Source organism: Quyinboa sediminis, assembly GCF_042219855.1.
Taxonomy (GTDB): domain Bacteria; phylum Bacteroidota; class Bacteroidia; order Bacteroidales; family UBA5342; genus JBHJHP01.
The window spans coordinates 115,343-229,509 of record NZ_JBHJHP010000009.1; the positions used below are offsets into that span (position 1 = coordinate 115,343).

Here is a 114,167-nt window from a genome sequence, read left to right on the forward strand (position 1 = left end):
CAAGATCCTGAAGTTTTACAAATTTTGTCCGGGAAGCTGTAACAAAACTTACTTCTGCAATAAAGGCCTTTGCATTTGTTGTGGTGGCAGGATATCCTGAGCCACCCTGAAATGCCATTAAAAACTTTTTATCTCCGGTTTTAAAATAAGCCATGCTCCCGTTATTCAATCCTGAAGCCGACAATACATTTCTCTCAAAACCATTGCCTGTGTTCCTAAGAATTGTGATAAAACTGGTATTGAAATCATTATAGTTTGGTCCCATAACCAGAATATCAGGCCTGTTGTCGGAATTAAAATCACCTGTAACAGCACATCCGTTTGTTGGATTAGCATACAAGCCTTCAAACGAAATACCGGAATTTGAGAATTGGTAGAAAATTGTATCCGTACTTGCACTTGATATCGCCGATATCATTATCCCTAATACAGTAAAAAACAGTAATCGTTTCTTCATTTCAATAATTTACAGATTTTAAAACTATTATTCTAAACCGGTTAAACAAAAAACAACAATCTTTTTTATATCATCAGTTTCATCGAAATCTATATGGTTTTTTCGACTGAATTCTAAAATTACCGCTTTATGTGGCTTAAATATTTTTATCAATTTTTTCAAATTTGTTATTGCAATATAATCTTTGTTCGGTTTCAGATATATAATTTCTGACGTGTTTGTTCTGATGGCTTCATTTATTTGTAATGAATTATACCTCCCGTTTGATCCGGTTCCTGATTCAAAATTTGTTATGGATGTAGTTTCTGAATAGCTACCATATGCACTTCCTTTACCTTTTGAAATCATTACCGATTTATACCTGATGTAATAATGTTGATCTGCAACCTTTACTTTTTCAAAAAAAGCCTCTCCAAAGCCATGAACAAAAACGGTTTTATTCACCACTATTGAATCTATGTTTTTGTAATTCGCAATCGCAAGTATTTCGTTATCTTTTAAAAACACGACCTGTTCATCCAGACTATTGTAATTCAGAGGAATATCTACTGTAGAGCCATCACTGAAAAAGATATTTCCTGTAACAAAATCATTAAAGTACATACCTTCAAAACCCTTTTCCTGAGCATGACAATATGCTACTGATGCGATAAGCATAAGTGCTGTAATGATATGTATCGTAATTTTCATTTTTTTCCACGGCAAGAAGGAAAAGAGAGGAGACAGGCTCCTCTCTTACCTAACTAAAAAATGGTCACCTTAACAATCCCGGTTTTATTTTCTTTTATCGTTTTTACAAGATAAATTCCCTTTTCATTTAAAGTGATACGTTCAAATTCTGATGTTATAAGAGACTTCCGGATTGTTTTACCTGAGAGTGAAATGATTTCAACAGAAGCACCGCGTTCGTTTTCAACGATAACTGTATTTCCACTGGTGAAAACAGTTGGTGTATAAACCTCAGTTTTTTGAACCGGACTGATGACCATACCGTTTCCGTAAAATACTTTTGCTGAAGAATTATTACCATAATAATCCGCACCAGCCGCAACAACATCCGTTTTTTTGTCGCCATTAAAGTCACCTGTAAGATACCGGCCAAAATTACCTCTTCGGCTCATTGGCACAACAACATCAGTAACATCATACTGATCATATCCCCCTTCACCATTTCCTAAATACATATAGGTTTTACATTTCCATCCATCGAGTGAATTTTCACCACCAAACAAAATATCTTCATTTCCGTCTCCGTCGAAATCAGCAACAGCATAATCGGAACGCTGCCCACCATACAGGGTTGTAGCTTCACCGGCTTTATTTTTATGCTCCAATTCTGTAAAGGTACCGTCACCGTTGTTTTTAAAAATCTTAAAAAAGAAATTCCAGGGTTCACCAAACATACCTGTCACTGTAACGATAATATCCTTTTGTTTATCGTTATTAAAATCAACCATCATCACCTGTGATGCATCATCACTACCTTCAACAGCTCCACCCAATGTAGCCTCATCAAAAGCCATGATAAGTTTTTCCTGGAAAACACCGGATCCGTCATTAATATAGACATAAGCACCTCCTGAAGCACCCTGTATTGCCATGGCAAGATCCAGATCGCCATCGTTGTCAACATCACCTTTTACAGTAAACAAATTGGCGGCCGGAGTTATTCCGGATTCATCCTGTAGGATAAAATAGTTTTCGGTATCGTTCAGATATACATTGGCCTGTGCCACCCATGTATCAACACCATCCCAACCATTCTGAAAGATATCCACATATCCGTCTCCATCAATATCCAAAAACAGTATTGATCCTCTGCCTGCCCCAAAATCAAGTTCCTGTAAAACTTCCATTGAGTAACCTAACGCATTTTTAGAAAGTTTAAACACCATTGCCTTAAATGGATTTGTCCAGTTTCCCAATGCACCGCCCTGAACTGCAACAAGGTATGAACCATCACTCTGTAAATAACAATCAACAGCACCGTTACCGGCAATAGGGAATTCATCATTACTGTAAGCCAGAGTGGGTGCTCCTGTACTGCTACCTTCATAAACTCTGAAATAACCGAGTTTTCCGGTTTCAGTATTTTGTCCATGTAATCCGGTAAGAATAAAGTCATCGATTCCGTCTGCGTTGAAATCGCTAACTGTACCTTTTATTCCGTTTTCTCCTGCCTCTGCAGTTCCGTCACCATTCAGATAGGATATATCCCAGGTGAAACCTGCATCAGTCAGTATGCCTGATAAGTCGTGTGTTGGAGGAAGCGTAACCTGCGCTTTGATGAATCCTGCAACAAAAATAAATGCAAAAAGTAAAACATTCTTTTTCATAATAAATCTATTTAAGATTAAACATTAATGATATAAATTGTAAACTTCATCCGGGATATCAACTTTAATCACATTTGAAAAAAGTAATACATCATTACTTTTATTGGTTTTTATTGATAACCTGGCAAATAAATATTTTCGATAATTTGAAGCGGTATAGGTTGAACTGTAGTATTTAGCCATATCTATTTTTAATTCAAGGGGTGAACTTATATCTACCGGCCTGTTTACACTTCCCCTTTTACTTGCAATGGGAGAACTTGGATCGTAGGTAACATTTAAGCCTATGTTCAAAGCTACCCCTAGTACCTTTGTTGCATTTTCTCCGTCAGGGATATCGGTATCGTTCACCAGTTTTTCTATTTCAACTGCAGCTATCAGGTAATTATCCTCAAAACTGAAGCTGATGGTTTTAAATTCATAATATGGAATAACCTGAACCTCAAGTGCTTTTTCTCCACTCAGGTTAAACGCAATGGTATCAGGAATACCTTCAGCAGTAGTATTTTCCCAGCCGGACCAGATCCATGGTGCATTCAAACTCTCACCACCTGGTATGATTTCATAGTAACCATCAAAAAGCAAGGCATTAAACTCGCCATCCTGATTGATATGAACATTAATCTTATTCGGATTGGTATATTGTGGTTGCCACAATTCAAACATATACCCTTCCTGGGTTTGCAAAGGTTTATCCCCAACCATAAGTTTACCCTGTAATATTGCTTTGGGAGGCGCATAATTATCGACTTCACAGTTGTAAAACAGAATACTTACGATAAAAACCAATATGTAATTTAATTTTATTTTCATGGCTGCAGTTTTAGTTCTGAAATGGATTTTTAATCAGTAATGGATTCGCATTAAGTGCACTTACCGGGAAAGCATTGTAATAATTACCCACTCTGAAATATCTTGCCCGTAAAAATTCAGGCGCAATATCTTTTCTGACAAATATGTATGTTTCATGCGTTTCATGGCCAGGTCTGATCACCTTGTAAGGCCATAATCCGCTTATAACGGCATCCGGATTATCCATTTGTCCGTTGAACAGTTCATGTGCTTTTCGCCATCTGATCAGGTCAAACAGCCGGTGCCCTTCAAAAGCAAGTTCCACTCTTCTCTCGTGCCGGATCCTGTCCAGTGATATTTCATCAAGCAAAGCTATTCCGGCTCTTTCCCTCAGCCTGTTGATGTAAATTAACGCATCATCTGTTTCACCCAGTTCAAAGGCAGCTTCTGCTGCATTTAACAGCACTTCGCCAAAGCGGTACCTTACAAATGCAACACTGCTACGGCCTAAGCCGGCTTCTTCTCCTGCTTCGATAAATTTTCTGATATAAAAACCTGTCCGGCTGACCTCGGTTTCGTTGTGAGGACCGTCTTCGCCAGTTCTGATATATGTTTCATTTGTTGATGGATCAGTATAGGTTGAATTGCTTTCACTGGCAAATGACGGACGTTCAACAAAATCATAATCAGCACCGTTCCATACCGCCAATCCGGCCTGTATATCCAGATTGTTCCCGTTGAATGATGAACCTGGTAACATGAGTGTTCCGGACAAACGCGGATCTCTGTCATTAAAAATGTCACCTACGTTTGCATAATACACATAACTGCTGCTTTCATCACCCGGAATCTCCCTGTCCTTCAGTTTTTCCGTGTTACCATCAAGGGTCTCAAAAGCCTCCACCAAATTCAATGAGGGATTAATGTATGAACCCCCACCTGAAAGATACCTTAGAGATCGTGCTATATTGTTGTATGTAAATCCATGTGTTTTTCCTGAAATATCGAAGTCCTCAACGAATATTGCTTCAGGATTCTGGTCATCTTTAGCAATAAAAAGTTCAGCGAAGTTTCCCCCCGGATCAGAACCATTCTTATACAAATCGTAACCTTCCGGTAAATCCATAATTTGTTGGCATGCATCCAGACTTAACTGAAAATAATGGTCTGCACGTGCTGCCGGTATCCCAACTTCCCCACCATCGAGACGAACGGGAGTTGACATCGTACTGTTGTATTTGGCCAGTGTTGCAGCATACAGAGCAGCTCTTGCTTTTACTGCCAGGCAGGCACCTTCTGAGGCCCTGTTCTTAAACCTGTTGTTTCCCAGTTTAAAAACCGGCTCTATTTCCGTCAGTTCATCAATGATAAAGGTGTAAATCTCATCCTCAGTATTTCTGGGCCTTCTGAATTCAGTCATATCTGCCCCGTTTTCATACCTGATATATTCAGTGATTAAGGGAACACCACCCATGCGTTTTACCAGTTCAAAGTAAACATAGGCTCTTAAGAAACGTCCTTCTGCCAGGTAATAGTCCACCTTGTCACCAGATAGATTTGTTGCATCGTCCGGCAGATTCTGAATAAAATAGTTGACATCTTTCAATAGACCGTAATCATAATACGTCAGATAAGAGTAACTGTAGTTTTCCCAGTCATTGGTTCCGGCAGATTTACCGCCATTCATGGATTCATCTGTAATTGTGGAAATGGTGTTTATATCCCCATCCAAACTACCAATATCCGGTAGTCTTGAGTAAATATTCGCCAGAAAACTGTTGATCAGTGCTTCTGAAGTGAACACCATATCTTCTTTAAGCTTTGTTTTTGATTCCCTCTCAAGCCAATCTGTACATGAACCGAATAACAAAGAGAAGGTAAGTATTGAGCTTATTAATAGTATTTGCCTGGTTTTCATAGTATTAAAAAGTTATGTTTGTTCCGAACGATAATACTTTATGAATTGGATATCCCATTCCATTGCGTTCATCCATTTCCGGATCCAGTCCAAGATGATGCATATTATCAAAAGTGAGTATGTTGGTTGCGTTCACATAAATCCTGCATTTCTTAATATTGATTTTGTTGGTAATGCTCTGTGGTAAGCTATAACCTAATTCAACATTTTTTAGCCGGACATAAGAGATCCGGTGTAACCAGAAATCGGATTGCACATAGGTATTCGAATGGATGCTATGGTAACCGAAACCTCTCACCGCAGGATATCTTCCGGGTATCCAGTCAGATGTCGGATCCAGAGGATCTTCTCTGTGCCATGCATCTGTAATTAAGTATGAAGGTGTGTTTCCGTCCTTTGCCTGGAATGGCCATTTTACTTCATAATCCTGAAAATATGAAAACAGTGACCCTCCGGCAAAATCACCGGCAAAATCAAATCCTTTCCAGTTCAGTCCGAAATTAAAACCACCTGCCAGGATGGGTAACAGCTGTTGTCCGTTATTTCCTACAGCATATCCAACCGGCCGTGCATCATATCCGTTGATGATACCGTCATTATTGATATCCTCATACATAAAATCACCAGGTAAGAGGTATTTATTGGCTGTCAGTCCGGGTCCTTCAACATAAACCGGATAATTATCTATTTCTTCCTGTGACTGAAAGCGTCCGATGACATGATAAGCCCAGTTTTGTCCGGCCCACCTTTTATTTGTTGAAGTTCTGTATTCATCCCAGGAGTTTTCAAAAGCAGCTCCGTAGAGCTCGTAATCCATCTTTCTGGAGAAGGTAAAATTAATGCCAACCCAGTAATGCAGTTTCTTAATCCTGTCCTCCCATTTTGTAAATCCGTCTATCCCGAAATGCCTGTCCGAGGTTAGGTTCTCCACCGGAAGATCATACCCCACTTCTTCAGGAAATAAGAGGGCAAGGTCATCTCTGAATCCCAAAAGGCCTCTTCTTTCCCTGACAAATCCATCCAGTTCAACCGATAATCTGTTTTTGAAGAACCCAAGATCAAGGCCAATATTACTCATGGATGTTCTGATCCATGTTACATTGGTTTTGGGTATGTTGTCATACACAACGCCCGGAACAGAAGTTCCGGTGATTGAATTTTCGAAGGGAGTGGAAGCCATATATGCCCCGCTGTTTACGGATGTTGAATAGGTGAAACCTGCCAGGTAATCGAAGTAATTGTAACCGTTGCTTCCCGTTGGCATATTTTCATCGCCCATTTCACCATAAGATGCTCTTAACTTCAGGTTGCTTATTACCCGGCCAAACCCTGTGCCGGCAATAAAATTCTCTTCCGATATTCTCCATCCGCCGGATATGGAAGGGAAGAACCCCCAGCGTTTTTCAGGCGCCCATTTGCTTGATCCGTCATACCTGCCGGCTACTTCCAGCAGATATTTCTCAGCGTAGGAATAGTTTATTTTACCAATAAAACCTGCCGTGGCACCTTCCCAGTAGTCATCTCTTATGTATGACAGACCCTCTTTATCGTTATCGCTGAAAAAATCGTCGTAATTATGTCTGATATTCGTCTTGTCATTTTGCCAGGTTCTGTCCTTCCGTTCCGAGGCCTCTCCGGCAAAGACCAGCCCCAGCTCATGTTTTCCGAAAATATTATGATAATTTATGTTTGCCCTGTACATATTTTCTTCGATGTAGCGGTTTCTTTTTCTGAAGTAAACATTGGAATTATAACTTTCCACAGGAACATAACTGTCTGTAACCGTCGGATCATATAAGGTGATGTATTTTCTGAAATTGTCCATTTTATTATCCGCCAGATAATAAGAGTAGGTTAATTTGGCTGTCAGCCCTTTTAAAGGTGTTTTATATTCAATATCCCAGTTTGACTGCATCACACGCCAAAGATCATTCGAATACCCCGCAATATCTCTTCGAGCGATGGCAGTGTTATAATCCGGTGCGTGTTTTATAAAAGCAGGATAGTCAGGATTATCATTTACATAGGGACGTTCTGTCGGACTCATAAACAACAATCCCCATCTCAGGTTTTTATAATCATTATCAGCGACAATTGCCGGTGCATTTCTTCGCTCAACTCTACCGTTTACGGATACAGATACTTTAAGTGATTCCGTGATTTTAGCGTCGGAGTTGATCTGCATATTCTTCCGGCTGAAATTAAAGTCCTCAAAAACGGCATCCTGATCCAGTGTGCTGAATGAGAAATAATAATTAATCTTTTCACTTCCACCGGATGTACTGACATTAAGGTATTTCTGTGGTACATTCTTTTTGACCGAAAAATCATACCAGTCAAAACTGCGGTAATCTTCACCGGTTTCCGGGTTATAATACCCTGTTTTATATTTTTCCAGATCATCTGCAGTAATGGAAGTATAGCCCAGGTCATTTAACTGTTGTTCGGCCTTTCCTCTCATTAAGGTATAAGCATCTGTTCCCCGTGGGAAGTATGTCAGGTTTTGCATCCCATAGTAGGAATTAATATTTACCGTATTCTTCTGATTCAGTTTTCCCCGCTTTGTGGTCACCAGAACAACACCGTTAGATGCTTTAACACCATAAATAGCTGCAGATCCGTCTTTCAGAATAGATATGCTTTCAATATCGTTTATATCAATATTATTAAAGGTTCCTTCATCCTTCATTACCCCGTCGATAACATACAAGGGTGTTCCCAGATTCCTGATCTGCAAAGATGTAGAAGCACCCGGTACTCCACTGGTCTGACGATTGGTAATGCCAGCTACTTTTCCTACAAGCGCAGTTGCCGTGGTTGACGAATTGGTTCTGACCAGATCCAGGTTATCCACGGTTCCAACGGCTCCAACAACAGATACCTTTTTCTGTATACCGTATCCAACAACAACAAACTCATTTAACGAAACATCACTCTCTTTTAAAACCACAGACAGATTTACATTATCTGTAACTTTAATTTCCTTTCGTTCAAATCCTACAAATGAAAATATTAGCGTTCCGCCGCTTTGAGGAATTCTGACACTAAACTGACCGTTTATATCAGTTATGGTCCCTACGCTGCTTTCCTTAACCATAACGGTTACTCCGGTCAGAGGTTCCTTATTCTGATCCGTTACAATTCCACTCACCGTTTTAAGTTGTGAAAATGCTGAACCGGAAAGAAATACGCATAAAAACAGAAGAAGTGATTTCAAAAAATTTGGGCCATTCATAGCAGATTGATTAGTTAATGTGATAAAACTACCACATATGCTTTTCCTCCACCTGAATTAAAATCCATTTAAAAGTGAATTTTGTCCATAAATAGCATATCAGGACAATATTTACACCTAAACAGGACAAAATTGTAAGCTTTGATCCTTATATTCTGTTCAGCAGATAGTATTATTATATTATCTTGTGGCATTATATTGATCAACAGGAAGGATTGGTTTTAAGGATAGTTTATTATTCAGGGTTATTGTATAATTCGATGCATAGGGGCATAGTCAAAATATTAGTTTATCTCACTGTATTATTTTCATTTGGTCTTCACATTGAAGCCAATCATTTTTATTTTAAAAACTATAAAGTAGAAGATGGCCTTTCTCAAAACACCGTATTCTGTATTTTGCAGGATAAAGACGGTTTTATGTGGTTCGGAACCAACGACGGACTGAACAGGTTTGATGGTTATAATTTTAAGATATACAGAAGCAAAAGTGGAGATAACACTCTTGGCAGCAGCAAAATCATAGATCTTGTTCAAACGTCTGACAGCACCTTATTTATTGGGACAGCAAATGGGATATACACTTATAATCCGGATAAAGAAAGATTTGCACGATTTGAAACCAAAACAGAAAACAACATAACTGTTGATTCCAGAATTAATGATTTTTTTAAAACCAAAGATGATATTATATGGATATCTACATTAGAGCAGGGGCTGTTTAAATATAACCACCAAACCGGTGAATTAATACAATTCGCTCCTAAAACAGCAAGCTTGCTGAATCATTCAGTGAGTTGCACGTTTAAGGATTCAAAAGGTAATTTATGGATATCAAGTAACGGATTGCTAAAATACAATTCAAAATCACAAAGTATTGAATCGGTTAAGGTTATATCTGAACAGGACCGGTTGCAGGGAAATTATATTACCAAAATCATTGAAGACTCAGATGGATATTTATGGTTTGGCACCGATAATTTTGGATTAATCCGTTATGATGAATCAACACATAGTATAAAACGCTATTTTAGTTCCGGATCAGACTATTTTCTTTCACACATCCATGATATTTTTGAATTAGGTTCCGGTAAACTTTTAATCGGATCAGATTCGGAACTGCTCCTTTTTGATACTGAAGCAGAGACGCATACACTTATACAGGCTTCCCAGGTAATAAATGGCGCACTTAGTGATAATTCTATTTACTGCTTTTATAAAGATACTGAGAACGGCCTGTGGTTGGGAAGTTATTTCGGAGGCGTGAACTATCTGGCAGATATTTCAAATACCATTGAGCTTTATCAGCCTACTACATATGGCTTACATGGAAAAGCAGTAAGCCGGTTTTGTGAAGATGCAGACGGGAATATATGGGTTGCTACTGAAGACGGTGGCTTAAACCTATTGGATGTTTCCTCTCAAACCTTTGACCATTATATGAGTGATTATAATATTCAGGCATTGTGCATGGATAATCTCATGTTATGGATTGGAACATACGGAGACGGACTTTTCTTATTTGATACAAAAACAAAAAGATACAAAACATATCACATAGAATTCTCAGGTGTTTCAACGTTACATATTAAATCCATCATTAAAGATTCACACGATAACATCTGGCTGGGGACCAATGCAGGGCTTTACAGGCAGAACCGGATAACGAAAGAATTCATACACTATAATTCGACAGCAAAACTATTTATCTGGGATATTGCAGAAGACCCGAACGGCAACCTCTGGTATTGTACGAGTGGTAACGGGTTATTTAAACTGAACCATGAGTCAGGAGATGTCGTAAATTATCTGTACGATAAAAAAAATGAGTTCTCCCTTCCGGATAATAACATCTTAACCATTTGCCTGGATGCACAGGGACAACTATGGGCCGGTAGTGAAGAAAACGGGTTTTGTAAATACGACCATCAAAATGACCGGTTCATACGATATTCTAATATTGATGGCTTTAGTAACAGACTTATCTATTCGATTATTGCTGACCATAAAAACCAGATCTGGCTTTCCACAAGTAACGGATTATTCAGGTTTTTACCGGATGAAAAGAAAGTATCAATGTTTACAACAGCGGACGGACTGCAAAGCAATCAGTTTAATTTCAACTCCGGATATGTTACACGGGATGGTAAATTATATTTTGGTGGTGTAAATGGTTTTAATGCATTTTATCCCACCGATATTACAACAAATGACTTTGAACCTCCTATGCGCATTGTAAATTTTCAATTGTTTAATAAAGATCTGGAGTTGAAGGGTAACGATGGTATACTTAAAAGCTCCATCATTAACTGCAATGCTATTGAATTAAAATACAATCAGAACGTCATCAGCCTTGATTATGTAGCTCTGAGTTATAAAAATCCGGAAAATAACCTTTATCAGTATATCATGGAAGGATTTGATGATGAATGGATTAATGCAGGCAGAAGAAGAAGAGCTTCCTACACGAATTTACCACCTGGTGAATATACGTTTAAAGTTATAGGATCCAATAATGACTGGGTTTGGAATAATGACGGTGCCCGGATCAAAATAACAATCCAGCCACCATTCTGGCTGACACCCTGGGCTTATATAATCTACTTCATCGTTTTCATTCTTTTTATTTATGCCATAATGTTATTCGAAAGAAGAAAGCACCGAATGCAAATGGCCAAAGACAACCTGGAGAAAGAAAAACAGATGTACAATAATCAGATTAATTTCTTCACTAACATTGCACATGAAATCAGGACCCCGCTTACCCTTATTAAAGCGCCGGTTGACGAAATTCTGAAAAACAGGAATCTTAATTCTGAAATACAACAGAATTTGAAGATAATCGATAAAAATGCAGGTAATCTGTATAAACTGGTAACTGAATTACTGGATTTCAGAAGAGTTGAAAGGGGTTTTGAGGAATTTGAATTTAGTTCACATGATATCATTGATCTTATTCATCAGGTCATACTAAGCTTTCAGGGTAGTGCAAAATCAAAACATATTTCAATACATGTTCGCACTGATTTCAATGAACTTTACGCCGAGATTAACCGAAGTGCTATTGAAAAGGTCCTGATGAACCTGCTTTCTAATGCACTAAAATATGCGGATTCTAAAATTACTGTAGTTGTAAGTCTGGTCACTAATGGTGATACAATACAAATCAAAATTCAGGATAATGGTGATGGAGTTCCTGAAAATATAAGACAGTCCATTTTTGAACCATTTGTACACGACCGTAATTCCTCCTTAAAAAACAAAGATGGAGTAGGGTTAGGATTACCGTATGCACAATCGCTTATAAAACACCATGGAGGATTAATCGAATTGGTTGAGAACGGCTGTAAAGGCGCATGTTTTATGATTTCCCTTCCTGTTAAAAAAACCGCTGATATAAAACAGATGGCCGATTCTTCATACGAAAAAGAGGTCAAGTCAATAGCAGAACATCCTGAGATTCACAGTTACAACGCTCAAAGTTCAGGTTTCTCAAATTACAACCTGCTGATTGTTGAAGATCAGGAAGAACTACGTGAGTTTCTGGGCAGCACCTTATCAGGAGATTATAAAATTCACCTGGCTGCAGATGGTCTGGAGGCGCTTGAAGTTATGAATAAAACGGCCATAGATCTTGTAATTACGGATATAATGATGCCGAATATGAATGGTTTTGAACTTACCGATAAAATCAAAACAACGCTTAGCTACAGCCATATTCCGGTTATTATGCTTACGGCTAAAACAACAGAAGAAGCAAAGATCGAAGGCTATGGCACTGGAGCGGATGCCTATATTGACAAACCGTTTTCCGTAGATCTTCTGCGCGTACGAATTATCAATATTTTTGAAAACAGGCGGAAGTTACGCGACAGCTATCTGAAAATACCGCTTGTTAAATCAGAATCTATTGCAGGTTCTGATAAAGACACAGAGTTTATTGAAAAGGTTAAAAAAACAATCGAAGCACATCTCCTTGACTTTAACTTTGGGGTGGATCAACTTGCAGAATATCTGAATATGAGCCGATCCGCATTTTTCGCTAAAATCAAAGGAATCTCCGACTTATCCCCACTCGATTATATAAAAGTGGAACGATTAAAGAAGGCTGCAGAATATCTTCAGGAGGATCAGTATAAATGGGTGGATATAGCCCAAATGGTCGGCTATTCAACACCTTCATATTTCTCCAGGGAATTTAAAAAGCAGTTTGGTGTTCTGCCAAGAGATTTTAAAAAGAAGTTTTAAAATACGACTTCACAAATTCCGTTTTTATAAATCCGTATCCGTTCGTTTGTGGTTAATAATGGAATACAGATCAGATCTACGGTCCCTGAGGTTACGCACGCTTCCAAACTGATTCAGCTCACGCAACATACTTAAATCCACATCTGCAATCAGAATCATTTCAGTATTCGGGGTTGCTTCAGCTTTTATTCCGTTTGTCGGGAAGGCAAAATCGCAGGGTGTAAATACGATAGACTGCGCATACTGTATATCCATATTATGGACTTTAGGCAGGTTTCCCACACTTCCTGCTATAGCCACATAACACTCATTTTCAATAGCCCTGGACTGTGCGCAGTTTCTTACTCGGGAATAACCGTTTTGTGTATCGGTTAAAAAGGGAACAAAAAGGATATCCATACCTTCATTGGCAAGAAGCCGGCTCAACTCAGGGAATTCAATGTCATAACAAATCAACACCCCAATTTTACCACAATCCGTATCAAAGGTTCTTAGTTTCTGTCCGCCCTGAAGGCCCCATACTTTTGCTTCGTCCGGAGTAACATGCAGTTTTTCAAACCGTTCAATACCACCGTCACGCTTACACACATAACCTACATTGAAAAGTTGACCGCTAACCACTTCGGGCATACTACCGGTAATGATGTTGATATTGTAGGATATGGCAAGATCAGAAAACCGCTTGACCACATCCGAAGTATAATCGGCAAGTTTTCGTATGGCTTCGGCTTCTGAGAGATGATTATACTCCGACATCAACGGGGCATTAAAAAACTCCGGAAACAATGCAAAATCTGACCGGTACCCTGAAACAGCATCCACAAAATATTCTGCCTGTTGCATTACTTCGTCAAGATCCTTGTACAGACGCATCTGCCACTGCACCAAGCCAAGCCGGACTACAGATTTAATATTGACCGCCTTGTCAGTTGTTTCCTCATAATATATATTATTCCATTCCAGCAGAACTGCATACTCATTGGATTCATCATCGCCTTCGAGATACCCTTTTAATATCTTTTTGGGGTGAAAATCATTGGATAACTGAAAGTCCAGCACCGGATCATGAATTTCCTTCATATGAACCTTTTCAATATACGCTTTGGGTGTAATCTCTTCTGCATACTTATAATAATTGGGGATCCGCCCTCCAAACACAATGCTTTTCAGATTCAGACGTTCACACAACTCCTTGCGGTAATCATACAGGCGTCTTCCCAGACGTAAGCCCCTGAATTTTGGCCGGATGAATATTTCTATTCCATACAACACATCCCCTTTATTTCTGTGGGTATTAAAGGAATAATTTCCTATTATCTGGTTATAGGTATGTTTATTCTCCAGTCTTTGGGAATCTACAATAATGGAAAGAGCACAACCCGCCAGTTCATCATTCACCTTAATTGCAACCTGTCCCTCCGGGAATTTTTTTATTAAAGTCTTTATATGCTCTTCTTCCCAGTTTCCTCCCGGCATACTGGAATAAGCCTCCACCATTGCTTTTTTAAGGTCATCATAGTCATCAATAGTCAAAAAAACAATCTCAATATTTTCTATAGGCTCCATGAATTTCAATTTTAAATACCCTGATAATTTAACAGGACAACATCTAAGTAGTTTGCTGAATTTACAATTATTTATACAATCTGCAACCCGAATTACAAAACTATCAACAGCACAAAATTGTAGACTGCTTCTGTTTTCCTACATAATTGTAAGATTTTAAAGTCACTGATAACCCACAATACATTGTAATGCAAAACTTTAACACCTATGGCACATTTTTTATGGACGGATTACACAAACGGGTCGGTTTATCTGACCTCCAAATGAAACATTATATGAAGTTAAGTGCAAGAAATAATCTGGCAGGCATCATAAAATCCATCGACGAGGGTTTGATCACTTCCAAGGTCGTAATTGACCTCGGGAATGGAAACGAGATTGTCTCCATTATCTCGAAGGATGCCATTGATGATTTGCAGCTAAAAGTTGGTGAGCCGGCGTTTGCCATTGTAAAATCAACAGAAGTAATCATTGGTGTTCCTGATTAATAAAAGCGATTTAGCATCCAGGGTCAAAACAAAAGCAAATGACTGAGATAGAATTATTGGTGAATGTTAAGAGAGATGACAACCTGCTATTGACGTCTGACCGGGCACAACTGCTGAAAATTTTATCACAGACAGGAAGTTTGCTTACGGCTTCGAAGGCTTTAAACATATCCTACAACAAAACATGGCTTATGCTTGAAGAACTGAATAAAGGTCTAAGTAAACCTCTGGTGTATAAAAGCAGGGGTGGCAAAGGCGGAGGTGGTGCTACCATCACTGATTATGGACAGTTTATTTTGAAAGAATACGAACTGATAGAAAACCATGTTCGGATTTTTGTCAATAAGCTGAATACAGAAATTAATCTTTAAAAATTTTTTAACAGCGTTATCTTTTTTGGGATAACGGTAAAACAAAACATATGGAACAGATTATGATTAAACCCATCGGAATTATTCATACACCGTATACCGATATTTCGGATATGCCAATCCAGCCCATCGCAGCGGAAGGAATTACGGGTTACATTGAACTTGAACCGGAATACGTAGAGGGCCTGCGTGATCTGGATGGATTTTCACATATCACACTTCTCTATCATTTTCATAAGATTAAAGATTATCAGCTAAAAGTGATCCCTTTTATGGATACACAGGAACGCGGCATATTTTCGACCAAGGCTCCCAAACGGCCAAATGCCATCGGCATGTCAACCGTAAAATTAACAGGAATACAAGGCAATCTGATTTACATCGAACAGGTGGATATGCTGGACGGCACACCTCTCATCGACATAAAACCGTTTTATCCCAGGTATGACAACCGTGAAAACGTAACCATTGGCTGGCTGGAGAAAAACAAAGATATGCCGCTGGAAAAATTAAGAGCTGATGAGCGGTTCAGATAATAAATCCAGTAAAGAAATCAGAACTATAACGTCTATTAAAGGATGCAATAATTTAGAAGTAATACATCAAAAATCATGTAAACGAACAAATAAAACCCTACAAAATGGTAGTAGCAAAAAACAATGTCTGCTTAACCTGTACTATGATTATTCTGATGTTATGCCACTACAGAACTGTAGCTCAGAATACCGAATCCCAAAAAAATAATCCGTTTACACTAAACAGTAAAGAAAAGTTGTTCAAACCTATCGTTGTCTTTGAAAACTGGATAACCTACAGTATGAACGAAAACTCAAATGCCAACAGGTTAGATAACCAGGTTCGCAGACTGAGGTTCGGTGCCACCGGCAATCCTTACCCGTGGCTGAACTACCATTTTCAACTGCACTTTGACAGGCTTGGCGAAGACAGCTACTCATCCACCAAAGGTTCTTATGCCGGAGTTGATATCTGGGATGCCTGTATTTCCGCCAAATTGCTTCAACAGTCCGACCTAATTTATGTACATGCCGGATATTACTGGGCTGCCATTAGCCGCGAATACAACACGGCGGCCTGGGCTCAGGGATCATTTGACAGAACCCGTGCCAACTGGTTCATGCGTAATTTTATGACCGGCAAAGGCAACGGTATTGAGAGTGGAATAGGGCTTGGAGGACTAAAGAACTTTGAAAAAATTGGGATTAGTTACCGCATCGGAAGTTTTGAACCGGCGGCTTATGCCAGCAGCAGATATGCCAGTCGCTTAAACACTGCCCACATAATATTTTTGCTGGGTGAACCGGAACAAACATCTTATAAATACAGGCTTCCCGGAAACCACTGGCAAAAACGAAAAGGCATAAGTCTGGGTTTCGGTGCTTCGAGCCAAACCAACGGACGCCTCAACGACACCACTTATTTTGATCAGTCTCTGGCCTACGGTGCAGACCTGCTTATCAATTTTGCCGGATTACGTATAGACGGTGAATATTTTAAACTGAAGCGGACATCTGAAGGTCTTGATGATTACTCCGGCACAGAATGGCACATCCGCGCAGGCTATACCTTTGAATACAAACAAACATTTATTGAGCCTACGGTTACCTACGATAAATATGAGGGTGAAGGCAACAAACGCCTGTTTAAATACATCGGGAACGATGAAACCCTTGATATTGGTGTTAACTGGTACCTTAACAGAGATAAACTGAAACTGGCGCTGCATTACCTTATACAGAGCGGATCAGTGGCATCCAACACAGGCGATTATATCGGATTCGCATTCCAGGTAAAACTTTAATAACCTTCAAGACTCAAATATCATGAATACACATATAAAAATCATATTGTTTACATTACTGGTTCTTGGTACAGGAATCACAGCCTGTAAACCAAAGAAAAGTGCTGAAGAAACGGAAAAACGTATATTGGTGTTTGCCGCAGCAAGTCTCACTGATGTACTCTCGGAACTTATTGATTCGTTCGGGGTCAGTACAGGATATACGGTACAAACCAACATGGCTTCCAGCGGTACGCTGGCCAGACAGATTGAACAGGGTGGCACGCCGGATATCTACATCTCAGCCAGTAAACGCTGGGTTGATTATGTCGATAGCCTCGGCTTTATTGTAGCACCCTATAAAACAAATATTGCATTCAATGAGCTGGTTTTTATCGCTCCCAAAGAAAGCATTCTGACTGATGTGACTATCGACAAAACACTCGATCTGAATAAATTAATCGGTTCAGGCCGTTTGGCCATGGGCGATCCGGGACACGTACCCGCCGGAAAATACGGCAGGCAGGCCCTCGGATATTATGGTTGGGACACACAAATCAACGAGAAAGTACTGCCAGCAAAAGATGTTCGTTCTGCGCTGATGGTAGTTGAACTTGGCGAAGCACCATTGGGCATTGTGTACAAAACAGATGCTTTAAAATCGGACAAGGTGAAAATTATCGGGTCATTCCCTGAAGAGTCGCACAAACCCATTGTTTATGTGGCAGGAATCTGCAATGAAAGTGATGCATCCAAAGCCTTTTACAGCTACCTCACATCAAAAGAAACAGCTGCAATATGGGCAAAATACGGTTTTAAAAAATAAACAGTTCAATTCTGATTTACGATGAGTGGTTTTTTACAATTTAATAGTATGGAGATTCAGGCAATATGGCTCTCGGTAAAGGTTGCCGTATATTGCTCTCTTATTTCCATTCCGCTGGCACTGGCAATGGGTTTCGTGATGGCCAGGCGCAATTTCTATGGCAAACCAGCTATTGAAAGCCTTATCCATTTACCGCTGGTCATGCCGCCTGTCACTACAGGATATCTTCTGCTGCTTCTGTTTGGGATAAAAGGATTTTTAGGAAAATGGCTTTTTACTGCATTTGGCATCAGGATATCTTTCACTTTCACGGCTGCCGTCATTGCCTCGGTTTTTGTATCATTTCCACTCATCGTTCGTTCAGTCAGGACTGCCATTGAAATGGTTGATCCGGGGCTGGAAGACGCATCAAGAATTCTGGGAGCCGGAAAACTGAAAACATTTTTTAAGGTAACCGTCCCCCTGGCTATGCCGGGTATTGTATCGGGAACCATACTGGCCTTTGCCCGTTCACTCGGTGAATTCGGTGCCACCATCACCTTCGCAGGAAATATTGCAGGTGAAACCCAAACGTTACCACTGGCCATTTATGCCTACATGCAGGTTCCGGGTCAGGAAAGCGCCACGTTAAGACTGGTTATGGTAAGTGTTATCATCTCATTTATTGCCATGGGATTATCAGAATGGTACGTTAAAAGAATGAAACGCATATGGTAGACGTCAACATAAAACTCAAACGGAACAAATTCGATGTGGTCATCAATGCCGTATTTGGTGAAGGCATTTCAGGTATTTACGGTCCAAGCGGATCAGGAAAAACTTCCTTGCTGCAATGCATTTCCGGCCTCGCCGTTCCCGAAGAAGGAGAAATCTCCATTCGGGGAAATACGGTGTTCAGCAGTTCGAAAAAAATTAATGTTCCGGTAGAAAAACGTAACATCGGATATGTGTTCCAGGAAGGCCGCCTTTTCCCCCACATGACGGTAGAAAGGAATCTTCTGTACGGATTGAAACGCCACACCAAAACATCACCCGGATTTGACGATGTCGTTGATATGCTGAATCTGAAACATTTATTAAAAAGCAAACCTTCCGACATATCCGGAGGAGAACGTCAGCGTACCGCACTTGGCCGATCACTCCTCTCCTCACCTGACATCTTATTACTTGACGAACCATTTTCAGCAGTAGATGCCAGATTGCGTAACCAGATCCTTCCCTTTCTGTTGCGGATTCAACAAAAGATCAGAATTCCGGTTCTGATTGTAAGCCACGATCTGCCCGACCTGCTGAAACTGACCAACGATCTGTGCCTGATCCGCGATGGCAGATGCATTGGGCATGATGATTACCATAAACTACTGGCACAAAAGGAAACACACCATATTTTTAATTCAGGTTCGGTCATGAATGCCATCACCATGAATGTGGATCAGGTGAAACGCGATGAAGGTCTGACAATACTTTCCACGCCAAACCGTAAGGCAAATATCCGCATCTTATGCGAACGCAGTAACGGACATTATGCACCAAAGCAGGAATTGAAAATCTTTATCAATTCCGAAGATATTGCACTATCAAAGAATTTTCTGAAAGATGTGACCATTCAGAACCAGATCAGGGGCACCATTACAAATATCATCGAAAGAAACAGCTCCACACTCTGCATAGTTGATGCAGGTTTCCCGCTGGTAGTTGAAATAACGGCAGAATCTTTAAAACGAATGCAAATTGAAGTCGGCAGCCAGGTGTGGTGTCTGTTTAAATCGGTGGCGATAGATGTAGCGATGTAATTAAATTTACAAATTAGGAATTAGGAATTATTTGTCCATTGCATTAACTATTTTGTCCCTACTGAACAATGTATCAAACTCAAATCAACTTGCTCCCAATATTCTGTCTCTCCGGGACAATTCCGTAGGAACACAATACCGGCAAAACTCTTGTAAGGCTCCTCATCATTAAGTCCCTTCTATGTTCTCATCCAAATTTTTGCTGAATTATTTTCTTTTTTCTATTCACGGGTTCATTACGTTTTCATTTTAGTTATTTTTATGCTTTCATTCAAAAAATTTGCTATGTTTCAAAAATTAAGCCTGTTAATCACATTATCATTGCTTTTACTCAGTTGTGCGCCGAAAGAGATTATTGAGCTCCCTGTTACAGAGCACAACGGAGCCGGACCATTCCATATAGGTCTTGGCGGTATTTCACCCGATCCTGTGAATGACAACGGAAACTGGAAAAACTGCCGGCTTCAGGTTAAAGGAATACCTGAGACCTGGACTGATGCACGTAAAGGTTCTATCCAGACCAACATTTACCAGATGGTTTATCAAAACTATATTGCCGGTAATATTACGCCGGATTTTTACCAGCATCTTCAGGATTCATGGAACTGGGATCCTGATACTTTAAATCTTTCCAAAGCACCACTGAAATGTCAGATAGCCTTTGCAACAGGAAAAGATTCAACAGGTGAAACCATGATTATAATTGACGCCAACAATAACCTGGACTTCAGTGATGATATGGCGTTCAGACCAACAAGGCTGGACCCGCAAATCAGAACTATTGAGGATAGTCTAATTATGAAACAAGTGGTAATGGTCAGTTTTGAGCAGCTGCAGAATAATAAAATCGTCACATCAAAAGCTCCGCTTTCTGTCGTCGATTTTCAGAATATGAATATGCTGATGTCTTGTTTTCCATTGTATGCAACAGCGCAGTTTCAGGACAAGGAAATTGCAGTCAGCACAGAGAATCTCAATGATCCTTCTTTTAAGGAATCTGTAATGGTTCTATTGGATGATAGCCTGAAAGCAGGCAAAAAAGCGGACTTTGATAAACTGGTTTACCAAAATGAATATGTAAATATTAACGATAAGATATACGAGTTTCATGGGATAGACCGAAACAGGAATGTCTTAAAGCTAAAAAAGATTGCTACACCACCTGATGAATTGTATTCCACACAAATCGGTTTTAACGCCTTCCCATTTCGTGGCAGAAATCTTTTGTCCAAAGATTCATTGTCGCTTGAAAGCCTGAAAGGTAAATATGTATACCTCGATTTCTGGTCGGTATACTGTGGACCATGCATCCGTGATCTGCCACATTTAAAAGCACTGCATGACAGCATCGACACAAACAAAATTGAATATGTTGGCATTGTGTGCAGCAGTCCGGAAGATGATATTATGAAAGTACGCGAAAAATATCATATCAACTGGCCTCTTATCATATCACATCCGGAAAACAACATTGAAAAGCTCTACGGAATCAGTGGTTATCCAAGTACTTTTTTAATTGATCCGGAGGGAAAGATTATTGCCAGGGATTTAAGAAGTCAGCAGTTGAGAGACAAAGTTAAGCAGCTTTCACTTCATTTGTGATACTCATACTAAAACATTGATAAACTACATGAAATATTCAGACCTGCACATGTTTTCCGGATCAAAACACAAAAGAACAGCGATTAAAACTGTAAGGTATTTCTTCAGCATGCTGACCTTATTTCTGATTCTCTCATCAAATGCTGTACTTGCAGAACAACGACCGGTTTTTAACTATAAGATATCGATCGATAATCCCGGATCACACCTATATCATGTAACACTTGAAACTTCGGGATGGCAAAATGACACCCTGGAGCTGAAACTACCGGTCTGGATGCCCGGATACTACCAGGTGATGGATTATGCAAAGTTTGTTACAGATATGACCGCAAAAACAGCGAATGGGCAGGAACTAAAAATAATTGGTAGCGGAGAGAGTTCATGGACTTTAACCGGTGTTAAAAACAAACGTTTCAGGGTGGATTACAACATTGAAACCAATCGCAGATTCGTGGCTAACAGTTATGTTGATGAAGAACACGCTTACATTGTTCCTTCAAATACCTTTCTTTATGCTGAAAGCTATCTGAGCTCACCGGTTACTGTAACATTTATATCAGCTTACAGGGACATTGCAACAGGATTAAAAAAGATTGCAGAAGATCCAATCACATTTACAGCTCCTGATTTTGATATATTGTATGATTGTCCGATACTGGCCGGGAATCTTGATTCGTTTCCATCATTCAAAGTTAATGGTATTGAACACCGGTTCACAGCCTATAAACCAGGAACATTTAATGCACAACTTTTAATGCAAAAGTTACAACAAGCGATCACATATGCCACTACACTTATGGGAGATATACCCTATGAAAGCTACACCTTTATTGGAATTGGACCTGGAAGAGGAGGAATAGAACATCTCAACAATACTATTGTAAGTTTTAACGGGGATGAGCTGGTTACTGAAAAAGCCTTTAATAAAACATTGAATTTTTTAGTACACGAATATTTTCATAACTACAATGTAAAACGCATCAGACCTTATGAACTGGGCCCCTTCGATTATGGTAGGGAAAACAGGACAAATCAACTGTGGATATCCGAAGGTCTGACTGTTTACTATGAATACCTGATTCTTAAACGGGCAGGTCTGATTGATACCGGCACACTGTTTTCCAATCTTGAGAATGACATTAATGCCACCGAAAATGATCCGGGAAGACATTTCCAGTCGTTGACACAGGCCAGTTATTACACATGGGAAGACGGACCATTTGGTACACCTGAAGGGACAGAAGACAAGTCAATAAGTTATTATCAGAAAGGTCCGGTAATGGGACTTCTGCTCGACTTTACCATTCGCCAGGCCACACAGAATAAAAAATCACTTGATGATGTGATGCGTTATCTGTACCGTGAATTTTACCAGGACAAGCAGCGCGGTTTTACTGAGGCAGAATTTCAGCAGGTATGCGAAGAAATTGCCGGACAATCCTTACGTACCTTTTTTGAATATATCTGCACGACTAAAGAACCGGATTATGCCACTTACCTGAGCTATGCCGGTCTGGAGCTTAAAAAGGAGAAGGATCAAAACAATGTGCATTACAGAATTAAACGGATGGATCAACCCGACAAACTACAAAATGAGATTTTCAATTCCTGGATCACAGGTTTTTAATATACGAACGAATATTCCTTGCATCCGGTTATTATTTCTTTATAGTATTTTGCTTCTATCCTGCCTTTTATCTTCGAATTATACTCTAAACGATACTTACAGAAAACAAAGAACCAGTTAAGTCTCAGCAGACTTACCTGGTTCAATACTTAATTAATGATTCTGATGTGTTTTTCTGCTTATCGCTTTTTAAAAGAAAGTAAATCGATACCTACCGTAAACCTGACATTCGAAACCGACAGATCGTTTATATAATCACCATTGAATTCCATTTTCCCGGGGTTAATATCCAAACCCAGAACGAATGAAGACAATCTTACCTTAGCTCCAAGACCATAGACAAATCCAAAAGCCTCGCCAAGGTCAACACTGGAGGAATAATCGTAATGTGATAAATAAGGTGCCATTACCCATGCAAAACCACCTTTAAGATAGGCATCAATATTGATTTTATCAGTTATGGGAAAAGTCATGGAGGGTCCTATCTCATATTCAATTCTCATATTATCCAACAATCCTCCAAGTTCGTATCCATAATCTACATAATCCTTTTTCATGCCATAAGCCTGGAAACCAAACTGACCATATAAACCAACGCTGGCTGATGATAACGAAAAAAGTGTGGTATTATGAGACATCCCGTAATAAAACCCTCCGGCTGCACCCAACGCATTTTCCCAAGAATCATCCATATCAAAATTTGCTGCAGCACCGGTGGGTGATGAAAAGCCTATATCCATGGTGACAAATGAACCACCGGATGATCTGACAGATGAACCACTACTTGTATACTGTCCGTATGAAAGTTCAAAAGACGCAAAAACAATGCTTATCAGTGTAATTATTTTAAGTTTCATCGCTGTTTCTCATTTATTTGTTAAAATTCATTTTCCATACATTAAACTGACCGTTTTTTCCTCCCCTTTGAGAAATAAAAAAGATACTTTTCCCGTCAGGAGACCATTGAGGAGAAACATCATGCCCCGGGTGAAAAGTCAGTTGTCTGAGATTGGTACCATCGATACTGGCAACATAAATATCAAGATTCATCGGTTTATTTGATTGCTTTGAAGTGGATCCAACACACACAATTGTGCTACCGTCTGCCGAAAGCTGGGGAGTAGAAAATCCCATTTCAGGGTCACTCAATATTAAGGTTTCCGTTCCGTTTTCTATGTTAACCATCCATATTTCCCCCCGGTATTTACCATCTTTACTGTTTCTGGTGATCACGAGATTCTTTCCATCACTGGTTACCTGTGGAGTGAATCCTTCACAATATTGCGTCATCAAAGATGATTTAAGATCAATCGACCATATATAGTATTGTGATCCCTGTTCACGTGAAAAAAACACTTTCTTACCATCCGGTGAGTATACGCCTCCTAATTCCTGTTGCGAAGTAGAAACCAGCTGCTGAACTGCGGAACCTCCAACCGTATTAATCCTGTGAATATTCATGATTGTCGACACAACTGTTGAATTGGTACTGGGCAGATAAAGGTTTTTTTCATTTGTTCCGGTAAATACAATATTACTGTCATTGGGTGAAAAGGACATATCATAGATATTCTTGTTAAATGTTCGCTGTACAACAGACCTTCCACCTTCCACACTCCGGATATACAAGTTCATGAAATCATTGTTTTTAGCTATATACGCCAGTTTTGAACCATCATTAGAGACTGCGATGCATGACGGTGCATACCAGAATAAATAACCATACTTCATAATATGAGGACCAACAACATGATCATCATCTTCGGTATATTTAACAAACTGCGTGCTTCCTTCCTCAGGAACAGACTGAACAGAATATTGTATGGTTCTACAGCTCCCAAACAACATGACCATTAAAATAAAATAGAGCAATTGTTTCATTTATTTTTAGTTTAATAATTAAGTCTTAACTTCATAAATCATAGCAATACCCTTAGGTACTACCTTTTAAAATTCCATTAATCACTCAAACAAATCCATACTATTGTTTGCGTTAATTCCGGAAGCAAAGATTCTGATTATCCAAACTATTTACAATCGCACATATAAGAGGGAAGTATTATCCTGCAAAATACAGGGATAAAATGTAGTATTTAAGTAATAAACGGCAATATTTGTATCAGAGCGCATCAAAACGCTCCCTGATATGTGTCATGCAGTTTCGGGAGACACAAAAATGATAACGGTCAAATGGTGGTAGTAAAATACATTGCCGTGTCTTAATTTCAATGGTATTCAGGTAGCTCAGATTAACAATAGCAGACTGATTAATATGAAGAAAATGTTTTTCTCCAAATAACTGCATAATGGTTATGGCATTTACACCAGACCTGAGTCTCAGTATTTCTTCATTATAAAGCAGTACATACCAGTAACTTTTAGTCCAACCTTTTTCTCTTTGATATTTTACCAGAACAATTTCATTTCGCTTAAGAAATTTAATACCCGTTGAAGTGGGTAGGGTAATAATATCATCGTTAATCGTTTCAGCAAGATAACGTACAGCATTACGTTCATCGTTTTTGTTTTTCATTCTGAACCGGTTTAAAGCAGCACGTAATTCTTCTTTGCTTACCGGTTTCAGCAAATAATCGATGGCAGACTCCCGTAATGCCTGGATGGTATATTTTTCATAGCCGGTACAAAATACAACACCCAAAGGTTTTTCAATGTCAACTTGTATTTCAGTTAATAACTCAAAACCTGTTTTATTGGGCATCTCAATATCCAGAAATAATAAATCGGGCTGATTATCCAGGATCGTCTTTTTGGCTGCAGGATAAGTTGTAGCGGTGTCAATAATTCTGATCTCTTCAAAATCGCTTAGCATATTGACTAAGGTTTTAATTGCAAATGGATCATCGTCAATTATTATTGTATTTATTTTGGATACTGAGGGTTTCATTTCTTTACTAAATTACATCATAATTAAAGTTATCAGGAATACAGAATTCCACCAACGTGCCTTTATTCAGATCACTCTCAGGGTAAGCATCATCAAACCGATAGGTTATTTTATTCATATTTTTAGTGTTAAGCAGGTAGATTGTCTGAATAAGTAGTCTTAGACCAGTACCTGTACCAGAAGTTACAGATGATGATTTCTTTCGTCCTATACCATTGTCTTTGATAATCAAAACCGTTTGGCTCTCCATCCTTTCACAGATCAGCCATAATAGTTTTTCACCCTCCACCGGCGGTAGCCCATGCTTTAGAGCATTTTCCATAGGAATCTGTAACAACATACCGGGAATTTTAATTTCACTGGTATTCAAAATGTTGAGTTCTTCAATATACTTAAACCCGGTAGCCTGACTTGTATTATGTAGGTTTAAATATGCATGGACAATTTCCAGTTCTGTTGCTAACGATACGCTCGACATTTCTGCATTCTGAAGACTTGTTTTAAGTACCCTTGCCAAATTATCAAGTATTTGCTGCGAATCGGGAAATTTTCTCATAGGCAGTGCGGCATTGTTAAGTACATTAAAAATAAAATGCGGACTAAACCGGTTCTGTATATTTTGCATTTTAATTTTTAATATCTGATTTTTCTGTTCTTCATAAAGCAAATCATTCTTTCTGCGCCTGTTTCTTAAAACCAGGTACACAATAACAGCAGCCAGAATAAACAACAGGAAAAGAGAAATCAGTGCAATCCTGTGTCGGCTTACTTCTGCATCCTTTAATGCTAATACCTGACTATTCAACCTACCGGTTGCTTCCAGCATATCAATCTGATTTTGCTTTTTCTCTGCCTGCCAGCGCGCCTCTGCATTCATTATTGCCGTAGTCCTGTCCCTGTTAAATATAGAATCCTGCAATTCAGCATGAAGACGTTCGTTTTTAAAAGCTTCTCTGTAATTGCCCCTGCTGTAATAGATATCGCCCAGTAACTTAGCGATAAGAGCCTTGGTAGGCATCGCATTTACTTCGCCAGCCAAATGCATTGCGTTTAAACCATACTTCTCTGCATCCAAAATATTACCCATGGCATTTTCTATTTGAGCGAGATTATAATAAACAACTGCCATTCCTTCCTTATCTCCCAAAGATTCCTTTAATTTTACAGCTTCTATTAACCAATTCTTTGCCATTGACCGGTCTCCCAAATCCCCCAAAAGCATTGCTTTGCTTACATAAACGTCAGATAATGAAATTTGCTCCCCAAGCTTTCTAAATATGTCCTCAGCTTCTTCATACATTAAAAGTGCTTCATCCTTTTTTCCTTTATTGACGTAAACAGATGCAATAAGCTCATAATCGGATGCAATGGCTGATTTCACATTTAATTCTTTATTTATCGCCAGAGATTTATTGAAATAGTCCATTGCTTTATCATAGTTGCCAAACTGCATATGTAATTTACCTATGCCTTTATATGTTGTTGCCATGGATTGTTTATTGTCAAGCTTTTCCTTAATCAGTATAGCATCAAGATAAAACTTCAATGCTTTCTCAAAGTCCCCTAAACGACTGTAAACCTCCCCGATATTATGCAAATCTTTTGCCTCACTCATTCGATCACCTATTTTCTGAGCAAGATCAAGGGACTGGTAATAAATATTAAGTGCCTGGCTATACTTACTTTGTGAGAAGTAAATATTCCCTAGATTTTTATAGCATAAGATTATGCCATCTGTTCCGTGCATTTCACGGTATGATTCCAAAGCCTTTTGATAATAAAATGCTGAAGAGTCCAACTGTCCCAGATAAAAACAGATCAGCCCCACATTCATAAGGCTTCCCGAATAAAGTTCTTTATCATTTAATTTCTTTCCAATAGCAACTGGCTTTTTAAATAGGGATGTAGCATCTTCAAAATTCCCCTGTAAGTACTTAATTATTGCAAGGTTTGAATAGATCTTGGCTTCAAGCAATTCATCACCGTAATTTCCAGCTATCTCAAGTGCAGTATTATAATGTCTGATGGCCTCAGCATAAGCACCCTTGTTATACTGAATCAATCCCCTTACATTTTCAGTATATGCTTTAAGGTTTGCTAAGTGATATGCGGATGAAATTGAATCCGTTTTATAGTTTTCAATCAGTGCCTTCTCATAAATTCCCTGATTTAAATAGAGAGATGCAATTTTGTTATGTAAAAGTGCTTCTCTTTGCTTAAATGCAATGTCATTATTTATTTCTGAAGATATTCCACAGGCTTTTTTATAGAAGTATATTGCTGTATCAGGATTCTCACCCTTATATGCATCCCCCAGTTCAGAATAAAGAGAGATAAGGTTAATCTTATCGCTGCTTTTACGGATAACAGCGATTAATGAATCCGGTTTAGAGTTGGCAAAACCGTTAAACTCCAAACTCCAAACTATTACAATTAGCAACCATAAGCATTTCCGCAACAGAAATACGTTATGAAAACGGAGAGATTTCACAATTTCAAGTCAGATAAAATGGGATTTAAAAATGATTTTCTTTCTACATGATAAAGATACCTTACAAATTGATATTATTATCAATTGCATTAAAATTTAATCTGAATTTTTTTTGATTATAAATAAGTTCACTTTAAAGGAAAATGTCACAGGTTTCTTTCCCAGAAAAACATATTGGGATCACAAGGTTCAAAACCCGATTTCCTGTATAAACCCTGTGCTTTAGCATTGTCTTCACGCACCTCAAGATTGATCCGGCAGTATCCCTGTGACTGGCAGTAAAAGATAATTTCTTCCATCAAAAAGTGACCAACTCCATTTTGACGGTATCCGGGGGTAACAATATAATCGTGAATATTCAGCAGTTGTTTGCCCCTGAACGTAGAGTAATTAATGAAGCAGTTGGCCATGGCAACATAATCACTCCCTGCCTTAGCCAGAAATCCGCAGTAATTGGGTTGTTTCAGTAGGTCCTGAACAACCTTTGATGCTTCTTCAGGATATAATGGCCTGCGACTCCCCATTTCATCCAACATATATTCACTAAGTAACTTCTTAAATGCCGTTATGTGAGACGTTCGTTTTAAATCAATCAGTTCAAAAGTCAGTTCTTTTTTCATATGCTTATACTTTATATCGCCAGACGTCGAGTTTATACTTTTGTATGCGTGATCCCAGCATTCTCTCCGTGATCATCAGTTCAGTTGCAGCTTTTGCAATATTACCTTTTGTACCGATGAGCGCATCGATGATCAGTTGCTTTTCAATTTTCTCTACAACATATGACAATCCGCCTTTCGATTGTGTATCGGACGATGCCGCTGTTTGGAGTGTTGGTGGCAAATTGTAACTGTGAATCACATTATCGGTGGTCAGAATGCATGCCCGCTCAATCACGTTTTCCAGCTCACGCACGTTACCCGGCCACGAATATACCATCAGCATATTTATGGCAGATGTGGTTATACGCTTAATGGATGTTTTATTGACTTTATTGAACTTGGCAATAAAATGATCCACAAGCGGAGGAATATCATTTCTACGGTCCCGCAATGAAGGCAGAAAAAGTGGAAAAACATTAATTCTGTAAAATAGGTCTTCACGAAATGTGCCATTTGAAATCGCCTCCTCTAGATTCTTATTGGTGGCACAAATAATTCTCACATTCACTTTTATGGTTTCGGTTCCGCCCAGACGTTCAAACTCTTTCTCCTGCAGGATTCTTAAAATTTTAACCTGCGTAGTTAAGGGAATGTCACCGATTTCATCCAGGAATATAGTTCCTGAATCAGCCATTTCGAACCGGCCTTTGCGCTGCTTTTCCGCTCCGGTAAATGCTCCTTTTTCATGCCCGAACAGTTCACTTTCAATAAGTGATTCGGGTAAGGCAGAGCAGTTCACTTTAATAAACGGTTTATCTTTTCGCTGGCTGGCCCGGTGTATGGCATCTGCCACCAGCTCTTTTCCACAGCCGCTTTCCCCCCGGATCAACACCGATGAATTTGTTGGAGCAACCATATCGATTAAAGAATATACATCCTGCATTTTGGAAGAATTCCCAATCATATTGCTCGGCTTACTGTCTGATTCTACCCTTTCATGTAAAACCTGGTTCTCTTTTTTAAGCCTCTCAATCTCTTCCAATCTGTCCTGCCGTACCCTGACTGCCTGGGTAATAAGAGAACCGATTATGGAGAGTAAACGCTTATCTTCTTCAATTGTAATTCGGGGATTAAATTTACGGGTCATGGATAGAGCACCTGCTACCTTTCCATCGTGCATTATTGGAACACAAATAAATGTGAGTTCTTTACCGTCCACTGTAAGGTCCTGCCTGGTTTTATTAAGAAAAAGTCTCGACTTTGAAATTTCCTGCACAACAACAGGCTGAGCAATTTCCACTACCCGCCCGATAATACCCTCTCCCAGATTGTACTTCCCGCGTGAAGTCTGCGCCGGACTTAACCCATGTGCTACTTCTATATATATTTTTGAACGTTCCCGCTCCAACACATTCAGAACCGCACTTTCGGCACGCAGATATTCGCACATTTTTTTCAAAATAAGGGGTAACTCTTCTGTTATTTCCCGGCTACGCATTAATTGCGAACTGATGTCAAACAAAAGAGTTAACTCCTTATACCCATAGCACTCATCGTGCGTCTTAACACAACGTGTAACTTCCATAGCAACCAAGATTCATTCACCTGCTACAAAGTTATCATATTTTATTGTTAACACATATTATAACATTATATTATTTTAAATATATTTTTATACGTGTCTTTTTGATATGTAATCTTGATTTTAAATTTCTTTTTGTAATTTTAGCATCAATTTCATGGTCTAAAGCTGGCATTTTACCAGTTCGTTTATTTCCTCCACACATTTAACCATGCGTTTCAGATCATCAGGTTCAATTTTTTTTGGTTTGACGGCTTCCAGAGAACACCAGGTGTGAAAACGGTTGATGTATCTTGCTTCCTGCATAAGGCCCACTCTTACCGGCACATGAATTGATGTTGCTTTCAGCATACCGGATATTGATCCGTGCTCCACAACCTCATTATACTTCATTAAGAGTGCAGATAACATCGCCTCTGCAGACATGCATATCATGTTGTATGCAACTTCAGACCCAAGTCTGGCCCTGTCAAAATCCATTTTTTGCAGTTTCTGCAGATATGCCTCACCTTCTTTATAAACGGATAAAATTTCGTCCATGGTTTGTTACACTTAAGAGTTATTCAAAACCTTTTTTTCAGGCAAATAAATTATTATAAACATTCATTACATGATGATCACTCAGGAACGTACGGGTACTCACAGCCAAATCACGGATACCACGCATTATCATCATTAACTGAATGGAATTCAGGATTATTCCTCTGTCCCTGAAAAAATGTTCTACAGATGCTTTTCCTGAATGTTTACCAAATACAATTCTATTGTTTTTATTACCCAATACCCTTTCATCAAAAGGCTGATAGGTTAGTTTATTCTTCAGCAGGCACCTGGTATGTATGCCTGTTTCATGGGAGAATGCATTTTCGCCAACAATCGGTTTTGACGGATGCAGTTGTATATTTGATCGTTCAGCAACCAGATTTGAAAGGTTACAAATCTGTGATAAATCGTATGATCCAACTGCCAGCTGTGCCTGTTGCATTCCAATTATAACCTCTTCAATGGCAGCATTTCCGGCTCGTTCACCTAAGCCATTGACCGTTCCGCTAATTCCGCCGGCACCATACATTAATGCTGTTATGGCATTGGCTGTTCCCATACCCAGATCGTTATGAGGGTGGAATTCAAAATCACCTGCCGGAAATATTTCTCTTAGTCTGCTGAATAAGGTACTTACCATCACCGGATTCATGATACCTACTGTATCTGCAATCCGAACCCTTTCAGCGCCAAGATCAAATGCCGTTTCAATAAACGTTTCAAGGAACGGATATTCTGCACGTGAAGCATCCTGGGCCCCAATGTAAACACGGTCTGTATGTTTTAAGGCATATGGAATAAGCCGTTCCATTGTTTCCAACACCCATGCCGGACTTTTATCCATAGCCATAAGATGCAAATGTGATACAGGAAAGGAAATATTCACTGCATCCACTCCTGTTCTTAGTGCCATGTCGATATCATACTCCATCGCACGGCACCAGGCAATGGTACGGAACGCGTGCCGCATGCAGCATATGGCTTTCATATCAGCCACTTCCTCTTCTCCCATTGCAGGTGTTCCAATCTCCAGCTCTTCAATGCCTAAAGCATCAAGCTTTGCAGCTATTTCCAGTTTATCCGGTTGAAAGAAAACCACTCCGGGAGCCTGTTCGCCATCCCGTAGCGTGGTATCAACCAGGTATTTTCTCTCCTTAACCATTGTTTGTGATTTATAATTGGTTTTTATGTGTTGTGATCGTGTAAAATCCGGTCAGCAAAAGACCAATTAATTCGTAATTCGTAATTCATAATTCGTAATTAAACTGGGCCCTATTGCTTTCCGGTTCACATAAATCACACATTTAATCGGCAATTAAATATTCTTCCACAGACTCGCCTTCTTCCAGCGCATCCAGTATTTCATCTATGCGTTCTTCTGTAATGCCGCCATACCACAGATTAAGCGGCTGGATAACCATTACCGGCCCCTGTGAGCATACATTCAGACAAGCTGTTGATGTAATAGCCACATCAATTCCCCGGTCTGCACATTCTTCCATAATGTAAGGGATATAGTCTTTAGCACCGTTTTTATTACAATATCCCTGCGCATCTCCTGCCACCCTGTAGGAGTTGCATACTAAAATCTGATATTCAGGCTTCTTCATTTTAAAATTATTTAATTGTGTTTTTATCTTTTTTTTAAATTATTCATTAATCATTGGTCGATCTTATCTTATTCCATTCATCAACTATCTGCAACAAGCCGATAACAACTATCATTCTTTGAATAAACTTTGTACGCGGCTTTTAGATTTACATTATTCCTATACCCATGGCTTTGCCATGGGCTAAATTTCTATTTGTCCTTCAGACAAATTATTTCATCATCATTTACCGACTATATGGTCCAAATCAACCGCAACCGGTGCCTGTTCCGGCACATTCACTACCACAGCTAAATGCATCCCTTTTTTTTACGCATTTAAGTTCTTTACCCTTATACACCGAATCCAGACCTTCATCAATTAAACCACTCATTTCTATGATCTCCAATCCTGATTTACTCAGGTATTTGTAGGGTGATGATCCTACACCACCAACCAGAACTGCCCTGCAATCAGAAAGCGTATCGGCTAAATCAGTCCAGCGTTGAATACCTGTGCCACGATTCGGGGTTACCCTTTGTTCAATCATGCGATAGCCTGATGGTGTTTCAGAGAAAATATACAGGCTGGATGCTTCACCCAGATGCTGATTGACCAACATTCCTTCATGAGATGCCACGGCCACATATCTGCGGTTTTCATCTGCTTTAGGTTTCATGGCAAAATCACGAATCATTTGTGTGGCTTCCGCGATATCCTTACCAAGTAATCCGGCGGCATCGGCACGACAGCGCGCACAGTGTGTCATAGGTTTCAGATACATCCCGATCATCTTTCTGACGTCCTTCATCAATTCTTTTGTAGGCTCTTCCATGTCCTCAAATGGTGTATCTTTTACAGGATATAACGGAATAGCATTTTGTGTATCTGCCCCCATTTCGGCCATCAGCTTACTTAATTCCGGTATGTGAAAGTCGTTGATGCCCGGCATGACGATGGTATTTATCTTTACCGTGATGCCTTTTTCTTTCAGTAATTTCACAGCTTCAAGCTGCTTTTCGAGTAACAGATCTGCCGCCTGTTTTCCCCTGAAAATTCTTTTTTCATGCCTGACCCAACTGTAAATCGGTTCGGTAATTTCGGTATCAATCCCGTTTATGGTAATTGTAACATGGCCCACACCTAATTCAGCCAGTTCATCGATATAAGGTGAAATATTCAATCCGTTAGACGACAGACAGGCAATCATTTCGGGCAATTCCTGCTTCATTAAACGCAGGGTTTCCATGGTGAGTTCCGGTGTGGCAAACGGATCGCCCGGACCGGCAATACCAGCCACGGTTATTTCCGGATGCCTGGATGTTAACGCCTTGAGATAGCCAACAGCCTGAACCGGAGTTAAAACGGATGATGTTACACCCGGACGTGATTCATTTACACAGTCATGGTCGCGGTTACAATAGTTACACTGTATGTTGCATTTTGGTGCCACCGGCAGATGTACTCTCCCGTACTTCCCTTTGGCCTCTTTGTTAAAACATGGGTGTTTTTCGTTCATTTCTGCTCCTTTTACCTGTACATAAATCGGGTTCATTACATATACTTGTAGCCCACCGGACTGTTATCCTGTTTGTACTCAATAATTGCGTTTGTGATCAAATCGAAAAGGTTATGTGTGCCCCTGTAACCAAGGTGTAGTATGCGTTGTCCACCTACCCTGTCGTGAACCGGAAAACCAATCCGCACAATAGGAATGCTGAGTTCCCGGGCGATGTAATAACCTTTGCTATGACCAATGATGATATCCGGTTTAATTTCACGCGCTCGTTCCGCCATGGTTTCAAAATCGCCACCCGTAAGTACCAGAGAGTTTTCGGTTCCCTTGTGTTCCCTTACCCGCTTTTCGAATAACTTACTCTCTCCTCCGCTGGCAATGATTACAGGATCTATGCCGATCTCGGTCAGAAAAGTGGTCAGTGCAATTACAAAATCCTCCTCACCATAAATCATGGCTCTTTTGCCAAACAGATATTTATGTCCATCAACGTATGCATCGATTAAACGGCCCCTTTCTTTGGCGATTTCTTCGGGAATATCATTACCCGAGATCTGCCTGAGTGTTTCAAAATAGGTATCGCTGTTTTTAATGCCTATGGGAAACGGAATTCTGAATCCCGGAATATCAAATTGTTTTTCGAGAATATCACCGGCAGATGTCACCGAATGATCCCCGGAAACCCTCCCCGATAAGCGTCCTTTATTCAGTACCTCACCAAACTGAATAAACGTCCTTGCACTTCCGGCTTCAGCAATTTCGGACACCTTTGTACCACCCTCAGCTATTAGTTTATATTCATCCCAGTGCGGATTATCCATGGTTTCGGAATAATCCGGCAGTAAGATAAAGGGCATGCTAAAATCCCGCATTACCTCTTTCATATATCTCAAATCAGCCGGTGACATAAAACCGGCAAGTAAAACCGTCTTATTATTCGGTTCACCTTTTAAAGCATATCTTTTTATGGCTGCGGCCACAGCCTCATGAAAGCCATCTGCATGGCTTCCCTGATAGCTGGGCGTTTGAGCATGGATATAAGTCGTTTTATCTTCATCACCACATTCACGGGTATAATCCTGAAGTGCACCGTCCACATCATCACCGATGGTTTCGCTGAGGCAGGTGGTGGAAATTCCCACTATCCTGGGATGGTATTGTTTTTTTACATTATCAAGTGCCCGTTTAAGATTGGCTCCTCCGCCAAATATGGTTGCTTCCTCGGTAAAGTTGGAAGAGGCAATGTCTATGGGTTCTTTAAAATGGCTGATAAGATAGCGCCTTACATAGGTGGCACATCCCTGCGAACCGTGAATAAGCGGCACACAACCTTCAATACCTTTAAATGCCAGGCTTGCACCAAGCGGTGCACACATTTTACAAGCATTTCGTGTAGCTACAAACGAATCTTTTCTCAGCAGAGTTTCCATAATTACTTCCTCCCTCTTTTCGTAAACTGCCAAACCGGACTCATCGCAGTGGCATGAACCTCTCTGGCAAAATTCAACATCCCTTCGTATCCGGCCAGTGCCTCTTTGCGCTCGTGGTTATGATCGCAAAATCCTAATCCCAGTTTATGGGCAATAGGCCGTTCCTTAACACCGCCGATAAATATATCAGCCTCTTTTTCTTTCACGAATTCAGAAAGTTCCACCGGGTTGGAATCATCCACCAGAATGGTTCCTTCGTCGCATAATTCCTTCAGTAAACTGTAATCTTCCTTGTTGCCGGTTTGCGATCCTACTACCACGGTCTTAATGCCGATAAGGCGAAGCGCTTTTACCAGCGAAATAGCTTTAAAAGCACCACCGACGTAAATGGCAGCTTTCTTACCCTGCAAATCATTTTTGTATGGCTGCAAAGCGGGCAACAAATCTTTCAGTTCATCACGCACCAGCTCTCTTGCATTCTGCATCAGCTGATCCGATTTAAAAAAACCAGCCACTTCATATAATGCATCCGACATATCTTCGATTCCGAAATAGGAAACCTTCATAAAAGGCACACCATATTTTTCTTTCATATGTTTTGCCAGATGGATCATGGAACCGGAACATTGAACCACATTCAGTGATGCTTTATGGGCATTCCTTATCTGATCAATTCGGGCATCCCCCGTAATGGTAGCAACGATATTCACACCCATTTTGCGGTAATATTCCTGCAGTATCCATAGTTCACCTGCCAGGTTAAAATCTCCCAGTATGTTGATGCTGAATTCGGGAACCTCTTCATCCCTGGTTCCCACCAGTTTAGCCAATGCATCGCAGGCTACTTTGTAACCGTCTTTTTTAGTTCCGTTAAAACCTTCGGACTGAACCGGAAGCACATCGATACCCTTTTCTCTGGAAACCCGTTTACAAATAGCTTCCACATCGTCGCCAATAACGCCGACAATACAGGTACTGTAGACAAATGCTGCATTTGGCTTATACGCGTCAATCAATTCAATAAGTGCGGAATAAAGTTTGGGTTCACCGCCAAATACCACATCTTTTTCCCTTAAATCTGTAGTAAAACTTAACCGGTGTATTTCGCGCCCAGACGACAGCGCCCCGCGAATGTCCCAGGTATAGGCTGCACAGCCTACCGGACCATGAATTAAGTGCAGGGCATCTGTTATCGGATACAGCACTACCCTTGATCCGCAAAATACGCATGCCCGCTGACTGACCGATCCTTCCAGACTTTTCTTGCCACATTCCAGATCGACCTGTCTCGATCGTTCTATGGTGGCAATCTGCCGTTTTCTTTCTTCTAAAAGTGCCATATTGTGATTTGTGTGATTTGTGAATAAAAGTTTGTAAAACCGGGCAGAGTCACTTTAAAGCCCCTGAATCTCTACCCGGTAAACAAACCGCATTGCATAAACTTTAGAGTTATAAGAAAACGCTTACATTACAAGTTCAAATTTTTCTTCTTTACAGGTCGCATCCTGTTTGTCCATGATAGCCTGCAGAATCTTCTCCAGCAACCGTATTCCACCCATGTAACCAACTGTAGGGAAATAACTGTGTCCTACACGATCCAGGATAGGGAAACCGTAACGGATAAACGGAATGTTTTCGTCCCGGGCAATGTATTTTCCGTATGTATTACCGATGATAAGATCCACGCCTTCTTCCTTGATCCAGGAATGCATCTGGAACATATCGGCACGTTCACCGTTCAGGTATCTGGCTTCCGGAACTTTTTCGGCAAGGATAGCTTCCATCCGCTTCAGAAATCGTTTTCCGGGCGTACCAGAGACAATATATACCGGCTTCATTCCTAGATCTACCAAAAATTCAGTTAGCGGAATCAGCTGATCGGGGTCACCCCAAAGAGCCACTCTTTTCCCGAAGAAATACTGCTGCATATCAGCCGCCATATCCACCAGGCGTCCGCGCTCCACAGACACGGAATAAGGTATAGATACTTTTGCTGCTTTAGACAACTCCTGAATAAAACGGTCCGTAGCTTTTATTCCTATCGGCAGATCACCGATCGTAAATTTCACTTTACATTTATTTTCCAGATGGATGGATGCGTCGCGTGTACTCCATTCACCGAGACCTATGGTATACATGGAGTCACCCATTGAAGCCATTTCCGGAATTGTGGTTCCACCGGCAGGATACATTATATGTTTTCCTGTCATTGGCGCATCCAGTACATCGGATGTATCGGGCAGCATGACAGATTTTACGCCCAGCATGCCGGTTAAACGTTTTATCTCGCGCATGTCAGCCGGTTCACACCAACCCGGAATAATATTCACCTGTCGCTTTTTTTCTCCGGTGTTGTAAGCGAAATAATCCACAAATCCTTTCACCATATTGGCATACCCAGTAATATGTGATCCCACATAACTTGGCGTGGAAGCATAGACCACATGTTTACCTTCCGGTACCTTGCCTTCATCTCTTGCCTTTCCCACTATCTGTGCAAGGTCGTCACCGATGGTTTCAGAGAGACAGGTTGAGTGAACGGCGACAATATCCGGTTCATATATGGTGAAAATATTGTCCAGGCCCTGTAAGAGGTTGGCCTGACCTCCGAATACCGATGCGCCTTCCGTGAAGGAACTGGTAGAGGCCATTACAGGCTCCTTGTAGTGCCGTGTTAAGGTACTGCGGTGATATGAACAACATCCCTGGGAACCGTGACTGTGCGGCAGACAACCGTGTACGCCAAGTGCTGCATACATAGCCCCGATGGGCTGGCAGGTCTTCGCCGGGTTAATCGTTAACCCTTTGCGTTCTATCGTTTCCGATGCTTTTTTTGTATGTCTTAGTAACATGATTTCTGATTTTAATTTATTCTACAACTACACTTCCCACAATCTCCGGTTCATGTTTCCATGGTGCGTCAATCAGTTTCCACACATCTGTGGTTACCATACGTTCTATTTCACGATAGAAGTTTATTGCACCTTCAAATCCGGCATAAGGTCCACCGTAATCATAACTGTGGAGCTGTTTCATAGGGATACCGTGTTTCTGGATCACATATTTCTCCTTGATTCCGGCACAGAAAATATCAGGGCGAACCATTTCAAGCAGTTTTTCTGTTTCATGATGAGAGATGTCGTCGATGATCATGGCATTTTTATCCATTTCCGGCATCATACCATCATAATCCTGGAACTTATATCCTTTGGCAGACAGTTCCTCTTTTTTCTTCTGCAGCTCATCACGGTACATCTTTTCATCTTTGCTGACCACGATATCTTCAATATTACGGGTATCTGCATCAATTTTGATGGTTGGCAGCACCTCACGTCCTTCATAGTCATCCCGGTGTGCAAATTCATAACCGGCTGCGATGGTCCGCATGCCCATTTCAGCAAACAGCTCCTGGTAATGATGTGCCCTTGAGCCACCCACAAACATCATGGCTGTTTTACCTTCCAGTTTCGGACGAACCTCTGCCAGCACAGCTTTAACTTTAGCCATTTCCCGTTTGATGAGCGCTTCCGTGGCAGCTATCATATCCTTGTCTCCAAAGTATTCTGCCAGCTTACGTAATGACTTTGCCGTCGCTTCAGCACCAATAAAATTGACTTTGAACCATGGGATACCGTATTTCTTCTCCATCATGTCCGCGATATAGTTGATGGAACGGTGACACATCACCATGTTCAAATCTGCAAGATGAGATGTTTCATAACTTTCAACGGTGGAGTTTCCACTGAAAGTTGCCATCAGCGTTACGCCCATTTCTTCAAAATAGTCCTCCAGAATAAAGGCATCACCGCCAATGTTGTATTCACCCATAAGGTTTATCTGAAACTTTCCTCTGCGATCTGTCTCTTCCGAGATACCCACAACTTCCTGGAAAATTTTGTTATTGGCAATATGGTGCCCTGCACTCTGGCTCACACCACGGTACCCTTCGCAGGAGAAGCCGAAAATATTAATCCCCAGTTCAGCTTTCATCTCACGGCATACCGCATGAATATCATCGCCAATCAAACCGACCGGGCAGGTAGAGAATACACTGATGGCATGGGGATGAAACAATTCGTAAGCATCGCGAATAGCATCTCTGAGTTTTTGCTCACCACCGAACACTATGTTGGAGTCCTGCATATCTGTTGAGAAGGCATAGGTTATGTAGTTCGGATCATCAGGAGTAGGTGGATTGGTCTGATTTCTACGGGTCAACCAGGCATAAAAGCTACAACCGATCGGACCATGAACGATGTTGACCACGTCGCGTGACGGTCCGAGAATTACCCCTTTACAACCGGCATAGGTACAACCGCGCTGCGAAATAATACCCGGAACAGTTCGCACGTTAGCCTGTATTTCTGGTACATTTTCAGGATCGTTGGATATGAACCCTTTTGCCCTCTTCTTTGCCACCTTTCTGGGATACTTTTTCAGGATCTCCTCTTTCAACTCTTCAGGGTCCGGCAGCACTACCTTGTCTAATTTCTTTAATTCATCTTTTGACATAACTTCTGTTTTTTTGGTGAAGTGTTAATCCAGGACCGAATCGCCCCGTTCTCCAGTACGTATCCGAATTGCATCCACTTCCGGCATCACAAAAATCTTTCCGTCACCCGGAGATTTGGTACAATTTGTTTTCATTATTGTATCGACAACCAGTTTTACCTTGTTATCGGGAACTGTCACTGTCAGCACTCTTTGCGGACGTAGTCTGGGTTCCTTTCCAAGATGTTCAATAGCTTCGGGAACATCCTTTCTGGCTGCATCCATTACTTTGGCATCCCAGAGCCCTTTACCCCGCCCAAAAGCGTTTCCGGTTGCCGTCATCGAGGTGATGCCGGCAGCAGAGAGTGCTCGTTTTGTTTCATTCATCATATTGATGCGAATTATGGCCATTACCGATTTCATAGTTGTTCAGTTTACTGGTTATAATTCTTTTGATCCACGGCTGATGGTATAAGCCTCTTCTACAGGCATAACAAATATTTTACCGTCACCATAAGCACCACCTCCTTCCGAACGGGCTGCTTCCATTATCGTATTGACCGCAAATTCCTTGTCTTCGTCCTTTACAACGATCATCAGCATTTCCTTGGGCAGCTCATCGTATGTTACATCACCGATTTTTATCCCGCGTTGCTTACCTCTTCCCACCACTGGTATTTTAGTCACTGCCACATAGCCTGATTCAAAAAGCGCCTTCATCACCTTCGATGATTTTTCAGGTCTTACTATTGCACGTATCATTAACATATCCGGTTCCTCCGATTTTTATTAGTTAGCAATTCCAAAGTCAATCAATAATTTCTCCAGCTTATCCATTGGCAATGGCTTCGGAATAACGAATAACTCGTTTTCATCAATTGCTTTTGCCAGTGCACGGTATTCGTCAGCCTGTGGATGTTCCGGTGCATGCTCAATAACCGTTTTACGATTAATCTCGGCGTGCTGAACCATGTTGTCGCGGGGAACAAAATGGATCATCTGCGTACCTAACTGCCGCGCCAGCTCTTCGATCATGGCTGATTCGTTATCGACTTTACGGGAGTTACAGATAAGCCCTCCCAGGCGGACAGAACCATTCTGAGCATATTTCTGAATACCTTTACAGATGTTGTTGGCAGCATACATTGCCATCATCTCCCCTGAAACAACAATATAGATTTCCTGTGCTTTACCATCACGGATCGGCATGGCAAAACCACCGCAAACCACATCACCAAGAACATCATAGAAAGTATAATCCGTTTCAAACTTTTCATCCCATGCGCCTAACTGTTCCAACAGGTTAATGGAAGTGATGATCCCACGACCGGCACAACCTACACCCGGCTCAGGACCTCCTGATTCCACACAACGTGTTCCTCCGTAACCGAGCTTGATAATGTCATCCAGTTCCACATCCTCCCCTTCCTCACGAAGAGTATCCAAAACTGTTTTTTGTGCCAGACCACCCAATAACAACCGGGTTGAATCTGCTTTCGGGTCACACCCTACAACAATTACATTCTTGCCCATTTCAACTAAGCCTGCAACTGTGTTCTGAGTAGTGGTTGATTTTCCGATACCACCTTTACCGTAAATCGCAATCTTTCTCATTTTTTTCATGTTAACTCTTTTTAGAAATTTTTATCTGGCATTCCCCTTAACGATATGTATGCCATCTTTCTAAAAAAGATGTTATAGAGCATGTTTATTGCAATGCAATCGACTGATTTATTGGCAGGTATTTTTTTATTTATTTTTTGGCACCGGAATCCGGCGAATCAGAAATTCCTACAATATTGTAGGATGATGTACCGGCATATACGAAAATGTAGGGTGTTGAAACTACGGTTCCGATGATTTGAATCTCATCTTATCATCAATTCAACCACACCTTCAGCGTGGGTATTCACTTTGTTCTAGAACCTGGCATTGCTTGTCAGGTTCTATTCGGAGAGGCTTTCAGCCTCAGTAATACACATTCTGCAGGTTAACTCAAGTCCGAAGGACTGAGCAACCTTAACCCGGTACGAAGTGGCAGGTGTTGGCTGGCGTGCAGGATCAGCCTGTAGGACTGACTGAAAGAGTAAGCTATTAAACAAATTAGTACATTACGTTAAAGCATGCATCCTGCATAATTCCAGTTTTCTGTTAATATAACAGTCCGAAGGACTGAGCAACCTTAACCCGGTACGAAGTGGCAGGTGTTGGCTGGCGTGCAGGATCAGCCTGTAGGGCTGAGTGAAAAACTTGACAGCTTCACTTGAATGTATTAAATTTAACGTATCCCTAAAAATTCTAAATCATGAGTCAGTCATTATCACAAATTTATGTTCATCTTACTTTTGGAACTAAAGGTAGGTATCCTTATATCAAGGATCAGGTAAAAGACAGATTGCATCAATTTATCGGAGGAATATTACGGTCACAGGAATCTCCTTCAGTTGCTGTTAATTCCGTTTCGGATCATATTCATATCCTTTTTAATCTGTCCAAAAACTATGCACTCGCAGATGTTATAAAAGAAGTTAAAGCTCGTTCATCCAAATGGTTAAAGGATTTTGGAGGAGAATACGCTACATTTTCCTGGCAACGGGGATATGGTGCATTCTCGGTAAATTACATGGATTTGGACAAGGTTATTAATTACATTAAAGGTCAGGAGAGCCACCACAAATACAAATCGTTCACAGAGGAAGTTGAGGAATTCGTTAAACAATTCAATATTATCAACTACGATCCTGATTACTTCTGGAACTGACATTCAACCACACCTTCAGTGTGGATATTCACTTCGTTCTAGAACCTGACATAGCATGTCAGGTTCTATTCGGAGAGGCTTTCAGCCTCAGTAATACACATTCTGCAGGTTAACTCAAGTCCGAAGGACTGAGCAACCTTAACCCGGTACGAAGTGGCAGGTGTTGGCTGGCGTGCAGGATCAGCCTGTAGGACTGACTGAAAGAGTAAGCTATTAAACAAATTAGTACATTACGTTAAAGCATGCATCCTGCATAATTCCAGTTTTCTGTTAATATAACAGTCTGAAGGACTGAGCAACCTTAACCCGGTCCGAAGTGGCAGGTGTTGGCTGGCGTACAGGATCAGCCTGTAGGGCTGACTGGTAATAATTATTCATGCGATGAACATTGAGTCATTGTATGCATGTGATATTGTATTGATTATTGAACTCCCTGGTGTTCCTTTCGGAGGAGATCCAGAACGGTTTTAACCGGATTAAATGTTGTTGCAGGAACTTCTACGAAGACAGTATTCCAGTCACTCATTGCACCGTTCCATAAGCCCGGCAGTTCCATCGCTTTAATTGCCTTGCTTCCCAATGATTTTTCTGCAATAAAACCGGTATCAGGATCACTGAATTTAAGCAGATCAAATTTGTTGCCTTCAAAATCTTTAACGCCGCAAACCAGGTCTGTAATATTGGCATATTGCGAAGATTTAAGCAAGGTTTCCTGATCAGGATTCTTAAGATTTACCTGCGCAGTTTCCACCAGTTGCAAACTTTCTGATCCGTCAGGATGCTTAACCCGAAACGGTCCGCCACCGGTATTACTGCTTTGTATTACGCCGCAGATTCTTAACGGACGATTGAGTTTAGACAGCAGAAAATTTGCTTTGGCCCTCCTGGTCATATCCCGGAATGAAGCGGGAATTCTAAACCCCAGTCTTTCGTCCATGAACTGTATGATGTCCTCTTCCAGAATTTCACTGACGGTATCAGAGTTTTTCAGGATCCTGCAATATTCAAATATTTTCTCCTGGGTTTCAAGCAGAACGCCACCAAGTGCTTTTTTATAGTCAATGGTATCCCCGATCAACCATTGTGCAGCAACATTATCTATATTTTTTATAAAGATAACATCAGCGTTTATGGCATCCAGATTTTTCAGTAAGGCACCATGCCCTCCCGGACGGAACAACAATTCACCATTGTCCAGTCTGACCGGATGATTATCCAAATCAACGGCAATGGTATCCGTCACCTTATCCTGAACAGAGAATGAAAGATCATACCGTTTATTCAATCTTTTTTCCAGTTCTGGTACCGATTTGGACAGATGAGATTCAATGAGTTTTTTGTGTTCCTGTGAAACAGTGAAATGGATGTGCACTTTATTATCCGATCCTGCACAATACAGAGACCCTTCCACCAGATGTTCATCAATGGCTTTGGTCGTTCTTCCATCCTCGTATTTATGAAATGTCAGCAAAGCCTTGGGAAGGTTTCCGTAGCTTAAACCTTTATCTGATAATAAAAATTCCACAACTTTTTTGTCCCTGTTTTTGATAAGGACAGCGGCATCACCTCCTAAAAGATCTGTCAATTCTTCAGAAAAAGCAAAATGTCCGATCCCATTAAAGAAAGCCTGTACATCCTTATCTTTATCATCTGAAAAACCTTCAAGATAATTGTAAAGGCTTTTGAACATGCGGCTTGCAGCGCCAGAGGCCGGCACGAATTTCACAAGTTGTTTTTCCCCGCTATCCTGTTCATAAACTGAAATATACTGTTGTAACTCGACATGCGTTAATTTGTATAACCCATTCCCTTCAGATACCGTATTGCATAATTCAATATCAGGAAAACCATTCACAAAACGGTCCAGTTGTGACTGTACTTCATCCGGTGTCTTGCCCAGGGCCTTAATCTGAGCCAAATCCTGTCTGGTAAATTCCATATTGCGTAAAAATTAAGAACATTAAGCGAGCTTATTCTGAGATATGTCAGAAATAACAGTGCATACAAAGATATATTATTCAGATTTCTGATAAAAACAGGACAACATTTTATCTCCCAAACAATGGCAGAGTTTATAACGTTACCAGGGCATAAGAGTCAGGAGTACCGGTCTGTATATAATGAACCGACAGCTCTGTCCGTAGACATCTTCCCGGATTAACGCGATGTAACAATTTTTGCTTCACCACTTCCAAGCCCCTTCGCTGTTGCCGTCAGTTTAATGGTTCCCGGTTCCCTTTTGCTTTTAACCACCACCATAGCACGACCGTGCCATGCGTTACGGATAGTACCCACATAGGAAGTTGTGTCCTTTAAATCGGCATTATCCACGCCAATGATTTCACCAGGACCATCAATGCTGAAATTCAGCAGGTTGCCGGCGTTTGGATCAACAGACCCTTTATCATCCGTTATTTCAACTGTAACGTATGATAAGTCCTGCCCATCTGCTTTGACTGAATTTCTGTCCGGGGTAAGTTGAATAAGAGACGCTTTGCCCACCGTGTTCAGTTCTGTGGTTTCGGTTTCTTTATCATCTTCAACTCCAACCGCTTTTAAAGATCCGGCCTTATACGGTAAGGTAAACAAAGCTTTAAATTCCTGTTCCAAGCCGGTTTTCTTTTCCCCTATCAGCGCCCCGTTCAAATACAGCCGAACTGCAGGATATCTGGAATATACCTCCACCTCCATATCTTTTCCTTCATGTCCCGGCCAGGTCCAGCTTTCCCACGTTGGCCACACGGCCCACATGGTTAACCTGATCTCTCCGTTTTCAGGATTCGGTTCCCTGACTGCCATATATAACTTTTCAGTGTCATTATACAGCATGCTTCTGTAGTGCGATATTGGTTTACGCCATCCCGTCAGATCAATATCTCCGCAATAGGCTCCATGCCAGGGATAGAGATTAGCCTGCCAGTGTTCTCCATGTGGTTCCCCCGGGTAATAATAACGGCCGATACCCGACTCTCCCAGATAATCCATAGCGGTCCACACAAAATCGCCAATAATGTAATTATGGTGGCTCACCAGGTTCCAGACGTGAAATGCATTCCGAGGATAGGACTCTGTATTTACGATGATCCTGTCCGGCACACGTTCATGATCTGACACGGCCATGTTAAGCTGATAGTTGTAACCACATACATCATGTGCTGCCATCAAGGGATCAAAAATCTCCCAGCCCTGACCCCAGGTCGTCATAGCAGAAGTTACCGGACGTGTCGGATCAATCTCCCGTACTTTACCCGCAAGCATTTTGGCTGTTTCAACGGCTTCAGGACTTGTACGTTCAATAATTTCATTCCCGATGCTCCACATAATGATGGACGGGTGATTGCGGTCACGCAAAACCATCGATGACAGATCGTGTTCCCACCACTGATCAAAATAAAGTGAATAATCATACGGAGCCTGAGGGGCCTTTGCTGTCCTCCAGCCATCGAAAGCTTCATCAATAACGAGCAGACCCAAACGATCACAGGCATCCAGAAAGGCTTCTGAAGGTGGATTATGAGATGTTCTGACTGCATTAAATCCTGCAGCTTTCAGTAACTCCACCTTGCGTTCTTCCGCCCTGTCATAAGCTTTTGCGCCCAGACAACCATTATCATGATGCACACAACCACCATTCAATAAAACCGGTTTACCGTTTAGTAAAAACCCTTTACCGGCACTAAAACTAACCGAACGTATTCCGAAACGCTGAACCACCTGATCAACAATCTGATCGCCTTTTTTTACCTGTACACGGGCAGTATAAAGGTTGGGTTCTTCAGTCGACCAGAGGAGTGGATTTTTAACTTTAATGAGCTGTTCTATCTCCTTTTCCCCATTTGCCGGCAATACAACGGTTATCCTGTTCGATCCCGACGCTGCATTGTTTTTATCGAAGATTCCGGTTTCCAGTATCAGTTCCTGGTTATCTGAACCCGTATTTATCAGCTGTGAAACAACCTTAACCACGGATTCCGTTTCACTCACCTCAGGTGTTGTTATAGCGACGCCCCATTGTCCAATATGAACTGAATCAGTAACAATCATCCATACATGCCGGTAAATACCAGAACCACTGTACCAGCGACAATTCTTTTGCCTGGAATTATCCACTTTAACTGCAATTACATTTTTGCCGTCAGCATTCAGGTATGGTGTCAGCTCACGCACAAATGAAGTGTATCCGTACGGCTGAATGCCAAGCGAATGTCCGTTTATAAAGACCTCGGCATCCATGTATACCCCACCAAAATATGCTGAGACCAGTTTATTTGTCCAGGCATCAGGCATTTCAAAGGTTTTTCTGTACCAGCCTGTTCCCATTGGATAAAAACCGCCCTCTCCTTCTGAGGGATTGCTTTTTTCAGACTTTCCCTCAATGCTCCAGTCATGTGGAAGGTCAAGCTTTCGCCATCCTGAATCATCAAACCCAAGCGCTTCAGCACCAGGATGATCACCCTGGGCAAATTTCCAGTCAAAATCAAACAGCTGTTTTCGCGCAGGGTCAGCAGAATCGGATGCGGCGGTTTTACAACCGGTAAGAAACACGAATACTAAAGCAATTAAAAACAGTGATCTTTTCATGATTGCACTATTAAATTCATTCTGTTGTTATAACACAGCCTTCAGCCGTTTTACGCCATCCCCTGATACAACTTCTATCAGCACCGTTCCCTCTGCTTTAATTTTTTCAATATCAGAGATTGCTGTAAAGGCGTCTAATTTCTGACCATTTATATTGTAAACAACTACTTTATCACCTGATTTTAAGCCATTCAAATAGTTTTTCCCTCCATTTGAAGTGATCCATATTTTTAAATTTACCAGTGCACCATTTACTGCGGTATCATCATTTTTAACCTCAACAGTGACCAGATTTGAAAATACAGGATTAAAGAAAACATTACCGCCATAGGAAGCTTTAAAGCTGTAAATACCAGGAGTTAAGGTTTCAGTACTGTACTCTACCAGCTGCGTCGTGCTAAGCTCTATGTTTGCAATAAGTGAATCGTTTTGATAAAGCTGAACCCAACCTGATAACTCTTCTTCAGTTTCTGTCGCCTTACTTACATCCACAGACAATGTTAATGTCTCACCTTCAATCATTTCAGCTGCAGAGGCTGACAGGTCTGCTTCAACAGCTGAAGACCGGTTCAGTGCAGAAACGCGGTATAAACCTGCGCCATGAGTGGCAATGGAAGGAGCAAACTCAGAACCTGTGAAAGTTCCCAAATCTTCCTTAGCCCACATATCCCTGATACTGCATGATCCTTTAAAACCCAGATCAACCAGATTCAACGCAACACTCAGGCTGTCTTTAACAGAGGGATCCTGCGTATAAACCAAAAATTCCATTGTTACACCATCTGGAGCATTCAGGACCTCATCATCAAAGCCACAGAATGTTTTAAACGTTGTGTATCCGGACGGGAGATTAAATTCTATGATTGAATATGAATTGACTCCAAACCCATTAGTGTAATTTTTTCCATTCACCTTAAGGGTATTACCGTCAAGGCTCAGGTTTTTCCTGACACTTGCCCAACCACTTGTTGCACTTACCCAGTTTAAAGAGGTCAGCAATAATGAATCTCCGTTCTCCATATAAATGGCCGGATTAATCCAGTCGCCATGATCATAGTTGAAGTTATCGCCGGCATCCGTCACCACCAGATAGAGTTTTTCCGCACCTGTAATATCTGCCCTCAGCGTATCTCCCTCACGACCTATTGTCCTGCTGATTCTTCCGCTGTTAGCCAGTGCCGTATGCACATTAACCTCACGAACCGTAGGATCCTGGTTGGCAATCATAAATTCGACTGTTGAACCACAGGCCTGGTTTGTACCGCCAATATCAAGTCCGGCGAAAGCTTTAAAGCCCACTGTGTTTTCAGGAATGCTGTACAGTACGATGGACTGCGGATGCGTACCCAAACCTTTTGCATACGTCGTTCCTTTCACATTTAATGCACCCCCTGAAATACTTTTATTCTTCTGAACCGAATTCCAGCCTGCAGATGCATACTCCCAGTTCATATCGGAAAGCAAAGCTGAATCACCGTTATCAAAATAAATATACGGATTGATCCAGTCTGCATGATCGCAGTCGTAACCATCTCCCGCATCTGTAACAACAAGGTATAATTCTTTACTACCAGCGGGAATCGCGATATCTATATTCACACCATAACCATCTGTTAAGGTGGATACCGTTCCGCTACGGTAAAGCAAATCTTTTGTGCTGACAAAGCCATCACCACCACTATTAAATAAGGCTACAAACTTATCCCCTGAAACCGGATCATCAGCAGTCCAGCTCACCACTTCATTTTCTTTGTACCACTCTTTGTTATTCACCGACAATTTATGCATTCCAAGCACTTCCTCATTGGTAATAAGCGAATCTGTAAAACTTTGATTATCGGGCAGATTACCACCGAACATCAGTGGCGAACGGAAAATACTCCATAAAGTCATCAGCGTGTATTGTTCCGGTTCAGTAAAATTGGTATACCGGTTGGTTGCACGTTCACCACGAATAAACTTTCCTAAAGGAAGCATATCAGCATCAGGCCATCCGCCCGGTGAGATATAAGGGGCCCATTCTGCACACTTTGTAAACGAATAATTCAGCTGACTCCAGTTATCCCAGAAATCATCAACTGTTCGCCACATATTGGCATTGTTTTTGGCATGTTCATGTTCATCCAGAGGAGTAGCACCCGGTGACATACTCAGTACGATAGGCCGTCCGCTGTTATCAATTGCCTTACGGATCATCTCAATTTCATCTGCATGATATGGTCGTGATAAATCATCAACTTTTACAAAATCCACTCCCCATGAGGCATACAATTCAAAAATGGAATTATAGTATTCCTGCCCACCTTCCTTATTTGCATCAACCGTATAGTTGTCGTGTAACCATGTGCAAAGTGTTTGCGTGTTGTAAATATCCGCTGCAGTTTTGGTTTCATAACCTTTTATAGGTAGTGCATTCGTAACCGCCTTAATCGGTACACCGCGCATTATATGTATTCCGAATTTTAATCCTTTGGCATGTATATAATCTGCAAGTGGTTTAAACCCGGCACCATTAGCTGCTGAAGGAAATCGTGTTGGGGAAGGCATATACCGACCATACTCATCATAAATAAAGGTAGAATTATCAAAGCTGTTATAGTGACCACTGGTCTGATTATCCACATACCATCTGATATCCACTACAATATATTCCCACCCATAGTCTTTCAGGTGCTCAGCCATATAATCAGCATTTGCCTTTACCTCTGATTCAACTACTGACGGACCGAAACAATCCCAGCTATTCCATCCCATAGGAGGAGTTAATGCCCAGTTCTGAAACGGAAGTTCGTTACCCGTTTGTGCTTTAGCTGAACTCAGAACAATTAAAGCAAAAAGAATAAATTTAAATGTTTTCATGCTTAACAATCTTAAGGTTTTCCATATTACAGCGTTTCACAATATCGGATAACGCTGGTACTCATATTAAATGTTGTGTAATTCAATACATACAAAGATAGCGAGAAGATTATAAACGATATGTTACTTTCCGGTCAAACTATAATCAAAATACCGTCAATAATCCACAGCATTAAATGCCCGGTTTTTAGTCTATCCCTTCTCTTTCAAGTACTTCTACCGGCACAAATTCCAAAAAGTCGAACATAAACTCACCGGTTCGTGCAGCTTTTACACTAAAGGTATGTGTTCCGGCTTCGTCAAAAGTATAAATACCCAGAATTCTTCGCAGATAACCCTCATTAATTCTGGCATTCCCGGCAAACCATGTATTTAATGCCGGTTGAAAACTTGCGGGCCCTTTCATATAACCCCTGTTGCGCATCATTTTATCATTTTCATAACCATTGGGGTCCGAAGGATCTTCACCCGGCCTTACATAACCGATGTTAGGATTGCTTGCAAATATGGTCAGATCCAGGGGGATCCCACATGGTAATCCATCCCAGTAAAGTTGTGCTGCACCTCTTTTTGTTTCTACCTTCCAACCAAAACGAACCTCATAGGTTCCTGCAGGAATAGCCGGTGTTGTTATTGAAAAGTCATACAGACCTTTTAAATAAACTTCATCACCCTGAAAGTCAAGAAAACGCTGGTCAAAATCATAATATGCAAATTCTGTCCCCTCCGAAGTAGTAACTCTGTCAATATACCCCTGTGGAATAATCCATAATACTGAAGGATAACCTTCTTTGTTTAGATTTCCGCGTAGGTTATTATTGGTGAGTTCAGGAAAAAAGCTTGCCGCATCCATTCGCAAACGTTTACCTGAAATATGGCCTGCAAACGCAAAATCGTAGGCCAGAATTTTGTCTATCTCATGATATACCCCGTTCAGTGCATCGTTGTCATAATTCGTCTGAACGATTCTGATGGCATCAGCGGCGGATCCGGTCATATTGAACAGGTTATACTCACTTGTTGCACGATTTGTTCTTACCTCCATCAACGTATTCGGGCACATTGTTTCAATGTATTCAAACATATCATACGTTTTAATAGAATGTCCGGTATTATCCAGATCAATGATAAATTTGGAGTAGTTAATCTGCTTGTTTATCAGGTGATAGGCAATAAATCTGTTTAAGCTGTTTCTGCGGTCTTTAACGTCTGAAATTCCTGCATCTTCAGGATAGACCTGGTCATAAATCTGAGCAGCGAAGGATTTTAAATCATCCAGAGACTCAATGCCGTTGAGGGCATATGTTGAATCACTTTCGATGAGTGCTGTATAACCAAACTTTCTGGATTGCGGAATTTTGATAATGGACCCAACATCTGTAAAGTCCGCATTCGTTGAATACCGTGAAGGATCATATGATTTATCTTCAATCAGAGACAGCTCCTTGTCTAATCCGGTTTCCAGTAATGCGTTAAAAAACAATGTAAATGATTCATCTTCAGAAAGTGCCTCTACTATCGTCTTTTCACTCGGATGGAGCACTTCACCTATTTTGTGAATCATACCATTGTGAACCTCAATATTTGGCTTTAATATCGGTGAGGTTTTATTAATGCGTATGGTCAGATCTCCATCTGTAAAGCTTTGATAAGATACGGCAACAAACCGGTCACTCATTGTTTTTTGACTTAGCCTGCCTTCAATAAAATCATTGGTGCCAAGTGAAAATCCTTCAATGATATGATCATACACTATTTTTTTCAGGGTATCCATGGTGAAATCAGCCATGGAATATCTTCCCTTGGAAGCATAAAAATTCAACATAGCCTCATTATCAGGTGCAAAACAGGTATATTCACCATATGCATTCAGGAGCCCTATTACCCCTGTTGTATCCAGAAGCTTAACAAATTCGGAATACTCCTCCTGATGAGATTCCAGGTACCCTCCCACCAGATCACCTGTAAATGTGTAATAACTCTCCTTGCCTATTTTATCGCTGTCACACGAATACAAAAGCACACAAAATGTACTTATTAAAACAAATAATCCTCGTGTCACCAACTGATAAGATTTCTTTCTCATATCCAACTCAAAATTATATCCAACTCAATTATTTATAGCCCCCAAATATATATTCCACTCATCATAAAACCTGAAATAAATGTTCAAATTAATGTCATTAGTGACCATTAATTCATTAAAATCCTAATAACTTTTGCCCGGCTGCCAATTTTTATTCTTTAAATCGTAAAACCTAATTCCATGATTGTTTGTTATTAAATCTAAACCTTGTTTCCCCCTAAGGAATGGTTAGAGAAATAATAAATTTTCTATAGCCGGTGTCGTCCCTCAGTTACTTACTGCGTATAACAACAATTAAACCTTTTATAAAACATCTTAATACAATCTGTTATGAGAAACATCAGAAACTTTTCAGTTCCGGCACTCCTGCTCACGGTAGCAGCATTCATGTTCATGGGATTAAACACCCCGGAAAATGAAGATAAAAAACCGGACATGCCGGATAATATCAAAGCCATAGTTGACAAATCATGCATGGGATGTCACAACTCAGATTCTAAAAGTGAAAAAGCCAAAAACAAATTGAATTTCACAACCTTTAATGAACTTTCAGATGTGAAAAAGATCAAGACATTACGTGAAATTGTTGAGGTGCTTGATGAAAATAAAATGCCTCCTGAGAAGTTCCTGAAAATGCATCCTGAAAAGGGTTTAACAGAAAAAGAAGAGCTACAACTTAAAGAATGGGCTCAAAAAGAAGCTAAAGCAGTATTAAGCAATTAAAACCTTATTGAATAAGCCCAATTCGCGGCACCATTTTCAGGTTTCTAAAAAATGCTTTTTTAGGGCATATTGACGAGAAATTACCATAATTATATCAATTCCTTTCTACTGTTGGAATCTGATATGGCTATCTTTGTATGATACATATTAATTCCTTTATAGTAAAAAACAATTTGTCACAACTTAAAAACAATTACTATGCTAAGAACTTTACAATTACAAATGAAAAAGTTTGCTGGTTTATTCTTTTTACTGGCAATGTTAACCGTACAATTCAATCTTAAAGCTCAAAATATTGATCTGGAAGATGGTTTGATATTACATTACACATTTGAATCCGCTCCGGATGGCGTTGTACCCGATGTCTCCGGCAATGGAAACGACGGAACATTAATGGAGACTGCATCAGTTGGTGTAGCTGAAGATGGCAGAAATGCCTTAATGCTGGACGGAACGTCAGGGTATGTAAGCATTATTCCTGAATTTGCAAATCAGTTTCTGGGTGCCGGTGGATTCAGTATCTCTTTCTGGATTTACACAGAAGTGGATCGATTAAACGAACATGTAATTGATTTTGCCAATACAACCGATCATATTATATTCTTATCTCCCCGGGACCATGCCTCCAGCGGAGGACCAAGGTTTACCGTACACAGTGGTGATGACGGATGGCCTGCTGTTGGAAGAACAGAAGTAATGAATACCTTTCAGTGGTACCATCTGACAGTTACCATTGACGGAAATGTTGGTAAACTGTATCTGAACGGACAAATTGGAAATACCAATAATAATATGGCCACAACACCGGCTACAATGAATCAGACTCCAACCGAACTTTGGATTGCCAGGTCCCACTGGAGCGGGGATCCCTACCTGCAGGGTATGCTTTCTGATTTTCGCATCTACGACCGTGCACTTACGGAAGATGAAGTTCTGGCTTTGGGAAGCGATCCTGAATTGGTCACACAACAATCTGCTTTAGACCTGGGCGATCTCTCTAATGTAAGTTCAGATCTGACCCTCCCTGAAATGATGGGTACCGATGTAACCGTTTCCTGGACCAGTTCAGATACATCCTACATTGATACTACCGGTCATGTACTCCGTTATCCTGAGATGTATCCAATTCCGGTAATCCTTACTGCATCGCTGGAAAGGGATGTAGATGGCTTAACCTATCAGATGGAGAAAAAATTCACCGCTTATCTGGGCGCTACCGATCCGGGTGAAGACCTGGTTGCCGAGTGGGATTTCAGCCGTGAAAATCTTGGAGATGATGGTGTAAGCATTGACGACATATCTGGAAACGACTTTGTTGGAACACTGGAAAATGAAGCCTGGATCCGTACGATTGGAGAGACAACACAATACGATGTACTCGATATGGGGGAAGGAACCGGATATTTTGATATGAGCACTGCCCTGGGAGAACACATTCATCAATTGGGCGAATACACCATCAGCTTATTCTTCAGGGTTAGTGAAGATTATACAGGCATCGGAAATAATGGAAACTTCTTCTGGTCGTTCTGTAATACTGAAGATATTTATAACGGCGGAGGTGCCATGTACTGGATGGGCAGAAACATGGAGTTCGCCATCATGAAATCGGATTACACCACGCAGCAGAGTACCGGTGGAAAAGGCATAGTACCTCAGGGAGCATGGCATCATATCGCCTATGTTCAGGAAGGTGGAAACGGAACGCTGTACCTTGATGGAGATGTGCTGTCGGATGTTTCGATCACTTACTTCCCTTATTCTGTAATTGCCAGAGACAGTGCAGACGGTGTGGCGATAAACGGTACACCATTTAACTGGCTGGGACGTTCGCCCTACCCTTCAGATGCCTATTTGCAAAACACCGCAATGTATGATTTCAGGTTATACTCTATACCTCTTTCACAGGATGAAATTAAACTCAGTAATCCGTTTGGAATCGGATTGGATGTATTAACCGTGATTGATGATCTGAATAATGCCTGGGATGAAAATAACAATGCAGGATTTCCGGAAGAACTGACAACAGAAAAAGAGGCGGTCTCGATAGGGGACTTAAGTGCTGTAACTTCAGATCTTAACTTACCAGCACAGGGAAGTATTGATAATACCATAACGATAAAATGGACAAGTGCTCCCGGCTTAATAAGCCCTGAAGGTGCTGTTACCAGACCTGATTATCTGGATACTGACGTTCGCTTAACAGCTACCTTTATGAAGGATGGTTACAGGGTAGACACTACATTTACGGCAACTATACTGGCAAATGAAGCTACAAAGTATACATCAGATCTTTTAATTCATTTTAACTTTGATGATGCAAATATTGACGGATCAACCGTTACAGATCTTTCAGAACAACATTTCCAGGGTACCTTTATGAATGGTGCCGGTAACAGAATACTGAAAGGCACAGATACAAACTTTGGCGTATTGAACCTGGCCGGTGATTCATCTTATTTCGATATGGGAGATGAAGTTGGTAAAGTGATATATGCCTTAAAAAATCATTTCACCATAAGTACTTACTTTATGGTTGATGCTGCAAAAACCGACTTTACCAGCAATGGAAACTTCCTGTATACCTTCTCAAACAGTGATTCATCTGCCTTATACAGAAATGGTTATCTGTTCGGAAGGGCATCCTATACAACTTATGCTATCTCACCCAAACGTTGGGACGATGGCCAGATTGGAACAACAGGAGGTGACACACCAACTCAGGGTGAATGGCATCACTATGCCTATGTTCAGGATGATACTTTAGGTATGATTTATGTCGACGGTATTGCGATTGATACCAGTACAATGAAAAAACTGCCTAACACAACGATACCTAAAGAAGGAATGTTAGGTACAGATTATAACTTCCTGGGACGTTCCAATTTTGAGGGTGATGTATATCTGTCTAAGGCCATGATGTATGACTTCCAGTTATATAATAAAACCATGACGGCACAGGATATCGCTACAATGGCAGAATTGGTAAACGTTGACAATCAGGATGGAATTGCACTTGCTTACATGTTATCTGTCCCTGTAAAACAGGTCAGCACTAAAACAGATCTACGTGTTGACACCTCAACACCGGGTTTAATCAGGATCCTGGATTTAAAAGGTGATGAATCTGTTCAGGTGTACAACCTTGTTGGACATCTGATGACGGTAAGAAATGCAGAAAGTATTCCTGTTAATCCTGGAATTTACATTGTTAAAGTAAATTCCCAGGTTAAAAAGGTACTTGTGAAGTAATAAAAAACAGCATAACTGATGAAAGGCTGCCGGTTAACCGGCAGCCTTTTTTATAGGCAATGGACTACCTATTTGTTATTCAAAAGAAAACACATAACTTTATGCATCTTATGCCAGGATTGCATTTTGGTAATTTGATTATGCTTGAAAAAATCCTTTTAATATCAGTCTGACTGATTTAAACTAAATCATTTGTTATGAAACGTACGATCCTCATTATTTCAGTGCTGATTTTAGTTGTCTTAATCATCATCCAGTTTTTCCAGCCTGAAAAAAATACCGGAGAAATCACCAGTGATCATTTTATAAATCAGGATGGAATTCCGTCTGATATTAAAACCATGCTGCAATCTTCATGCTTCGATTGCCATTCCAACAACACCACCTATTTGTGGTTTGATAAGATTGCACCCGCTTCATGGTTGGTTAGTGATCATATAAAAGAAGGGAAACATCATCTGAACTTTTCAGACTGGGGCAATACCGATACACTGGACCTTATCAGCAACCTGAGCGATATCTCTGATGAGGTTAAGAATAAATCAATGCCTTTAAGTTCGTATTCATTTTTACACCGTAAAGCCAGGCTTACACAGGAACAACGAAACACTATTGTTGCATGGAGCGAAGCCTATGCGAACGATCTGCTGAAAGAAATGAAAAAATAATATCTGAAAATCTCTGTATTGAAGTTAAATATCAGTTACCGGTCTTCGCGTTCCCCGGTTCAAAGCAGTGCCTTAGTGTTTACATTTGACGGTTATGTACTTCCTTTTTGACCGAAAAATGTAATTTTGGTTTGACAACAATTCTTAGATTTGCAGGAGATTTGTTGGTCCACATCATATTAAACTATATTTGCACCTTAGTGATATTAACTACATTACTTGGAAATGAATAAAACAGTTTTCAGCATACTCATTGTATTTTTAGTCTTCCGGTTTAATTATGCCGTAGCACAAACTATCAGCAGTGCCAGCGACAACCTGACGGCACAGCCGCTGTCAGACCGGAATGTTGTTTATGACCTTAGTGAAGACGGGGTATCAAAGCCCATTACCTGGGGGCTGGATCTTGCCTGGTTAAGCGATGTAAATTTAAGACGCGGTGTAGCCTTTATGGGCGCTGAACGTGTGGATGTGGTCAGATCATCATTCATGCCTACAGCCCCTTTGGTAAACGGGGCGTTACAGGGTGAGGCACTTACAAACACCAACCTGCGAATGAATCTCATCGAAGCATATCTTGGATCCAATACAAAGGTTGTACTCAATTGCGATCATCCTAGTGTTGATTCATGGTATCTGGGTAATGCAGCTAACTGGGCAGCGCTTATTGATGTGACCACAAAAATGCATCAGGACAGAGGAAGAACTGTGGTCTCTGTTTCACCATTCAATGAACCGGATTATGGCTGGGGACAATATACCGGATCAAACGGAAAATCTGATTTCTATAATATTGTAGCTGAACTTAAAAAAAACGCAAGGTTTGATAATATCCGCATCTCCGGAGGTAATACACTAAACTGTGATGAAGCCTTAAGCTGGTACAATTATATTAATCCAGCCGGTTTAACTGAAGGGAATACGCATCAGCTGGCAGGTTCTTTCGATAGTTTTGCTGCCTTTTATCAAACCGTACGTGCCAATGGTGATCATGCAACAGGTGATGAACTGCACAATGTAATGGAAGCTATGGTTGGTGCAGAATATGGTATGCAAACCGGTATTTGGTGGGGAACGGCAGAATATGCCCGTGGTGAATTTGTGAAAGCCAGCGACGGGAAAAGATTAGGGTATGCAGAACACCGACCCAACTGGACAGCAGCATCAGTATACAGAGGTCCGGCTGGAAAGGTACAGGCTTTTGGCGGCACATCTGAACGTCAGGCAGTAACCACATCCTATCGTTTTGTATCGAAAGACAGAGACGTGTATTACAACGGATACGGCCCGCAACGTGAATATGTAATGGAACTGCCCGGCGGAACCGGATATCAACAGGGACAGACCAATGCAGAGAATGTTGTAAATATAACATGGGGAGATGATATACAACCGGTTATTGAAGGGCGTTATGTCCTGGTGAACCGGAACAGTGGGAAAGTAATGGAAATTTCAGGGGGCTCGGGCAGTTTGGGTGCAAACATACAGCAGGGAACAAGCAACGGTAGTAAATACCAACAGTGGGATGTAAAGCCGGTTGACACAAGAATAGTAGGTGACTTCAGTTATGTCGAGATCGCCAATGTTAATAGCAATACCTATCCTGATGTATTAAACTTTTCACTGGACAACGGAGCCAATATTATTGCATATAACTTTATTTCTGTCAATCAGCAATGGTATCTGGAATACGCCGAAGACGGCTGGTTCTATATACGGAACCGACACAGCTCAAAATGTCTGCATGTAGCCAATGCCAGTTCATCTGCGGGAGCCAATATTATTCAATGGGATAAGAACGGACAAGCTGCCCAGCAGTGGCGCTTCATTCCGGTTGGTGCCGCTGTGGAATTTACGGCTCCCGATGCACCACAGAATCTGGTTGCAAAACCACAGTCCGTATCGGTACGTCTTGATTGGTCTGCCAGCACAGCGAATGACCTTTCAGGATATTCGGTCTTTCGTTCAGAAACGGTCGACGGCCAGTATAATACCATTGCACGAAATGTGACCACAACTGCTTTTGTTGATAATACAGCAAGCAATGGACAATACTTTTATAAAGTTAAGGCTGTGGACCATTCGCTGAACAGCTCTGACTTTTCAAATCAGGCCTCAGCTACAGTTACCTACAAAAAAACACTTGTGGCAAAATACGAATTTGAAGGTAATACACGCGACAGTTCTCAAAACCTGAATAACATTGCTGCTTTTGAAGAGGTTTCATACTCTGATGGTATGAACGGAACTCAGGCCATTGTTATTGACGATACAAAGAATTTTCTGCAGTTACCTGCAACCATCGCCAATCAGGAGGAAATAACCATTACGGCATGGGTCTTTTGGGATCATGTTGCATTCTGGCAACGCATCTTCGATTTTGGAAACGGGGAGGATGAATATATGTTCCTGACTCCTCTGACCAATTCCGGGAAAACGCGTTTTGCCATCAAAAACGGTGGTGCAGAACAGGTTATTGATATCCCCCGCATAAATCCCTTAAAATGGATACATATTGCGGTCTCCATAGGTTCAGATATGACCCGGATATTCATTAATGGCAATCAGGTAGCTGAATCCACTTCAGTAACGATCAGTCCAATGGATTTTAAACCGGTTCTGAACTTTATCGGCAGAAGCCAGTTTGCTGCCGATCCGTTGTTTGGCGGTAAAATTGATGATTTCAGAGTATACAATTTTGCGCTCTCAACAGATGAAGTTGCTGCGATAGCCGGTGGTTATGATGCCCTAAACAAAGTGGTGTACACTGCTGATGACCTGGTTCTTTTTCCTATGCCGGCTGATGATGTGGTAAATCTGAGTTATCCGGCGGGACAGGGCAATGCTGCTGTAACCGTATCCGTATATGAAATGAATGGGAAACTGGTCAAATCTGACTTGCTGAAAAATGACAAACTCATGGTATCGGACCTGCCCTCAGGTATATATATGCTGAAGTACAGGAACAATAAAACAACACTGGTGAAGCGCCTGGTGGTAAGCCATTGATAAAAGCATTGCTTTAAAACAGTGTTTGCGTTCTCCATCTGTTGAGTACGAAATCATCTGCCGGCTACCTTTATTATTATTTGGTTAGTGGTTTTGATGCCATGAAGAGAAATCCTCCGCCCTGATGATGCCTTCAGAAAGGTGGACTCCAGAACCTCCAGGCTTGCTGTGAGCCGTCCTCCTTTGTTGTCAAAGGAGGTGGGTTTGTCGTAGACGAAGCCGGAGGATTTTCATCACTTTTGTCTTTAAGCCTTTATCTTTCATCCTTAGTAAATATCTCCTGTCAAAACTGCGGTGCGCACCTCCTTTCTACTTCAATAAATTACACTACTCAGTAACCAAAAAAGAGGAAAACAGGACCTTTAGATTGTTTTGTCTTATTTTTTGGGTCTTGTGTCTTTTGTCCTTTAATAAAATCCTCCGTCGCACCGGTGGTGTGTAACCTCCTTTCGAAAAAAGAGGAATGTCTAAAAGGACGGGCTTTTTGTAAACGTGCAAACTCCTGATTTTGGTTGAAAACTTCCTCATTTTTTACCCGTAAATTCACATAATTCTTAATTTTACCGCGCTAATACGTGAGGAAAATCAAATGAGGAGTTTTTTTATTACTACCTTTTTATGTATTCTTCAGCTTACATTTTCTGTCGGTCCCAAATTATATTTCGACAATATTACAACAGAAAATGGTCTGACTGACAACTATGTAAACTGCATTCTTCAGGACGATGAGGGTTGGATCTGGATCGGAACCGGCATGGGGATTCAGAAGTTTGATGGTATTAAATTCAAAGAATATGGCATTTATATCAACGATTCAACACTGATAAAAAACTTTTTAATCCGTAATTTTCTTGAAAGCAATAATCATACAATATATGGTTGCATTGAAGACTTTGGGCTCGTAAAATATAATAAACAAAAGGATATATTTGAACGGTTGAAATTTAACAATACTGCTGTTCTGGCTGATGGTTCTGTTAAGGACCTTGCAGAAGACAACAATGGAAATCTCTGGGCAGCCACAAAGAACGGAATCTACAAAATTGATTTTAAACGTTCTGAATCAAGGCATTATGCAAAAGATACCCTCATCAACGGGCACTCCATTTCAGACAATTATGTCAGAACCTTATGTCTTGAGAATGATACCATATTATGGATAGGAACACGAAAAGGCCTTGATAAATTCAACCTTAAATCTCAGATAATTACAAACTATCCCCGGATCAATCCGGAACTAGAGGATGAAATCTTTGATATCACCGTGGATTCCAGCCACAGAAAATGGATTGGTACCGGAGAAAACGGCCTCATTGTAATCGACAATGAAAACCCTGAAGGCAAACGCTTTCCATTTCGTGACAACCAGGACAGAAGTAACACCGTACGTAAGATACTTCAGTCGGGTGATGGACATTTCTGGATAGGGACACGTGCCGGTTTGTATTTTTATGATGAAAAGGTCCATAAACCGGAATTGTATCAGAATAACCTGCTGGAAGAAAAATCACTGGTTCATAATTCTGTTATGAACATTACCAAAGACAGAAAGGGCGATTTATGGATAGGCACCCGCGGTGGGCTCAGTTACTTATCTATGGAAAAACAGGTTTTTAAAACTTACAAGGCACTTCCTGATCATATAAACTATTTAAATAACAGTGAAATATACTGTTTCAGTGAGGATCAAAACGGGAAAATATGGATAGGAACAGAAGATGGTGGCGTTAATATACTGAATGTAAAAACAGGTAGGTTCTCATACCTGACAAGAGAAAACAATAAAATCAGCAGCAACTGCATTAAGGCCATCAGGCCATTTCAGAATAAAATTCTGATTGGAACATTTGAAGGCGGTTTAAACATGTACAATCCTGCCAGTGGTAAATCAACTGTTTATCTACACGATGAACATAATCCTCAAAGCATATCAAATAATATTGTCTGGGACATCAATATCGATCAGAAAAACAATATCTGGATCGGTACGGCAAGCGGTTTGGATCTTTTTGATCCGGTTAATGAAACCTTCACTCATTTTCCGCAGTTTGATGATATGATAAATGGTGTTACCTGGATCGGTATTGACAGTGACAACGATTTATGGTTAGGTTCTGAAGTCATTAAAATTTTCAAACCAGGTTTTGGCATCTACAATACATTTAAAGAAAACTCCCGCGGTTTTTATACAGACAGTGAGAACCGCAACTGGGTTATGACTCTTAATAAAGGAATTATTCAGTATGATAAACAAAAGGGTCCTGTAAAAACCTACAATGAAAATGATGGCTTATCCTGTAACCTGACCTACTGTATGCTCGAAGATAAGGCACACAATCTTTGGATCAGCACAGCAAACGGACTCTCTTCTTTCAATCCCAAAGAGGAAACATTCCAGAACTTTTACCGGATTGACGGCTTACAGGGTGACCAGTTTCACTATGGAGCTTCCTACAAAACTAAAAACGGAGACCTCCTGTTTGGTGGCATTAACGGTTTTAATAGTTTTAATCCATCCGATATAAAAGATAATAAGTTTAAGCCGCCGGTTTATGTAACAGATTTTAAAGTTTTTAACCGGTCATTTGAAAATAAGGAGTTGTTATCGGATTCAACCACAGAAATTAAAATACCTTACGATTCAAAATTCCTGACCTTTGAATTTGTTGCATTAAACTACACTAACAGCTCCAGAAACAGGTACCGTTACTATCTGGAAGGATTTGATTATGACTGGTCCGAACCAACCGAAAACAGAAGTGCAACTTATACGAACCTCGATCCGGGAGAATATACGTTCCGTGTTATGGCAGGCAATAATAAAAATACATGGAACACTTCAGGTGCAGTGTTAAAACTGACGATTAAACCTCCGTTTTATAAAACAGCCTGGTTTTACATCAGCTCATCGTTTGCCCTGGTAGTGATTATTTTTCTCAGTTTCAGATATATTCTGAAAATCCTGGAACTCCGCAAAAGTCTGGAATACGAGAAAAAGGAAGCCCAGAGATTACATGAGCTGGATGCTTTCAAACTGCAGTTTTTCACCAATATATCCCATGAGATTAAAACACCTTTAACACTCATAGTCAGCCCATTGGAAAAAATCATGCATCATAATTTTAAAGATCCCTCCATCCGGGAGAATCTGGACTTAATGCATAGGAATGCCCGGCATTTAATGGAACTTATTACCCAATTGCTGGATTACAGAAAACTTGAATCCGGAATGCTAAAGGTCAATTATAAAAAGGGAGACATTGTACAGTTTTCAAAGGATATCTTTAACTCATTTACAGGTCTGATGAACGAATCCGAACTGAATTACAAGTTTATCAGCATCAAAGAGGAGTTGATAACGGATTTTGATCCGGACAAACTGAAAAAAATACTGGACAACATCCTTTCAAATGCCGTAAGATACAATAAACGTGGTGGAAGCATCAGCTTTATTATTTCTGCTATAATTAACGATGACAGAAACAACTTGTACCAACAGTATCTTCAGTTTGTAATTAAGGATACAGGCACGGGGATACCACGAAAGAATCTGGGAAATGTCTTTAACCGTTTCTTTTCAGGCGATCATGAAAACTCCACGAGTTCCGGAATTGGTCTGGCTTTTACCAAAGAACTGGTAAAACTGTTACATGGTGACATTAGTGTTGAGAGCGAAGAAGGCGTTGGCACTACTTTTACAGTGCTCCTGCCCATGAAAGATGATTCCATAACCATTGAGGAGAATTCTCCTGCTAAAGTGATAAACGTGCAGCATAAACCTGTTTATGAGGAAAGCATTTCTGAAGACCGGAAAATAATGTTGCTCGTTGAAGACAATGCTGATGTCAGACAATTTCTTACTACACATTTCGAAGAAACCTTCAGGGTATTAGAGGCTTCAAACGGATCTGACGGTTTGGAGATGGCTATACAGACGATTCCCGATATTATCATATCAGATGTAATGATGCCGGGAATCAACGGCGATGAATTGTGCAATAAACTGAAGAATGATGAAAAAACATCGCACATTCCGATTATTCTGTTAACGGCATTATCCTCAAAGGAGAGCGTAATGGAAGGGTTAATGAAAGGAGCCGATGATTTTATTTCCAAGCCGTTTGATATATCAATATTGCAGACTAAAGTTGATAATCTACTGGCTTTACGCGAAGCACTTAAGGAAAAGTATTCCCGGGAAATGGTACTGAAACCAACCAGTGTAAACGTACAGTCGCCGGATGAGAAGTTTATACAGAAAGCGCTTAAAATAGTGGAAGAAAATATTGATAATCCGGATCTGGATATTGAATTCTTTGTAAAGGAAATGGCCATCAGCCGTATGCAGCTTTACAGAAAACTTTCTGCTTTGACAAATATGACCGTAAAAGAATTTATCAATGATATACGGTTAAAGAGATCTTTCCAGTTGTTAACCGAAAGCGATCTTTCTGTCTCAGAAGTTGCATATGCCTGTGGCTTCAGCGATGCATCATATTTTGGAAAATGCATCCGGAAAAAATATAATATGAGTGCCACCGAAATAAAAAAGACAAAAGGTGTTCAACACGAATAAACGAATCTGAAGTATTACTGAGTTGCTTATAAATCATCAGGTTCTTTACTGAACAGGAATACAAACGACTGAAAGCATGGCAGAAAGTGTTCCGGTATTTTTTTCCTACAAAATGATATTATAGTAACAATTCGATTCTGCTAAAAGCACTATTATTGCGAAGTTGAGCTAATTATTAAATATTCGAAATGCGACTGACATCATTTATTTTTACAGTTTTTTTTATGTTCAGCCTGAACCTCATGGCAAAAACAGACGGAACAACGGGCATTCCTCTGGGTGGAATAGGTACAGGAGCCATAAAATTCAATGCAGGTAACGGAACATTTTCATACAATTTTCAGTCCCCGACAAGGGATGGAAACTATAAGACGCTGAATGGTGCAAAGTTTAAAATTTTCACACAACGTGAATCAAATATAGAAACTGATGAACTTCTGTCAGCTGTCATTTCCGGCGGCCGGGTTGATGATGATGCAGTTTTCCCCTTGCACAAAGTCAATTTTGGTCAGCTGAATAATGTTTCTGTAAACATGACGCTTTACATGGCTTATGATCAACATTCTGTTGATAATATGTGTCATCCGGCATTAATGTGTGAAATGGAAGCAGAAAACCTGGAATCATCCGAAGTAACGGTATCACCATCATTCCAGATGAGTACTGTGACAACACCTTCGGCTGTTTCAGATTCCGGATTTGCAGCTTATGGCACTTCTCAGGAAATCTGTCTGTTAGGTGCCGGAGAAACCGGTTTGGTGAGCTTTGGGAACGATGCAGGTTATCTCTCAACAGGAGTTTTTAATAATATCCTTTCAGGATCGACCAATAGTGTAGCTGTAAAAGTAACCCTGGCAGCCGGCGAAACCAAAACCATCCGTTTTGTGCTTGCATGGTACAGACCCGATGATAAGCCGCACTATTATTATTCCAATCTGTGGGATAATGCCAAAGAAGTTGCAGTTTCCGCTTTGGATAAGTTCGATGCCTTCAAAACTAATTCTGAGGAATTGGTAAACCGGATGCGTGCCTCCAATATGCCGGAATGGCTTGTGGATCAAACACTGAATTCAACTGCTACCTTAGTAAATAACAGTGTTTATTTTAGAGATGGCCGGTACTGTCATACAGAAGGTCAGTGGGAACCAGAAGGAACCATGGATCAGATGTGGCACGCACGGCAGATCTTTACCATGATAAATCCGGAACTGGCATGGAAAGAGCTGGAATGGTGGGCCCGTACTCAACATGTAAGCAACTTTCCCGGTCAGATTCATCACGATTTTGGTACCTACTTTAACTATGTTGGCTGGGATGATACCGAGCATGAAGATTATCGTGCCATTGATAAATGGGTGGATTTAAACTGTGGCTTCATCCTGTCGGTATATGAAACGTTTAATGTTACAGCCGATCAGGATAAGCTGGATTACTTCTGGCCCTATGTAAAAAAAGCCGGGCAGCGTATTCTGGATCAGGTTAAATTATATGGCAGCTCAGTATACCCTTTTACCTTCGAAAGATCAGAAAGCACCTATGATGCAGGAGGAAATTCTCAGGCATATAATACAGGCCTGTCCATTGTTGCCTATAAAATGATGACAGAACTTGCCGCCATTCAGAATGAAACTGAAATTGTTGACACCTACTCAAATGCACTTGATAAAGCCGTTACGGGCTTCGAATCCCGCTGGCTGGACAAAAGTTATCCCCTGGGCAACTATTGCGAAAGTGCGATGGTAAACTTATGGATTGCCAATTACTCCAAAATTGAACCGTTCTGGGATAAATCCAAACTGGATAATCTTTTCATCAACATGCTCGTTTACTATGATCCGCTGAATAAGGGGATGGGATTACCGGGAGGATCATATTCAGAATGGCAACCCTATCTTGTTGCGCATCTTGGTGGTTATGCCCTGCAAACCAACCGTTCTGATGTTTGGCTGGCGCTTCAGAAAGATATGTATGAACGCAATTATCTAAACCGGAATCTGGTGTTTAATCATGAATTGGGTGTTCCTCCCAAAGTCACCAGTCCCACTTACAGGGCAACATCAACAGACGGCTCTGATGAGTATATCAGCATCCCTGTGTTATGGCGTAATTTTTATAACATGGCAGGTTACCATTACAACCGGAACACGGGTGAATTGTGGCTGGAACCTAAGTTGTTTGAGGAAGTTTCCGAATTAGATAACATACCGCTCATTACACCTGATGGCTTTGTAAGCATAAATTTCCAGCCATCCGGAGATTCAGGACAGAATCAATCCATAAAGTTTACACCCGACTTTGATATGACGGTTACCGCTGTATATGTCTCTGATAAATACTCGGAAGGCGACAATTCCATTTCAAAGGTGCAGGTGAATGGCAGTGATGTGGCTTATGAACGTACAGGAAAAGGAGATCTCAGTCATATCAAAATTGCTTATGCAGGAACAATTCCTGTATCGGGAATAGAAATTTATGTTGAGGGAGATGCACAGGTAACAAACGGTGAGGTACCTTCTGCTCCATCGGGATTTAGCGCTGCCTCATCCAGTGCGAGCCAGATCGATTTAACCTGGAACGCACCATCAGAAGAGCTACTCGGCTATATTGTGGATAAAATAGTGGATGGCAATTTCCAGACACTGGCGATTTTAGATCCTGAAGAAACCTCATACAGTGAAACAGGCTTACAGGAATCAACCGAATATACCTATCGCCTTCGTAGTTACAATGTTTTCGGTATCTCTGATCCAAGCGATGACGTTACTGCTGCAACACAGGCTGTTGAGGAAGGCGTTATTGTTCAGGCATACAATTTTGGCAATACCTATACGACAACAGATGGTACGGTATATCTGTCCATGCCTTCACAATATGTTTCGGGTGGCAGATCATATTCTACCTCTTCCACCAACATTGCAGGAACCGAAGATGATGAATTGTATAAAACGGAACAGTTTGGAACATTCGCAATCAATATTCCCCTGGAAAACGGGAAATACAATATCATCCTTAAAATGGCGGAGATCTATCATAACTCACCCAACAGCAGGTTATTTCATGTGGATGTTGAAGGAAAAAGAGTCATTGAAAACCTTGATATCTTCGCACAGGTGGGCAAAGATGTGGCGTATGACGTTGTCATTCCTGTTGAGATGACCGATGGCACACTGAATATCAATCTCGTTACTGTGACGGATAACGCCAAAATAAATGCACTGGCAATTGAAAAGCTCATTACAAGCAGCAACACGGGTGCAACTTTAGGCAAGGATGATTTTATAGCACTTAAACAGAACTATCCCAATCCTGTACATTCCAGCACAACCATTAATTACAGTCTGTACAGAGCCGGACACGTCAACCTTGTTTTGCTTGATGTAAACGGTCGTGAGATTAATCATCTCGTTGATCAGCAACAGATAAAGGGATCGTACAAACAGGTACTGGATGTAGCAGGCATAGATAACGGAGTCTATTATTATCGTTTGTATGTAAACGGGAAATCGGATACGCGAAAAATGATTGTCTTAAAATAATGTACTGATTTAAAGAACTTATGACACATCGTAATTATGAATAAACGAATACATATGCTAAAAAATCTGCAAACCATATTATTGATCCTTCTGCTCGGATCGGCTAATATTCTGTCAGGACAGGATAAGGAAACAGACTTTTCATATCTCGACTACCACCGGTCCTTTGAAGAACGGGTAGAAATACTTTTAAATCAGATGACCCTTGAAGAAAAAGTCAGTCAGCTAATGAACGATTCCAAAGCCATACCCCGGCTGCATATTCCTAAATACAACTGGTGGAATGAATGCCTGCATGGTGTTGCACGGAACGGGTTTGCAACAGTTTTTCCCCAATCTATTACGGTTGCTGCGTCATTCAATAAAGATTTGATGCACGACATAGGTTCGGTAATCTCTGATGAAGCCCGTGCCAAATACCATGAATTTGTCAGGATCAACAAACGCGAGATTTATACCGGGCTCGACTTCTGGTCTCCGAACATTAATATATTCCGTGATCCGCGCTGGGGACGGGGGCATGAAACCTATGGTGAAGATCCATATCTTACTGGTGAACTGGCCACACAATTTATCACAGGCTTACAGGGCGATGATCCGAAGTATTTTAAAACCATAGCAACATCCAAACACTTTGCCGTGCATTCCGGACCTGAAGCCTTGCGTCATCAGTTTGATGTGGATGTGAGCGACCGTGATCTGTATGAGACTTACCTGCCGGCCTTCAGAAAGACTGTAGAAGATGCAAAGGTCTACTCCGTTATGGGAGCCTATAACCGTTTCAGAGGCGAATCGTGCAGTGGCAGCGATTTCCTTCTTAATAAGCTGCTAAGGGATACCTGGGGTTTTAAAGGTTATGTAGTGTCCGATTGTGGTGCAATCCGGGATATTGAAACGGGGCATCATCTGGCTGACACCAAAGCTGAAGCTGCTGCAATTGGGATAAAAGGTGGTTGCGACCTGAACTGTGGCAGCTATTATAAAAACTTAACAGAAGCTGTGAAAGAAGGCCTTGTTTCCGAAAATGATATTGACCGTGCACTCGAAAGGGTTTTAATGGCCAGATTCAGAATGGGTATGTTTGATCCGGATTCCATTGTGCCATATACCGATATTCCGGTTGATATTGTATGCTGCTCGGCAAATAACAGCCTGGCCAGAAAAGCAGCACAGGAGAGCATTGTGCTTCTGAAAAATCAAAATAACCTCCTGCCCCTCGATAAAGAAAAACTTAAAACCATCGCCGTTATAGGACCAAATGCAGATAACTGGGAATCGCTGGTGGGAAACTATCATGGTACCCCGCTTCATCCGGTGACCTTCCTTAACGGGATTAAAAATAAGGTTGAACCGATCGTAACGGTTCAGTACGCTGAAGGATCAAACCTGGATTATGAAACCCTTAATCTTAAACCCGTTCCATCTGTATATTTACAAACTGAAGACGGCAGGCAGGGACTGACTGCCAGGTATTATAACAATACAGAATGGGAAGGTGAACCGGTTTTGGTCAGAACCGATGAGAATATTGAATTCTGGTGGGAACATAAACCGATTTCCAAAGATCTGATCGATGATTTCTCAGTTCGGTGGACAGGGTATCTGGTTCCACCTGAAACTGGAAAATATGAAATGGGGCTCTTTTCAAAAAGAGGCATGACCATAAAAATAAACGGAGAAGAAATAACCAATGGTAAAGGGTCTGCTCATCACGCCAAATATGCCACAGGCACAATGCAGCTTGAAAAAGGAAAGCGATATCCGGTTGACATTACATTCTTTAGTGATAAATCGAATGCACATGCGCAGTTTTTGTGGGCCATGCCTGAAAAAAATCTCATTGACGAAGCTGTTGCTGTAGCACAAAATGCGGACATCACAGTTCTTGTCCTCGGCTTGTCGCAACGTCTGGAAGGAGAAGGAGGCGACCGCGATGATATTGAACTTCCGGCGGTTCAGGAAAAACTGCTGAAAGCTGTTAAAGCTACCGGAAAACCGGTGATCCTTGTTTTAAATGCCGGAAGCGCCCTGGCGATTAACTGGGCTAAAGATAATGTGGATGCCATAATCAACGTAGGATATCCTGGAGAAGAAGGCGGGAATGCCCTGGCTGATGTTCTGTTTGGCGACTACAATCCTTCAGGACGGCTGCCTGTAACATATTACACTTCACTGGAAGAACTGCCGCCATTTGAGGATTATAACATGAAGGAAAGAACCTACCGTTATTATACGGGCAAACCGCTTTATCCGTTTGGTTATGGTTTAAGCTATACCCGCTTTACATATGCTGATCTCGTTGTTCCTGAAACAGTTAAGGCAGGAGAAAATGTTGAAGTCTCGGTGACAGTCAAAAATGCAGGACAGAAAGCAGGTGACGAAGTTGTTCAGCTTTATCTGAGAGACGAAAAGGCATCCACACCTCGTCCGGTTCATCAGCTCGAAGGTTTTGAACGCATCCATCTCAATCCGGGCGAAAGTAAAACAGTACGGTTCACTCTCGAACCGCGGCAATTATCCCTGATTAACAAAAAATCTGAACGGGTTATCGAAGCCGGCACCTTTACAGTTTTTGTGGGCGGAGAACAACCGGAGCGGGAACGTAATCTGCATGCCCCAACCACAGAAGTCATCAGCAAAACATTCATTGTAAAAGGGAAAACAAAGTTAGCCGAATTGTAGCTTTTACACCTTGCGTTTATTTTTTTGATGGCAACGGAACAGATGATTTTTATCTGATGGCCTTTGTTTAAGATGCTTCTAAATTATGGGTTTTTGTGTGCCTGAATCGTTATATTTTTACCTTTACATTAAAAGAGACAGGATTTGATGAAACTGAGGTATATATTGTTCTTTCTTTGTATTGTTATATCGGCTTCATCTCAGGAATTAATCAGGAGTGGTACTGAATACAAATATTTTAAAGGATCACAAAGCCCCTCCACAGCAGATGACTGGATACAGCTTAACTTTAACGATCAGACCTGGGATAACGGGTCCTCTCCCTTTTGGTATGGTGATGGTTCCGGTGGTACCATTCTGGATGACATGCAGAATAATTATTCTTCCTTTTATCTGAGAACAAAAATTGAAGTTGATTCTGTTACAAATATTGAAGATGTTTCTCTATTTGTCAATTACGATGACGGTTTTAATCTGTTTATTAACAGTCATCTTGTATTAAGTGAAAATGCACCCTCGACTGCCGGCTATAACTCCTTTGCTACAGCCTTGCATGAATCCGGAGATTTTGAAAATTTTATGCTGACAATTGATGAATCGTATTTAACGGCCGGAGAAAATATTATTGCGGTTCAGGTTTTCAATTACAATTTGACGAGCAGCGATATTCACTTTGACTTTTCTCTTAAAACGAGAGAAAAAGTACCTGAAACTCCAAGAACACAGAATGTTGCATTCAGTTATCCGGCAGGGTTTTACGATGCGCCCTTTAATACAACAATTACGGCAGGAACAACAGGCGATCGCATCCGGTATACACTGGACTGCTCCGACCCGCAAACCTCCTCCACAGCAATAGAATCCACAAGCCCTGTTACGGTTAAAATTGACCCTGATGTTACCGGCAACCGTCCCCGTACACCAGGTGTTATTCTAAGAGCCTGTGCAATCAGCGATTCACTGGCGCCCTCCTGGGCAGGAACAGTTTCCTATATTTTCCCTGATAAAGTAAAAACACAAAACTATCCGGGTGGTCAATGGCCTTCACAGTCTGTAAACGGTCAGATTTTTGACTACGCAATGGATCCTGATGTTGTCAACAGTTCAGCCTATAAAAACCAGATAGAACTTGCTCTGACGGATATTCCATCCATGTCGCTGGTTACATCAACAGATAATCTGGTAAATCCATCTTACGGTATTTACGTGAATGCCGGCATCCGGGGTGCTGACTGGGAACGGGCAGGCTCCCTGGAACTGTTTAATACAACGAACGAAGAAGAGGGATTTCAGGTCAACACAGGAATTCGAATCCGAGGCGGATGGAGCCGGCATCCCGATAATCCCAAACATGCATTCCGCTTGTTTTTCAGAAGTGAGTACGGTAACCCGAAACTGGAATATCCTTTGTTTGGTGTTGAAGGAACTGATTCTTATGACAAAATAGATCTCAGAACGTCTCAGAATTATTCATGGAGTTATAAAGGAGATAAGTTCTGTACCATGAACCGGGATGTTTTCTCCCGTGATCTTCAACGCGAAATGAACCAACCTTATACCCGGAGCAGATATTATCACCTTTTTTTGAATGGCATGTATTGGGGCCTTTATCAGACACAGGAAAGAGCTGAAGCGCGCTTTGCAGAATCTTATTTTGGTGGAGATAAGGACGATTATGACGTGGTAAAAGTAAATACTCAAAATTATTCATCCCGGACTATTGAAGCAACCGATGGTAATTTGGAAAAATGGGAAGAGGTTTATAATTTGTTCCGTCAGGGATTCAAAAATGATGCGAACTATTATAAACTCCAGGGACTTGATTCCGATGGAGAAACAGACACCTCTATGGAGGTTTTGGTCGACATTGATAATCTTATCGACTACATGCTGGTTATTTTTTATACCGGGAATTTTGACAGTCCCTATTCAAAGTTTGGTAATTTCATTAATAACTTTTATAACATTCGAAACAGAAGCTACAAACGAAACGGATTTCAGTTTCTTATTCACGATGCCGAGCATTCCATTCTGGCCTACCCGGCTTCACCTGGCATCGGCCCTACTGAAGACAGGGTAAACATTACCATAAATGTTCCGGATATCAATTCGTTTCAGGCTCAATCCCTGCATAACAAACTATCAGAAAACAGGAAGTACCGGAATCGCTTTGCTGACAGGGCTTACAGTTTTTTATACAACAATGGTGTATTGACTCCGGAACGATGTAAAGCACTGTTTTTATCCAGAGCCGATGAAATTCAGTATGCCATTATCGGAGAATCTGCCCGATGGGGTGACTCAAAGTCCGCAGTAGCCTTAACCAAAGCAGACTGGCAGGGAGATGTTCAGGACATTGCTGATAAATTTTTGGAGGTCAGAACCGGTATTCTGATTGAGCAGTTAAAAGTAGCCGGATTATTACCGGAAACAGCTGCACCTGAATTCTATCTGGGCGGGTCCGGCAACCCGATGGAAAAGATAAACAATATAAACGTATCATTTGATGACACTGTATTAATTACACTGAAAAACACGAATGGTATGGGTTCCATAGTTTATACCACAAACGGAGAAGACCCACTTGGGGCGGATGGAACGTTAAACCCTGATGCGGGTTCAACGAGCCAAACCACATACAGTTTCAGTGTATCCAATAACACCGAATTAAGATCCCGTGTACTGAATAATAGCGAATGGAGTCCGGTACATACTGTTTATCTAACAAATGCCAAAGAGCCTGATGAACTCCGTCTGACAGAAATCCATTATAATCCCGATGATCTGGCTGGCAAGTCAGGAAAAAATTATGAATTTATTGAACTGAAGAATATCGGGGATCAGGCCATAAATATCTCCGGATTAACTGTATCAGGCGGCATTGAATTCAGCTTTCATGATCCGCACATCCTGGGTGCAGGTCAGTTTGCCGTTCTGGCTTCAAATCCATATCTGTTTGAATATGCATATCAAAAGAAGGCTACAGGATGGTATAAAGGTAATTTATCCAATGGAGGTGAACAGGTCATCTTATCCACAAAAAACCAGTTACTGGGATATGTAACATATGGAATTGATTCGCCGTGGCCAAATATTATGGACCTGACCGGCTATTCATTGGTTCCGTCAAATCCAAACCCTGAAATATTTGATAATGACGGAGGAAACTGGTTAAAATCATCTGTCTGGGGTGGAACACCGTTTGCAGATGACTCGACGCCAGATGGCATTCAGTTTCCCAAAAGCAAACAATCTGACGGGATCAGCATTTATCCCAACCCGGCTTCAGAGTTTATTATCGTTCAAAGTGATGCAATCATTAACATTACCCGTTTATCAATTCACGATTTAAACGGTAGAACTGTTGTTGAGCTAGCAAATCCTGAATTAAAATCCGGAAACAGACTGATCATATCCCTGGCAGATCTTCACCTTAAAAGCGGCATTTATCTGTTGCGGATTTCATCTGATTCCCTTCAGGTTAACCGGCAGATTATTTATATTCCTTAATTTGTGCTGAGCATTCTTTAGCCATTCTATAAAACAAAAAGTTCCCTGACCAGCAAGTCAGGGAACTTTTATTTTTATTTGTCAGCTAATACTTATTGTAATTTTGAAAACAATATGTCCTGCTTTTTATCATTACTTCGATACCTGTACTTTTCTGACGTTGTCTCCCACTTTTACAATATAAATGCCCGGACGGCTTGAAAGAGCAGCTTCAGATTCTACAAACCGGCTTGTCATCAGCTTGCCTTCAATTGAATATATGCTGACATCAGATGGTTTATCAACAGAAACCTTGATAAAACCGGCACCGCTGGTTATAACAGAAGAAGAGGTTCTTGTTCCAGAAATAGCCGTAGCCTCTCCGTGAACAGTAAAATAGTCCAGATTAAAGTTAAGGCTGGCTCCCGTATTTTCTGTGATCCCGATTAAGCGAACCATAACATTCGATTTATTATCTGCACCGTTTAGCACCGGATCTGCAAAAACCCAGGTATTCCAGTGTGCTTCGGAATAATATGCACCACCGTCAACCCAGGTTGCACCATTATCCGCTGAGTAAACCACTTCGAGGTAATCTGAAACATCATTCTGACCTCCTGAAAAAGAAAACTCAAGGCTGACATCCTTATATCCTGTGGTTGGAAACTGGAATTCGAAATACTGATTGTGCTGTGAAGGATCTGTAAAATCACTTACTGTATTGGCATCAGTCCAGCTAATACGGCACACCTGGTTATCTCCAGTTAAAGAAGTGAAAATAGTATCACCTTTTGAGGTTAACTTTGAAGAACCGGTTGCAGGATAATTATCCGGATATACCATGGCATCTTTGAATCCCGGTCTCCATGAAATGGGCAGCATTACAGGCATGAATGTTACAACATCACCCGTTGAATCAGCAACATATTCATTATCGAATGTCCAGGTTGGCAATTCAAAGGTTTCTGTCATTGACTCAAATACCGCTTTGATATCCAGATCTTCAGTTATTGTATAGGTAAACGGGTTCTCTGAAGAAAGAGTATTGCCACTACCATCTTCCCAGTGGTTAAAGGTATACCCGGCTAATCTTTGTGCATAAAAAAGAACCTGGCTACCCTGTGAAACACTGCTACCTGTAAAATCCTTTATGACCAATCCGCTGTTTTCAGGACTTACACCGGTTGTCACCGTGTAATCCGGAACATTACCAATAAACTTAAAGTAGTCAACATCATATAACCAATCACTTCCGGCATCTGCATTTTTGAAGTACAGATAAAAATCATGTTTACCGGTGTAGCTTTCAGTAAATGCTGTGGAACTGTACAATTTGGTATTATTGTCAATTGTAGCTGTTGCAATTACTGTTCCTACATCCGGATTAGGATCATCAAGTACAAATAAAATCTCACCACCTGCATTGTAACTTACAATATTGACTTCAATCGAAGTTTCATTACCGTCAAATTCAATCTGACTGTCTCCCGTAAATCCTATATACAAATCATTATATATATATCCTACTTTACCGGTAAGAGCTCTGGGATTATCTCCGTCACTTTTTACTGTAAAATTTTCCGCCTGTACAACCTGACTGGTTGTAGCATGAATTGAAAGTAAGCCTGCAAATAAAAAGCTTAACGTAAGTAAAAATTGTTTTCTCATAGTATAATATTTAATAAATTAGTAATTAAAGATCTAACAACGAATCACTTAAAATTAATATCCACAATAATCACCTGGAACTTTTATAGTATTTTTTCCCGTCCTTAATATAGAAGCCCTTTTCCGGAATCTGTTTCAGCGCACGTCCGGTCAGATCAAAAATCTGACCCGCTTTTGCGGTGCCTTCTCCGCTGATCAGTTCAATTCCTGTACTGGTTACATTTACAGTTGTGGCTTCTCCCAGACCGCCCATTTCATTGGCTGAGCGGATGGTATAAGTTCCGTTTTCAGAAAGTAAATAACTGTTCTCCACGGTACAGGCAAAGTACACACCGTCCTTGAATAATACAGTACATAAGGCATCGTTATCGTTCGGCCAGCTTATCCGGCTTCCGGAAACACTCACTTCGGGGGCCCTGGTCTGTTTCGTATAATCTGAAGGCATCCAGCCATCATCTCTTCCAAGCACATTGTATAATGTAAATTCAAGAGCCTGTTCATCCGTAAGTATTGGGGTATAACTGTTTGTGCTGGTTGGTGAGTTGCCACGTGCCGACAAATCAAGCAAATTGCCGGAATAGTCCATGCTCTTATATTCATAAAAATGCGTGACCAATCCTCCCATTCCTTCCCAACCGGTTCCGTCGGGCTGTTTATTCATTCTGGTATACAGATAATATGCACGCGGTTCATGCTGCCAGGGACGTCCAAGAACATAGTTTCCTCCGTCTATGGTACAATGTGAAAAAACATATCCCCATTTCTGGCTTTCATCCGTTGCCGGAGCAGTAACCTTACTGCCACTGGCAGCTCTATTATACATCAGGCAATGATCAAAGAAAACATCACCTCCACCACATATGTAGTCTGTGGATCCGTATATATCACAACTATCCCAGTAGGCGCGGTCACCTGAAACATAGGTATCCTGGAAACTGAACAACTTCACATTTTTAAATATATTTTGAGAACCGCGGTCGTAAAGTGCAACCTGCTGCCCCTGTCCTGCTTCACCCCTGTTGTTTTTAATGGTGATATCTTCCATATAGGTATACCTGGCTCCGTTAAGGTGAATTGTAGCGGTAGAGGATATTCCATACGAAACAGGCGTATTGGTAAGGATTGCATTGTCCTTGCTTTGTCCGGTAACAGACACCCGGCTTCGGTTAAGGTTTGTCATGTGATCCCCGGCATTACCCGTCAGTTCATAAGTGCCATCGGGAACAAATATGTAATAACGGTCAGATCCGGTGGCTTTATTTGCAGCAGCAATGGCTTCATCAATTGTTCCATCCACTCCGACAACAAAATCAAATGTCCTTTTTTCAACCACTGGTTTATCACCTACCGAAAAGGTGATGGTGATATCGCCTGCGTTTTTATTACCCGACATATCTTCAATACTGTTGGCTTTCAGCACAAAGGTATTCTCACTGTTATAGTCAAGCCCGTGATAATAGTGTTTTATAAATACATTATCTTCCGATTTTAAACCGGCATCTACACCATTCAATGTTGCCGAGGCTGTTTCGCTTATCTTTACGGCTTCGTTAAACCTTAAAGAAACATATCCGTTGATACCGGAAAGCTCTTCGCCATTTGTAATATTCTGCTCAACCAGTACAGGGGCCGTAACATCGGCTTCCTCACTGTAGCTGAACACAACATAAAACCTGCAGTAGACGTCATTAACGCTTATAATCAAAGGGCTTCCTGTAGTATGATCCGATACCGAAAACCTGACTTCATCAAGCTGATTTGCACTGGCTGTTTCGTCAAATGAGGCTGATGTCAATGCTGTAACTGTGGCGCCTTCAGTTGTCAATCCAAACGTTGCAGCTCCATACCCAATCAGGGATACTGAAGCCACATTATAATTTGAGGGCACAACAAGACTGACACTGCTGTTACCGGCATAGAATCCGTAACGTGTTGAACCTCCTGTTGGTCTCCATGTACCGCTTCCAAAGCGTGTGGATGCAACATCCGGGGTCAGCGTATAAATGTAGTCAGTCCATGACTGAACCAGAGAAGAAGTTCCTACCGTTGTCCAGTATCCGTCATTATCTGTAGTACCCCTTATTTGCTTCTTCAGCAGATCATTGACATTAACTGTTATTTTGTAATCAGCATAATCTGTTGGACCATTTGATATTCTGGCTGTGACCTCTACCACATCACCGCTGGAAAAGCCGGATTTATCGATTATACCATCCGTACTGATGTTTATATCTGCATCATTGCATTTCGCCGTATAACTGACTTCGGCTGTTGAAGCAGAAGGAATAACAGAAACGGCTAAATCCTGATCGTAGTAGGCATCAGAAATAAAAACATCATTATCGGGAATGACTTCAAATCCGTTAACTTCAACCTTATCCAGTGTAACATCAGCAACAAAAGGCGATATTTTGATGGAGAAGGCATTCAAAGCATAACCGGATCCGGCAAAACACATCATTTTAAAATTGTAAACAACATCAGCTTCCAAATAAAACAGCCAGTCGTAATTCTTCGTTGAGGTCCAGCTGCCTGTATTATCGATATCCAGCGTATCTCCACTGATAAAATTCCCACCGGCATCCACAGCTCCCAGGGCGCAGCCAATATCATTCAGACTAGTCGCTATAGCAGATGTAAAGGTAAAATAGCCTGAAACAGCTGATTGAACATCAAATGTAATGTAACTGCCATTATGAGCCATATCAATTAACTGGCTTCCTTTAGCAACACAATTGGACCATTCTTTTACATTATCAACGGTTACATTTCCACCATCATTGTTCACTGCAACAACGTCTGCTGCCAACATGGATGTACCGAAACAAAATAAAAATAAAAGGGCCAAAACAGATTGAGATATTTTCATTGCTTTCCAGATTATCAGATTTCAGATTAGTTTAATACGATTTTACCGGTTTCGATATTTCCGGATGACTCAATACGAATAAAATATATGCCTGGATTATACGTACTCAAGGATAAACCCTCTGATCCGGAGATATTAAGGTTATCAGAGTAAATCAGGCTTCCATTCACAGAATAGATGCTAAGCTTTGCATCCACATTTTCCGGGGATTCCAGATATAGCATTTTATCGGGCTGATCCATATAAAAACGGACCGAATTTGAACCGGTTACCGGATGAATGGCTGTTGCGTGATACTGATCACTGATGTTTTGTTGTGGCCCGGCCTGAGCGGTCACAATCTCCTTAACCTGGTTGGTCGGATCAAGTGTATAGGTATAAAATGTATCCAGGCTGAATGGTAATAATGAAGCATTTCCGTTCTGACTTCCACTACAACTTATAAACTGGTTTCCATCTTCATACAGTACAGCAGCATCGCTTATTTTTAGCGGATCATTAACTTTCTCAAATACGCTGTTTTCAACAATCACCCGGGCATCACCACGGGCTAAATTTCCATACGATGAAATATTGCTCAGATAGTTGTTATACAGATGACCATAACCCATATCAAAACTGGGATTTCTTTGATTGGTTGAGTCTATCCACAGATGATGAAGTGTAAGATGAAAATCCGGGTTATCCTCACCTTCTGTTATCCAGCCAATACCAAAGGTTTTATTGTGGTTGCTGAGTTTAGTGTAGGATACCGTCACATAATCCGTTCCATGACGCAGGTCGATTAAACCATCTCCGCAATGGGTAAAGAAGCAATGATCTATCCACATGTGATGGCTATTATCCGCCTGGATAGCATCATTATCATTGGTCTTTCCATCCCAGTCTCCCTCAACATAAGAATCACGTATAATCAGATTTCGTATGATGATGTTTTGCTTATTGATAATATGCAGTTCCATATTTTTTAAGGTCGCATCGGTTCCGTGACCGATAATGGTTTTATTGGAGTTCACATCAATTTCCTGCCAGGATGATGCTTCCAGCACGCCTTTAACGATAATGATATATGGCCTTGAAGATCTTGCGTAGGTATTGAATTTTGCATATGTATCTGCAATTACAACGTCACCTCCTTCACCTCCTGTGGTTGTTTCCAGTCCTAACCCGCTTACTGCTGCAAATCCATCCGGTTTATCCTGTGCTGCAAGTCCCTGAAGATTCGTTAGTATTATTAAAAGAAAAAAATAGTGTAAAAAACGTTTCATAAATATTTAATTTGGTATGTTCTTTAATGTTATCATGTGACATAAATAGCGATGTTTCCTTATTTATAAGTTAACACCAACATATCACAGCGGATAAAATTACAAATTTGATTCGTTTTCAGGTGGGAATTATTTCCCAAATAATGGTAGTTTCATATCTGCATGTTCCTGCAATGGAAGTAATACGGTGTCTGTCAAACGACTGAATTCCCGTGTTTGGTTTAATCCGGTACCGTACTCAGTAACTCAAAAACGGACATCGGGACATTCCGGTTCGCTGTAGGCCGTCCTCCTTTGCTGCCAAAGGAGGTGGCTTTGTCGAAGATGAAGCCGGTGGATTTATTATCCATGCGTATACCAAAATTCTGACACTGATACCTAATATTAGATCGTGATCGTATTCCGTAATTAGTGGTTATGATATAGATTAAATTGGGCAGGGTTGAGAGTAAGGTAAAAAAATAAATCCTCCGTCACATCAATGATGCGCCACCTCCTTTCGAAAAAAGGAGGACACTGGACATTCCGGTTCGCTGTGGGCCGTCCTCCTTTGCTGTCAAAGGAGGTGGCTTTGTCGAAGACGAAGCCGGTGGATTTATTATCCATGCGTATACCGAAATTCTGACACTGATACCTAATATTAGATCGTGATCGTATTAAGTAATTAGTGGTTATGATATAGATTAAATTGGGCAGGGTTGAGAGTAAGGTAAAAAAATAAATCCTCCGTCACATCAATGATGCGCCACCTCCTTTCGAAAAAAGGAGGACGTCGGGACATTCGGGTTTGCTGTGGGCCGTCCTCCTTTGGAAAAGGAGGTGGGTTTGTCGAAGACGAAGCCGGAGGATTTTATCTTTGACCAACCTCTCCTTCCAGTTTTTCAACCATATTCTGTATATCCATGGCCACATAATTAAGATTGTAGATTACTTCATTTTCTGAAAATCTTAAAACAGTATAACCCAAATCAGTCAACCACTTTTCGCGCTCATAATCCTTTACCCCATTTGTTTTGTGTGAACTGCCATCCAATTCAATAATCAGGTTTAGCCTTCGGCAAATAAAATCAACAATATAATTACCAACTCTGTACTGCCGGTTAAACTGATACCCGTTTAATTGTTTTGCTTTTAATACATCCCGCCATAAAATTGCTTCTCCCATGGTACCATGTTTTCTGTTCTCACAGGCAAAATCCTTATTGTGCTAACTGTAATCTAGTTTCATTGTTCATGGTTTGTTCAAAGGTAAGGATACCCAGACTCATTTAAAACTATTATTACTAAAATCATCCGATCCCGACACTTCAGTTGGTATTGGGTGAGACAGAAAAATAAATCCTCCGTCATCCCGATGTCCTCCTTTTGAAAAAAGGAGGACATCGGGACTTTCAAATGCGCCATGGAGTGTTCTGCTTAATGACTTCAAAAGCTACCGTTGAATTTATAACAGACAATGACGAATTATTTATCATTTACCATGTAAAAGAAAATTAAATTTGCATTTAACTGTGCAATATTAGCCACACAAATAAATTCTATATGATTGTGCGAAACAAAAAACAACGGACTATTACCATACAAAAACGTGTTTTACAACTCTCTTTTCTTATCATTCCTCTTCTGTTAAGTGCACAATCCAACCAGAGTAGTCTCAATACTCAGCCAAATGAGGTCTGGAACGCTGACTGGATCTGGCAGGATGCGGATGGTCCGCAGGACACATGGATGTGTTTTCGTAAAAACGTTGAATTGAACACGATTCCTGAAAAAGCGACAGCGCGCATCTCGGCTGATTCAAAATACTGGTTATGGATCAATGGAAAACAGGTTGTATTTGAAGGCCAGCTCAAACGGGACCGGCTGAATGAAACCTGGTATGACGAAACTGACCTGGCACCATACCTGATTGAAGGGACAAATACAATTGCAGCCAAGGTCTGGTACTGGGGCAGAGAAGGCTTTTCTCATCATGACAGTGGCAAAGGGGGATTTCTTTTTGATGCAGATTTTGGCGGGACTCCGGTTCGAACCGACAACACGTGGAAACTGAAGATACATCCAGCCTATGAACATTCTGTAGAAGGAGGACAACCCAATATGCGCTTATCGGTCTGGAATGTCAGGTTTAATGCAGCCAATGACACGATTGAAGACTGGCAACTCCCCGGCTACGATGATTCATCATGGAAATCTGCTACAGAAAAGGGTGTACCGACAGTGCTGCCATGGAATACCCTTGTCAAACGCCCGTTTCCACAATGGAAGAACAGTGGATTACAGGACTATGTGAATGCTGAAGCCATTCCTGAAACCGGTAACGGAGAGGTGGTGGAAGCAGTTCTGCCGTATGATGCAAGGGTTTCAGTCTATCTGAAAGTCAAAGCGCCGGAAGGAAAACGGATCAATATGCAAACTGACCAGTATGATGGCTGGTATGATTTCGGAGAGGGACCGGCCAACCGTGCAGAATACATAACCAAAGACGGCATTCAGGAATTTGAAAGTCTGGTCTGGATGAGTGGTAACACCGTGCGTTACAGCATACCTGAAGGAGTTAAGATCATTTCACTGAAATACAGGGAACTCGGTTATCCGGCTGATTTTACCGGTAGTTTTTCATGTAACGATCCGTTTTATAACAAACTCTGGACCATGGCCCGCCGAACATTATACATTAATATGTACGATAATTTTATGGATTGTCCTGACCGGGAACGTGCCCTGTGGTGGGGCGATGTCGTGAATCAGAGTGGTGAATGTTTTTACACCCTCGATACCACTTCTCATGCCCTGATCCGGAAATCCATGAAAACACTGGTGGCCTGGCAGCGAAAAGACAGCACCCTTTTCTCCCCTACCTCCACAAAGTGGAGCGCTGAACTGCCTCAGCAGATGCTGGCAAGCATTGGCTGGTATGGCTTCTGGAACTATTTTATGAACACCAACGACAGTACAACCATACGTGAAGTCTATCCGGCAGTTCGGAAATATCTGGCAATCTGGGAAATGGGACCGGATGGTCTTGTCGTACATCGTCGCGGAGCCTGGGACTGGGGCGACTGGGGAACTAATATCGATATTGCAGTTCTGGACAATACATGGTATTACCTGGCGCTGAAAGCAGCCATTCCCATGGCAGCCATGAGTGGGTATGCCGCAGACACGTCAGATTACCGGACCCGAATGAACAGCATCTCCACAAACTTTTCAAAAGTCTTCTGGAAGGATGATCAACAATGCTTTCGCTCTGCTAAACTTTCTGAACCAGATGACAGGGCCAATGCCATGGCCGTTCTTGCCGGTCTGGCCAAACCGGATCAGTATAGCGGTATCCGGAAGATATTACAGGAAAAAAGGTTTGCCAGTCCCTATATGGAGAAATATGTACTGGAAGCGCTTTGCAAAACCGGCTCCGATTCACTGGCTCTGATCAGAATGAAGGAACGGTATTCCGAGATGGTTAACAGCAAAAAATACAATACACTTTGGGAAGTGTGGAACGGGTTAAGTGAAGGCACCATTAACCATGGATGGAATGCACCTAATACTGTTTTATCACAAAACATTGCCGGAGTTGCTCCGCTTGAACCGGGATGGGCGGTTTACCACGTAATGCCACAGATGGGCGGTTTAACAGAAATCAATCAGACGGTTCCGACGGTAAAAGGAGAAATAAAAGTTAAGCATGTGCTTTCTTCTGAACGCTTTACCATAAACCTCGAATCACCGCAGGGAACAAAAGCATGCATCGGAATCCCTAAACAATTTGGTATTCAATCCATTACGGTGAATGGTAAGACTATTTGGAAGAATGGCAGGTTTCGACACAGTCCGGAGGGAATCTCCGGGGGTGAAGAAAACAGCAATTACGTCACATTTTATGCTTTACCGGGCACATGGCGTTTCGATGCCACGCTGAAGTAGACGTTAAGCTTTAATATTGTAGACCAGAAGTGCATCCCCATGCCTGAGAAAGAGCTTGCCGTCATAAATATAGGGATGCGACCAGTGTTGTCCACGTCCTTTTTCCACTTTGAAGGAACTGATGACTTTAAAACCTGACGGATCCGGTTTTACAAGGCCCACATCACCCGTCTTTTCAACATACACATATAACAGGCCATCGGCAAATACCATTTCTCCTTTGGAATTCCATTTCTCTTCATACATCGCTTCACCGGTATCCCAGTTCAGACAAACCCAGTTTCCGGCATTGTTATGGATCCAGTTCGATCCGTACAGGTATCCGTCATGTTCTATTAAGCCGTGATGATGGTTATCCAGAACCGAATCGGTATAAACCTCGCTGATCACAGAAACATCATCATTGACTTCCAGCATATTTGCCGGATAGTTATAACCGATGCAAATAAAAATCCGGTTTCCTTTTACCACAGGTGAATTTGCCCAGATCATGCCCTTGGGTTGCCATTTCCATTTGACAGGATCAAAATACCGGTAGGATGTTCTGATGGCACCATCTTCCGGATCAACAATATAGAGGTCACTGGCTGATGCCCCTAAAATGTAAGGCTTCCCGTTGAATTGATGCAACACCGGCGAGACATAGGAACGCTGGCCATCTGTACCCGGACTCTTCCATACCTCCTCTCCTGTCATTTTATCAAAAGCCACAAATGTTGCCCCTGCTCCTGCCGGCGAACAAATAACCTTGTCATCCACGATCAACGGCGATTCAGCCACACCCCAGGTATGCCAGTCCGCCTTATATGCCTTATCCACATTTATCTTCCAGTTGATCTCCCCTGTTTCCGCATTCAGACATACCAGTTCTCCTATCCCGCTGACAATATAGATCCGGTCATCTTCCAGGGTAGGCGTACTCCGGGTATTCGGGAAAGATGCTTCCCATGCCTTGCCATAAGCAACCTGCCATCTTTTGTTACCTTTAAAATCTATACAGGTCAGATAGTCCATGCTATCCTTTTTCCCTGATACATAAATATATTTCCCGTTGGAAATTACCGAGGACCAGCCATCACCAATCCCTTCATATTCCAGCAGCAATTGCGGACCAGCTTCAGGCCATTCCTGCAAAAGTCCCTTTTCAGGAAATTTTCCATCACGATCCGGTCCACGGAACTGATAGATCTGAGCATTAACTGTTAAATAAAGTAAGCAGGAGAAAAGGGAAAGGCTTATAATTTTCATGATAACAATGTGTAACAATTATAAATTGAGGTTCAACATTTAGATAAAAGTATAAGTATTATATCTTATCTATAATTAAGCTACACAAATATAACGTACTCATCCGATATAATTTATGTTTGCAAATCAAATATGTGTTATTGTTACCTGTGATAGCAGGAGTAATAATCAATTTGTCAACGATAAATTCTTAAACATGCGTATTCCAAACCTTATCTAAGGATTACCGGAATTAATCATAGCAACATTAACTAATATTTGGGCCTGCAATGTATTTAATGGGTCAGTGGTTTAGTGGTGGGCTGGAAGCGAAATCCTCCGTTCCTGGCTAAAAAGCCGGGACTACCTCCGTTCTACTTCGATGAGCTGCGCTACTCAGTAGCCAAAAAAGAGGAAAACAGGACCTTCAGATGGTTATGTCTTAGTTATTGGGTCTTGTGTCTTTTAATAAAATCCTCCGCCCTGATGAGACCATCAGGACACCTCCTTTCGAAAAAAGGAGGACGCTGAAACCTCAGGCTTGCTGTGGGCCGTCCTCCTTTGCTGTCAAAGGAGGTGGGTTTGTCGTAGACGAAGCCGGAGGATTTTGAACAACAGAATCTCAAACTTTCTCTAAACGATAACCCGGCATTATATCCTGATCGTAATTAAATGCCGTCCCGGCATAAAATATTTTAATTTCCCAAGTGGTTGCACGGGGTGTCGAAAGCGAAATCCTCCGTTCCAGGCTAAAAAGCCTGGACCACATCCTTTCTACTTTGATGAGCTGCGCTACTCAGTAACAAAAAAAGAGGAAAACAGGACCTTCAGATGGTTATGTCTTAGTTATTGGGTCTTGTGTCTTTTATTAAAATCCTCCGCCCTGATGAGACCATCAGGACACCTCCTTTCAAAAAAAGGAGGACGCTGAAACCTTCAGGCTTGCTGTGGGCTGTCCTCCTTTGCTGTCAAAGGAGGTGGGTTTGTCGTAGACAAAGCCGGAGGATTTTGAACAACAGAATTTCAAACTTCCTCTAAATGATAACCCGGCATCAGATCCTGATCGTAATTAAATGCCGTCCCGGCATAAAATATTTTAATTTCCCAAGTGGTTGCACGGGGTGTCGAAAGCGAGATCCCCCATTCCCGGCTAAAAAGCCTGGACCATATCCTTTCTACTTCGATGAGCTGCGCTACTCGGTAACCCAAAAAGAGGAAAACAGGACCTTCAGATTGTTATGTCTTAGTTATTGGGTCTTGTGTCTTTTAATAAAATCCTCCGCCCTGATGAGACCATCAGGACACCTCCTTTCGAAAAAAGGAGGACGTTGAAACCTTCAGGCTTGCTGTGGGCTGTCCTCCTTTGCTGTCAAAGGAGGTGGGTTTGTCGTAGACGAAGCCGGAGGATTTTGAACAACAGAGCAGAAATGCCATTAACCGAGTCTCTACCTGAACATAGGTTCCTTCTGAAAATTATATCCCTTTATTTTTACTGATGGAAAGGAATGTTTTTTGAGTACAGAATTTTTACGGGATCACCGTAATTACCACCCGCTGGTATCTTGTTAACGGCGGTTTGCCGGAATCGGTAACCTCACAGATCATGTGGATAGTATCTCCGGGTTTGGCATCATCGGGTATGATAATTTTGATTTTTGCAGTTTCAGATTCCTTTAGGGCTCTGCCTTTATAGGTTCCTGCCTCAACATAATTCCACCATCTGAATGCTAACGCATCTCCATCAGGATCATATGTTTTACCGGCATTCAGCTTTAGTTTGGAACCTGCTTTAGCTTCTATACTCAATGGTGTTTTCTTTAGCTGCACAACCGGATGATGATTTGCGGACCCATAATCCATGACACACCAGTCCGCTCTTGCAGCAAAATCATTCTGCACATCGTCAAACCATCGCCATATGGGTTTAAAGTAGGCCGTCCTGATCCGAACCTTATCGGTATCGGTATCATGCTCCATTTTTTTCGACCAGCTGTTGTCAATAAACCAACGCCCCTGTGGTCGTTCAAACGTTGAATCCGGCAAGGGGTCCATCCACACATTATTTCGTACCAGGACATACCTTCCACCCCAACCGCCCCAGGCAGGTGATTCCATGCTGCGTAATCCATTCGGAATAGTGTACAGAAATGACGGTGTATCACCTTCTGCATTAAAAGCCCCGCTATTATTCCCGTATACAGCACATAAAGGACCATGCCCTTTCAGTATGCGGGAATTCATCCAGTCAGCCTCAAAGTAAGGTTTCATTTCCTCCGGCAATACTTTGGGCCAGATGTAAGCCATACAGTCGAACTGATCGGAGATAATGGTAGGAATACCATACGCTTCCCAGTTGGGCCGGATATAATCCTGATAGCTTTCATCCTGTTCCCAGATCAGGAATAAACGCAATTTTCCTGCAACAGCCTTCATCTTTTCAGGATGATCCTCCTGTATTATCTTCAGTGCACGTGCAATGGTATTACAGCCACCCCAGGCCTGTACCCAGACCGGACGCGGATCCTTTTCATCCAATAATACCTGCGCAATCCATGTTGCTCCTTCGGTTCGGATTTTGTCTTCTCCTATTCCGGTAATATTACCAACTTTCCATTTACTCAAAAGGTATTCAGGTGAAGGGTATTCCGGATCATGTTTTTTAAGGTTATCGTACACCTGTGCATATAAATCGATGTAATCTTTTACCCATGATACCGGATGAAATGCATTCCATCCCTCTCCACCAACCCAGTGAAACTGGGAACTGCTGTTGATAATCCCTTCCACGTCAAACTCATTGGACGTTAAAAGAAAGCGGACCATGGAGGCCCGGTCATCCGCTTCACCATCGGTGGTCACAATCACACGTGGTTTTAAATCCTGGCTGAAACAGTGCCTTACAGCAATGAGATTGAAAAGCAAAGTAATAACTACAAGCGTTTTATTCATTCCGTTTGTTTAAATAACGTTTTACCTGATAACCTTATAAAAGCTTCATAAAACAGATACAAATATACAGAACTGTATAAAAGCAAAAAGTGTAAACCTTCCAATAAGAAATGTTTTGTATTATATCTTTTTGTTTCATACAGAACCTTCAGTCCGGTGGATTATACCGGCGCTTTTATATCATATTCTGTTAATCTAATTTTACAAAAAAGGCCGGAACCTGCTTGTCCCGACCATTTTGAAGCAAATTTAAATGAAAAAATATTTACTGTACTACAAGTTTATGGACTTCAGTATCGTCACCTGTCTTAACTGACACAAAATAAACCCCCTTGCTCACATTATCCGGACAAGCCAGCGTTGTGTTGGATGTTGTGTTTTTGATTGCAACAAGCCTGCCGTTTATATCTGTCAGTCTTATTTCTGCAGGTGAGGTCAGATCATTTCCAAATTTGATATTAATCACCTTTTCTGATGTAACCGGATTAGGGAACACCTGTATCTTCTTATCAGAATTAACTTTATTGATCCCTGTAGTTGAAGTTACTGTAACATAATCTGTTCTTGTCTTTGTTATACTTCCATTGGTACCGGTCACTGTTAACGAAATTGTATAGGTTCCGGCTGTATCGTATGTATGCTCCGGGTTTTCTTCGGTACTGGTGGTTCCATCGCCGAAATCCCAAAAATAATCTCTGACAACATTAGTTGACTGGTCAGAAAATCTAACACTTGAACCAAGATCAATTTTTCTGGTGTTCACATAGAAATTAACAGTTGAAACGGGAACAGTTGAGTTCGTCAGATTTGAATCCCAATGATACCATTTGGTTTTCCAGTTTCCACGCTCCTTTATGCCTTTACCCATTCTCAGTTTATAATCAAAATGTGCCTTTCTGGTTTTTTCACCTTCATAAATATAATCGGTATTGCATATTACTGCGACGACCACGTTATTAGCCGGTTGTTTATCCAGTGCCAGCTTGCATTCTCCTGCAAGCACAGGCTCTCCGTAAACGACAGATCCATCAGTAGCCCTGTAACATAGTTGGCAGCTCATATTCTTACCAATAGGAAGAAACTCAACGCTAACCGTATCCGAATTTACGATCAAAGGAATTTGGTTGGCACCTGACCATCCCGGTGTTGTCCTGTACTCCGGTGTAAGTAAACCGGTACCGTCATCGGAAGTTATAACGTAAGGCGTTGCATTCCAAATGCGTGGGTTCAGCCATGAAGGTTGCCATTCTGCACCAATTCCAAAACCAAAAGAACCATCAATCGTATTGCGGGCAGCCTTCGACCACATTCCAAGGTCAAGCATGGCCATTTTTGCCCTGTATTCCATAATCATCCGTCGGGTCTGGTAATCGCCCAGTGTATCTGCAATGCCTTCAAGCACCCTGTTTTCGCAGTATCTCCAAATCCAGGCCACACTGTGATCACCAAAAATCTGGCTGAAAACGATCGGGAAGGTATTTCCGTACTGGGTTCCTCCCAATAAGCTTTTCCACGTACAGATCTGACCATTTTCATCGCCCATATTGACGCCTTCAGCAGAAGGACCTCCAAAGCTTTCATCCTGCAACCATCCGCTGTAACATTCAATTGGCATAAACGGAGCGATCAACGCACCAACATTAAGAAAACCCATGGACTGAGGCTCAACGCCGGATTTTCGTACTTCCATTTCCTGCTGTAACCAGGTATTACCTCCTTCCTGGAACCAGGCTGAATTTTTTGCTCCCGGCAGATCGGCCAGCAAGGCATGAATACCTTCATGGATCATTGCTCCCATGGAACCATCGTCCGGATATTTGGGGTCAAACCTGCTTACCGGGAAATAGGAAGCCAGCACCATAGGCCAGTTCTCACCCTGGTAGGTAATGTTACCCATCCAGCCACCAAGTGCATTGGTATCGGCATTATCTGTACACAATCCTGACCCAAATAAATAGATAGCACTGCGGTAGCCGTTTTTGGCTCTGTGATCCGGCGGCCATCCCATAGTATCGCGGAAGTAGGCAAAGTCCTTGTTAAAACGTTCAAGCATATTATCGATGGCTAAGTCTGTCACTTCCTGACGTCTGTTAGGGCCCCATACAAAAGTCCACCATTCTGATGACTTACGTCCTGCAACGTTTGCACAATCATCCAGATCTTTTGTCGGCATCTCAAGCGTCGGAAACTCATCTCTGAAATCATAATATATAGGCGGATCATATGCAGGCCATGTATACGCTGATCCATCACTGGTCTCCCCAACAGTCACGTATACCACTGATTCTGAAATTGCACCACATTCATTTATAAACATTGCAGTGTAAGAACCGGATTGATTCAACTGCATATTTTCAAAACTCACCTGGTTTCCGTTGGCAGAAAATCCATTTGAACTGTTCCAGAAATACTGTCCGCCGTCCTGTTCATCGGCTGTAAGAACAAGATCATCACCTACCATAATCCTGACAAAACCAGAGTCACTGACATCTGAGCCATTAACATTCAGGGAAACTCCAAATTCTGTGGTTTCACAATCCCCGCCTGCCTGTCCAAAAACTTTCCACTCCAGTATTCCTGTTGCAGCTGCACTTTTCATCGTTATTCTGATGCGTTGTGCCCAGACACTTCCCATATTTAACTGATTATACTGGTTCAGTTCAGTTCCAATATTTCCGGCATTGACCCATGCTGCACCGTTCCAGTATTCAATATAAGCTTCATTCGGCTGATCAATTCCCACACCAGTTGATGGATTATCATCCCACCAATATACTGCTGTTGATGTAATATTTACAGCCTTTGTCCATTCATATTGTACCCAGTTATAAATACCATAATCACCTTCTCCGTTCCAGTTACCGTAAGCGGTACCTGCTTTTGTTGAACTCTTCGGCTCAACACCGTCATTAACCGCTCCCAACGTCTCCCAGGGGGAAACAAATGAGGTTGTCACACTTGCATCAGGGGCAAGATTAACAGAATCCTGCTGCGCAAAGGTAACACCCACTGACATAAACGTCAGAAGGAAGGCTAAAACCACTTGTTTAGAATTTCTCATAATATGTATTACTTTAAAATTAATAATATTGCTTTAACTCAACTTATTTACCATTCTACACGGCATATTATCTAATTTCATTATTCCGGTCACGTATGGATTTTATTATTTATAACCATCAAAGTAACATGTTGTCTGCTTACCAATCAAACTTTTTCTGCCCTATTTTTATCATGATTCTTTGCGCAGCCATAATTCTGAATCCCTTTTTTATACATAAAAGATGGATATTAAGCGGAAGGAATCTTCCTGAACTTTGCTGTTCACCTTAGTTTCCACATGCTGATTTATCAATTCCTGTATAAGTTTCTTTTTTTTGCAATACCTCGCTTTGATCCGTATCAGAAGCTTCTGCCAATCCGTTTGGACGTCGGCGAATACCTGTATTTTCACCTCAGTAGTATTCAGTCAGACTATGGTATTAATTGCGGTTGTGAACTAACTTAATCCTTTACCGGAACACCATAACTAATGTTTCGGGAATCAGCACAAATGTGTTTTAAGTGAAAATTTGCCCCGGCTCTGAAGCTATTACCAGGCTCTTATACGGACCAGACAATCAAACCGGGAACATGATCTCACGCCTTGATCACCTTAAATAATTTGGTTTTACCATCCAATCTGACTTCGATAAGATACATTTGAGATTTATTCAGGTAAAACTCAGTCACATCTGAATCTGCTTTAAATTCCGTTACCAACTGTCCTGTAACATTATATACCCTGACGTTTGCATTAGTTGCATTACTCAAATGAAATGCTCCATTCGTCAATACTGTCGGGGTTATGATCATTTCCGGCTGCGAATTACTCTTTACAATCCGGATATCAGTAGAAACAAGAAAATTTTCAGCCCGGGCAGCAATAGTGTTTTCGTTCATTATACCCTGATAGATATTATATTCGTCTATTGAACCGATCCATGTTGCATCAGCAGAATATCCGCCTTTACATAAGTAAGCAAATGAATTATCAAGGGCCTGAATTCTGTTGCTTCCGGTAAAGGGTTTTTTCCCAACTAAAGTACCATTGACATACCATGTAATTTCGTCGCCAGAAAGTGTACTGACCAGATGGTAAAGCCCACCGTCGTCAAGCTTCGTACCATAAACCCTGTCCTCAGCTGCCCAGGGAGACGTTGTGTTTTCGCATGAAATGGCAGCGCTGCTGGCATTGTTGTTTGCCAGCGTAATGTAGAAATAGTTTACTCCGAATGTCCCTGAGGTACCGCCGAAATAACTTATCATTGTGTTTGCCGTATTCGTTGTACCTGCTTTAACAAATGCTTCAACGGTAACAGCCGAATAGTTATTAATACCAATTATATCTCCGGGAAGGTCAATGTATTCTCCCTGTGCCGATGTAGTATAAATGCCATCTGAAATTGTACCCCCAACAATTGTTCCGTCTGCAATTCCGACTGTATCTTTTGCTGTACCGTCTTCAAAGGGATAAGAATGCATCAAAACAAGTGTAGTATCAATTTCTACAGGCATAGGATCATTTATAATGGTATTGTAATTAAACCATTTCTTATAAATGTTTGCTTTGTATAATACATTTTTCACCGGTTTTATACGATAGTCATAATGATGTGTACGGGTTTTCTCTCCTTTATAAATATAATCCGTATTTGATACCACCGCAAAGACTACTCCGTTGGCTGGTTGCTGATCCAATGCGATCATACATTCCCCGCCAAAAACAGGTTGTCCGTAAATCATTTGTCCATCTGAAGTTCTGTAACACAACTGACAGGTCATGTTCACATCCAATGGCTGGAAGTACATGACTACTGTATCTCCTGATACATGAAACGGGATTTGATTACCACCTGACCATCCCGGCGTTGTTCTTGCTTCCGGAACATACCATCCGGCAGTATCCTTTGTCACTTTCACGTAGGGTGTTGAAGTCCATGGTTCAGGATGTAACCATGCCGGCTCATATTCAGCAATAATATTGATACCTGAGTATCCATTGATCAGATCTCTGATAGAGTTCGTCCATGGTCCAAAGTCTACCAATGCCTGTTTCGCTCTGTATTCATAAATCACACGACGAATCTGTTCTTCTCCTATTGAATCAGCAATACCTTCTAATACACGTGAAGGACAATTTTGCCATATCCATGGAATACTCTTATCACCCAAAGCCTGAGCTAAATAAACCGGGAATCCGTTTCCATATTGCGTACCTCCCAGAAGTGTTCTCCAGGTACTGGCATAATCTCCCTGATATACACCTTCAGCAGCCGGACCTCCAAATGATCCATCCTGCAACCAGCCACTGTAACATTCTATTGGCATAAACGGAGCTACAAACGTACCTGCGTTTAAAAATCCCATTGCACCATAACCACCTGATCTTCTGGAAGCAGCTTCCTGCTGTAACCAGGTATTTCCTCCTTCGTGAAACCATGCCGCATCCTTACAACCAGGCATGTCCGCCAGGATTGCATGAATCCCTTCATGTATCATAGCCCCCATTGAACCATCATCAGGAATATTTGGATCAAATCTGCTGACCGGAAAATAAGATGCCAAAACGTTAGGCCAGGCTTCACCGTTATACGTGCTTACACCCATCCAACCTCCTAAGGCTGTGCTGTCTGCATCATCTGTACACAAACCAGATCCAAATAAATAGATCGCTGAACGGTAACCGTTTCTTGCACGTTTATCTCTTGGCCAACCCATTTCATCAGAAAAATAAGCAAACTCCCGATCAAAGTATTTTAACATGGAATCGATGGCTTCGTCTGTAACCAATGAATTCGCATTGGGACCTTTTTTAAATGTCCACCAATTATAATTGTAATCTGTCCCCCCACATTGATCGGGCAAATTCTGAGTTGGCATAGGTAAATTTGGGTTTTCCGGCGTAAAGGCTATCGTTGGATTGTATTCAGGCCAGAAATATCTTGCTCCATTTTCCTGTGCGGAAACAGTCAAATGAAAAAGTTGAGTAAACACATTACCACACGAGTTAAAATATGTAGCATAATACGTTCCGCTCTGATTGGTCTCGACATCTACAAGTTTTAAGTTTTTCACATCGGCAGAAAATCCGTTTGGACCTTCCCAGTGCCAATCGTTGGTTTGTGCTGAATCAAGACTGTTAGGGATTAACTCAACTGTATTTCCGACAACGGCATAAGCACAGTTTAAGTCTAAGGTATCGCCATCATTTACTTTTACAGCGCTTGTCAGTTCAACACTGCCACATGTATCAGTTTTGGTTAACGTCACATTATCAACTCCAGTCCATCCATTGTTTTTTGCATCAAACTCTATGCCGATATACGAGCCTATAGCTTCCGGTGTTGCAGTTGCAAATACCTGCAAACTTTCGGGACTGGTACCTAAACCATTAAATGTAGTACTGGCAAGCACATTTCTGACACCGTCTCCATTATCATAGTATAATGAAGCCACAAAATTATTAGCACCGCTATAAATATCAAACCCATCGAAGGTTAACGTAAACTCATCCCCTGTTCCGATGATATAATCTGTAAGGTTGTAAGCCGATCCATCAACCCCTTTCCAGAAAGCACTACCGGCGGCTTCTACACCGGAATCAGTAATTGGGCCATCTGTACTCCAGCCGGGAACACTCCCCGCATTGTCAAAATTGGTTTTAACGCCTGGCAAAGTAAAATCACCGTTTGTTACGGTGATAGGCACCTGCGCCTGTAAACTTACAGCACAAAAAAATGCTACTGCTCCTAAAATTAATGTTCTTCCCTTTTTCATAATATTCCTTTATCCATTACTTCTCCACTCCATTTTACCTGCCCTGTCATCCTTTAAATTACCAGTTATTTAAGATTCCTCAATGAAGGATGTGCTACAATATTTCGTTGTGAGAATTCTTTTATATTACCATTTAATCTAATTCAGTATCTGTATTTTTTATTTATCACGGCAAAACTCTTTCATATCTATTTTTTTTTGAATAATCAGAGTTAAACCTTTTGTACAAATTATCTTTTTCATTTCCCTAATTACATTAACTGATGTTTCGGAAAGCGGTACAAATGTGCATTAAAGTTGAAAGAGAATCCATTTTCCATCCTGCACCTTTTATTTGCTTCCATCTTCCTTATAATTATCTCTGTCTTGTCAGTTTTCACCTTTTTATCAAACGGCTTTGCATCCTTTCGTAATCACTATTTTTGTCCCATTATTGGATAACGTTGATCCTATTCTTCAATAATAATAACACCCCACGGCTCAATGTTCAGGTTTTGTTGATTCCTCACCTTTTTATCCGTTAACAACTCCGTCCCTTTTTGATATGTATATTTAATTTCCCTGGGTTCAGATGAATAATTATAGTAATACCGGATGGTGTTACCATCATCATTTTTACCCGATTTAGTAATTAAAGGCCAGTGCAGATCCTGATCCGCTGTTTTTAGGCCCATATTCTCCAGTTCTTTCAGTATTATTTTTTCCTGTATGGCATCTGAAACCATACAACCTTCGTAAATTAATTTACCTTTTCCGTAGTCATTCGACGTAATGGCCGGATACTGATCAAAATACCTGAAGTCATAATATGCCAATGCCTCTGCTGTTTCCGGTATAATGTATTCCGCCCAGGTATGAACTTTATTCTGGTTCTCTCCAACCTTAAACGGATCACCTTTTAAGGTCATTTCTCCAATGCTTGAAAATTCCTGGTAATAAAAACCGCATAACTCGCGCAAAGGGCCCGGCGCAACTGTTGGGCGCACCATTGAGTTTTCATCGCTGAATCCGCTTTTAAACTGCATAATAACATGTCCGCCTTTTGCCACAAAGGATTTTATTTTTTCAAGCAATTCAGCGTCTGCTACATATAATGAAGGAATGATTAACAATTCATAATCGTTGAAATCTTCATCGTACGGAAAAACAAAATCAACACCTACATTATTTTCATACAGAATTTTATGGAACTGATCCATTTGGTGATACTTGTAATAATTCCATGAATTTCCCTGGTGATTAAACGGCATAAAGTTTAAAGCTGAATTCGAGTCATGGCTGAACAATATGGCTACCTTATTCTCCTTTTTCAGGTTAACCAGCTTTTTACCAATAGCCTGAAGTTCGTGTGCAGTTTTCGACATTTCAGCATATGCCCGGTTGGGTTTCATGTCGTGTGACAAAATTCCTTTCCAGTAGATCTCCTGCCCGTAATGAATGGAATGCCAGTGCCAGTATTCCACCATGTTGGCACCTGAGCCCAAATGCGCGTATACATTTTGCCGTAACTGGCCGGGATACGGCGGCTGCTGGTTCTTGGAATCCCATCCTGTGGTCTGCGCATTGGTTTCGGTAATCAGGTAGTTTTTATGTTTCACCGAACGGAAATAATCACCGGCAAAAGCGATTTCCCGTCCTGTCAGGTGGTCCTGCTGTTGATGATACACATTTACGCCCATCACATCCATTAATTTAGCGCTTTCGTGCTGATCCACATTTTCTACCGATGTCATAAAGCATTGCATGATAAACTGGTCATCGCGTTTGTATTCCCGGACAATGGCTGACTGCCAGGTCAGAAATTCTGCCAGGGATTTACGGTTGTACCTTTCCCATTCCAGTTTATATCCTGTATTGGTAATGCCGTCGCGTGGAGCAAGCTCTTCCCAGCTATCAATGGTCATTCCCCAATAGTTTAATCCCCAGATTTTATTCAGGTTTTCGGGTGTTTTAAATTTATCTTTCAGGTAGTTCACAAAGCCGACCTGATAATTTTCGTTGTTTACGCCGCGCGTTTCGGTTTCATTATCAACCTGAAAACCGATGATGCCCGGATGCTTTGCATAATGCTCCATCATTTTGCGAATGATCCGCTCGCTGTAGTACAGGTAAGTTGGATCAGTGATGTTCATGTTTTGACGGATACCATAATAAGCCTTGCCCCCGTTTTTGTACTCCAGTAAAACTTCCGGATGTTTGTGCCAGAGCCATGCAGGAATAGAATAGGTTGGTGTTCCCAGAATTACTTTTATGCCTGCCTCATGCATTTTATCAATGATCCGGTCCATCCATGCAAACTCGAACTCACCTTCGCGGGGTTCAAACAGACTCCAGGTGGATTCTCCAACCCGGACAACCGATATCCCGGCTTCCTTCATCATGCGTACATCCTCATCGAGACGCTCGAATGGCATGTATTCATGATAGTAGGCCACACCATATAAGATATTATCAAACTTTTCCGGCTGAGCTTTCAATATTATGAAAACAAACAGACCTGCAATTGTCAGAATTATTTTATTGCCCATAACTAAAGTCTTGCTTATTATTTACCCACAATTAAAACCTTTTGCCTGGTGTTACCTGCTGTAACGATATAAATACCGGATGGTAGTTTTATCGTAAATCTAGCCGCCCCGGCTAAACGATTAAAAAACTGTCGGCCTGATATATCATGAATCCGAATACCTGTATCAGATAAAATATTAGTGACAACCAGCTGATCTCCTGTGCTGTAAATCAATGCAGTTTGTTGTTCTTCTCTTTTATCCGTATCAATTCCTGTTGCGTTTGTTACCATAACATTGAATTTGAACACAACACGGCGAGCCATAGTCCCGGTGGAATATGTGAGTGCCTGGCTAACGGTATATGTATCCCCTTCATCACTTAATCCGGGAAATAACCCTATTTTAAAAGACAGATTATTTATGTCGAATTCAGAGAAAACAACGGAATTGCTATTCCAGTTCGTCACATATCCGTCCGGATCAAACCAGTGCCCCGGATTTGTTGCTGTGGAATTTGTATTCAGTGTTCCGGCCGGACTTAATGCTGCATATTTTAGGGTTGAACCAAAACTACTCCTTAACTCGTCACTACTTAATCCAAATGCATCGTTTAAAAGCTGATCGTTAATAACCACAGTATTAAAAGGATAAACCGTATTGTCAGGACCATATTCCGGTTTCACACGCACATCGTAAACAAGGGTATCTGTTGCCGGTGTGGCTTCGGCATGCGCACTGCTCCTGGCAATCCATACCGCCATTTCACCGGGACCGCGGTTCGACCAGGCATAGTAAGGAATAGCCTTCAGCTTTTTATCCTGAAGTACGATGGTATGTGTTTCACGGTCAGCGGTCGCGATCTTACCATCAATCTGAAGACTCACCACTCCATTCATCCATTCCGGTTCACTTACTGCAGTAATTTGATTATTGTCTTCAATAACACTGTTCAGTACATGTCCGCCATTATCCGGCCATTCCAGCGTATATACAATCGGTCCGCGTTCCAGTGACACTTTACCTGCATCTTCTTCTACCAGTTCGTTAGCCACAGTCCGGTGTACATCCATCGGAAAATTAATCTGAATCACATCATCCGATGTCCAGGTTCTTGTGAGCACAATGTAGCCATCTGCATTCAACTCATATTCCACCGGTTCATCATTAACAGATAAAGTAATGTTGTTTTCAGTGGTATCCAGATAGCTGTACAATTCACCGGGGACAGGATTATTTTTTGCCCAGCCCGGAACCCTGAGAAGAAGACTGAATGCTTTTGATGTTTCAGGATTGATAGTTAGGCTGACATTCCCTTCCCACGGATAATTGGTAACCTGCGTAATCCGTACCGTATCTTCATTAAGACTAATCGTGGATTCCCCCTGAACATAAAGATTAACATAAATGCTGTCACCTTTCTGCGCGTAAATATACCCCGGCATGGAAGGTACAAAACGGCATAAGTTACTTGGACAGCAGGCACAGCCAAACCATTCTTTACGGGTATTCGCGCCCTGGTTGAACAGGTATTCCCCGTCTGATTCCAATGGATTCGGATAGAAGAAAAGATTGCCTGAAAGGCTTATTCCGGAAATAATGCCATTATATAATGTGCGTTCTATCACATCGTAATATTTTGACTGTCCGTGCATTAAAAACATACGGTGATTCCAGTATACATTTCCGATAGCCGCACAGGTCTCACAATAGGCCTCCTTGTTGGGCAAAACATAATTATGATCAAAGGCCTCACCGTCATGTTTGGCACCAATTCCACCGGTGATGTAGTATTTCTTATCAACCACATTTTCCCAAATCGTATCAATGGCATGCAGATACGAGGGGTTATTCGTTAAGGCAGCCACGTCAGCCATTCCTGAATACATGTACACCGCACGAACAGCATGTCCAACTGCTTCTGTCTGTTTAACGACAGGCAAATGACTCTGACTGTATTCTTTTCGCATCACACCCTTGGTTCCGCGCAGATCAAGAAAGTATTTAGCCAGATCAAGGTAATCTTTGTTTCCTGTGACCCGGTATAATTTAACCAGTCCCATTTCAACAATCTGATGACCAGGCTCATATGTTAAACCGCCCACTAAAAAGTCTTTCACAAGAAGATCAGCACTCTTAATGGCTATATCCAGTAATGACCGTTTGCCTGTTGCATTGTAATGCGCCACCGCTGCTTCATAAAGATGACCACAATTGTACAGCTCGTGGCTGAGATCCGGATCTTTCTCCCAGCGTTGTGCTCCTACCCAATCGTGTAAATTACCGGGTTCGCCTGCTGTACGGGCTGTATACAAATAACCATCTTCTTCCTGGGCCTTTTCTATATAATAAATGAGTGTGTCCATCTGCTTTTCCAGTTCCTTATTGGGCAGACTTTGAATGGAGTACGACATTCCCTCCAGTATCTTATAAATATCCGTATCGTCGAAGGTGTATTCTGTTGAGAAATAACCAGGCATTAAACCACCGGCTTTCTTAAAGTTATCCACACGTCCGGTGATGTAACACTGATTTAGTGCTATAGGAATGGTTGTTTCCTGGTTTTGAAGAATACGGGGCGACCAGAATGCGTCGTTAAGTTTTACCTCTGTAAATGAAACCGGTTCAATCGGGTAATCATGATATTCATGCGTACCACCGGTATCTGAACTTAATGAATCGCTTGCATCATAAATCTGCCAGTTATCGAGGTAAACAGTAGTCGCCGTTTCGTTATGGCCGTTATTTACCCAGGCACCACCACCTACGGGATTTGCCACGCTGAACGTATGCTCAAAAAATTGCCATTCTCCTTCGGTATCCGGTATCAAAAAGTAAATATAATCGCGGGCCTGCTCCACTGTTGCATCATCAGTGCTTGTGAACACACCACCGTTACCATAAATTCCTGTTTCGAAGGTACCATTGGTTTTAATCCATCCGCTCACTTTATACTCAGCAGCATCAAAATACATATTCGGAGACTCAATACCCGATGTGCCATTCAGTTTTAAGCACGTAGCACCGCATTTAATATCCTCCCCATCAGAAAGGGTAACAAGTGTAGGAGGATTGCTCCAGGTTGAATACCGATCCATGGTAAGAAAACGCGGATCGTAAATAAGGTTCAGAACTTTCTCCTGGAAACAGTCGTTGTCCCTGGAGGTATTAACAACAATATCTTTATGTGTTGAACCGCTTAGAAATGTCAGCGTATCAAAGGCACTTGTTCCTTCCACGGAATTAAATGTCATAGTCAGACTGTAGCCGCCAACTGACTGTGCCTCAAGCTGTGAAATATGTGCTGCTGATAGCTCAACCCCGCTTAATCCATTTTTAAATGCCACATGAATTCCTTCTTCCGGAATATTGATGCCTTTAACATTGAGTGTTGCTGTGGATTTTCCCCTGACATCCGATAAAACAATTTTAGATGCATTTACCAACACAGAAGGATCTGCAAACTCTGAATAAACCTCCCATTCAGTTATACCCAATGCCGCATAAGAAGTTCCGTTGGTTGAAGCATTCAGAAATAACCGTATTTTTTTTGTCTTTACCGGTTCAAACTCAACAGCATTGACAGATGCAATATTCAGTGGGTATGCCTGTCCATCAGATAACGTAACATCCTGCCATTCAGACGAGCTACCGTTCATATACTGAATTTTCCAGGAAGAAGGCATGGCCACGCCATCGCCTGCCGTTGAGCCAGCATTATCACACCAGAAATAAACAGATACCTTATTAACGGATACCGAATCGGACCATTCATAACTTAGCCACTGAGATGCCGGACGGGTATTGCTCCAGGATCCCCATGTTTCAGAGTTACCTAAAGAAGGTAATCCACCTCCCGCTAAACCAAAGCCAGCAGTTTGATTATTCACAGCATTCAGATTATTCCATGCTGCCGTATATGATGCTGTTACCGATGATGCATTGGGTGCAACATTCACGAGGGTTTGCGCATTTGCAGTCAGTCCTGTCAAGGCAAACAGAATCATTAAAGTCTTTAACATTTTCATGGCAAGTTTCATTATTTTATCCTTTATTGTTTCTTTAATACACTACATATGATTCAACCATATACCGTATGTGTAAGCACTGGAATGCCTGTCGGGATCCGGTAGATCTGTCCGGGTCCACTGTCCAATATTGACAAATGGGGTGAGAACGAGTTTAACCTCTTTTCCCCTTAAGAATCCTTTTGTTTCATAAACCGGCCCAAGCATTTTATCATCTTGTTTTTGAACCGGAACTGGTAACACGGATGTATTAATTCTAATGTCTTTATTCAGATCTGCTGAAGCGTCCAGCTGAGTATTCCAAAACATATCAAGAGCATAAACAACCGGCCCTCTCATAAAAGCTGAAGGAATAATTTCGGTTGGAACCTCTCTATACATGTGTTCCCCACCCGGTAAATAATACATGGTATAGTCACTGTGATGTGCTCTTGTAATCCACTTCTCTTCCATTGGAAAACGAATTTCAACCATATCCCCTTTCTTCCATTTCTGTGAAAGCTGAAGATAAGTCCCTGATGTGACTTCAGGAATTATATTGCCGTTTAATTTCACTTCAGGTGTTTTACACCAGGAAGGAATTCTTAACATCAGATTTTTGTCAACAGGATCTTCAGATACAATTGCCAGCTCAATTTTATCCGTTTCAGGATATGTGGTATTGATCCTGAATTTGAATGCATCTCCTTCATAATCCGATGCCAGATATTGGTTAATATAAAAATCTTTTCCGTTCTCCGCATAAACAAACGTTGGAATCAATGATATTATCCTGTGTCCGCTTGCAGTGCAGCAGTCAGGACCATGGAAGTAGCCATTCGGTTTTGTACCGTTTGGTGGTGTATGATACCGGCAAATGCCTTCTTCAGCTGCCTGAGCTGCAAATACATGATTAATCATTAACTTTTCAATGGCATCCGCGTACTTCACATCACCTGTCAGTTCCAGCAGCATTTGTGTGAGTTGCATCCAGGACATGGTGGCACAGGTTTCCACTATATTTCCGGAAAGTGGTTTTACATAATCGTGTTCATAGTGTTCTGCCACGCTGACGCCACCGGTTATATACATTTGTCGTTCATTGATATCATTCCAGGCTCCGGTCACTTTCCTTAATAGCGACTCATCCCCGGTTATGCGGTATAATCTTAAGAAACCCATGAAATTCATATGAAAGGTATGGGAATGCACATAGGGCTGAAGTTCATCCACACCAAGCTTTCCGTCGGCAACTGAATCGAGGCGGGAGAATGAATCCCAGCCACTCCATTTATCAATATTGCTTACCACCCATTGACTCCAATCCAGATATTTTTGTTTACCGGTGAGTTCATACAACCGTGTTACGGGATCAGCCAGCAAAGTGCCTTCCCATGAATAATGCACACTGTGACCGGCAAACTGTGACGTTCCGGCCAACTTGTGCCGGATGTTTTCCGGTGGACGTAAATCTGATGGCCAGAACTCCTGCTTTCCGGGGCCAAAGTATTCTAAAAAGTATCCGGCAAGTTTTTCAGCGGCATTCAGAGCCTCTTCATTCCCTGTCTCTTCATAAACCGTCATAAAAGAGTGAAATACAAAATAGAGTTCATAAGGATCCATTCCCCTTACCGGGCGTTCAGCAGAACGAAAATCTTTGGCTGTTGCACCAACATAACCACTTTCTTCCTGTGAAGCAATAATCCGGTCCAATACATCTTTTGCTTTAGCCAATAAGGCCTGATCATCAGACTGGATTGCAGACAGATAGGCCGACTCAACCCACTTTCCATGCTGTTCCGCCTGTGTCCAGTTCCAATCCGTATGTTCCCGTTTAACAATAAAATCGACATATTTATCAATGGGAAATGTTTCCAGATAGTTTTTCCGGTTAACGTCCATGCGGTGTCCGAAAAACCCGGTAATGTTTTTAACAGCAGAAATCTTTACCGGCCTTTCCCTTGCTTCTACTTTTACTGTTTTTTCTTTACCTGTTGACGTGCAGGATGTGATGAACAAAACGGACATCACCAGAAGCAGGAAACCTGATCTTACATTAATTTTTGACATGTAATAATTAAACCCTGAAGTGATTTTAACGATAAAAGCTTTCTGCATATGCATGATGTTTAAACCTTGATATTGTGAATACTTAAAAATCCAACATCAAAGAAAAGGAATAAAAAAACAAACTCTTATGGGTTATAAATCAATTCAAAGGGGGTAACAGGGCAAGTCTGAAATGAATAAAAACCCCAATCATTTGAAGAAAAATACCATGGTGTTTTCGTGCGTTAGCATGGCACTGATCCCGAACCGTGAAACAAATCAGTGTCAGGATTTGGATCTTTTCTGGTATTCACCAGGTGAAATTCCATAAATGCTTTTAAAGGATTCTGTGAAGTTTTTATAATCACTGTACCCCAAAGCAGACATAACTTCGGTAATAGTTGCTGTTTTGTTTTCGAGCATACCTCGTGCATGCTCCATCTTAATTTCTTTGATAAATTCAAAGGCCGTTTTACCCGTAATAACCTTTATCTTGCGGGAGAGAGTAGACCGAGACATGTTCATTTCATTGGCGAGGCTGTCGATATTAAAAGAACTATCATCCAGATTGCTTTCAACAATCCGTGTAGCCTTATCAATCATGGTCTTGTCAATCTTTACGAATTCCGGTGTTGATGCACTTTCATTACTATCAACATACTGATGCATTTTAACCAGTTCAGCACTGTCAGCCCATTTTTCTTTATGACGTCGTTCTGTCCGTCGGGCAACTAAATATATACCATAAATTAAAGCGCTTAATCCGAGCAACAGATAAATAACATACGCCATCCAGCTCTCAAACCATGCGGGCTGCTGCACAATACTCAGTGATGTTACCTGATTACTCCACAAGCCGTTTTTGTCTGTTGACTTAACTTGAAAAGTATAATCTCCTTTTTTAAGATTACGATAAAATGCTGTATTTATACCCATACCGGGATAAACCCATCCATCCTCAAGCCCTTCCATACGGTAAGCATAACGGATCTGATCCAAGTGATGAAAATCCAGCGAGGAAAAGTCAATTTCAAGATTCTTTTCATCCGGAGAAATACTCAGTAACCCGTCATTCCTTTTACCCTTCGTATAATCCATCAGAATGCTCTTTCCTCCGATTCGAATGTCCGTAATATGGGTAGTCACTTTTTCGGGAATCCCTTCCAATTGTTGAGAAGGCGATATGGAGATGACACCTGAAATACCACCGAAGAATATCTCATCCGGTTTATCGTAAAACACCGCATTCGATAGAAACCGGGTTACAAGGTAGTCGTTGTTTCGTGTAGAATAGATGCGATATGCACTGTTATAAGGATTATACTCTTTTATATTCTGGTTGGTTACAATCCATAAATGATTGTACTCGTCTACAACCACATTGTTAATGATATCTCCTTTCATACCACAGGCCAGACTGTAGTCCTCCAGATTGTTATCCTTTAAACTGTACTTCAGCACCTCTCCCTTTCCGGTACCAAGCCAAAGGTTTCCATCACTTGTAGCATCAATACAAACAAAATCCTTTTTAAAAGGATGCCAGGTAAGTTTCAGTCTGGAGTCAATGGAACAGATGCCTTTGTTTTGCACTGCAAGCCAAATCGTTCCATCATTTGTTTCAGTAATATCTGCTACATGACCCAGATCTTCTGCATAAGGTTCCAGCTGTTTACCGGAAATGTGATAAACATACAAGCCCGTTCCGGTTCCGATCCAAAGTCTACCTGCTTTATCCTCCCATACAGAAGCCACTAATCCGGGATTATCTGAAACGTCGTTTAGTTTTATCTGCACCTGCAGCTTCATATTTAATCGGTCGTGGCTTAATCCATATACCTCAGATCCATAAGTCACAGCCCAAATCATGTTTTCAGTTTTAGAACCAATCATGTCCTGAACATACCAGAATGGCAGATTCCTGACACTTTCACATTCTGAATAATGCTTCAGGCCTTCCGTTTTGGCATCATACATGTATAATCCATATCGCTCCTGCGACAGCCAGAAAAGGCTATCCTTGTCATAATACAAGGCAACAACAGCGGGATTTGCCCTGATCCTGTCCCTTAAACCCTTTAGCGGATACTTTTTTACCTTATGTTCGTGTATATCAATAATGAAACTTTTCACATCAAATGCAGAAACCCATAATTTACCTTCCCTGTCCTTATAGATTTCATACAGCATTTTATTATCTGAATCCAGAAATGGTGAGGTATCAACCTGTTCCAGCACTCCCTTTTCATTTATCCGGAATGCAAAAAGTTTCTTTTGGGTTGTCACCCATAAATAGCCAAATTCATCATCTCTTACCATATGAAAAAGATCCGCAACCGGCTGATTCATGGCATCCAAAGGCAAGGGTTGCGGAACATAACGCTGGGATTCGTTTTCTGCATCAGGTGTGAACCGAACAATGCCACGGCCCCAGGTTCCAAGCCAGTAACAGTTGTGCTCCTTATCCCTGATAATGCGCTCAATATCCATATAATTCCGGTCATGAAAATAAGGTTCAAACTGATCCTTTTGCCTGTCCAACCGGTACATTCCTCCACCGGTAATTGAAATAAGGAGTTCGCCATCCGTATCGTCATATACAAAATATACGCTTCGGGGAGCACTATTATAACTTATGTCGTATGTATTAATCAATTCACCATCGGACTTAAACCGGAGTAATTTTCCCGAAACACTGATCCAGATTGTGCCATCGTGCGTGACATTAATCGAAAAAACATTGTGAGTGGAAAGTTCACCCAGATCAACAGGTGTTATTTTGTAGTTTTTTTTACTAAGAATATAGGCTCCCTTTAATGTACCAAACCAGATGTTTTTGTTCTGATCCTCATTAATATAGGTGATGTAATTATCAGCCAGCAGATCGGGGTGCTGAAAATCGGAACGAATTGTAATGACTTCATACCCGTCATACCGGCAAAGTCCGTTAAATGTACCAAACCACATGTACCCATCACTGTCCTGGAAAATACGGTGAATGGCATTCACCGGCAGTTTATCCAATGCCGGAATTTCCCTAACCGTAATTTGCTGAGCGGATAATAAAATTGGAACCAGTCCTGATATCAGGATTAGAATAAATGAACAGATGGTATTTAACCTTATTTTCAGCATTTTAAGATTAGCTCAGAATACAAAGATAATATTCGTCTCAGGATTTAAAACTTTTCACAAAAAACGTTTACAAATAAAACAAATTACTCATTAACCTATCGACTATACACGAACAGGAAAATGAAATCATACCCCCTGATTACGAGTATATTAATGCGATATACTGATCACCACAGGTAGTTTTGATTCCAACTTTTTCCGTTGAACTTCTGACGAAGATATTCATATTACACCATACTTCAGGCATCCGTAAGGTCCTGTTATTCTTCAAACTCAAGCTGTGAAATCAGAAGTGTTCCGGACTCAGAGCATCGGTGCCATTTGCTGCGATATCGTCAAACCTGTGCCTGACGGGGTTCATCTATCTGCTATCGTTTCCCGGTTTAAAGAATAACATGAATTCAATACCCTTTTCGAATACTTTCTTTTTGCTTCCTTTTAATTTCGTTACCTTTGCGTTCTAATTTAAATAAGCACATGACAGATTCAGAACGCCGTAATATTGAGGCGACCATTGAGGAATTTAGAAACGGGAAAGTGGTGATTGTAACCGATGATGAACATCGTGAAAATGAAGGCGACTTTATTGCTGCTGCAGAATTAACCACGCCTGACATTATCAACTTTATGAGCAAGGAAGGACGTGGCCTGATTTGTGCTGCCTTAACCGAGGAACGATGCACGGAACTGAAGCTTAATCTAATGGTACAGAATAATACAGCTCTCAATAGTACAAACTTTACTATTTCTGTCGATTTATTGGGACACGGTTGTTCTACAGGCATATCTGCACATGACAGGGCCAGGACAATAAACGCGCTTGCCGGGGAGGATAGCAGGCCGGAAGATTTTGGAAGACCCGGACATATCTTTCCTATCCAGGCACATCCGGAAGGACTATTGGTCAGACCCGGACATACCGAAGCTACAATTGAGCTTGCAAAACTGGCCGGACTGAAACCTGCCGGTGTATTGGTGGAAATTATGAACCCGGATGGCAGCATGGCCAGGTATCCTGATCTGGTAAAACTATCTGAAAAACTGGGTGTAAAACTAATTACAATAAAACATCTGACAGAATATCTTAAAACTGTTAACTCATAAAACAAGTACACGACCATGCTCCCCAATCAACGCCGCGAAAAGATTCTTGAAATGATCCGGGAAGACGGACATGCCAAAGTACTTCAGCTGAGTAAAATTTTTAAAGTGACGGAAGTTACAATTCGTCAGGACCTTGAAAAACTGGAAAAAGAAGGATTTGTTGAGCGTGAACATGGAGGTGCATATCTGAAGAACATTGGATTGAACGTAAAAAACTTTGCGCTGCAAAATCAGGAATTTCTACCGGAGAAAGCTGCTATTGCTGCTAAAGCTGTAGAATTTATTAACGATGGTGATATTATCATTCTTGATTCCGGTTCAACAACCACAGAAATAGCCAAACGGATAAAAGGGTACAAAAACCTCACAGTAATCACCAATGCACTGAATATTGCATTGATCCTGGGGGTGGATCCGGAAATAAACCTGGTCGTTACCGGAGGTGAGTTTAAAGCTCCCACTCTTTCTCTGACTGGAGATAAAGCAGCCGTTTTTTTCAACGATCTTCATGTAGATAAACTATTTCTGGCCACAGCAGGAATAACCTTAAAGTCAGGACTCACCTACCCCAGCATTAGCGACATCGTGGTCAAGCGTGCCATGATTGAATCGGCCAATGAAGTCTACCTTGTTGCCGATTCCAGTAAAATAGGAAACAGCTCCTTTGCCAGTCTGGGGGCCTTATCACTTATCGATTTCATCATCACAGATTCCAACATAGAGAAAGATGAAGTGGAGATATTTAACCGAAACGACATTAAGCTGATCATTGCATAAAATAATGATAATCAGACTTTAAGTTTTGTTTCCTGCAGTAGAAGCTCTTTGAAAACATGCACCATACGGTGTATACATTTCTTTCATATTATTTGTTTTTATTTTCGATTTTTTTCTTTTATTTTTGTTTTCGAAAATATACAAAATAAATAATTGCATTAAAAACCTCTTAATCGCTTTATTTTGAGCAATACATACTACATTTTATCCATCGACCAAAGTACTTCGGCTACAAAAGCCATTCTATTCAATAAACAGGGAAAGCTGATATCCAGAACCACGGTACCTCATAAGCAGTACTATCCACAACCAGGTTTTGTAGAACATGATCCTGAAGAAATTTTTGACAATACACTGGAAGGCATTCATAAAACCCTGGAAGATGCCGATATCCGCGAGGATGAAATAGCCGCTCTGGCCATAACCAATCAGCGCGAGACTGTAATGATATGGGATAAAAATACCGGAAAACCGGTTTACAATGCTACAGTCTGGCAATGCCAGCGAGGCGCTCATTATTGTGATCAGTTGAAAGAAAAAGGATACAGCGATATGATCATGCAAAAAACCGGCCTGATCATCGATCCATACTTTTCAGCAAGCAGGCTTCACTGGATTATGCAAAATGTGGAAGGGCTGAATGAAAAGGCAGAAAAAGGTGCGCTATTGATGGGAACCATGGACACATGGTTGCTATGGAAACTTACAGGTGGCAAAATCCATGCAACGGACTATTCCAATGCCTGTCGTACGATGTTGTTTAACATCCATACATTAGATTGGGATGATGAGCTGATTGCACTGTTTGGTTTACAGAAAAACATGTTTCCTGAAGTGAAATTCAGCAACGATATTTTCGGGTATACCGATCCTGAAATTATTTTCAAAACCCCGCTCCCCATTGCAGGATTGCTTGGAGATTCCCATGCAGCACTGTTTGGACAAAACTGTTTTGAACCGGGCATGGCAAAAGCAACATACGGAACAGGTTCATCCATGATGATGAATATCGGCACTGAACCACGAAATGCACCAGATGGCCTCGTTACATCCATAGGTTATGGCCTGGATGAAACAGTATACTATGTGTATGAGGGAAATATTCATTGTACCGGTGACACATTAAACTGGCTAAAAAATGAAATTCAGCTTATTAATGATGCCTCAGAAACAGAGCCTCTTGCAAGGTCCGTTGAAAATAATAACGGAGTGTACCTGGTTCCTGCTTTTGTAGGTTTGGGAGCACCATACTGGGACAATCAGGCCAGAGCCTGCCTGTCCGGAATGCCACGAAATACAACCAAAGCCCACATTGTCAGGGCCGCTTTGGAAAGCATTGCCTACCAGATAAAGGACCTGATCAGCCTTATGGAACTTAAAGGTGGAATCAACCTTAAGGAACTGAGAGTTGACGGTGGCCCTACCCGTAACATCTTTCTGATGCAATTTCAAAGTGATATGCTGGACCGTGATGTTTCCCGATCTGAAATTGAGGAGGTTTCTGCGTTGGGTTCAACCTTTATGGCAGGACTGGCAACAGGATTCTGGAAAGACATGGATGAGATTAAATCACTTCGTGTGCACGGACAGCTGTTTGAATCGGGGATGCAGCCTAAAGAAAGAGAAAAGCTCTATAAAGGCTGGCAAAAAGCTGTTGCGCGTGCCCGGTTGTAATAATAACCGCCTCTCTGTCTGCTATCACAGACATCTCCCTAAAGGGGAGAATTAATGCTCTGGTGAAACTCGTTACTAAAGAAAACAAAGAATATAAAATATAGCAATCATGAAACTAAAGAAACAAACGTTTGGTGTGATCATAGCCACACGCAACATTTTTAACTACAAACTTGCGGTTGAAGCGCGTCAGAAAGTTCTGGCAAAGCTTGAGAAAATGGGTTACGGAACAGTTATTCTTCCGGAATCTGAAACTCCAACAGGCAATATTGAGGGTTATGCAGATGCCGTAAAATGTGCTAAGCTTTTCAAGGAAAACAGTGACATCATTGAAGGTATCATTGTAGTACTTCCAAACTTTGGCGATGAACTGGGCGTGGTAAACTCCATTAAATTATCAGGATTAAATGTACCGGTATTGGTTCAGGCCGTGGATGACGACAACGATAAGGTTGATGTAAAAAGCCGTCGTGATGCGTTCTGCGGAAAATTATCTGTTTGTAACAACTTCTACCAGTATGGTATAAAATTTACCGACACCATTTACCATACCTACAGTCTGGATAGCAAGGAATTTACCTTGGATATTGAAAAATTTGCCGGTATCTGCCGGGTAGTGAAAGGCCTGAGCAATCTGAGGGTCGGTGCCATCGGAACACGACCAATCGGCTTTCAGACCATGCGTTACAGCGAGAAACTGTTACAGAAATATGGTATCACAATAGTTCCGGTTGACATGTCGGAAATTATTGCTGCCGCTGAAAAAATTGATTATGATGATCCGGCTGTAAAGGAAAAAGTGATTGCCATTCAGGAGTACGGAGCATGCGAGATTGGTGCTAAAACCAAAATTGCCAAACAAGCCCGTTTCGGATTGGCTGTTGAAAATTGGATCAACGAAAACGACATCGATATTTCTGCATTACAGTGCTGGGAATCCATCGAGAAGAACTATGGATGTGCTGCCTGCGTGACCATGAGTATGATGGGTGAAAAGCTAATGCCATCGGCCTGTGAGGTTGATGTGGCCGGAACCATTTCGATGTATGCTCTGGCACTTGCCGCAAAAACACCTTCTGCCATCCTCGACTGGAACAATAACTTTGGAGAGGACCGTAACAAAGTTGTATGTACACACTGCAGTAACTACCCGAAATCATTCTTCCAGAGTGATATTGAAATCGGCAGCCTGGATGTACTGGGCACTGTTCTGGGTAGTGAAAATACCTTTGGAGCCGTAAAAGGGAAAGTGGCAGCAGGTGATATGACCTACTTCCGTATTTCAACTGACGATAATAAGGGCATCGTAAAATCATACCTGGGGGAAGGAACCATGACGGATGATCCATATGGTATGGATGGAGGAATTGCAGTAACTGAAATCCCGAATCTTCAGGATTTAATGAAATATATGTGTAAAAACGGTTTTGAACATCATGTGGCCATGGTTCGCGGCAGTGTACAGGAAATTCTGGAAGAAGCCATTGGGAACTATCTGGGTTGGGATCTTTATGTACATAAATGATACCTATCTTCCTGAAAATTTTGGCATATGAACTATTTTTTGCAGACACCTGCACCCAATTAAGTCTCCCGCAAATTACGCAGATAAGCGCAGAAAAATGATAAATGTTAATTGAAATGAAGCAATATACTGATCTGGAGTTACAGCTGAAATCTATAAAATACAGAAAAGCACTCCTTAAATATATCAAACTGGCAAAAGCCGGGCATACCGGAGGTGATTTGTCATGTACTGACATTCTGAATATATTGTACAATGATGTTCTGAATGTATCGCCTGATACCATTTCAGATCCGAACCGGAACCGGTATATACAAAGCAAGGGACATTCTGTGGAAGCCCTCTATGTGGTACTGGCGGATCAGGGCTTTTATCCTGAAAGCGATCTTGAGACGCTGTGTCAGTACAAATCGAAGTATGTGGGGCATCCTACCCGGAAAATTCCGGGCATAGAATTTAATACCGGAGCTTTGGGCCACGGCTTACCAATCAGTGCAGGGATAGCGCTGGCAGCAAAACGCGACAAGTCACCCTACAATGTTTTTACCATGCTGGGTGATGGTGAGCTGGCAGAAGGTTCAAACTGGGAAGCAGCCATGATGGCGGCGCATTACAAGCTGGATAACCTGGTGGCTATACTCGATCATAACACCCTGCAGATTACAGGGCATAACTATGAGGTGTGCGATCCGAATCCAATCGATGAAAAATTTGCTGCATTTGGATGGGAAGTGGTTTCCATTGACGGCAACAGCATATCAGAGTTGAGAAAGACACTCCATAACATTCCTGCCAAAACCGGCAAGCCAACCTTTGTGATTGCCAACACTACCAAAGGGAAGGGTGTAAGCTTCATGGAACATGTCAAAAAGTGGCATCACGGGGTACCGTCAGATGAGGAATACAAGGCGGCCATCGAAGAACTGACTCTGGCAGAAGATGCCTTATCGAACCAATTAATTGAAAGCTAAGCAAGTTGAATCACAGATTCAGTCTTTAATTCTAAATGACATGAGTTTAAAACCATTAGAAACAGGAAAAGCAAACCTGGAAATATATTCTGCCACGTTGATTGAGCTCGGCAAAAAAGATAAAAACATATACGCTGTGACCAGTGATTCCCGTGGATCCGGAAAACTTGGTCCTTTCGGCGACCAGCTACCGGAACAAATTGTGGAAGTTGGTATTGCAGAACAGAATCTGGTAGGTGTAGCCGCCGGTCTGGGATCAACCGGGAAAAGCGTGTTTGCAACATCTCCCGCATGTTTTCTGGCAACCCGGTCCCTGGAACAGGTGAAAAACGATGTCGCCTATTCCAATATTCCGGTCACCCTGGTGGGCATTAGTGCCGGTGTGAGTTACGGTGCTCTGGGTTCAACCCATCACTCGCTTCATGATGTTGCGGCTTTGAGAGCCATCAACAACATTCATATTGTGGTTCCTGCCGATAACTTTGAAGCCCGGGAAGCTGTAATTGCTGCATCGAAATCCAATAAACCTGTCTTTCTGAAATTCGGAAAGAAGCCGATGCCGCATTTGCCACGCAAAGAACAAACATTTGAAATTGGTAAAGCTTCCGTTATATGTGAAGGAACCGATGTAGCGTTTATTGCCTGTGGCGAAACTGTGGCTCCTGCTTATGAGGCTGCCCGCTTACTGGAAGAAAAAGGGATCAGCGCAGAAATCATCAGCATGCATACCATCAGTCCGCTGGACACGGAAGCAATTATCAGTTCTGCCAAAAAATGTAAAGCTGTTATTACAGTTGAAGAGCACAGCGTACACGGCGGTTTGGGTGAGGCTACTGCAGCAGTTTTAATGCAGAACCGGATATATAAACCATTCAAAATTGTAGGTATACCTGATGAAGATACAGTAACCGGATCGCAGGTGGAAATCTTTAACCACTACGGTATCTGCGGTGAGGGTTTATCACAAACAGCCATTGAATTGTTAGGATGAATTAAAATACTGATCCGATGACTTCGAGCCATCGGATCAGTTAAACTCTTGCTAATTACCTAAAGAATAAATATCTTAGTCAGACTAATTATAACCTGAAACGTTTGTGATGTACCTGTTTATTATAACTTCTAAAGCAAAGTTTTCAGATGCTAATCATTCATAATTAACGTGAGTTCGATCTAAGAAAACACAGAAAAAGTTTGAATAAAAAAAGGTTTTTGATTATATTTAAGTATCTGACATTTAAATATATAGCAATCAAAAACCTTT

66 protein-coding genes and 1 pseudogene (1 of these 67 cut by a window edge) are annotated in these 114,167 nt (G+C 41.3%); 26 read left to right on the forward strand and 41 right to left on the reverse strand.

Annotation, left to right across the window (positions count from 1 at the left end; translation table 11 throughout):
- The 6 genes in view from ACE1EF_RS18345 to ACE1EF_RS18370 are tightly spaced (at most 53 nt apart) and all read right to left on the reverse strand, a layout consistent with a single transcriptional unit that may run on beyond the window.
- Positions 1–457: the beginning of a beta-L-arabinofuranosidase domain-containing protein gene (locus tag ACE1EF_RS18345; protein ID WP_375722157.1), read on the reverse strand. The gene continues 3,434 nt to the left of window position 1, outside the view; the window shows 457 of its 3,891 coding nt (coding positions 1–457); it begins with the start codon at positions 455–457; its stop codon lies off the left edge, out of view.
- Between the two features lie 27 nt (positions 458–484).
- Positions 485–1,147: a hypothetical protein gene (locus ACE1EF_RS18350; protein ID WP_375722158.1), complete on the reverse strand. Its 663-nt coding sequence runs from the start codon at positions 1,145–1,147 to the stop codon at positions 485–487.
- A 53-nt stretch (positions 1,148–1,200) separates the two neighbouring features.
- Positions 1,201–2,793, reverse strand: coding sequence for a T9SS type A sorting domain-containing protein (locus ACE1EF_RS18355; protein ID WP_375722159.1), 1,593 nt, complete (start codon positions 2,791–2,793; stop codon positions 1,201–1,203).
- A gap of 24 nt (positions 2,794–2,817) precedes the next feature.
- Positions 2,818–3,606 (reverse strand): DUF3823 domain-containing protein, encoded by a 789-nt coding sequence (locus ACE1EF_RS18360; protein ID WP_375722160.1) that lies wholly within the window; start codon positions 3,604–3,606, stop codon positions 2,818–2,820.
- 10 nt (positions 3,607–3,616) lie between these two features.
- Positions 3,617–5,503, reverse strand: coding sequence for a RagB/SusD family nutrient uptake outer membrane protein (locus ACE1EF_RS18365; RefSeq protein ID WP_375722161.1), 1,887 nt, complete (start codon positions 5,501–5,503; stop codon positions 3,617–3,619).
- 4 nt (positions 5,504–5,507) lie between these two features.
- The gene (locus tag ACE1EF_RS18370; RefSeq protein WP_375722162.1) at positions 5,508–8,720 is read right to left on the reverse strand and encodes a SusC/RagA family TonB-linked outer membrane protein; all 3,213 of its coding nucleotides are present in this window, start codon (positions 8,718–8,720) and stop codon (positions 5,508–5,510) included.
- 278 nt (positions 8,721–8,998) lie between these two features.
- Between ACE1EF_RS18370 and ACE1EF_RS18375 the strand changes: the two genes are divergently transcribed.
- The gene (locus ACE1EF_RS18375) at positions 8,999–12,985 is read left to right on the forward strand and encodes a hybrid sensor histidine kinase/response regulator transcription factor (RefSeq protein WP_375722163.1); all 3,987 of its coding nucleotides are present in this window, start codon (positions 8,999–9,001) and stop codon (positions 12,983–12,985) included.
- Positions 12,986–13,009: 24 nt separating this feature from the next.
- Here the strand turns inward: ACE1EF_RS18375 and ACE1EF_RS18380 are convergent, their stop codons facing one another.
- A complete protein-coding gene (locus ACE1EF_RS18380) occupies positions 13,010–14,551 on the reverse strand; it encodes a GNAT family N-acetyltransferase (protein ID WP_375722164.1) in 1,542 nt (513 codons plus the stop codon).
- Positions 14,552–14,739: 188 nt separating this feature from the next.
- Between ACE1EF_RS18380 and ACE1EF_RS18385 the strand changes: the two genes are divergently transcribed.
- From ACE1EF_RS18385 to ACE1EF_RS18425, 9 genes are all read left to right on the forward strand, one after another.
- Positions 14,740–15,039: a TOBE domain-containing protein gene (locus tag ACE1EF_RS18385; RefSeq protein WP_375722165.1), complete on the forward strand. Its 300-nt coding sequence runs from the start codon at positions 14,740–14,742 to the stop codon at positions 15,037–15,039.
- A gap of 38 nt (positions 15,040–15,077) precedes the next feature.
- Positions 15,078–15,410, forward strand: coding sequence for a winged helix-turn-helix domain-containing protein (locus ACE1EF_RS18390; protein WP_375722166.1), 333 nt, complete (start codon positions 15,078–15,080; stop codon positions 15,408–15,410).
- A 50-nt stretch (positions 15,411–15,460) separates the two neighbouring features.
- A complete protein-coding gene (tsaA, locus tag ACE1EF_RS18395) occupies positions 15,461–15,946 on the forward strand; it encodes a tRNA (N6-threonylcarbamoyladenosine(37)-N6)-methyltransferase TrmO (protein ID WP_375722167.1) in 486 nt (161 codons plus the stop codon).
- A gap of 104 nt (positions 15,947–16,050) precedes the next feature.
- Positions 16,051–17,229 (forward strand): porin, encoded by a 1,179-nt coding sequence (locus ACE1EF_RS18400; protein ID WP_375722168.1) that lies wholly within the window; start codon positions 16,051–16,053, stop codon positions 17,227–17,229.
- Positions 17,230–17,251: 22 nt separating this feature from the next.
- On the forward strand, positions 17,252–18,034 hold the full coding sequence (gene modA / locus ACE1EF_RS18405) for a molybdate ABC transporter substrate-binding protein (RefSeq protein ID WP_375722169.1): 783 nt from the start codon (positions 17,252–17,254) through the stop codon (positions 18,032–18,034).
- A gap of 48 nt (positions 18,035–18,082) precedes the next feature.
- Positions 18,083–18,751, forward strand: a complete 669-nt coding sequence (gene modB / locus ACE1EF_RS18410) for a molybdate ABC transporter permease subunit (RefSeq protein WP_375722170.1) — start codon at positions 18,083–18,085, stop codon at positions 18,749–18,751.
- Positions 18,745–19,827: a molybdenum ABC transporter ATP-binding protein gene (gene modC / locus ACE1EF_RS18415; RefSeq protein ID WP_375722171.1), complete on the forward strand. Its 1,083-nt coding sequence runs from the start codon at positions 18,745–18,747 to the stop codon at positions 19,825–19,827. Before modB ends, modC begins: the two co-directional genes overlap by 7 nt.
- A gap of 285 nt (positions 19,828–20,112) precedes the next feature.
- Positions 20,113–21,429, forward strand: a complete 1,317-nt coding sequence (locus tag ACE1EF_RS18420) for a TlpA family protein disulfide reductase (protein WP_375722172.1) — start codon at positions 20,113–20,115, stop codon at positions 21,427–21,429.
- Between the two features lie 28 nt (positions 21,430–21,457).
- A complete protein-coding gene (locus ACE1EF_RS18425; protein WP_375722173.1) occupies positions 21,458–23,059 on the forward strand; it encodes a M61 family metallopeptidase in 1,602 nt (533 codons plus the stop codon).
- 179 nt (positions 23,060–23,238) lie between these two features.
- Here the strand turns inward: ACE1EF_RS18425 and ACE1EF_RS18430 are convergent, their stop codons facing one another.
- The 17 genes from ACE1EF_RS18430 to nifH form a co-directional block, all read right to left on the reverse strand.
- The gene (locus ACE1EF_RS18430; RefSeq protein ID WP_375722174.1) at positions 23,239–23,916 is read right to left on the reverse strand and encodes a hypothetical protein; all 678 of its coding nucleotides are present in this window, start codon (positions 23,914–23,916) and stop codon (positions 23,239–23,241) included.
- Positions 23,917–23,929: 13 nt separating this feature from the next.
- Complete coding sequence (locus ACE1EF_RS18435; protein WP_375722175.1) at positions 23,930–24,940, reverse strand: TolB family protein; 1,011 nt, start codon at positions 24,938–24,940, stop codon at positions 23,930–23,932.
- A 238-nt stretch (positions 24,941–25,178) separates the two neighbouring features.
- The gene (locus ACE1EF_RS18440) at positions 25,179–25,964 is read right to left on the reverse strand and encodes a LytR/AlgR family response regulator transcription factor (RefSeq protein ID WP_375722176.1); all 786 of its coding nucleotides are present in this window, start codon (positions 25,962–25,964) and stop codon (positions 25,179–25,181) included.
- A gap of 7 nt (positions 25,965–25,971) precedes the next feature.
- On the reverse strand, positions 25,972–28,404 hold the full coding sequence (locus ACE1EF_RS18445) for a tetratricopeptide repeat protein (RefSeq protein ID WP_375722177.1): 2,433 nt from the start codon (positions 28,402–28,404) through the stop codon (positions 25,972–25,974).
- 197 nt (positions 28,405–28,601) lie between these two features.
- On the reverse strand, positions 28,602–29,075 hold the full coding sequence (locus tag ACE1EF_RS18450) for a GNAT family N-acetyltransferase (protein WP_375722178.1): 474 nt from the start codon (positions 29,073–29,075) through the stop codon (positions 28,602–28,604).
- A 4-nt stretch (positions 29,076–29,079) separates the two neighbouring features.
- On the reverse strand, positions 29,080–30,642 hold the full coding sequence (locus ACE1EF_RS18455; RefSeq protein ID WP_375722179.1) for a sigma-54-dependent Fis family transcriptional regulator: 1,563 nt from the start codon (positions 30,640–30,642) through the stop codon (positions 29,080–29,082).
- Positions 30,643–30,801: 159 nt separating this feature from the next.
- Entirely contained in the window at positions 30,802–31,179 is a 378-nt protein-coding gene (locus tag ACE1EF_RS18460; RefSeq protein ID WP_375722180.1) for a hypothetical protein, read from the reverse strand.
- A gap of 37 nt (positions 31,180–31,216) precedes the next feature.
- The gene (locus tag ACE1EF_RS18465; protein WP_375722181.1) at positions 31,217–32,344 is read right to left on the reverse strand and encodes a homocitrate synthase/isopropylmalate synthase family protein; all 1,128 of its coding nucleotides are present in this window, start codon (positions 32,342–32,344) and stop codon (positions 31,217–31,219) included.
- 142 nt (positions 32,345–32,486) lie between these two features.
- On the reverse strand, positions 32,487–32,792 hold the full coding sequence (locus ACE1EF_RS18470; RefSeq protein ID WP_375722182.1) for a (2Fe-2S) ferredoxin domain-containing protein: 306 nt from the start codon (positions 32,790–32,792) through the stop codon (positions 32,487–32,489).
- Between the two features lie 247 nt (positions 32,793–33,039).
- On the reverse strand, positions 33,040–34,290 hold the full coding sequence (locus ACE1EF_RS18475) for a radical SAM protein (protein WP_375722183.1): 1,251 nt from the start codon (positions 34,288–34,290) through the stop codon (positions 33,040–33,042).
- A gap of 35 nt (positions 34,291–34,325) precedes the next feature.
- Entirely contained in the window at positions 34,326–35,717 is a 1,392-nt protein-coding gene (locus ACE1EF_RS18480) for a nitrogenase component 1 (RefSeq protein ID WP_375722184.1), read from the reverse strand.
- Positions 35,718–35,719: 2 nt separating this feature from the next.
- Positions 35,720–37,057: a nitrogenase iron-molybdenum cofactor biosynthesis protein NifE gene (gene nifE, locus ACE1EF_RS18485; protein ID WP_375722185.1), complete on the reverse strand. Its 1,338-nt coding sequence runs from the start codon at positions 37,055–37,057 to the stop codon at positions 35,720–35,722.
- 123 nt (positions 37,058–37,180) lie between these two features.
- Positions 37,181–38,569, reverse strand: a complete 1,389-nt coding sequence (gene nifK, locus ACE1EF_RS18490; protein ID WP_375722186.1) for a nitrogenase molybdenum-iron protein subunit beta — start codon at positions 38,567–38,569, stop codon at positions 37,181–37,183.
- A gap of 16 nt (positions 38,570–38,585) precedes the next feature.
- On the reverse strand, positions 38,586–40,229 hold the full coding sequence (gene nifD / locus ACE1EF_RS18495) for a nitrogenase molybdenum-iron protein alpha chain (RefSeq protein ID WP_375722187.1): 1,644 nt from the start codon (positions 40,227–40,229) through the stop codon (positions 38,586–38,588).
- 24 nt (positions 40,230–40,253) lie between these two features.
- The gene (locus ACE1EF_RS18500) at positions 40,254–40,631 is read right to left on the reverse strand and encodes a P-II family nitrogen regulator (protein ID WP_375722188.1); all 378 of its coding nucleotides are present in this window, start codon (positions 40,629–40,631) and stop codon (positions 40,254–40,256) included.
- Between the two features lie 18 nt (positions 40,632–40,649).
- Positions 40,650–40,970, reverse strand: coding sequence for a P-II family nitrogen regulator (locus ACE1EF_RS18505; RefSeq protein ID WP_375722189.1), 321 nt, complete (start codon positions 40,968–40,970; stop codon positions 40,650–40,652).
- 27 nt (positions 40,971–40,997) lie between these two features.
- Entirely contained in the window at positions 40,998–41,831 is an 834-nt protein-coding gene (gene nifH, locus ACE1EF_RS18510) for a nitrogenase iron protein (RefSeq protein WP_375722190.1), read from the reverse strand.
- A 682-nt stretch (positions 41,832–42,513) separates the two neighbouring features.
- Here nifH and tnpA point away from each other — a divergent pair.
- Positions 42,514–42,969 (forward strand): IS200/IS605 family transposase, encoded by a 456-nt coding sequence (tnpA, locus tag ACE1EF_RS18515; RefSeq protein ID WP_375722191.1) that lies wholly within the window; start codon positions 42,514–42,516, stop codon positions 42,967–42,969.
- Between the two features lie 421 nt (positions 42,970–43,390).
- Here tnpA and ACE1EF_RS18520 read toward each other — a convergent pair whose 3' ends face one another.
- The 4 genes from ACE1EF_RS18520 to ACE1EF_RS18535 form a co-directional block, all read right to left on the reverse strand.
- On the reverse strand, positions 43,391–44,908 hold the full coding sequence (locus ACE1EF_RS18520) for a DUF4301 family protein (RefSeq protein WP_375722192.1): 1,518 nt from the start codon (positions 44,906–44,908) through the stop codon (positions 43,391–43,393).
- Between the two features lie 218 nt (positions 44,909–45,126).
- On the reverse strand, positions 45,127–47,550 hold the full coding sequence (locus tag ACE1EF_RS18525; RefSeq protein WP_375722193.1) for a glycoside hydrolase family 2 TIM barrel-domain containing protein: 2,424 nt from the start codon (positions 47,548–47,550) through the stop codon (positions 45,127–45,129).
- Between the two features lie 27 nt (positions 47,551–47,577).
- Positions 47,578–50,409 carry an NPCBM/NEW2 domain-containing protein gene (locus ACE1EF_RS18530; protein ID WP_375722194.1) on the reverse strand — a complete coding sequence of 944 codons (2,832 nt, stop codon included), beginning with the start codon at positions 50,407–50,409 and terminating at the stop codon, positions 47,578–47,580.
- 187 nt (positions 50,410–50,596) lie between these two features.
- On the reverse strand, positions 50,597–52,495 hold the full coding sequence (locus ACE1EF_RS18535; protein ID WP_375722195.1) for a fasciclin domain-containing protein: 1,899 nt from the start codon (positions 52,493–52,495) through the stop codon (positions 50,597–50,599).
- A 330-nt stretch (positions 52,496–52,825) separates the two neighbouring features.
- Between ACE1EF_RS18535 and ACE1EF_RS18540 the strand changes: the two genes are divergently transcribed.
- The 8 genes from ACE1EF_RS18540 to ACE1EF_RS18575 all read left to right on the forward strand — a co-directional run bounded on the left by ACE1EF_RS18540 (position 52,826) and on the right by ACE1EF_RS18575 (position 74,451).
- On the forward strand, positions 52,826–53,218 hold the full coding sequence (locus ACE1EF_RS18540) for a heme-binding domain-containing protein (RefSeq protein WP_375722196.1): 393 nt from the start codon (positions 52,826–52,828) through the stop codon (positions 53,216–53,218).
- Positions 53,219–53,416: 198 nt separating this feature from the next.
- On the forward strand, positions 53,417–56,470 hold the full coding sequence (locus ACE1EF_RS18545; protein ID WP_375722197.1) for a LamG-like jellyroll fold domain-containing protein: 3,054 nt from the start codon (positions 53,417–53,419) through the stop codon (positions 56,468–56,470).
- A 197-nt stretch (positions 56,471–56,667) separates the two neighbouring features.
- A complete protein-coding gene (locus ACE1EF_RS18550) occupies positions 56,668–57,138 on the forward strand; it encodes a heme-binding domain-containing protein (RefSeq protein WP_375722198.1) in 471 nt (156 codons plus the stop codon).
- A gap of 225 nt (positions 57,139–57,363) precedes the next feature.
- Positions 57,364–60,147 carry an RICIN domain-containing protein gene (locus ACE1EF_RS18555; protein ID WP_375722199.1) on the forward strand — a complete coding sequence of 928 codons (2,784 nt, stop codon included), beginning with the start codon at positions 57,364–57,366 and terminating at the stop codon, positions 60,145–60,147.
- A 589-nt stretch (positions 60,148–60,736) separates the two neighbouring features.
- Complete coding sequence (locus ACE1EF_RS18560) at positions 60,737–64,723, forward strand: hybrid sensor histidine kinase/response regulator transcription factor (protein WP_375722200.1); 3,987 nt, start codon at positions 60,737–60,739, stop codon at positions 64,721–64,723.
- A 188-nt stretch (positions 64,724–64,911) separates the two neighbouring features.
- Positions 64,912–68,259, forward strand: a complete 3,348-nt coding sequence (locus tag ACE1EF_RS18565; RefSeq protein ID WP_375722201.1) for a malectin domain-containing carbohydrate-binding protein — start codon at positions 64,912–64,914, stop codon at positions 68,257–68,259.
- A gap of 54 nt (positions 68,260–68,313) precedes the next feature.
- The gene (locus tag ACE1EF_RS18570; protein ID WP_375722202.1) at positions 68,314–70,941 is read left to right on the forward strand and encodes a glycoside hydrolase family 3 C-terminal domain-containing protein; all 2,628 of its coding nucleotides are present in this window, start codon (positions 68,314–68,316) and stop codon (positions 70,939–70,941) included.
- Between the two features lie 147 nt (positions 70,942–71,088).
- Positions 71,089–74,451, forward strand: coding sequence for a CotH kinase family protein (locus ACE1EF_RS18575; protein WP_375722203.1), 3,363 nt, complete (start codon positions 71,089–71,091; stop codon positions 74,449–74,451).
- A 132-nt stretch (positions 74,452–74,583) separates the two neighbouring features.
- On the opposite strand, the gene ACE1EF_RS18580 is transcribed toward ACE1EF_RS18575, so the two are convergent.
- The 5 genes and pseudogenes from ACE1EF_RS18580 to ACE1EF_RS18600 form a co-directional block, all read right to left on the reverse strand.
- On the reverse strand, positions 74,584–76,098 hold the full coding sequence (locus ACE1EF_RS18580; protein WP_375722204.1) for an InlB B-repeat-containing protein: 1,515 nt from the start codon (positions 76,096–76,098) through the stop codon (positions 74,584–74,586).
- A 70-nt stretch (positions 76,099–76,168) separates the two neighbouring features.
- Complete coding sequence (locus ACE1EF_RS18585; RefSeq protein ID WP_375722205.1) at positions 76,169–78,967, reverse strand: pectinesterase family protein; 2,799 nt, start codon at positions 78,965–78,967, stop codon at positions 76,169–76,171.
- 26 nt (positions 78,968–78,993) lie between these two features.
- The gene (locus tag ACE1EF_RS18590; RefSeq protein ID WP_375722206.1) at positions 78,994–80,235 is read right to left on the reverse strand and encodes a pectate lyase family protein; all 1,242 of its coding nucleotides are present in this window, start codon (positions 80,233–80,235) and stop codon (positions 78,994–78,996) included.
- Between the two features lie 221 nt (positions 80,236–80,456).
- Entirely contained in the window at positions 80,457–80,585 is a 129-nt protein-coding gene (locus ACE1EF_RS18595; RefSeq protein WP_375722207.1) for a hypothetical protein, read from the reverse strand.
- 500 nt (positions 80,586–81,085) lie between these two features.
- Positions 81,086–81,424 (reverse strand): annotated as a pseudogene (locus tag ACE1EF_RS18600) (endonuclease domain-containing protein); the annotation flags it as partial.
- 353 nt (positions 81,425–81,777) lie between these two features.
- On the opposite strand from ACE1EF_RS18600, the gene ACE1EF_RS18605 reads away from it, so the two are divergent.
- On the forward strand, positions 81,778–84,162 hold the full coding sequence (locus ACE1EF_RS18605) for an alpha-L-rhamnosidase-related protein (RefSeq protein ID WP_375722208.1): 2,385 nt from the start codon (positions 81,778–81,780) through the stop codon (positions 84,160–84,162).
- Between the two features lie 3 nt (positions 84,163–84,165).
- Here ACE1EF_RS18605 and ACE1EF_RS18610 read toward each other — a convergent pair whose 3' ends face one another.
- The 8 genes from ACE1EF_RS18610 to ACE1EF_RS18645 all read right to left on the reverse strand — a co-directional run bounded on the left by ACE1EF_RS18610 (position 84,166) and on the right by ACE1EF_RS18645 (position 106,852).
- On the reverse strand, positions 84,166–85,410 hold the full coding sequence (locus ACE1EF_RS18610) for an outer membrane protein assembly factor BamB family protein (protein WP_375722209.1): 1,245 nt from the start codon (positions 85,408–85,410) through the stop codon (positions 84,166–84,168).
- A gap of 1,506 nt (positions 85,411–86,916) precedes the next feature.
- Positions 86,917–88,338, reverse strand: coding sequence for a DUF1593 domain-containing protein (locus ACE1EF_RS18615; RefSeq protein ID WP_375722210.1), 1,422 nt, complete (start codon positions 88,336–88,338; stop codon positions 86,917–86,919).
- Positions 88,339–88,603: 265 nt separating this feature from the next.
- Entirely contained in the window at positions 88,604–91,399 is a 2,796-nt protein-coding gene (locus tag ACE1EF_RS18620) for a T9SS type A sorting domain-containing protein (protein ID WP_375722211.1), read from the reverse strand.
- 578 nt (positions 91,400–91,977) lie between these two features.
- Entirely contained in the window at positions 91,978–95,157 is a 3,180-nt protein-coding gene (locus ACE1EF_RS18625; protein ID WP_375722212.1) for a LamG-like jellyroll fold domain-containing protein, read from the reverse strand.
- 449 nt (positions 95,158–95,606) lie between these two features.
- Positions 95,607–97,685: a beta-galactosidase gene (locus ACE1EF_RS18630; protein WP_375722213.1), complete on the reverse strand. Its 2,079-nt coding sequence runs from the start codon at positions 97,683–97,685 to the stop codon at positions 95,607–95,609.
- A gap of 17 nt (positions 97,686–97,702) precedes the next feature.
- The gene (locus ACE1EF_RS18635) at positions 97,703–101,686 is read right to left on the reverse strand and encodes a beta-L-arabinofuranosidase domain-containing protein (protein ID WP_375722214.1); all 3,984 of its coding nucleotides are present in this window, start codon (positions 101,684–101,686) and stop codon (positions 97,703–97,705) included.
- Positions 101,687–101,734: 48 nt separating this feature from the next.
- A complete protein-coding gene (locus ACE1EF_RS18640) occupies positions 101,735–103,789 on the reverse strand; it encodes a beta-L-arabinofuranosidase domain-containing protein (RefSeq protein ID WP_375722215.1) in 2,055 nt (684 codons plus the stop codon).
- 216 nt (positions 103,790–104,005) lie between these two features.
- Positions 104,006–106,852, reverse strand: coding sequence for a two-component regulator propeller domain-containing protein (locus ACE1EF_RS18645; RefSeq protein ID WP_375722216.1), 2,847 nt, complete (start codon positions 106,850–106,852; stop codon positions 104,006–104,008).
- Positions 106,853–107,329: 477 nt separating this feature from the next.
- On the opposite strand from ACE1EF_RS18645, the gene ribB reads away from it, so the two are divergent.
- The 6 genes from ribB (at position 107,330) to ACE1EF_RS18675 (ending at position 113,894) form a co-directional block, all read left to right on the forward strand.
- A complete protein-coding gene (gene ribB, locus ACE1EF_RS18650; protein WP_375722217.1) occupies positions 107,330–107,956 on the forward strand; it encodes a 3,4-dihydroxy-2-butanone-4-phosphate synthase in 627 nt (208 codons plus the stop codon).
- A 15-nt stretch (positions 107,957–107,971) separates the two neighbouring features.
- A complete protein-coding gene (locus ACE1EF_RS18655; RefSeq protein WP_375722218.1) occupies positions 107,972–108,733 on the forward strand; it encodes a DeoR/GlpR family DNA-binding transcription regulator in 762 nt (253 codons plus the stop codon).
- A gap of 183 nt (positions 108,734–108,916) precedes the next feature.
- Entirely contained in the window at positions 108,917–110,407 is a 1,491-nt protein-coding gene (glpK, locus tag ACE1EF_RS18660) for a glycerol kinase GlpK (protein ID WP_375722219.1), read from the forward strand.
- Between the two features lie 109 nt (positions 110,408–110,516).
- Positions 110,517–111,932: an L-fucose/L-arabinose isomerase family protein gene (locus ACE1EF_RS18665; protein WP_375722220.1), complete on the forward strand. Its 1,416-nt coding sequence runs from the start codon at positions 110,517–110,519 to the stop codon at positions 111,930–111,932.
- 116 nt (positions 111,933–112,048) lie between these two features.
- Positions 112,049–112,903: a transketolase gene (locus ACE1EF_RS18670; protein WP_375722221.1), complete on the forward strand. Its 855-nt coding sequence runs from the start codon at positions 112,049–112,051 to the stop codon at positions 112,901–112,903.
- Positions 112,904–112,943: 40 nt separating this feature from the next.
- Positions 112,944–113,894: a transketolase family protein gene (locus tag ACE1EF_RS18675; RefSeq protein ID WP_375722222.1), complete on the forward strand. Its 951-nt coding sequence runs from the start codon at positions 112,944–112,946 to the stop codon at positions 113,892–113,894.
- Positions 113,895–114,167 lie beyond the last annotated feature (273 nt).

Bases quoted from the DNA above. Each gene is read 5' to 3' on its own strand.
- ACE1EF_RS18365 (WP_375722161.1), bottom strand. From the start codon at position 5,503: ATGAAAACCAGGCAAATACTATTAATAAGCTCAATACTTACCTTCTCT.
- nifH (WP_375722190.1), bottom strand. From the start codon at position 41,831: ATGAAAAAAATGAGAAAGATTGCGATTTACGGTAAAGGTGGTATCGGA.
- ACE1EF_RS18580 (WP_375722204.1), bottom strand. From the start codon at position 76,098: ATGAGAAAACAATTTTTACTTACGTTAAGCTTTTTATTTGCAGGCTTA.
- ACE1EF_RS18425 (WP_375722173.1), top strand. From the start codon at position 21,458: ATGAAATATTCAGACCTGCACATGTTTTCCGGATCAAAACACAAAAGA.
- nifE (WP_375722185.1), bottom strand. From the start codon at position 37,057: ATGGCACTTTTAGAAGAAAGAAAACGGCAGATTGCCACCATAGAACGA.
- nifD (WP_375722187.1), bottom strand. From the start codon at position 40,229: ATGTCAAAAGATGAATTAAAGAAATTAGACAAGGTAGTGCTGCCGGAC.
- ACE1EF_RS18605 (WP_375722208.1), top strand. From the start codon at position 81,778: ATGATTGTGCGAAACAAAAAACAACGGACTATTACCATACAAAAACGT.
- modB (WP_375722170.1), top strand. From the start codon at position 18,083: ATGGAGATTCAGGCAATATGGCTCTCGGTAAAGGTTGCCGTATATTGC.
- ACE1EF_RS18640 (WP_375722215.1), bottom strand. From the start codon at position 103,789: ATGCAGAAAGCTTTTATCGTTAAAATCACTTCAGGGTTTAATTATTAC.
- ACE1EF_RS18585 (WP_375722205.1), bottom strand. From the start codon at position 78,967: ATGAAAATATCTCAATCTGTTTTGGCCCTTTTATTTTTATTTTGTTTC.
- ACE1EF_RS18625 (WP_375722212.1), bottom strand. From the start codon at position 95,157: ATGAAAAAGGGAAGAACATTAATTTTAGGAGCAGTAGCATTTTTTTGT.
- ACE1EF_RS18670 (WP_375722221.1), top strand. From the start codon at position 112,049: ATGAAGCAATATACTGATCTGGAGTTACAGCTGAAATCTATAAAATAC.
- ACE1EF_RS18450 (WP_375722178.1), bottom strand. From the start codon at position 29,075: ATGAAAAAAGAACTGACTTTTGAACTGATTGATTTAAAACGAACGTCT.
- ACE1EF_RS18420 (WP_375722172.1), top strand. From the start codon at position 20,113: ATGTTTCAAAAATTAAGCCTGTTAATCACATTATCATTGCTTTTACTC.
- ribB (WP_375722217.1), top strand. From the start codon at position 107,330: ATGACAGATTCAGAACGCCGTAATATTGAGGCGACCATTGAGGAATTT.
- ACE1EF_RS18545 (WP_375722197.1), top strand. From the start codon at position 53,417: ATGCTAAGAACTTTACAATTACAAATGAAAAAGTTTGCTGGTTTATTC.
- ACE1EF_RS18675 (WP_375722222.1), top strand. From the start codon at position 112,944: ATGAGTTTAAAACCATTAGAAACAGGAAAAGCAAACCTGGAAATATAT.
- ACE1EF_RS18430 (WP_375722174.1), bottom strand. From the start codon at position 23,916: ATGAAACTTAAAATAATTACACTGATAAGCATTGTTTTTGCGTCTTTT.
- tnpA (WP_375722191.1), top strand. From the start codon at position 42,514: ATGAGTCAGTCATTATCACAAATTTATGTTCATCTTACTTTTGGAACT.
- ACE1EF_RS18645 (WP_375722216.1), bottom strand. From the start codon at position 106,852: ATGCTGAAAATAAGGTTAAATACCATCTGTTCATTTATTCTAATCCTG.
- ACE1EF_RS18535 (WP_375722195.1), bottom strand. From the start codon at position 52,495: ATGAGAAAGAAATCTTATCAGTTGGTGACACGAGGATTATTTGTTTTA.
- ACE1EF_RS18550 (WP_375722198.1), top strand. From the start codon at position 56,668: ATGAAACGTACGATCCTCATTATTTCAGTGCTGATTTTAGTTGTCTTA.
- ACE1EF_RS18480 (WP_375722184.1), bottom strand. From the start codon at position 35,717: ATGGAAACTCTGCTGAGAAAAGATTCGTTTGTAGCTACACGAAATGCT.
- ACE1EF_RS18355 (WP_375722159.1), bottom strand. From the start codon at position 2,793: ATGAAAAAGAATGTTTTACTTTTTGCATTTATTTTTGTTGCAGGATTC.
- ACE1EF_RS18465 (WP_375722181.1), bottom strand. From the start codon at position 32,344: ATGGTTAAGGAGAGAAAATACCTGGTTGATACCACGCTACGGGATGGC.
- ACE1EF_RS18595 (WP_375722207.1), bottom strand. From the start codon at position 80,585: ATGGATAATAAATCCACCGGCTTCATCTTCGACAAAGCCACCTCCTTT.
- ACE1EF_RS18635 (WP_375722214.1), bottom strand. From the start codon at position 101,686: ATGTTAAAGACTTTAATGATTCTGTTTGCCTTGACAGGACTGACTGCA.
- ACE1EF_RS18460 (WP_375722180.1), bottom strand. From the start codon at position 31,179: ATGGACGAAATTTTATCCGTTTATAAAGAAGGTGAGGCATATCTGCAG.
- ACE1EF_RS18385 (WP_375722165.1), top strand. From the start codon at position 14,740: ATGCAAAACTTTAACACCTATGGCACATTTTTTATGGACGGATTACAC.
- ACE1EF_RS18400 (WP_375722168.1), top strand. From the start codon at position 16,051: ATGGTAGTAGCAAAAAACAATGTCTGCTTAACCTGTACTATGATTATT.
- tsaA (WP_375722167.1), top strand. From the start codon at position 15,461: ATGGAACAGATTATGATTAAACCCATCGGAATTATTCATACACCGTAT.
- ACE1EF_RS18560 (WP_375722200.1), top strand. From the start codon at position 60,737: ATGAGGAGTTTTTTTATTACTACCTTTTTATGTATTCTTCAGCTTACA.
- ACE1EF_RS18380 (WP_375722164.1), bottom strand. From the start codon at position 14,551: ATGGAGCCTATAGAAAATATTGAGATTGTTTTTTTGACTATTGATGAC.
- ACE1EF_RS18610 (WP_375722209.1), bottom strand. From the start codon at position 85,410: ATGAAAATTATAAGCCTTTCCCTTTTCTCCTGCTTACTTTATTTAACA.
- ACE1EF_RS18555 (WP_375722199.1), top strand. From the start codon at position 57,364: ATGAATAAAACAGTTTTCAGCATACTCATTGTATTTTTAGTCTTCCGG.
- ACE1EF_RS18390 (WP_375722166.1), top strand. From the start codon at position 15,078: ATGACTGAGATAGAATTATTGGTGAATGTTAAGAGAGATGACAACCTG.
- ACE1EF_RS18570 (WP_375722202.1), top strand. From the start codon at position 68,314: ATGCTAAAAAATCTGCAAACCATATTATTGATCCTTCTGCTCGGATCG.
- ACE1EF_RS18630 (WP_375722213.1), bottom strand. From the start codon at position 97,685: ATGGGCAATAAAATAATTCTGACAATTGCAGGTCTGTTTGTTTTCATA.
- ACE1EF_RS18655 (WP_375722218.1), top strand. From the start codon at position 107,972: ATGCTCCCCAATCAACGCCGCGAAAAGATTCTTGAAATGATCCGGGAA.
- ACE1EF_RS18620 (WP_375722211.1), bottom strand. From the start codon at position 91,399: ATGAGAAATTCTAAACAAGTGGTTTTAGCCTTCCTTCTGACGTTTATG.
- ACE1EF_RS18520 (WP_375722192.1), bottom strand. From the start codon at position 44,908: ATGGAATTTACCAGACAGGATTTGGCTCAGATTAAGGCCCTGGGCAAG.
- ACE1EF_RS18435 (WP_375722175.1), bottom strand. From the start codon at position 24,940: ATGAAACAATTGCTCTATTTTATTTTAATGGTCATGTTGTTTGGGAGC.
- ACE1EF_RS18375 (WP_375722163.1), top strand. From the start codon at position 8,999: ATGCATAGGGGCATAGTCAAAATATTAGTTTATCTCACTGTATTATTT.
- ACE1EF_RS18540 (WP_375722196.1), top strand. From the start codon at position 52,826: ATGAGAAACATCAGAAACTTTTCAGTTCCGGCACTCCTGCTCACGGTA.
- nifK (WP_375722186.1), bottom strand. From the start codon at position 38,569: ATGTTACTAAGACATACAAAAAAAGCATCGGAAACGATAGAACGCAAA.
- ACE1EF_RS18470 (WP_375722182.1), bottom strand. From the start codon at position 32,792: ATGAAGAAGCCTGAATATCAGATTTTAGTATGCAACTCCTACAGGGTG.
- ACE1EF_RS18590 (WP_375722206.1), bottom strand. From the start codon at position 80,235: ATGAAACGTTTTTTACACTATTTTTTTCTTTTAATAATACTAACGAAT.
- modC (WP_375722171.1), top strand. From the start codon at position 18,745: ATGGTAGACGTCAACATAAAACTCAAACGGAACAAATTCGATGTGGTC.
- ACE1EF_RS18500 (WP_375722188.1), bottom strand. From the start codon at position 40,631: ATGAAATCGGTAATGGCCATAATTCGCATCAATATGATGAATGAAACA.
- ACE1EF_RS18665 (WP_375722220.1), top strand. From the start codon at position 110,517: ATGAAACTAAAGAAACAAACGTTTGGTGTGATCATAGCCACACGCAAC.
- modA (WP_375722169.1), top strand. From the start codon at position 17,252: ATGAATACACATATAAAAATCATATTGTTTACATTACTGGTTCTTGGT.
- ACE1EF_RS18575 (WP_375722203.1), top strand. From the start codon at position 71,089: ATGAAACTGAGGTATATATTGTTCTTTCTTTGTATTGTTATATCGGCT.
- ACE1EF_RS18475 (WP_375722183.1), bottom strand. From the start codon at position 34,290: ATGAACGAAAAACACCCATGTTTTAACAAAGAGGCCAAAGGGAAGTAC.
- ACE1EF_RS18565 (WP_375722201.1), top strand. From the start codon at position 64,912: ATGCGACTGACATCATTTATTTTTACAGTTTTTTTTATGTTCAGCCTG.
- ACE1EF_RS18525 (WP_375722193.1), bottom strand. From the start codon at position 47,550: ATGAAAAGATCACTGTTTTTAATTGCTTTAGTATTCGTGTTTCTTACC.
- ACE1EF_RS18440 (WP_375722176.1), bottom strand. From the start codon at position 25,964: ATGAAACCCTCAGTATCCAAAATAAATACAATAATAATTGACGATGAT.
- ACE1EF_RS18350 (WP_375722158.1), bottom strand. From the start codon at position 1,147: ATGAAAATTACGATACATATCATTACAGCACTTATGCTTATCGCATCA.
- ACE1EF_RS18455 (WP_375722179.1), bottom strand. From the start codon at position 30,642: ATGGAAGTTACACGTTGTGTTAAGACGCACGATGAGTGCTATGGGTAT.
- ACE1EF_RS18615 (WP_375722210.1), bottom strand. From the start codon at position 88,338: ATGAATAAAACGCTTGTAGTTATTACTTTGCTTTTCAATCTCATTGCT.
- ACE1EF_RS18530 (WP_375722194.1), bottom strand. From the start codon at position 50,409: ATGAAAACATTTAAATTTATTCTTTTTGCTTTAATTGTTCTGAGTTCA.
- ACE1EF_RS18360 (WP_375722160.1), bottom strand. From the start codon at position 3,606: ATGAAAATAAAATTAAATTACATATTGGTTTTTATCGTAAGTATTCTG.
- ACE1EF_RS18505 (WP_375722189.1), bottom strand. From the start codon at position 40,970: ATGATACGTGCAATAGTAAGACCTGAAAAATCATCGAAGGTGATGAAG.